This is a genomic window from Dietzia natronolimnaea, from assembly GCF_002289575.1.
In the GTDB taxonomy this organism is placed as follows: domain Bacteria; phylum Actinomycetota; class Actinomycetes; order Mycobacteriales; family Mycobacteriaceae; genus Dietzia; species Dietzia natronolimnaea_A.
The window spans coordinates 1-112,924 of the sequence record NZ_NTGA01000020.1; the positions used below are offsets into that span (position 1 = coordinate 1).

Consider the following 112,924-nt stretch of genomic DNA (forward strand, 5'->3'; position numbering starts at 1 on the left):
CAAAACTCACACAATTATCTTGACAGGCTCGCCCGGATGGATCCCAAGGTCAAAATCAAAGCCGCGATCGCCAGCATCGAAGAGAAAGCCTGGAAGCCGATCGCCTACCCCAACGCCGTCTACGACCAGGCCGAGCAGCGCTGGATCTCCGACGCCGAGGTCGCCGAAGTGCCGTTCGTCGCGTTCACCGGTCGCCGCAAAAGCGAACATGTGCCGTGCCGACTGATCGTGCGAAGGGTCAAGCGCTTACAGCGACTGGAATCCGATGGCACCGCCCAGGGTGAGTTGTTCGCCGTGTACCGCCACCATGCGTTCATCACCAACAGCCTTCTGGGCCTCGTCGAGGCCGATCAGCGGCACCGTGATCACGCGATCGTCGAGCAAGTCATCGCCGAACTCAAAGAAGGACCACTGGCGCATCTACCGTCGGGAAAGTACGCCGCGAACGCCGCCTGGGTGGCGTTGGCCGTGATCGCGTTCAACATTGCGCGAGCCGCCGCAGTCGCCGCCGACCTGGCCAAATCCAGGTGGTCAAGCCTTCGCCGCAAGATCATCAAGATCCCGGGCCGGATCGCCACAACCGGGCGTCGACTCATCCTCCACCTACCCACCGACTGGCCCTGGGAAGAGGGCTGGCAGAAACTGCACGCCCTGGCGACCGGGCCGCCCGCCGCGGCGCCCTGACCACCAAAGCCCCCGGCGGGCAGAAACCTGGAAAGGACCCCACACGTGGAAAGGCCGGAGCAGACCGGCGGTTCCCACCTGCCCACTGAATCCCTCACGCCCCCGAAACCACGAACGAGCCACACGCGATCACCGACGGTGGATCAGGGCTCAGGCCTCCTCGAATAGGAAAAGACGGCGCGAATGCGCCGCCTAAGCCTCACCTTGAGCAGGCCATCCCCGGCAGGTCCCAGGAGTGCCGGGTCGCCGGAATGCGAGTACCGGATCGCCGGATCGCCGGACCAGGAGTGCCGACTGGCCCTACCCGCCAACTTCCTCCCTGACCTGCACAACTGCGACCTGCTGGTCCTGGACGACCTAAGACCACCCCGATGGCTCCACTGTCGGCGGTCGAGTTGCTCAACACCCTTGCTGCCAGAAGAGGGCGGGGCTCGGCTCTGCTGACCTCGTAGTCCGATCCGTCCGACTGGTACAAGTCGCTCTACGACGCGGTCATCGCCGAAACGATCTTCAACCGGGTCGCCGCCGACGCGAAGATCATCGCCCTCAACGGACCGGACACGAGACGGCACCTCGCCGCAAGGCCGTAGCCGGCCAAGCGGTCGGACGGGTGGACCGCTACCCGATTCCCGTCCGGCTGCTACCCGATCGTCAGAACCCCGCTATCCGAAATGCGTCCCTAACAGGCATGCGCAGCATGCTGCTCGAGCTCCTCGAGCGCCGCTACGGGCACGCCTCAACGGTGTTCTGCACGCAGTACGCCCAGAAGGACTGGCATCAGCGGCTCGGCTCCGGAGTCCACGCCGACGCCATCATGGACCGCATCGTCCACAACACCCTCTGGATCGAGACCGGAACCTTCAACATGCGCGAACACACCGCCGTGAACTAGCCACCGGATCGGCGCCCGAGAGCCGGTGGCTCCCACCCCATCGGCCACCGGCTCTCAAAGCCAATAACGGTGGCTCCGAACCTCAATACCCGGTGGCTCCCAAACCCTCGAATACTCACTGCCTTGAGCATCTCGGTCAACAAGCCGTCCTTGCCGGTCAGCTCCAGCCCCCGCGAGCGGGTCTCGGCGAGCACGTGATCGATCAGCGCATCCGAGAACACCTCCCGACGAAGCCCCGTAGATCGTGGCCATGGCCCAGAATCGCACGCGGGCGCACCGCGTGAGAGCACGCGGGCGCATCGCGCTGGAGTTCGCTGGCCCGCAGCGCGCGAGAGGAGATACTGGGCCGATACTGGGCGGGTGTCAGCGCCTGCCGCGGGCCTCGCGGTAGATCTCGACGAGGGAGTCGGTGGAGGAGTCGAAGGCCGGGTCGGGACGGGTGTCGACGGTGAGAGCGCTGAGCAGTTCGCCGGCCTGGGCCTTGCCCAGCTCGACGCCCCACTGGTCGAACGCGTTGATGCCGAGGATGGCGGCCTGGGTGAACACCACGTGCTCGTACAGGGCGATGAGCTGGCCCACGACGCCCGGGGAGAGCGACGGTGCGAGGATCGTCGTGGACGGCCGGTTGCCGGGCATCACCTTGTGGGGCGCGAGCGCTGGGTCGACGCCGTCGGCGAGGACCTCTTCCTCGGTCTTGCCGAACGCCAGCACCCGCGACTGGGCGAACAGGTTGGCCATCAGCAGGTCGTGCATGGACACCGCGCCCGGCTCACCCGGGAGGTAGGCGTCCAGATCCGCGCCCGGGCGGGCGATGCCGATGAAGTCGACCGGCACGAGCTGCGTGCCTTGGTGCAGGAGTTGGAAGAAGGCGTGCTGTCCGTTGGTGCCGGGCTCGCCCCAGTAGACCTCGCCGGTGGGGTAGGTGACGTCGGAGCCGTCGAGGCGCACCGACTTGCCGAGCGACTCCATGGTGAGCTGCTGCAGGTAGGCGGGGAACCGCTGCAGATCCTGGGCGTACGGTATGACGGCCTTGGACTGCGCCCCGAGGAAGCACGTGTACCAGATGCTCAGCAGTGCCATGAGGACCGGCGCGTTGCGCTCGGGTGTCTCGGTGGCGAAGTGCAGGTCCATCGTGTGGAAGCCCTCGAGCAGCTCGATGAACGCCGGCGGCCCCGCCGTGAGCATCACCGACAGCCCGATGGCCGACGGCACCGAGTAGCGTCCGCCGACCCAGTCCCAGAACTCGAACATGTTGTCCGCCGCGATGCCGAAGTCGGCGACCTTGTCGGCAGCGGTCGACACCGCCACGAAATGCGAGGCGATCGCGTTGTCGGAGCCCAGGGCATCGACGAAGTGCCGGCGCGTCGCGTGGGCGTTGGCCATGGTCTCCTGGGTGGTGAACGTCTTGGAGGCCACCACGACGAGGGTCGTGGCCGGATCGATCTCCGCGAGCGTGGCCGAGAGGTCGGCGGGGTCGACGTTGGAGACGTAGTGCGCGCGGATGCCGGCCGTCTGGAGCCCGCGCAGCGCACTGTCGACCATCACCGGCCCCAGGTCGGAACCCCCGATACCGATGTTGATCACCGTGTCGATCCGCTCACCCGTGTACCCGGTCCACTCGCCGGAGCGGACGCGGTGGGAGAAATCGGTCATGCGCGCCAGTACCGCGTGGACGTCGGCCACCACGTCCCGGTCGTCGACGACGAGCTGGGCATCGGCCGGGAGGCGGAGCGCCGTGTGGAGCACCGACCGGTCCTCCGTTGTGTTGATGCGGTCCCCCCGGAACATGGCGGCCCGCTGCGCCGGCAGTCGGGCGGCGTGGGCCAGATCGGTGAGGGCGGCCAGGATCTCACCGGTGACCAGGTGCTTGGACAGGTCCACGTGGAGGTCGCCCGCGTTGACCGTCATCCGGCGGCCGCGCTCGGGATCGGCGGCGAACAGCTCCCGCAGACTCACCTCGCCGATCGAGGGGACCAGGTCCTCCACCGCTGCCCACTGCTCCGTCGTGCTGATGTCGGTCATGACGTCGAGGCTAACCGGGAGTAACGGGGTGCCGCCGCCCGTTCCAGCGATGTGACCCCCGCAACTCCTCCCTGATCGGACCTCCCGACGTGAGCTGGGCGCCGGGGGAGTGACAGGTGCTGCTAGTGGCCCAGACGGCCCCGGCCCAGGCGCAGGAGCATGCCGGCGAGGGTCTGGCCCTCCTCACCGAGCGAGGAGAAGCGCTCGTAGACCTTGAGCTCGCGGGTGTGCACGAGCTTCGTCCCGCCCGACTTCATCCGCGTCCGGCCGATACGGCGGGAGATCTCGCTGCGGCGGACGATCGCGTCGAGGATCGTGGCGTCCAGCCGGTCGATCTCGAGCCTCAGCTCGCGGATCTCGGCCTCGGACAGTGGGTCGTCGGTGCCGGCGGGATCGGTCCCGGTGGGGTCGGTGCCGGCTGATTCCTGGCCGGCGGGGTCGGTGCTCATGGCTGAATTATCCCACTGCGCCCCGACAGCGGTGAAAGACCGTCTAATGTTTCCGCCCGTGGATGAATTCAACACGTTTCTCGCCGACATCGGATCGGTGATCTGGGGGCCGTATGTCCTCATTCCGCTGCTGCTCGGGACCGGCCTGGTCCTCACGATCCGTCTACGGATGTTGCAGTTCCGCAAGCTCGGCCCCGCCCTGCGGCTCGGGCTGCTCAAGCGGACCGACGACGGCGGCTCGGGTGACATCTCGCAGTACCAGGCGCTGACCACCGCGCTCGCCGCGACCGTCGGCGTGGGCAACATCGTCGGCGTCGCCACGGCCATCGCGCTGGGCGGGCCGGGTGCGCTGTTCTGGATGTGGATCACCGCGCTCGTCGGCATGGCGTCCAAGTACTCCGAGGCGTTCCTTGGGGTCCGGTACCGCGTCACCGACGCCCGTGGCGAGCAGTCCGGCGGCCCGCAGTACTACCTGCACCGCGGGTTCGCGGAGATCTTCGGCCGCGCCGGTGGCCGGGTGGGCCTGGTCCTGTCGATCGTGTTCGCGGTGTTCGCCGTGTTGGCCAGTTTCGGCATCGGCAACATGACCCAGGGCAACGCGGTGGCGACCCAGCTGGACAACTCCTTCGGCGTCCCACAGGTCACCACCGGGATCGTCCTGTTCGTCCTCACCGGCGCGGTGCTGCTCGGTGGCATCAAGGCGATCGGCCGGGTCACCGCCGGTTTCGTGCCGCTGATGATCGTGCTCTACATCCTGGGCGGAATCGTCGTGCTCGTCGTCAACGCCGAGGAGATACCCGCCGCGTTCGGCCAGGTCTTCTCGGAGGCCTTCACCGGGACGTCGGCGGTCGGTGGCTTCGCCGGTTCGGCGATCCTCTACGCCATCCAGATGGGCGTGGCGCGCGGCATCTTCTCCAACGAGTCCGGGATGGGCTCCGCGGCGATCGCGGCCGCGGCGGCCAAGACCACCCACCCCACCCGGCAGGGCCTGGTGTCGATGACCCAGACGTTCATCGACACCATCATCGTCGTGACGTTCACCGGTCTGGTGCTGGTGACCACGGGTGTGTGGCAGGAGGGCAGCGACAGCGCCGGGACGATGACCGCAGACGCCTTCGGCTCCGCGATCCCCGAGGGCGACAAGCTGGTCGCGGTGTCCATCGCGTTCTTCGCCTTCTCCACCATCCTCGGTTGGTCGTACTACGGCGAGCGCTGTATGGAGCGGCTCGTGGGCGCGCGCGGCGTCATCCCGTACCGCATGGTGTTCACCTGTGTGGTGTTCGTGGGGGCGGTCACCGAGCTCGAGGTGGTGTGGAACTTCGCCGACGTCATGAACGGCCTCATGGCCATCCCCAACCTCATCGGCCTCCTGGTCCTCTCCGGCCTCATCGTCCGTGAGACGCGCCACTACCTGGACAACGACCCCGGTCTGACCGCCACGGCGTCCCAGGTGAAGGAGTTCACGGGGGTCGGTCAACGCTGAGCCCGGGGTGTCGGACCGAGTGGGTAGATTGGACCCACGATGACCGACACCGCACACGCTTCCGCCCGACCGACCACGCCCCACTCGCTCCTCCTCGACGGGCTCAACCCACAGCAGGCCGCCGCGGTCACGCACCGCGGCGGCCCGTTGTTGATCGTGGCCGGCGCGGGATCGGGTAAGACCAGCGTGCTCACGCGGCGGATTGCTTACCTGCTGGCCGAGGGGGGCGCGCACCCGGGGCAGATCCTCGCCATCACGTTCACCAACAAGGCTGCCGCAGAGATGCGGGAGCGGGTGTCGGCGCTGGTGGGCTCCCACGCCGAGCGAATGTGGGTGGCCACGTTCCACTCGATCTGCGTGCGGATCCTGCGCGCCCAGTCCGCGCTCCTGGGTACCCGCAATTCCAACTTCACGATCTACGACTCGGACGATTCCCGCCGTCTGCTCGGCATGATCGCCAAGGAGCAGAATCTCGACATCAAGAAGTTCACGCCGCGGATGCTCGCCACGGCAATCTCGAACCACAAGAACGAACTCCGTGAACCGTCCGAGGCCATGGATCGTGCGCTGGAGGACTCGGACCGGACCGGGCAGACGGTGGCGACCGTGTTCACCGAATACCAGGCACGACTGCAGGCGGCCAACGCCTTCGACTTCGACGACCTGATCGGGGAGACGGTGGCACTGCTGCGGTCGCATCCGGAGGTGGCGGCCTACTACCGGCGCCGGTTCCGCCACGTCATGGTGGACGAGTACCAGGACACCAACCACGCCCAGTACATCCTCGTCCGCACTCTGGTCGGCGGGGCGGCCGGGACCGGGGACGACGCCGCGGCCGGGGTCGCGCCGGCGGAACTCTGTGTGGTGGGAGACGCGGACCAGTCCATCTACGCCTTCCGCGGGGCCACCATCCGCAACATCGAGGACTTCGAGCACGATTACCCGGACGCCCGGTCGATCCTGCTGGAACAGAATTACCGCTCGACCCAGACGATCCTCTCCGCCGCCAACGCGGTGATCTCCCGGAACCCGGGCCGGCGCGAGAAGAACCTCTGGACCGACGAGGGAACCGGCGAGTTGCTCGTGGGGTACGTGGCGGACAACGAACACGACGAGGCGCGGTTCATCGCCGGTGAGATCGATCGGCTCGTGGACTCCGGGGTGGTCGGGTACTCCGACGTGGCGGTGTTCTACCGGACCAACAACTCCTCCCGCGTGATCGAGGACGTGTTCGTCCGCCTGGGGTTGCCCTACAAGGTCGTCGGGGGCACCCGGTTCTACGAGCGCAAGGAGGTGCGCGACGTGGTCGCCTACCTCAAGGTTCTCGCCAACCCGGACGACACGGTGGCCCTGCGCCGCATCCTCAACACTCCGCGGCGGGGGATCGGCGACCGCGCGGAGGCCTGTGTGGTGGTCCACGCCGAACAGCGGGCCATCGGTTTCGGTGAGGCCCTGCGGGACGCCGCCGAGGGAAGGGTGGCGCTCCTGCCGACGCGCTCGGTCAAGGCGATCGCGGGGTTCGTCTCGCTGCTCGACGAGCTGCGTGGGCGGATGGCCGGCTCCGGCCACCCCGGGGGCGAGGACTCGGCCCCCGATGTCGGAGCCCTGGTGGAAGCCGTACTGGAGCGCACCGGATATCGCGCCGAGTTGGAGGCCTCCAACGACCCGCAGGACGCGGCGCGGTTGGACAACCTCAACGAGCTGGTGGGTGTGGGCCGGGAGTTCTCCTCCGAGGCCGCGCTCCAGCGGTCGGCGCGGGAGCAGGGTTTCGGCGACGCCGATCCGGACGGTCCGGCCAATCTGGACGAGGGGCTCGCCGAGCCCGGTTCGCTGGCGGCCTTCCTCGAGCGGGTCTCCCTGGTGGCGGACGCCGACCAGATCCCCGATCAGGACCAGGGGCAGGTCACCCTCATGACCCTCCACACCGCCAAGGGCCTCGAGTTCCCGGTGGTGTTCCTCGTCGGCATGGAGGACGGCCTGTTCCCGCACATGCGTGCTCTCGGCGATCCGGCGGAGCTGTCCGAGGAGCGGCGGTTGGCGTATGTGGGGATCACCCGCGCCCGCACGCGTCTCTACCTGACCCGCGCGATGATGCGCTCGTCGTGGGGCCAGCCCATGACCAACCCCGGATCCCGCTTCCTCGAGGAGATCCCCTCCGAGGCGATCGAATGGCAGCGCGAGGAACCGGTCGGCGGTGGAGGGTTCGGCGACTCCGACTCGTATGCGCCCCGACGCCGCTTCGGTGGTGGCGGCTCCGGTGGCGGGTTCGGCTCCGGTGGCGGACGCTCGTCCGGAATCCCTCGGGCGAAGTCCTCCGCGCCCACCCTGGAACTGGCGCCGGGAGATCGGGTGACGCACGACAAGTACGGGCTCGGAAAGGTGCTCACGTGCGATGGGAGCGGTCCGCGTGCCACGGCGACGATCGACTTCGGCGCGTCCGGGAAGGTGCGCCTGATGCTGATCGGGGGAGTCCCGATGCAGAAGCTCTAGTGGGGGCCTGCCGAGGGGGACTGGGCCGAGGGGGTCAGCTGCCGAAGGGGCTGGAGGTCGAACCCTCCACGCTTCCTGCGCCCGCGAGGTAGATGCCGTGCTGGGCCAACCAGATGACGGGGTCGACGTGCTGGGACCCGTCGAGCAGGACCTCGAAGTGCAGGTGCGAGCCCGTCGAGAAGCCCATGTTGCCCATGCCCGCGATCTTCTGGCCGGCGTAGACGCGCTCGCCCTCGCGGACGTCGAGTGACTCCATGTGGCCGTAGACGGTCATCGTGCCGTCGTCGGACATGATCCGTATCCAGTTCCCGAAACCCTGAGCGGGGCCGGAATCGATCACCACTCCGTCGGTGGCCGCGAGGATCGGCGTGCCGTTGGCGTTGGCGATGTCGATCCCCGCGTGCATCGCGCCCCAGCGCATGCCGAAACCCGAGGTGAAGGTGCCTTCGGCGGGAAGAGCCACCTTCGGACGACGTGCCTGCTCCTCGGCGATCTCACGCTGGGTGTTGATCTCCGTGCCGGCGTAGAGCATGGCCGACTGTGCGTTCTCCGCGGTCGAGTCGAAGGCCGAGACGACCACCGGCTCGGGGAGGGAGGGAGTCGCGGAAGTGGACGAGGACGGAGCGTCGGGCGTACCGGTCGCCGGGGCCGCCTCGCCGTTGGCGAGGAGGGCGATGTCGCCCGCCTCGGCGGAGTGGGTGCCCGCGACATCCATGACCGACCCCGCAGAGGCTGCTGACACGGCGGCTCCGGCGGCGACGGCCAGCACGGCAGCGCGGCCACGCAGTGCGTGGGGAGGTGAGGGGAGGCGGTGACGTCCCCCCGCGTGTGCACCGGATGCGGGTACAACGACAGGAGCCGCGGGTGGTACGTGCTGCGACTCGTTCTTCACCGGTGGCGTTTCCCCTCTGAGGTCGTGCTGTGATCTTTCCGTGATCAAGACGTCCACCAAGGTAACGGACCGGCAACGGCGCCGCAAGGTCATGCACCGCTGGCGTGGGAGGGGTGGATCACACTGGTGTGACTCCAGTGATCAAGGGGTTTGGAGTTAATTCTCGGGTCTCGAGTGGTGGTTTCGGTACCCGCATGGCCCCGCGCGCATGTGACCGGACACACACGGCTACCCCCAGTGTGCGACGGGCGACACACCCCGCGCCTAGGATGAGGAATGACTCGGCTTTACAACAGGGCCGGGCGAATCTACCCACGTCAAGATGGTGAGCTGATGGATCTCTTTGAATACCAGGCAAAGGCTCTTTTCGCGAAGCATGACGTGCCCACCACCCCGGGGCGCGTCGCTGACACCGCGGAGGAGGCCGAGAAGGTCGCGGCCGAGATCGGCAAGCCTGTCGTCGTCAAGGCACAGGTGAAGGTCGGAGGCCGCGGTAAGGCCGGCGGCGTCAAGCTGGCGGAGGACGCCGAGGAGGCCCGCGCCCGGGCCGAGGACATCCTGGGCCTGGACATCAAGGGCCACATCGTCAAGAAGCTGCTCGTCGCCGAGGCCAGCGACATCGCCGAGGAGTACTACATCTCCTTCCTCCTCGATCGCGCGAACCGCAACTACCTGGCCATGTGTTCGGTCGAGGGCGGTGTCGAGATCGAGCAGGTCGCCGAGGAGTCCCCGGACCGCCTCGCCCGCATCAACATCGATCCCACGGTCGGTGTCGACGAGGCCAAGGCCCGCGAGATCGCGAAGGCCGGCCACCTCCCGGAGGAGGTGCTCGACGCCGCTGCGGTGACGATCGCCAAGCTCTACGAGGTGTTCGTCAAGGAGGACGCCACGCTGGTCGAGGTCAACCCGCTCGTCCGCACCCCGAACGACGAGATCCTGGCGCTCGACGGCAAGGTCACCCTCGACGAGAATGCGGAGTTCCGCCACAAGGAGTCCTTCGAGGACTTCTCCGACGCGGGCACCACGGATCCGCTCGAGCAGAAGGCCGCGGAGAACGACCTCAACTACGTCAAGCTCGACGGGCAGGTCGGCATCATCGGAAACGGCGCCGGCCTGGTCATGTCGACCCTCGACGTCGTCGCCTACGCGGGCGAGAGCCATGGTGGCGTCAAGCCCGCCAACTTCCTCGACATCGGCGGCGGTGCCTCGGCCGAGGTCATGGCCAACGGTCTCGACGTCATCCTCGGCGACGAGCAGGTCAAGAGCGTGTTCGTCAACGTCTTCGGCGGCATCACCGCCTGCGACGCCGTCGCGAACGGCATCGTCAAGGCCCTGGAGATCCTCGGCGACGAGGCCAACAAGCCGCTCGTCGTCCGTCTCGACGGCAACAACGTCGAGGAGGGTCGCAAGATCCTCGCCGACGCGAACCACCCGCTCGTCACCCTGGCCGACAACATGGACTCCGGCGCCGACAAGGCCGCCGAGCTGGCCGCCAAGTAAGAAGCAGAGGACCTCACACACATGTCGATCTTCCTCAACAAGGACAGCAAGGTCATCGTCCAGGGCATCACCGGCGGCGAGGGCAGCAAGCACACCGCCCGCATGCTCGCGGCCGGCACCCAGATCGTCGGCGGCGTCAACGCCCGCAAGGCCGGCACCACCGTGTCCCACAAGGACGCGAACGGCAACGACGTGGAGCTGCCGGTCTTCGGCGGCGTCAAAGAGGCCATGGAGGCCACCGGCGCGGATGTGACGATCCTGTTCGTCCCGCCGCCCTTCACCAAGGACGCCATCATCGAGGCCGTGGACGCGGAGATCCCGCTCGCCGTGGTCATCACCGAGGGCGCGCCCGTGCTGGACACCGCCACCGCGTGGAACTACAACCTCGCCAAGGGTGGCAAGACCCGGATCATCGGGCCCAACTGCCCGGGCATCATCACGCCGGGCGAGTCGCTGGTCGGCATCACCCCGGCCAACATCGCGGGCAAGGGCCCGGTCGGGCTCGTGTCCAAGTCGGGCACCCTGACCTACCAGATGATGTACGAGCTCGCCGACTACGGCTTCTCGACCGCCATCGGCATCGGTGGCGACCCGATCATCGGCACCACCCACATCGACTGCATCGAGGCCTTCGAGAACGACCCGGAGACCAAGGTCATCGTGATGATCGGCGAGATCGGCGGCGACGCCGAGGAGCGTGCCGCCGACTACATCAAGGCAAACGTCACCAAGCCGGTCGTCGGCTACGTGGCGGGCTTCACCGCCCCCGAGGGCAAGACGATGGGCCACGCCGGCGCCATCGTCTCCGGCTCCGCGGGCACCGCGCAGGCCAAGAAGGAGGCCCTGGAGGCCGCGGGCGTCAAGGTCGGCAAGACGCCGTCCGAGACCGCGCAGCTCGCCAAGGAGATCCTCGACGCCCTGTGATCCGCCCGTGGTGGTCCGCAGGGGCCGCCGCGAGCACGCGCTGACCGACCCCCGTCATCCCGGATGGCGGGGGTCGCGGCGTGCCGGGGGTACCGCGGGTTGAGGGTTCTCTACGGTGGCAGCGTGAGCCCTCCACGTGTCATCCGGCCCGCCGCGAGACGGACCCCGGCGGGTGCCCGATCGTTGTTGTGGACGGCGGCTGCCGCCGCGCTGCCCGTCATCGTCTCCGTGCTGGTGCTGACGGCGCTCACCCTGGCCGTGCTGGTGTTCAGCGCCCGGGGGTTCGACTCGCTGTTCGCCGTGGTGGCCGTGGAGTGGTTGGTGGTCAACAGGGTGCCTCTCACCGTGGACGAGGTGTCCCTGGGCTTTCTGCCACTGTTGCCGCCGTTGATCTACGTGGCGGTGCTGGCCCGGCAGACCCGCGCCGTACTGGGCGACATCGAGGAGCCGGGGGCGCGCGAGGCCGGCGCGGCCGTGGCGGGGGTGACACTCGCGGGGTTGCTGATGACGGGGCTGGCGACCCTGCTGGTCGGCTCCGCGGGCTCGGACTTCGCCGTGAGAGAGTCCTCGTTGACCGCGGCACTGCTGTGGACGGTGGCGGTGGCGCTGTTCGGATCGGGGCTGGGGGTCTGGCTCTACTTCCGACGGGACCTGCGGGAAGTCCTGCCGGTGTGGGTGCGCGGCGGGATCCATCTCGGTGCTGCGTTCGTGGCGGCCGTCTGGGCGATCGCCGCGCTCCTCCTGCTGATCGGACTCGTGGCGGCGTGGGGGCCGGTGGGTTCGGTCCTCGAGATCGGGAAAGACTTCACGGGGACCGCCGCGCTCGCGGCGATATCCATCTCCTACCTGCCCAATGTCGTGATGGCCGCGGCCACCCTCGCGGTCGGCGGGGAGGCTCACCTCGGTGAGGCGTCGTACAGTCTGTTCGCCGTGTCCCGGGGTCCGATGCCCGAGGTTCCGCTCGCGGCGGCGTTGCCGACGACGGACCCGCACTGGGTGGTGCAGGGGCTCCTGCTGGTGACGGTGCTCGTGGCTGCCGGGCTCGCGCGCGCGGTCGCGCACTGGTTCCGCACCACCGCAGACGCGGTCAAGGCCGCGTGGTTGGCCGCAGCGATCGTCGCACTGGTGATGGTGCTCAGCCCGGTCGTGGCCGGTGGCGAACTCGGAGTGCTCGGCACGGTGGGCACCGGTTCGCTGATCGCCGCGGGGACCGGCCTCGCCCTGTTCGGTGTGATCGGGTCCGCGACGATCGCGCTGTCCCTCGCGGGCCTGACGCGACGCCGCGAGCGTGCGGAGAGCGAACTCGAGCGTCGCCGCCGCCGCGCCGGGGTGGAGGATGCCGCCGTGGCTGTGGCCGAGGCCGATGGCGTGGCGGAGGACCCGGCCGAGCCCGACGATGCCGCCGGGGCCGACGACGATGTCGCGGCTCAGGGCGATGAGGTGTCGGCCGGGGAGGATGACGGCACGGACCTCGCGCCTGCCGGCCCGGTCGCCGACGACCCCGCCGACGCGGCTGAGGGCGGTGCCGACGCGGGCGATTCCGGGACGGCCGAGGAGGGCCCCGAGGAGGGCCCCGAGGAGAGCGCTGAGGAGGGGCCGAGAGCCGCCGACTAGACTGCCACCCGAGCCCGGGAATGCGGCGGGCAGCTGGATCGACGGGCAGGAGCGTAGGACGTGGTCAGTGCCGAGTCCGGGGCCCCGTGCCGGGTCGTGCTCCTGGCCTCCGGTGCCGGGACGCTCGCGCAGAGCGTGCTGGACTCCGCCGGTGGGTCAGACTGCCCGTACCGAGTCGTCGGCCTCGTCTCCGATCGTCACTGCGAGGCCGTGTCGCGAGCCGAGGACGCAGGCCTGTCCACAATCGTCATCCGTCCCGCCGACCATCCCGATCGTTCGGCCTGGGACAGTGCGCTGACCGAGGCCGTGTGTGGGATGCGCCCGGACTGGATCGTCTCAGCGGGCTTCATGCGCATCCTCGGTGAGGCGTTCCTCGGGGAGTTCGCCGGCCGCGTGCTCAACACCCACCCCGCCCTGTTGCCCTCCTTCCCCGGTGCGCACGCGGTACGGGACGCGCTCGCCTACGGGGTGATGGTCACGGGATGTACCGTCCACCTGGTCGACGCGGGGGTGGACACGGGCCCGGTGGTCGCCCAGTGCGCTGTCGACGTGCTCTCCGACGACACCGAGTCCTCCCTCCACGAACGAATCAAGATCGTCGAGCGCGAGCTGCTCGTCGACATCCTCGAGGCCGCCGCCCGTGGCCGACTCCACATCGAAGGTCGAAAGGTGCACCTATCGTGACCGACTCCCGCAGGCCCGTCCGCCGTGCGCTCATCAGCGTCTACGACAAGACCGGGCTCGAGGAACTCGCCCGGGGTCTGGCGGCTGCCGGGGTCGAGATCGTCTCGACCGGTTCCACCGCCCAGCGCATCGCCGACGCCGGGGTGGCGGTGACGCCGGTCGACTCGCTGACCGGGTTCCCGGAATGCCTGGAGGGCCGGGTCAAGACCCTGCACCCGCGGGTCCACGCCGGCATCCTGGCCGACACGCGCAAGCCCGAGCATCTCGAGCAGATCGCGGATCTCGGTGTGCAGCCGTTCGAGCTCGTCGTCGTCAACCTCTATCCCTTCACCGACACCGTCGCCTCCGGCGCGGACTACGACGCGTGCGTGGAGCAGATCGACATCGGTGGTCCGTCCATGGTCCGCGCGGCCGCCAAGAACCACCCGTCCGTCGCGGTGCTGGTGGACCCGGCCGGCTACGGCGAGGCTTTGAAGGCGGTGGCCGCGGGCGGGTTCCCGCTGGAGCAGCGCCGTCGGCTCGCCGCCGCCGCCTTCCGCCACACCGGCGCCTACGACGTCGCGGTGGCCACCTGGATGACGGAGCAGACCTCGTCCCAGTCCCAGTCCCCGGAACAGTCCCAGAGTGGCGACGAGGAGTTCCCGGTGTGGCAGGGGCAGAGCCTCGACCTGGCCGCCACCCTGCGCTACGGGGAGAACCCGCACCAGCGCGCGGCCCTGTACACCGACTCCGCCGCCGCGCCCGGCCTGGCCCAGGCCGTGCAGCTGCACGGCAAGGACATGAGCTACAACAACTACGTCGACGGCGACGCCGCCTGGCGGTCCGCGTTCGACCACGCCGAGCCGTGCGTGGCGATCATCAAGCACGCGAACCCGTGCGGCATCGCGATCGACGCCGACATCGCCGCGGCCCACCGCGCCGCCCACGAGTGCGACCCCGTCAGCGCGTTCGGCGGGGTGATCGCCGCCAACCGCGAGGTGACCCTGGAGATGGCCGAGCAGGTGGCCGAGATCTTCACCGAGGTGATCATCGCGCCCTCCTACGCCGACGGTGCCGTGGAGATCCTGCAGCGGAAGAAGAACATCCGGATCCTCGAGGCGAACCCGCCGGCGCAGGGGGAACTCGAGCGCAAGCAGATCTCCGGTGGCGTCCTGGTCCAGGAGCGCGACTCGCTGGACGCCGACGGCGACGTGACCGCGGGATGGACCAAGGCCTGCGGCGACGACGCCGATGAGCAGACCCTGCGCGACCTGCTGTTCGCGTGGCGGGCCTGCCGCGCGGTCAAGTCCAACGCCATCCTGCTGGTGCAGGCCGGTGCGACCGTCGGCGTGGGCATGGGCCAGGTCAACCGCGTCGACTCCGCCCGACTCGCGGTGCAGCGCGCGGGGGAGCGGGTGGTCGGGGCCGTGGCGGCGTCGGACGCGTTCTTCCCGTTCGCCGACGGGCTCGAGGTGCTCGCCGAGGCGGGCGTGCGCGCGGTGGTGCAGCCGGGCGGGTCCGTCCGCGACGCCGAGGTGATCGAAGCCGCCGAGAAGGCCGGGATCACGATGTACTTCACCGGCGCCCGGCACTTCTTCCACTGAGCCCGCCGGAAACGGTGTCGTAGATAGCGAGGGGGCAGATGGACCAGCAGGACGCCGTGACGCTGACCCCGCGTGCCCGGGCCAAGGCCCGCCGCCGCGATGAGATCCTCGTCGCCGCGGCCCGGCTCATGGCACGGCGGGGCTTTCACGCGGTGCGCCTGGACGACATCGGCGCCGAGGTGGGCATCTCGGGGCCCGGCATGTACCGGTACTTCTCCTCCAAGGAGGACGTGCTCGCCGAGATGCTGCTCGACATCTCGCGCCGCCTGCGTGACGGTGGGCGCGCCGCGGTGAAGCAGGGCGGACACCCGGCCGAGGTGCTGGACGCGCTCCTGGGGGTCCATGTGGACTTCGTCGCGACCGAACCGGATCTCATCAGCGTGCAGTTCCGCGACCTCGGCGCACTGCCCGCTGGGCCGCGCCACGAGGTGCGTAGCCTGCAGCGCGAGTACGCCGAGATGTGGGTCGACGCTCTCATGGGTCTGCGCCCGGAGCTGCCCGCCGTGGACGCGCGGGCTCATGTGCACGCGGTGTTCGGACTGCTCAACTCCAGTCCGCGGCTGCCGTCCATGGCCGAGGCCGAACTGCGGCGCGTCCTCACCGCGATGGCGTCGGCGGCACTGCGGTCCTGAGCACGCTGAGCATCCGGGTGAGCTCCTCGCGGTAGCGCTCCACGTTGTCCAGCTTGACGTGTTCGTATCCGCGCACCATGTCGGGCAGGTCCGCCAGCGCGACGGCGGTGTCGTACCAGGCGGCATCCCGGCCGACGGGGCCCGTGCGCTGCAGGGCGGTGGTCAGGTGCCGGACCACATCGCGGTACTCGGCCAACAGCTCGCGCTCCACTCTGCGGACGTGGGCGTAGCCGAACACGTCGAGCGGGGTGCCGCGCAGGCGCTTCATCCGCGCCAGTGCCCTCATGGCGGGCATGGCCTTCGGGCCGATCGCGATCTTGCGCTTCATCCCCATCGCGCGCAGGGCCGGCGGGTGCAGCTTGAGCTTGGGGACGGCCCCCTCGCCCCACTCCTCGGTGAGTCGGGCCGCGAACTCCGGGTCGACGGCCAGCCGGGCCACCTCGTACTCGTCCTTGTACGCCATGAGTTTGTGCAGGTTCCTGGCCACCGTCAGGGTGAGCCGCTCGCCGCCGGTCCCGGACAGCGCCTCGGCCGCCCGCAGGTCTTCGACCCTGCGCACGTAGTCGGCCGCGTAGGCCTCGCTCTGGAAGCCGATGAGTTCGTCGCCACGCAGGGCGACGACCGCCCGGAGCTCGTCGGAGGCGTCCGGGCCCAGGCCGGTGAGCAGGCGGTGCGCGGCGGGGGACGGCTCGTGCAGGTCCGGAGTCGCCGTGGTCACCGGGCGGTGCAGATCGGCGACCAGCGCGCCGAGGGCCTTCGGGTCCGCGACGGCCTGGCGCCCGCGGCGGAACGCCTGCAGGTTCGCCGCCACCGCGACACCGTTGAGCTCGATGGCCCGCTCGATGGCCTGCGCGGAGATCGGTAGCGCCCCGCTCTGGTAGGCCGCCCCCACCATGAGCATGTTGGAGGCCTGGGTGGAGCCGAAGAGGTTCTCCGTGATCTCACCCGGGTTCAGGTAGACGCCCCGCCTCGAGGCCCGATCGGTGGAGGCCTGGATGTCGGCGCCGGACGGGTAGTGCACGGCGGTGTCGATCACCATGGAGCCCGTGGGGATCCGGGTGGTGGAGACGACCGCGGTGGTGCGGTCCGGGTGGGCGACCTTGAGGTTCGCGTCGTCCGCGCCCACGAGGCCGTCACAACACAGGTAGAGGTCGCAGTCGCCGGCGCCGATCTTCGGGGGTTGCTCGATCGGGGTCCGGGCCACCCGCACGTCGGAGACCACCGCGCCGCCCTTCTGCGCCAGTCCTGTCATGTCGAGGGTGCGGGCGGCGTTGCCGTCGAGCACGGCGGCGGTCGCCAGGACAGCGGACACGGTGACGATCCCCGTACCGCCGATACCGGTCAGGCGAAGTGAGAAGCCCCGGCCCGCGTCGACCTCGGCCCTGATCGGCTCCGGCAGGGCCGACGCGTCGAGCTCGGGCGCCGTCGCCACACGCTCGCTCCGTGTTCCAGGCACCACGGTGACGAAGGCGGGGCAGTCGCCTTCCAGGCAGGAGAAATCGAGGTTGCAGGTCGACTGGTCGATCCGGGTCTTCCGGCCGAACTCGGTCTCCACCGGATGGACCGACAGGCAGTTGGACTTCTTGCCGCAGTCGCCGCAACCCTCGCAGATGCGTTCGTTGATCACCACCCGTTCCGCCGGGGTGGGGTAGGTGCCGCGCTTGCGGTGGCGGCGCTTCTCGGCCGCGCAGAACTGGTCGTGGACCAGCACGGTCACACCGGGGACCGCGGCGAGCTCCTTCTGGACCTCGAGCGTGTCGCGACGGTCGCGGACCTCGATGCCGCGGGGCAGCCCCTGGGATCTCGTGGCCCTGACGTCATCGGTGGTGACGACGATCTTGGCGACCCGCTCCGCCTGAAGGAGTCGCAGGATCTCCGGCAGGGTCATCTGGCCGACCGGGTCCTGGCCACCCGTCATCGCGACCGTGCCGTTGTGGAGCAGCTTGTAGGTGATGTTGTCGCCTGAGGCCACGGCCGCGCGGAGGGCGAGCGAGCCGGAGTGCATGAACGTCCCGTCGCCGATGTTTTGCACCAGGTGGTTCTCGGTCAGGAACGGGGCCATACCGGTCCACTGAAGGCCCTCGCCGCCCATCTGGGTGACCCCGGTGACCGTGCCGACCTGCTCCTCGTCCATCAGAAGCACCATCGCGTGGCAACCGATGCCACCGCCCACGAGCGTTCCGTCCGCCACCTTGGTGGAACTGTTGTGCGGGCAGCCCGAGCAGAAGTAGGGGGTGCGGGTGGTGGCCAAGGGCAGGGCGATGCGCGCGCGGCCCCGGCCGGGGCCGTCGAGCCATGCGAGCGCCGACTCGATCCCGTGGACGCGGCCGAGCCGCTGCGCCAGACCGCGGGTCACGGCGTCGACGTCGAGTTCGCCGAACCGGCTGAACAGCGTGGAGCCGTCCTCGTGGGTCTTGCCCACGACATTCGCGACGTCCGCGCGTCGGAAGTGGATCTCGCGGATCATGGTCTCGATGAAGTCCCGCTTCTCCTCCACCACGATCACCTCGTCGAGGCCGGACATGAACTCGTCGAGGACCGAGCGCTCCATGGGGTAGACCATGCCGAGCTTGAGGATCCGGATGCCGCGCCGGGCGAGTTCGGAATCGTCCAGACCCAGCCTGCGCAACGACTCGCGGACGTCGAGGTAGCTCTTGCCTGCGGCGACGATGCCGATCCGGTCGTCGGTGGTCGACTGGACGATCCGGTTGAGTCCGTTGAGCCGTGCGTATTCCAGCGCCCGCGGGATGCGGGTGGTGAGCTGGTTCTGCTCCAATTCCATGAGGCTGGACCCGAGCAACTGGCCCGAGGGCACGTGGGGGCTGGTCCCCAGGTCGCCGTAGACGGGCAGGATCCGATCCGGGTCGACCAGCGCCGTGGACGACGCGTCCGCCACGTGCGACGAGATCTTCACGGCCGACCACAGGCCCGAGACGCGGGAGAGGATGGCCGCGTGGACGCCGAAGTCCAGCACGTCCTGGGAGTCCGCGGGATAAAGCGTCGGGAGATAGAGGTCTGCCAGCGCGAGCTCCGACGAACAGGGCACCGTCGAGGACTTGGCCCCGGGGTCGTCTCCGACGAAGGCCACCGCACCCCCGTGAGGGTCGGTGCCGATGAGGTTGGCGTGGCGGATCGCGTCCGTGGCGCGGTCCAGGCCGGGGGCCTTGCCGTACCAGTACCCGACGACGCCCTGCAGGGGCGCGCCGCCGGTGTTGGCGGTCGCGCGAAGGGTGCCCGTGCGTCGCGCGAGTTGCGACCCCATGACGGCCGTCGCGGCGGCCTCCTCGTTGAGGGCGGGACGATGGACCACGTCGAACGGGTCGAGGAACGTCCCGCGCCTGGCCAGCTCGAGGTCGTAGCCGGCGAGTGGGGAGCCCTCGTACCCACTGACGAGACTGGCGGTGAGCAGGCTCTGCCGGCGGTCCAGGCGCGCGCGGTCGCGGACCGTGCGGACCAGTGCCTGGATGCCGGTGAGGAACACCGTCCCGCTCTCCCGCGTGTAGCGGTCGGAGAGGGAGAACGAGGTGGCGTCCGCCCGCGGGTCACGCGGGTCGTCCTGGGTCCCGCTCGTGGGTCCGAGAAGAGAGGTCATCGGTCACACCTGGCCTTCGAGAGAATCGAGATACGACTCCAGGCTAGGCGCGCTCGTGATGCGCGTCACGTGGTCAGTGTTGTGCCGAACAGGGTGTGCACTCCGGCGCCTCTGGGGCGTAGGTCGTTAGGCACCGTGTTCAACGGATCGCACCTTATGATGGGCACATGGAATCGGCTCCCCACGCATCTTCCGCTCTGGACCGCACCGACCGACGACTCCTGAAGGTCGTCCTGGCGGACCCCAGGGTCGGGGTCCGCGAGTTCTCCCGCCGCCTCGGGGTGGCGCGAGGGACCGCACAGGCCAGGCTGGACAAGCTCGAGGCCCGGGGAGTGATCGCGTCGTGGGCGCCGACCCTCGATTCGGCGGCGCTCGGGTACCCGCTCTCGGCGTTGGTGCACATCCAGATGGCGCAGGCCGAGCTGGAGGCGACCTGTTCCGGGCTCGCCGAGGTACGAGAGGTGCTCGAGGTGATGAGTGTGGCGGGGGAGTTCGACGTGGTCTGCCGGGTGGTGGCCCGCGATCACGCGCATCTCGAGGAGGTCTTCAGCGCCATCATCTCCACGCCGGGCGTCCTGCGGACCCGCACGGAGGTGGTGCTGCGCCGCCGGGTCGGCCCGCGGGTCGCCCAGCTCCTGGACTAGTGAGTGTCACTCCCAGATGCGGTCGAACGGGTAGGCCTCCTCGTACTCGGAGGCGAGTTCGAGTAGTAGGCGGTCGTGACCGATCCTCGACGACAGGTGCACGCCGATGGGCAGGCCGTCCGGAGCCCGACCGGCCGGGAGGGAGACGGCGGGCGACCCCGCGATGTTCTGGAGGGGGGTGAAGGTGACCCAGTCGGACACCCTCTGGAGGTGGGTCTCGTAGTCCAGGTCCGCGTCCAGGTACCCGACCTCCGGGGTCTCGTGGTTGACCACGGGGTTGAGGTACACGTCGAGATCGCCGAACGCCGAGTCGAACCGTCGCCTGGCCCGATAGAGGCGGAACAGGTGCACCGGGAGCGAGGGCAGGGACCGCCGGGCCATCGCGGCGAGGCCGATCGTGAACGGGTCAAGCCGATCCGCCGCGAACTCGGGGCTGAACATGCCCCGCCCACCGGAGGACGTGGCCAGCGCGAGCAGGCCCCAGTAGGCGATGAAGTCCTCGCGGAACGAGGACGGGACCGGCGCGGGCGTCGGCACGATCTCGTGGCCCAGCGCCTCCAGCTGGTCGGCGGCCTTCCGCAGCACCGCCAGGGTGGCGGCATCGGTCGGATCGCCCGCGGGACTGTGCTCGACCAGGCCGATGCGCAACCGCCGGGTGGGTGTCGGCGAGACCGCACCCAGCGGCGGGACCCCCACCGGACGGTGCCCGGCCTCGAAGGCGGTCAGGAAGGCCACCGTGTCGCGCACGGACCGGGAGACCACGGACTGGGAGATGATCGGGATCGGCATGTTCGCCGAGAACTCCTCGTCGGGGTGCCTGCCGCGACTGGGTTTGAACCCGACGAGCCCGGTGACCGCCGCAGGGATCCGGATAGAGCCGCCACCGTCGTTGGCGTGGGCGATCGGCAACGCGCCGGCGGCCACGAGTGCGGCGGATCCTCCCGACGACCCCCCGCTGGTGCGGCCGGTGTCCCACGGATTACGGGTGACGAGACCTCCCTGCCGTTCAGTGGCGGCGGTCCAGCCGAAGGGTGGCATCGCGGTCGTTCCCAGCGGGATGAGTCCGGTCGCACGGAACAGGGGTGCGTAGGGGCCGTCGTGGAGGGCGGGCTGGGTGGGCACCGCCGAGGATCCGAGCGTCATGGGCAGGCCCTCCACCCGGACCGCGTCCTTGAATGCGGACGGGACGCCGGCGAGCGGGGCCGACAGGTGGGAGTCCCGGACCCAGGACGCCCGGTGACGCGCGCGTTCGTAGTCGGTGTGCACTAGGGCTCCCAGTACGGGGTCGACCGCTGCGCACCGATCGATGGCGGCCTCGATCAGCTCCGTGGGTGAGACCTCCCGGCTGCGGACACGTTCCGCGAGGGCCGAGGCGTCGTCGTATCCGAGCGCGTCGTCCCGGAAGGCGTGCACCCGGCGCGGCATCTCGGTGGGGGAGAGGGCGGGGCCCGGGTTGCCGGTGGCGTCGGTTGTGGTGTCGGTCACGGCACCACTCTAGGGCCTCCGCTTGACAGCGACCGGGGGACTCAGGCACTTTAGGGGTACCTAAGTTAGGCGAGGGTCACCTAAACCTCGCCGTCGAGACCTCGCCGTAGGCGACCCGTGGAGGGTGAACGATGGCACCGAATCCGATCGAGAACGGCGCCCGACGACTGCTGGACGGGTCGGGCGTCGCCACAGTCGCCGTCCGGGGGACCCGGAACCGCTCGGATGTGATGGTCTCCGCACGGCACCGCTGGGTCGGTGGTGGTTCCATCGTGGTCACCGGGGCTCCCGCACCGTGGTCGGGCCTGATCGTGGAGCCGGGGTCGTCGGTCGAGGTGGTCGTGATGATCGACGAGTTCGCCCCCATCGTGGAGGCGAAGGTGCACGTGGCCAGCCTGTACGGTTTCGGGGTCGCGCGGTCCGCGCGCCAGGGTGAGGGCTGGGTCGTCGAGATCGAGATCGACCTCGGTGACCTGCAGGTGCGTCGGCTCGGGCACCAGGGGACGGTCCACGCGCGCGACCTGGATTCGGTTCCCTCGGACCCGCTGGCCGCCGAGGCGGCCGGCCTCGCGGACGAGATCCGGGCGCGCTTCGGAGAGCACCTGGCGATCCTGGCCGGGTCGGGCGACCCGGCTCATCCGCCGTTCGTCCTGGGCGTCGACCCCGATGGCCTGCACCTGCTCACCGCGCTCGGGCGCGACGCCGATGTCGTGCACCTGCCGTTCATGACTCGGGCGCAGAGCCTGGGGGACGTGGTCCGCGAGATGGGCCAGTACGTGGCCCGGGCGAGCTGAACCCCTAGGCCGGGGAGTAGGTCAGGCAATCGGCGGTGTCGGCGCCGAAGCCGATCTTCACTGATTCCGCCGAGCAGAGCAGATCCTTGTTGTGCGTGCACTCGACGCGCTGGCAGGCGCCGACGTGTGCGGTCGCCGTGGGCAGTCCGCCCCGCACGTCGAGCGAGATGAACGTCCCACACTCGGCGTGGTCGGGTGATCCCGCCACGGTGATCGCCGGTGCCGTGCAGTCGGCGTCGGCGTTGAACGAGCACGTGGTGACGGTGCAGTTGCTGATTCCGGTCAGAGTGGCCATGTCGGGTGCTCCTCGTGTCGGTGAGTCGATCCGGTCGGTGTGCCGATCCGGTCGGGTGCCACCGAGTCAACCCCCGATCGCGCCGACTTGCAAGCAAGGAGAGCCTGTGCTAGGTCAGGTTAGCCTTAGCACCTGACCTGCTCTTTGCTCCGGGTTCATCCGTGATCTCCCGGCCGGTCATGCCGCGCTGTCGAGCGCTCGTCGGCCCGGGTCGTGCCCCCTTCTGGACATCTGTGAGCCAGGGCACTATGGTCGAACTCAGTTAATCCGACTTAACTGAAAGGGAGCGGCGCTGATGTCTTCCGCGACCACCGATCGCCCGTCCACCGCAAGCTCGTCCACCGACAACCCGCCCACCAACCGCCAGGCGCACGAGGAGCTGCTCGCCGACCTCCGCGACCGCCTCGAGCGGGCCGCGATGGGCGGCGGCGAGAAGGCCCGGGCCCGGCACCTCGAGCGCGGCAAGCTCCTCGCGCGCCAGCGGGTCGACGTGCTGCTGGATCCGGGTAGCCCGTTCCTCGAGCTGTCACCCCTGGCGGCGGAGGAGATGTACGGGGGCAAGGCGCCCGGCGCCGGCGTGGTCGCCGGGATCGGGCGGGTGTCGGGCCGCGAGTGCCTGGTGATCGCCAACGACGCGACCGTCTCCGGCGGTACCTACTACCCGATGACCGTCAAAAAGCACCTGCGCGGCCAGGAGGTGGCGTTGGCCAACAACCTGCCGTGCATCTACCTGGTGGACTCGGGCGGAGCGATGTTGCTCCAACAGGACGACGTGTTCCCCGACCGGGACCACTTCGGCCGCATCTTCTACAACCAGGCCACCATGTCGGCCCAGGGGATCCCGCAGATCGCCGCGGTGATGGGGTCGTGCACCGCCGGCGGCGCCTACGTCCCCGCGATGAGCGACGAGGCCGTGATCGTGCGCAACCAGGGCACGATCTTCCTCGCCGGTCCGCCGCTGGTGAAGGCCGCCACCGGCGAGGAGGTCACCGCCGAGGAGCTCGGAGGCGGCGACCTGCACGCCAAGACCTCGGGTGTGGTGGACCACCTCGCCGACGACGACTATGACGCACTCATGAAGGTCCGCGAGATCATCGCGACCTGCCCGCCTGCCCCCGAGCCGGAATGGGAGGTCCTCGAGCCCCGCGAACCTGTGCGTCCGCAGACGGACCTCTACGACCTGGTCCCGGTGGACTCCCGGCAGCCCTACGACGTGCGCGACATCATCGGGACCGTCGTCGACGGTGGCGAGTTCACGGAGTTCAAGAGGGACTACGGCACGTCGATGGTCACCGCGTTCGCCCACATCCACGGTCATCCGGTGGGGATCATCGGCAACAACGGCGTCATCTTCTCCGAATCCGCGCTCAAGGGCGCGCACTTCATCGAACTGTGTGATCGCCGCAAGATCCCGCTGGTCTTCCTCCAGAACATCACCGGCTTCATGGTCGGTCGTCAGTACGAAGCGGGCGGCATCGCCAAGAACGGCGCCAAGATGGTCGCCGCGGTGGCGTGCGCGCGCGTGCCCAAGTTCACGATCGTGGTGGGCGGGTCCTTCGGCGCCGGCAACTACTCCATGTGTGGCCGCGCCTACTCGCCGCGATTCCTGTGGATGTGGCCCAACGCCCGGATCGCCGTGATGGGCGGGCCCCAGGCCGCGGACACCCTCGCCTCGGTGCGCGCCGCGCAGGTGACCAAGTCGGGCGGGGAGTGGACCGACGAGCAGCAGGCGGAGTTCACCGCGCCCATCCGCGAGCAGTTCGAGGAGCAGTCCACCGCCTACTACTCCACGGCCCGCCTCTGGGACGACGGGATCATCGACCCCGCCGACACCCGCACCGTCCTCGGTCTGGCCCTCGCGGCCGCCGCCAACGCCCCCCTCCAGCCGGTCAACAACGGCGTCTTCAGGATGTGAGTAGCCCCATGTCAGAGGAACTGTCCCAGAAACTCCACACCGTTCTGGTGGCCAACCGCGGGGAGATCGCCTGCCGCGTGATCCGCTCCCTGCGGGCAGCGGGGATCCGCTCGGTCGCCGTCTACTCCGACGCGGACGCCGACGCCCTGCACGTGCGCATGGCCGACGCGGCGGTCCGCCTGGGCCCGGCGCAGGCCTCGGAGTCCTATCTCGACATCGACAAGGTGATCGACGCCTGCCGCCGGACCGGCGCGCAGGCGGTCCACCCGGGCTACGGGTTCCTGTCGGAGAACTCCCGGTTCGCGCGGGCGCTGGAGGAGGCCGGCCTGATCTTCGTGGGGCCACCGGCCACCGCCATCGAGACCATGGGCGACAAGATCACCGCCAAGGCGGCGGTGTCCGCCCGGGACGTGCCGACCGTGCCCGGGATCTCGCGGCCGGGACTGACCGACGACGAACTGGTGGCCGGCGCCGACGAGGTCGGATACCCGGTCCTCGTCAAGCCGTCTGCGGGCGGCGGCGGCAAGGGCATGCGACGCGTCGAGCGACCCGAGGACCTGCGCGCCGCGCTCGACTCCTCCCGACGCGAGTCCGCGGGTGCGTTCGGCGACGACACCCTGTTCCTCGAGCGGTTCGTCGACACCCCGCGACACATCGAGGTCCAGGTCCTCGCCGACACCCACGGCAACGTCATCCACCTGGGAGAGCGTGAGTGCTCGCTGCAGCGCCGCCACCAGAAGGTCATCGAGGAGGCGCCCAGCGCGCTGCTCGACGAGGTCACCCGCCAGCGGATCGGTGCCGCCGCGTGCGACGCGGCCCGCTCGGTCGGCTACGTGGGTGCGGGCACGGTCGAGTTCATCGTCTCGGCCCACGCCCCGGACGAGTTCTTCTTCATGGAGATGAACACCCGGCTCCAGGTCGAACACCCGGTCACCGAGATGGTCACCGGCGTGGACCTGGTCGACTGGCAGGTCCGCATCGCCGCGGGCGAGGAACTGACGCTGCGCCAGGAGGACGTGACGCTCACCGGTCACGCGATCGAGGCCCGCGTCTACGCGGAGGACCCGGCCAAGGGCTTCCTTCCGACTGGCGGCACCGTGCTCGGGCTGGAGGAACCCGCGGGCGACGGCATCCGCGTGGACTCCGGCCTGCGCGTCGGCACGGTCGTCGGCAGTGACTACGACCCGATGCTCGGCAAGGTCATCGCCCACGGCGCCGACCGGGCCGAGGCGCTGGCCCGGCTCGACGCCGCGCTCGCCGACACCCACGTGCTGGGCCTGCGGACCAACATCGACTTCTGCCGGTTCCTGCTCTCCCAGCCGGAGGTCGTCGCCGGTGACCTCGACACAGGACTACTCGACCGGACTCTCGACGACTACACCGCGACCCCGGCGCCCGAGGGCGCCCTGGTCGCGGTGGCCATGCACCGCACCGAGGAGCGCTGGGCCCGCGTGCCGGCCGCCCGGCGGGGGCCGTGGGACGTCCCCAACGGCTGGCGGGTCGGCGGGCGCGCCGAGGTGTGGACCCGGTTGGACTCCGGTCCGGGATCGGCGGCCGTCACCGTCGGTCTCAGGGGAACACCCGACGACGCCGAGGTGACCATCACCGACGCCACGATCGGCTCCACGGCCGAGCCCGAGGTCTCCTCGCGGCACCGGGCCCGGGTCGCCCGGGACGGCCGGTCGCTGCGACTGACCGTTGACGACACCCAGCAGCGCTGGACCGTGGTGCGCTCGACCGCCCCCAGATCATCGGACACCTACTGGGTCGCCGGGGACGGCGGCACCTGGGACCTGCGGCTGCTCCCGTTGATCGACTCCCGGATCCACGACGCCGGTATGTCGGACGGCCAGATCCTCAGCCCCATGCCCGGTTCGGTCATCGCGTGCTTCGCCGCCGACGGCGACGAGGTGACCGCGGGACAGAACGTCCTGGCCGTCGAGGCCATGAAGATGGAGCACTCCCTGGCCGCGCCGATCGACGGCGTGGTCCGGCTGAACGTCACCACCGGCGAGCAGGTGCCCGCCGACCACCTGCTCGCGACGGTCGAGCCCCACCCCTCAACCCCCGACCCCTCCACCGAGGAATCCGAAGGAGAAGGCAATGCCTGAGTTGGAAGAGCACTACGCCGACCTGAAGTCGACGGTCGCCGAGTTCGCCGACAAGGTGGTCGCCCCCGCCTCGGCCGAGCACGACCGCAACCACACGTTCCCCTACGAGATCGTGGCCGGGATGGGGGAGATGGGCCTGTTCGGGCTTCCCTTCCCCGAGGAGTTCGGCGGCATGGGCGGCGACTACTTCGCCCTGTCCTTGGCCCTCGAGGAACTGGGCCGTGTCGACCAGTCCACCGCCATGACCCTCGAGGCCGGCGTGGGCCTCGGGGCGATGCCGATCTACCACTTCGGTACCGACGAGCAGAAGAACACCTGGCTCCCCGATCTCGCGGCCGGGAAGACGCTCGCGGGCTTCGGGCTCACCGAGCCCGGTGCGGGGTCGGACGCAGGAGCCACCAGGACCACCGCCAAGCGGGACGGCGACGAGTGGGTGGTCAACGGCAACAAGCAGTTCATCACCAACTCGGGCACCGACATCACGTCGCTGGTCAACGTCACCGCCGTGACCGGCATCCGCGATAACGGCAAGAAGGCCATCTCGACCATCATCGTCCCGTCCGGCACGCCCGGCTTCACGGTCGAGCCGGCCTACGACAAGGTCGGGTGGAACTCCTCCGACACCCATCCGCTGACCTTCTCCGACGTGCGGGTCCCGGCGGAGAACCTGCTCGGGGAGGAGGGGCGCGGGTACGCGAACTTCCTGTCGATCCTCGACGAGGGCCGCATCGCGATCGCCGCGGTGGCCACCGGCGCCGCGCAGGGGTGTGTGGACGAGTCGGTCAAGTACGCGCGTGAGCGCGAGTCGATGGGCCAGAAGATCGGGTCGTTCCAGGCGATCGCCTTCAAGATCGCCCGCATGGAGGCCCGCGCCCATACCGCGCGCTGCGCCTACTACGAGGCCGCTCGCCTCATGCTGGCCGGCAAGCCCTTCAAGAAGGAGGCCGCCATCGCCAAGATGGTCTCCTCCGAGGCGGCCATGGACAACGCCCGGGACGCCACCCAGATCCACGGCGGCTACGGGTTCATGAACGAGTACCCGGTGGCACGGCATTACCGCGACTCCAAGATCCTCGAGATCGGCGAGGGCACCACCGAGGTGCAGCTCATGCTGATCGCGCGGGGACTCGGGTTGTGAGTGAGAAGGTTGAGGCCATGACAGACCAGCGCAAAGAGGTCGTCCAACGCGGACTGTGGTTCGAGGAGTACGAGGTCGGCACGGCGTACCTCCACCGCCCGGGCCGCACCATGACCGAGACGGACAACGTCCTGTTCACCACGCTCACGATGAACACCCAGGCCCTGCACCTGGACGCCGCGTGGTCGGCCGAGCAGCCCGGTTTCGGCGGCGAGCGGCTCATGAACTCCATGCACACACTGTCGACGCTGGTCGGGCTGTCGGTCGCGCAGCTCACCCAGGGCACGATCGTGGCCAACCTCGGGTTCTCCGAGGTCACCTTCCCCAAGCCGGTTCTGCACGGCGACACCCTCTACGCCGAGACGGTGTGCACGGACAAGCGGGAGTCGAAGTCGCGGCCGGGAGAGGGCATTGTGACGCTCGAGCACATCGGCCGCAACCAGCACGGTGACGTGGTGGCCAGGGCCGTCCGCAAGACGCTGGTTCGTAAGCGTCCGGCCGACCAGGTGGGGGAGGGAACGGCATGACCCCGGCCTGGATCCCGCCGGGCCCGGCGCTGCTGTTCTGCCCGGCCGACCGCCCCGAGCGGTACGGCAAGGCGGCCGAGCGGGCGGACGTGGTGATCGTCGACCTGGAGGACGCGGTCGCCCCGGACGCGCGACCGGCCGCCCGGGAGGCGCTCGTGGCCTCCGACCTGGATCCGGAGCGGACGATCGTCCGCGTCAACCCCGTCGACACCGAGGACCACTCCGCGGACCTCGAGGCCCTCGCCGCCACGGGCTACCGTTGCGTCATGCTCGCCAAGACCGAGTCGGCGGCCCAGGTCGCCGACGTCCACGCCGCCATCGGCGCGGCGGTCCTGGCACTGGTGGAGACCCCCCTGGGAGTGATCCGCGCCGGGGAGATCGCCGCCGCCCCCGGCTGCGCCGGGATGATGTGGGGCGCCGAGGACCTCCTGGCCGCCATGGGCGGGTCGACCAGCCGATTCTCGGCAGTCGAGGCCGGTGGCCCCCGGGTCGCGGGGGAGTACCGCGACGTCCCCCGGCACGCGCGTGCGCAGGTCGCGCTCGCCGCGGCCGCCTTCGGTCGGTGGGCGGTGGACTCGGTCCACCTCGACATCGCCGACGAGGCCGGTCAGCGCGCCGAGGCGCTCGACGCCGTCGCCCTGGGCTTCGTGGCCACGGCCTGCATCCATCCGTCCCAGGTGGCGGTGGTGCGACAGGCCTACGCGCCCGACGACGACGAGGTGGCCTGGGCCCGGAAGGTTCTCGACGCCGCCCGGAGCAACCAGGGCGTCTTCCGGCTGGACGGCCGCATGGTCGACGGTCCCGTCTTCCGTCAGGCCGAGGCGACGATGCGTCGCGCCGCGGCCGCCACGACCTAACGCCCCGACACCTCGACACCCCGACACCCCGACAGACCGCCAAGGAGCACCGAGATGACCACCTCCGATCTCGATTCCACCCCACTGGACCCCGCGCTCTCCCACACCCGGGGGGACACCGACGTCCCGCTGCTCACGCAGACGATCGCCGACAACCTGGCCGCCACGGTCGCGCGATTCGGTGACCGCGACGCCCTCGTCGACGTGCAGGCCGGACGCCGGTGGACCTACGCGGAGTTCCACGCCGACGTCCGTCGCCTGGCCTCGGGTCTGCTGCGGCTCGGGATCCGGACCGGCGACCGCGTGGGGATCTGGTCCCCCAACCGCTGGGAGTGGGTGATGATCCAGTACGCCACCGCCGAGATCGGGGCGGTGCTGGTCAACATCAACCCCTCCTATCGGGTCCACGAGCTCGAGTACGTGCTCACTCAGGCGGGGATCAAGGCCGTGGTCGCCGCGCCTCAGTTCAAGGACTCGGACTACACCGGCATGCTGTCCCAGGTCCAGCCGAACTGCCCGGACCTGGAGGTGGTGGTGCTGTTCGGCGACGAGGAGTGGGAGTCCATGATGTCGGGGCCCACCGACGCCGACGAGCTGGCCGGGATCCGTGCGGGTCTCGGAGCCGGCGATCCCATCAACATCCAGTACACCTCGGGCACGACCGGCTTCCCCAAGGGCGCCACCCTCTCGCACACCAACATCCTCAACAACGGGTTCTTCGTGGGGGAGACGATCAACTACTCGGAGGTGGACCGGGTCTGTATCCCGGTGCCCTTCTACCACTGCTTCGGCATGGTGATGGGCAACCTCGCGTGCACCACCCACGGGTCATGCATGGTGATCCCGGCGCCCGCGTTCGACCCCGCGGCCTCGCTGCGGGCGGTCGCGCAGGAGAAGTGCACGAGCCTGTACGGCGTGCCGACGATGTTCATCGCCGAGCTCGCGCTCGAGGACTTCGACTCCTACGACCTGTCCTCCCTGCGGACCGGCATCATGGCGGGCTCGCCCTGCCCGGAGGCGACCATGCGTCAGGTGATCGACCGGATGAACATGGAGGAGGTCTCGATCTGCTACGGCATGACCGAGACCTCCCCGGTGTCCACCCAGACCCGGGCCGACGACTCGCTGGACCGCCGCGTCACCACCGTGGGGCGGGTCGGTCAGCACCTCGAGATCAAGATCGTGGACCCGGAGTCGGGTGAGACCCTGCCGCGCGGCGAGGCGGGGGAGTTCTGCACCAAGGGCTACAGCGTGATGATCGGGTACTGGAACGAGCCGGAGAAGACCGCCGAGGCACTCGACGCCGACGGGTGGATGCACACCGGCGACATCGGGGAGATGGACGCCGACGGCTATGTGAGGACCACCGGCCGCATCAAGGACATGGTGATCCGCGGGGGCGAGAACATCTACCCGCGTGAGGTCGAGGAGTTCCTCTACACCCACCCCGACATCCTCGACGCCCAGGTGATCGGGGTCCCGGATCCGAAGTACGGTGAGGAACTGATGGCGTGGATCCGGCTCAAGCCCGGACGCGACGACCTGACCGCCGAGGAGGTCCGGGACTTCGCGACCGGCAAGCTGGCCCGTCACAAGATCCCCAGGTACATCCACGTGGTGGACGAGTTCCCCATGACCGTCACAGGGAAGGTCCGCAAGGTCGACATGCGCAAGACGGCGATCGAGATCCTCGGCATCGCCTGACAGCCCACATTCAAGGAGGACGAGTATGTCCAGCAAGATCATGACCGCGGAACAGGCCGTCGCGGACATCCCGGACGGGGCGTCGATCGCCGCCGGCGGTTTCGGCCTCTGCGGGATCCCGCAGGTCGTCATCGAGTCACTCGCGGCCCGCGACGTCGGGGACTTCGAGGTCTTCTCCAACAACGCGGGTGTCGACGGCAAGGGCCTCGGCATGCTCCTGGAGACCGGCAAACTGCGACGCATCGTCTCGTCGTACGTCGGGGAGAACAAGGAGTTCGCGCGGCAATACCTGTCCGGTGAGCTCGAGGTCGAGCTGACGCCGCAGGGCACCCTCGCCGAGCGGATGCGGGCGGGCGGCTCCGGGATCGGGGCGTTCTACACGCGCACCGGCGTGGGCACCTACGTGGCCGACGGCGGGATGCCGTGGAAGTACGACTCCGAGGGCGGGGTCGCGCTGGCCTCCCCACCCAAGGAGACCCGGGAGATCCGGGGCGAGACCTACGTGCTCGAGCAGGCCATCGAGGCCGACTTCTCGCTCGTGCGGGCCGCGGTCGCGGACCGCAGCGGAAACCTGCGGTTCAACCTCACCGCCCGCAACTTCTCGCCGCTGGCCGCCATGGCCGGTCGGGTGTGCATCGTCGAGGCCGAGGAGATCGTCGAGGTCGGAGAACTGGCTCCCGACGACATCCACCTGCCCGGCATCTTCGTGCACCGCCTGGTCGAGCTCACCCCGCAGCAGGTGGAGCAGACCAAGTGGATCGAGAAGACCACCACCAACCCGCCCTCGGAAGGACAGCGCTGATGAGCACTCCCGGCACGCCCGCCCGACTCGGACGCGACCGCAAGGCCATGGCCGCCCGCGCGGCCCTCGAGCTCTCGGACGGCCAGTACGTCAACCTGGGGATCGGTCTGCCGACGCTGGTGCCCAACTACGTCCCCGAGGGCGTCAACGTCACCCTGCAGTCGGAGAACGGCCTGCTCGGCATCGGCCCCTACCCGCACCCGGACGATGTCGACCCGGACCTGATCAACGCCGGCAAGGAGACCGTCACCACGCTGCCCGGCTCGTCGATCTTCGACTCCGCGATGAGCTTCGGCATGATCCGCTCGGGGAAGATCGACGTGGCCATCCTCGGCGCCATGGAGGTCAACCCGGCCGGCGACATCGCCAACTGGATGGTCCCCGGGGCCATGGTCAAGGGCATGGGTGGCGCGATGGACCTCGTGGTGGGCGCCCGCCGGATCGTCGTGGTGATGGACCAGCTGGCCAAGAACGGCTCGTCCAAGATCGTCTCGGAGATCTCCCTGCCGCTCACCGGCCTGGGGTGCGTGGACCGCATCATCACCGAACTCGGGGTCTTCGACCGCGACTCCGACGGGCTGACCCTGATCGAGCTGGTCGACGGGGTGACCCTCGATCAGGTCGCCGCCGCCACGGCAGCCCCGTACCGGGTCGCCGAGGGGCTGCAGTGATCGAGGGGCTGCGGTAATCACGCCACCACCCGTGCCCGCCGCCGGCCTCTGGATCACACCGGTCAGGGGCCGTGCGGCGCTCTCTGCGTTGGCCTGGACCGCCGGGTATGTGGTCGGTCTCGTCGTCGTCGTCCTCCTCGGACTCCTCGTCGCGAACGTTGTGGGTACCGCGCGTCCCGACACCGCGTTGCTCGCCCTCGTGGTGCTCGGCGGCACGGCGGTCGCGGCGCTGCTCGCGGTGTGGGTGCACCTGCTCCGTCGACGCGGGTTGCGCTGGGCCGACGTGGGGCTGCGCGCCCCCGAGCGGTCGCCGTTGCACCTGCTGTGGCAGATCCCGGCCGTGATGGCCGCGGGGGTCGCCGCGTCCATGGTCGTGCTCATCCCCCTGGGGGCCGGGCAGGAGGGCTCCGACGACGCCCTGGCGGACCTCGCCACCGGCGGGCCCGTGTTCGTGGTGCTGGGATTGCTCGCCGTGGCGGTGCTCGTCCCCGTGGCCGAGGAGGTGGTGTTCCGGGGGATCGTCCTGCCCGCCCTGCGTGCGCGGTTCCGGGCCGTGCCGGGGGTCGCGCTGGCGGGGGCGGTCTTCGCCGCGGCGCACCTGATCCCGCCCGCCCTGCCGTACCTGCTGGTCGTGGGGATCTGTCTGTGCGTGATGGCGCAGTGGTACCGGTCGATCGTCCCGGGGATCGTGCTCCACGGGGTCAACAACGCGGTCGTCTTCGCCGGCATCGTGGCGGCGGGCGCGACCTGAGCAGGTCTCAGGCCAACAGCGCGGACACCAGCAGCAGGACGGGGAGCGACCCGAGGGTGGTGAGGACCGCCGAGTCGCGGGCCAGCAGCGTCCCGTGCCCGTACCGGGTGGCCACCACGAGGACGTTCTGCGCGGTGGGCAACGCGGCGGCGACCACCACCGTGAGAAGCTCGTGACCCTGCATGCCCATCAGCCCGGCGCCGATGGCGTACGCGAGCACGGGGTGGGCGACGAGCTTGAGTGCGCTCGCGAGGAAGATCTCCCGGCGGGGCGAGGCGCCGGCCTCGAGCACCTTGACTCCGTAGAGCGACATGCCGAACACCAGCAGGGCGCCGGGGACGGAGATCTGGCCGACCAGGTGCACGGGCTCCAGGAGAGTCTCGGGCGGCGTCCAGGGCAGGGCGGCGACGACGACGCCCGCGAGCGCAGCGAGGACGATCGGGGTGCGGACCGACTGCAGTAGCGCACCGAGCGCGCCCCCGTCCCCGCCGCCGTCCGACCCCTCGGCCCGCGCGGCCCGCTCCAGCACGGCGATGGCGACCGGTTGGAGGACCACCACCTGGAAGAGCAGCAGCGGCATGACGAACCCGAGGTCCCCGAGGACGTACAGCGCGATGGGGATGCCGAGGTTGGCGGAGTTGACGTAGCCGGCGGACAGGGCACCCACCACGAGGTCCGCCGCCGGGCGCTTGAGCCACAGCCGGGCGATCGCCACGTACAGGACCGCGACGATGATCGCCGACACCGCGGACACCACGAACACGCCGGTGAAGACCTGGTCGAGGGTGGTGCGGGCGAGGGAGTCGAACAGCAGTGCCGGGGTGGCGACGTAGAAGACGAGCCGGTTGAGCACCAGGTGCGCGTCCGTGCCGAGGACCAGGGTGCGGGCGAGTATCCAGCCCAGCGCGACCAGCGCGACGATGACGGCGAAGCCGTTGAGGACGCCGGCCACGGGTGGACTCCTGGTGTCGGGGAGGGGAGGGGGAGAGGGGAGCGGTAGGCGCGGTAACGCCGATCGGGGTCGCGCACTCCTGCGTGAGGAGGCACGACCCCGATCGGGTTGCTGTTGCCTGAGTCGGCGGCTAGAGGCCGCAGGCGGGACGGGCGGTCCGGTTCACCCGCGCCGAGTGGTGACTCAGCGGCTGGTGAACGGCAGCAGGGCCATCTCGCGGGCGTTCTTGACCGCGACGGCGACCTGACGCTGCTGCTGCGGCGTGAGGCCGGTGACCCGACGCGAACGGATCTTGCCGCGATCGGAGATGAACGTACGGAGGGTGTTGACGTCCTTGTAGTCGACCGTCTCGATACCCGCGACCTTCAACGGGTTCTTCTTGGGGCGACGACCCTCCTGGGCACGGACCTTCTTGGACGGGGTGCTACGCGCTTTTGCCATGATTACCTACTCACCAACTCGACTTCGTGACACCGGGCAGCTCGCCACGGTGGGCCATCTCGCGCATCCGGACGCGGGAGAGACCGAACTTGCGGAGGTAGCCGCGCGGGCGGCCGTCGGCGACGTCGCGGTTACGCACCCGCACGGGCGAGGCGTCACGCGGCATCTTGTTGAGCGCGGTCTGGGCGTCCATGCGCGCCTCGTCCGTGCTCTCGGGGTTCTTGATGATCGCCTTGAGCTCGGCGCGCCGCTCGGCGAACCGGGCCACCTTGGCCTTGCGCTGCTCGTTACGCGCGATCTTTGACTTCTTGGCCACGGGTCAGCGCTCCTCTCGGAATTCGACGTGCTTGCGGACGACCGGGTCGAACTTCTTGAGGACGATGCGGTCCGGGTTGTTACGGCGGTTCTTGCGGGTCACGTACGTGAACCCGGTACCGGCCGTGGACTTGAGCTTGATGATGGGTCGGACATCGTTACGTGCCATCTCAGATCTTCTCCCCACGGGCGCGGATACGGGCCACGACGGCCTCGATGCCATCGCGGTCGATGGTCTTGATGCCCTTGGTGGAGACGGTCAACGTGACGCGACGTCCCTCGGAGGGCAGGAAGTAGCTACGACGCTGGATGTTCGGGTTCCAGCGACGGTTGGTCCTGCGGTGTGAGTGCGAGACGGACTTGCCGAAACCCGGCTTCCGTCCCGTTACCTGGCAATGCGCCGACATGGCGTGGTTCTCCTTCCGCCTCCTCGTACGGTGGCGCGTGAGGGTCGCAACTGGGTGTCGGCCTGAACCGAGCAGTAGTGGACCGTCACGTCGCGGGCACCGTGAGAGGCGATAGCAAACGTGCAGACAACAGCGATGGTCTAGTTTACGGCCCGACCGCGTGAAACGGTAATCGGCACGTCAACGCCGGTGACGAGGGCGGGCGAGGCGCGCGAATTGGGTACCCGGTCATCGTACGGGTACGATCTACCGATGCGTGTGCTGATACCGGGATCCCCGGTTCGGCCACTGGCACTCGCGCGTCCCTGACGGGGCGGGCGCCAGACCCAAGACTTCTACCGAGCTAGAGGGATCCAGTATGAAGAACGACATCCACCCCGACTACCACCCGGTGGTCTTCCAGGACTCGGGCACGGGCACCAAGTTCCTCACCCGCTCCACCGCCAAGAGCGAGCGGACCGTCGAGTGGGAGGACGGCAACTCGTACCCGCTGATCGTGGTCGACGTGACCAGTGAGTCGCACCCGTTCTGGACCGGCGCGCAGCGCGTCATGGACACGGCCGGCCGTGTCGAGAAGTTCCAGCGCCGTTACGGCAACCGCACCCGTCGCACCAAGTGAGCCGTGGGCCGGTGGTGCGCCGCCGGTCCTCCCACACACCCGAGACCTAAGAGGACGTAACAGTCATGGCAGTTCCGAAGCGTCGCCTCTCGCGCGCCAACACCCACTCCCGCCGCTCGCAGTGGAAGGCCGAGAACCCGGCCCTCCAGGAGACCAAGATCGACGGCCGCCCCGTGGTGCTGCCGCGTCGCCTGGTCAAGGCCGCCAAGCTCGGCCTGATCGACCTCGACCGCTGACCGCGGTCCACTGAGCCCTGCGGCGCCCGCGCGCCGCTCGCACACGCCCGGTCACGAGCCCGGCGGGTCCACCCCGACCCGCCGGGCTCGTCGGCGTCTGCACATCGTGAGCGCGATGCACATCGGTCGCGGTGTTCCTCAGCCGAGGTTCAGGGATGTGGGAGAGACTGCCCCGTATGAAGATCCTCGTTGTGGACGACGACCAGGCCGTGCGCGAATCCCTGCGCCGCTCCCTCACGTTCAACGGTTACACGGTGGAGCTCGCGGGGGACGGGGTCGAGGCGGTCGAGCGACTCGACACGAACCGTCCGGACGCGGTGATCCTCGACGTCATGATGCCCCGGCGCGACGGTCTCGAGGTCTGCCGGATACTCCGGAGCCGCGGTGACGATCTCCCGGTACTGATGCTGACCGCGCGCGACGCGGTGTCCGAGCGGGTGGCGGGGCTGGACGCGGGTGCCGACGACTACCTGCCCAAGCCGTTCGCCCTGGAAGAACTCCTGGCCCGGCTCCGGGCGCTGCTGCGCCGTCGGGGCCCCGAGGCCGAGGACGTCGACGAGGTGCTGGAGTTCGAGGACCTGCGGATGGACCTGGCGACGCGTGAGGTCAGCCGGGGGGACCGCCGGATCCAGTTGACGCGCACCGAGTTCTCGCTGCTCGAACTGCTCCTGCACCATCCTCGTCGGGTCCTCACCCGGAGTCACATCCTCGAGGAGGTGTGGGGCTACGACTTCCCCACGTCGGGTAACGCGCTCGAGGTCTACATCGGATACCTGCGCCGCAAGACCGAGGGCGAGGGGGAGAGTCGACTGATCCACACCGTGCGGGGTGTGGGGTACGTGTTGCGCGAGACGCCGTAGTGCCAGCCCGCACGGTGGGGTGGTCCTCCACGCCGATCTCCCTGCACCAGCGGGTCACCCTGTTGGCGGCGAGTTCGGTGGGCGTCGCGGTGGCGTTAATGGCCGTCGCGGCGTACTTCGTCGTGTCCGGGTCGATGTACAGCGAGGTCAACAACCGGCTCCAGCAACAGGCCGATCAGCTCGTCAACAGCCAGCTCGCCTCGGAGTTCGCCCTCCAGTCACGCAGCACTCTCATCGCGCTGCGGGCCTTCAACCCCAACCTGGACGCGCAGATCGTGGCCCCCTCCGGTGTGCGGACGGCCACCGGCGAACCGTTCCAGATCGGCGGCCCGGAGATCGCGGTGGTGCGGGGCGAGGCCGACTCGAGTCTGAGGACGGCCGGGGGAAAGCAGATCTATGCCGTGGGTGTCCGTGACGGCTCGACACTCATCCTCGCGCAGGATCTGGGCCCCACGAGGGCGGCGCTGAACCGCCTGGCGATAGTCCTGACCCTGGTGGGCGCGGCCGGCATCGCGCTGGCGGCGGTGGCCGGGACGGCGGTCGGGCGCACGGGTCTGGCCCCGGTGGCCCGGTTGACCCGGGCGGTGGAGAGGATCGCCCGGACCGATGACCTGCGGCCCATCCCGGTCGCGGGCGACGACGAGATCGCCCGACTCACCGCGAGTTTCAACCAGATGCTCGTCGCGCTGGGGGAGAGCAGGGAGCGACAATCGAGGCTCGTGGCCGACGCCGGTCACGAGCTCAAGACGCCCCTGACCAGCCTGCGCACCAACGTGGAGCTGCTGATCGCCGCGAGCAGGCCGGGGGCGCCGACGATCCCGGACGCGGACAGGGGTGCGCTCGAGGTCGACGTGGTCGGTCAGATCTCTGAGCTCACCCAGCTCGTCGGGGACCTGGTCGAACTGGCCCGGGAGGATTCCGGGGATGTCGAACTGGAACCGGTCGCGGTGTCGGAGGCGGTGGAGCGGGCTCTCGAGCGGGTCCGTCGGCGGCGTCACGACGTGCACTTCGACGTGGAGCTGGCGCCCTGGTACTCGTTCGGTGACAGTGCGGGCATCGAGCGTGCGGTCCTGAACATCTGCGACAACGCGGCCAAGTGGAGCCCCACCGGGGGAACGGTGACGGTACGGATGACCCCGGTGTCGGACTCGGTCGTGGAGCTGACCGTCGCCGACCAGGGTCCGGGCATCCCCGAAGCGGACAAGGAGCTGGTCTTCGACCGGTTCCACCGGTCGCGGGAGGCGCGCGCGATGCCGGGTTCGGGGCTCGGGTTGGCGATCGTCCGTCAGGTGGTCACCAGGCACGGGGGGACCGTGGAGATCCACGACGCGGACGGCGGGGGCACCGAGGTGCGCATGACCATCCCCGGAAGCGACCGGCCCCCGAGCTGAACAGTTCCTGAACCGGCCGGTGGCGGCGCCGGTGGTCTCAGCGGGCACACAGCGCGGTGAGGAAGCATGGCCCCCATGGAGAACGAGAACGATCGGGGAACAGGTGATCCCCGGCCCGGCGACGAGTGGGCCTCGGGCCCGGGCGCGGGCGGGCACACACAGCATCAGTACGGACAGGGCCAGTACGGACAGGGCCCGCTGGCGCAGGGCCAGTACGGACAGGGCCAGTACGGACAGGGGCAGTACGGGCACGTTCAGCCCGAGCAGGGATGGGGTGGCCCGGGCGCCCAGGCCGCGGCACCGCCCCCGAACCCCCCGCACGGCGGCGCGGACACCGGGACGGCCGCTCCCGCCAGGTCGGGGCGGGGCCTGCTGGTCGCGGGCCTGGTGGCGGCGATGCTGGTCTCCGGTGGCCTCGGCGGGTGGATAGGCGCCACGGTGGCCGGCGGGGGCGACGGCGCGAGGCTCGCCTCCCCGATCTCCGCCGCGCAGCCCGAGAGCCAGGCCGCGGACGGGACCGTCGAGTCCGTCGCGGACACGGTGCTGCCGAGCGTGGTCTCTATCGATGTCCGTGGGCAGGCCGGGCGCGGTGAGGGATCCGGCGTGATCCTGACCCCGGACGGTCTGATCATCACCAACAACCACGTGATCGCGTTGGGTGCCGCCGGCGGACAGATCGAGGTGCGCTTCCACGACGGGTCGAGGGCCCCGGCGACGATCGTCGGTACCGATCCGGCGACAGACATCGCCGTGATCAGGGCGGAGACCGACCGGTCGCTCACCCCGATCGCACTCGGGTCCTCCGCGACCCTCGACGAGGGCCAGGCCGTCGCCGCCGTCGGCTCTCCGCTCGGTCTGTCCGGCACCGTGACCACCGGCATCGTCTCCGCGCTCGACAGGCCGGTGCGCGCCGGCGGTGCGCAGTCCGACCAGAGCACGGTGATCGATGCTATCCAGACCGACGCCGCGGTCAATCCCGGCAACTCCGGTGGCGCACTGGTCAACATGAACGGCGAGTTGGTGGGCATCAACTCGGCCATCGCGTCGCTGGGATCCGGGAACGCGGGATCCATCGGCCTGGGCTTCGCCATCCCGGTCGACCAGGCCCGGCGGATCGCGGACCAGCTGATCAAACAGGGTTTCGCCACCCGTGCGGTGCTCGGGGTCACGGTGAGCGACCAGCGGGACATCAGCGGCGCGCTGGTGCGCACCACCGAGGCGGGGGGACCCGCCGAGCAGGCGGGCATCGAGGAGGGGGCGGTGATCACCGGTGTCGGTGACCGGGTGATCGAGAGCGGCGACGCGTTGGTCGCCGCCATCCGCTCGAGGGCTCCGGGGGAGACGATCTCCGTCACCTATGCTTCTCGTGTGGGCGATCAGCCGACGACTGTCGACGTGGTACTGGGAGAGGCGAGATGAGCACGAGATTCGACCCGAGGTCTCTGCCCGGTGGGCGCAGGCTCCAGGCTGACGTGGATTTCGACCCCTCGGCCACCGAGCCGGCGGACACTCCCATCGCCGGTCGCGCGATGGTCGTGGTGGTCACCGACCGGTTGGACGGCCGGGAGGATTCGATCGGCCCGCTGGTCACCGAGTTGCTCGAGGAGGAGGGGTTCCTGGTGGGCGGCGTCGTGGGAGTGGCCTCCGACGAGGCCGAGGTCCGCAAGGCACTCGAGACCGCGGTGGTCGGCGGGTTCGACTTCGTGGTGACCGTCGGCGGCACCGGAGTCGGACCGCGGGACATCACCCCCGAGGTGACGGAGGAGATCCTCGACCAGCGCCTGCCCGGCATCGCCGAGGCCGTCCGGTCGTCAGGTCTCACGGCCGGAGCCGTCGACTCGATCGTCTCCCGCGGTCTGGTCGGGGTGTCCGGCAGCACGGTGGTCGCCAACCTCGCGCCGAGTCGCGCTGCGATCCGTGACGGGATGGCGACGCTGTGCCCGCTGGTCTCGTACGTGGTGGCTCAGCTGTCGGCGATCGACGAGTGGTGACCGACCGGCGGGTCGAGGACGGCGGGCCGCGGGACAGTGCCCGGATAGACAGCGCCCGGACCGCCAGCGCCCGGATCGATGAGGTGTTCGGCGAGGTCCTGCCTCGGACCACCTCCGACGAGGTCCGCGACCGGGACGGCCGGCTCGGCGACGACTGGTGGAGGGAGCAACGCCCGCCCCACCACGGGTGAGCTGCCCGGGGCGCGGGGTCAGGACTAGTGCGGGGTCAGGACTCGCCGGACGGGTTCCGCGGGTCCGAGGGATGGCTGAGCGGACGCCCGGCGAGCAGGTCGCGGATCTCCACCAGGAGGTCGTTGTCCGAGGCGGGGGCATCCACACCCTTGCGCTTGGCGGCGGCCTCCTTCAGCTTGTTCATCGGCCCCACCAGGACGAAGTAGATGACCGCGGCGATCAGCAGGAAGTTGATGATCGCGGTGAGCAGCAACCCGAAGTCCATCCGGGTCTCGGGGTTGTTGTCCAGTAGTTGGACGGCGAACCCGATCTCGCTGTTACCACCCAACAGCGCGATGAGCGGGTTGATGATCGCGGTGGTGAAGGCGTCGACGATCGACGCGAACGCCGTGCCGATGACCACGGCGACCGCCAGGTCGATCACGTTGCCCTGCATGATGAAGTCTTTGAAGCCCTTGAGCATCCTGCACCCCTCCCTGGAGACGCGGCGTGGTCCACCGCGTGCGCGTGCGTGCGCGCCGATCTGAACCGCAGGGACGTTACCAGCACGATCCGTGTCGAGGTCACCCGTGCACCAGGATCGCCAGCGGGGTCCCGGCGGCGTGGGAGGCCACCCGGGCGGCGTCGGATTCCGGTACCTCGACGAGGATCGACCGGCTCCCGCCCCGGCCGGACGGGGTGTCGGCGACGCGGGCGGCGCGCGCGATCACCAGCGGCCCGCCGGGCGAGTCCGGGTCGACCGTGCCGATCAGATCCACGAGGTCACCAGCGCTCAGGAGGTCGGCGACTGACGGGTCCGCCAGGGGGACCGGGACCACCCGCACGTTCCGGTTGTCGGCGTGATGACGGGGGACCGCCGTCGGCGGCGCCGGCACCTCCGCCGGGGACTGACGTGCGACGACCGGCGCGGCGATCACCAGTGCGGCGGCCAGGGCGATCCGTGCGGCCCGTCGACGCCGCCACCGCCGCGGGGCGGGTGGCGACGTGAGGATTCGGCGCATCTCGGTCCCCTCGGTCGGTCGCCCGCGCCGCCGGTGAGCGGCGCGGTGTCGAGGAGACCGTATCGGGGCGAGGGGGAGAACCCGGGCCGCATGAGGGGGCCGGGAGGGGCGCCTGTGGACCGGGGGCGCCCTGTGGAGGGACGGTGTCGGGTGCCCGTTACGACGACGAGGACGCGCTCGAGGAGGCGGGGGAACTCGACGAGCTCGAGCCGGATGTCGACCCCGCCGACGAACCTGAACTCGACGAGCCGGACCCTGAGCTCGACGAGCCCGAGTCGGACTTCCCCGAGCCCGAGTCGGTCTTGCCCGAAGCCGAGCCGCCCCCGGACCCCGAACCCGCCCCGGCGGCGCGGCTGTCCGTGCGGTAGAAGCCGGAGCCCTTGAAGACCACGCCGACGGTGTTGAACAGCTTGCGCAGGCCGCCCTCGCACTGCGGGCAGACAGTGAGCGAGTCCTCCGTGAAGGACTGCTGGATGTCAAAGGCGACGTCGCAGTCGCGGCACCGGTACGAATAGGTGGGCATCTGGCCTCCGGGGCAGAGTCGGCTAACGGCTAGCACTCTACCCTCCAGAGTGCCAGTCGTTAAAAGTCGAGGACTCCGTGCGGGGTGACCACGCCGGTCACGGGCCGATCGTGGGGCTCCACGGGGAGGTGCTCGAGCACGTCCTCCCGGTCCAGGACCGCCAGCAGCCGGGTGTGCGGACGGGCCAGCGCGAGCGTCCGGTCGTAGTATCCGCCGCCGCGGCCGAGCCGGGCACCGGTGTGGTCGACGGCGACCGAGGGCACCAGGACGAGATCGGCGTCGGCGATCCGCTCCGGGGGCCACGGCGGCGCGGACGGCACCGGGATGCCGAACCGGCCCGGACGCAGATCCGCCGACCCGGCGTACGCCGCCCACCCCAGCGGGCCGGCCGCGGGGGAGACCGGCAGGAGCACCTGCGCCCCCGCCAGGGCGAGCGCCTCGGGTAGATCCGCTCCGCCGGCCTCGTCGTCGTCGGGAACGAACGCGCAGACCACCATGCCCTCCGTCACCAGGGAGGCCAGATGGTCGCGGATCGCCCGGTCCCGCTCCGTCCGAACCGATGTGGGCACCGCGGCGCGTCTCGCGCGCACCGCGCGACGTACCGCGGACTTGTCCGGTGTCATCACCCCAGTCTGCCCGTGGTGTGTCGCCGGCGCTCCGGAGGTCGGGGCCCAGTGCTCCGTCTAAGGTGTACGGCATGACGTCCACCACCTCGCCCGACTCGCAGTTCCGCACCGCGGTCGTCCCGGCCGCCGGCCTCGGGACCCGGTTCCTGCCCGCCACCAAGACGGTCCCCAAGGAGCTGCTCCCCGTGGTGGACACCCCGGGTATCGAGCTCATCGCGGAGGAGGCGACCGAGGCGGGGGCGGGCCGGCTCGCGATAGTGACCTCCGAGCGCAAGGTCGGGGTGATGGCGCACTTCTCCGAGGACCAGGTTCTCGAGGACACGCTGTCCGACCGGGGCAAGGACGTCCTGCTGCATAAGGTCCAGCGGGCCCCCGGGCTCATCGAGGTGGTGGACGTCCGCCAGGACGAGCCGCTGGGTCTGGGGCACGCGGTCGCGCAGGTGGAGTCGGTGCTCGGGGACGAGGAGCAGGCCGTCGCCGTGCTCCTGCCGGACGACCTGGTGCTGCCGTTCGGGATCCTGGGCCGGATGTCGCAGGTCCGCGCGGAGCGGGGTGGCAGCGTCCTGTGCGCGTTCGAGGTGAGCCCGGAGGAGGTCTCCTCGTACGGGGTGTTCGAGGTCACCGACACGGACGACCCGGCGGTCAAGCAGGTCCGTGGCATGGTCGAGAAGCCGGCCGCCGAGGACGCGCCGTCCAATCTCGCGGCGGCCGGACGGTACGTGCTCGACCGCGCGATCTTCGACGCACTCCGGCGCATCGAGCCGGGCGCCGGCGGGGAACTGCAGCTCACCGACGCGATCGACCTGCTGATCAACGAGGGGCACCCGGTCCACGTGGTGGTCCACGACGGCACCAGGCACGACCTCGGCAATCCCGGTGGCTATATCAAGGCCTGCGTGGACTTCGCCCTGGACAACCCGGCCTACGCCGACGAGCTCCGCGAGTGGCTCGGCGGGCGACTCGACCACTGACGCCGGGCGCCGTCACGGAATGGCGCCACGGAATGGCGCCGTGCGGGCGCTACCCTCTCCCACAAGGACCCGGCGGTCGGTCCGGCACGCCTGGCATGACACCGCCGCACGGTCAGCGACTTTGGTACGGGAAGGGGACACCTGGTGCGCTCCGTCGAGGAACAGCTCGCACTGGTGACGGCGGCCGCGGTCGCCCCGAGACCGGTACGCGTGTCGATCTCCGAGGCGCAGGGCCTGTTGTGTGCCGAAGAGGTGGTGGCCGAGCGCCCGCTGCCCTCCTTCGACCAGTCCGCGATCGACGGGTACGCGGTCCGCAGTGTCGACATCCGGGTCGGCGGCCAGGCCGACGACCCGGGTGAGAAGCCCGCCGGGCCGGCTGGTCTGCCCGTCGTCGGCAGGATCACCGCGGGATCCCGTCAGCCGACCCGGCTCCAACCCGGCCAGGTCGTCCGCGTGGACACCGGTGCGCCGCTGCCGACCCTGGCCGACGCGGTCCTCCCGGTCGGCTGGGCCGTCGCCGAGGGCCAGCGCATCAGCCCCACCCGCACCGTGGCCAGCGGGGAGTACGTCCGCCGCGTGGGCGACGACGTCCAACCGGGCGACGTCGCGGTGCGCGCGGGGGCCATCATCGGGCCGGCCCAGGTCGGCCTGCTCGCCTCCGTGGGGCGCTCCAAGGTCCTCGTTCACCCCAAGCCCCGCATGTCCGTGATCTCGGTCGGCGACGAACTGCTCGACGTCGACGGCAATCCCGGCACCGGCCAGGTCTACGACGTCAACTCCTACGCCCTGACCGCGGCGGGCCGCGACGCCGGGGCCGACGTGCACCGGGTCGGGATCGCCAGCACCGAACCGTCGAGGCTGCGCGAGGTCCTGGAGGGTCAGCTCGTGCGCAGCGAACTCGTGGTGGTCTCCGGCGCCGCCGGCGGCGAGGCCACCACGCGGATCCGCCAGGTCATGGAGGAGCTCGGGCAGATCGAGGTCAACCGCGTGGCCATGCATCCCGGATCGGTCCAGGGGTTCGGGCGGCTGGGTCGTGACGAGGTCCCCACCTTCCTCCTGCCGTCGAACCCGGTGAGCGCCCTCGTCGTCTTCGAGATCATGGTCCGGCCACTGATCCGCATCGCGTTGGGCAAGCGTCAGCCCATGCGCCGGACGGTCCGCGCCCGCACCGTCGCCCCCATCTCCTCGGTGGAGGGCAGGCGCGGCTACCTGCGCGGACAGCTCATGCGAGACACCGACACCGGCGAGTACCTGGTGCGGGCGCTCGGCGGCGCGCAGGGATCCTCCACGCACCTGCTCGCCTCGCTCGCGGAGGCGAACTGCCTCGTGGTGATCGACCCCGACGTCTCCGCCGTCCGGACCGGTGACGAGGTGGACGTGATGTTCCTCGCCCAGCGCGGCTGAGCCGATCCGGGGCCGAGACCATGTGGAACGTCGTCGGTACCGACACGGTCGCCCACCCCGGGTGGCCGATCCAGGCCGGCCCGCTCCGGGTCCGCGCCGGTGTGGTGACCCTCCGACCGGTGCGGCGTCGTGACGCCCGCGACTGGTCCGCGTTGAGACTGCACGAGCGGGACCACCTCGAGCCGTGGGAGCCGACCGTCGAGGGCCAGTGGCGGGAGAACAACACCGCCCGCGCGTGGCCGGGCATCCACTCCACGCTCAGACGCCACGCCCGCGCCGGTGTGTCGTTGCCGGCCGCCATCGAGTTGGACGGCCGCTTCTGCGGACAGCTGACCGTCGGCGGGATCGTGCGGGGCGCGCTGCACTCCGGCTGGATCGGGTACTGGGTGGGTCGCCGGGTCGGCGGTGGTGGGGTGGCCACCGCCGCCCTCGCCCTGGGGCTGGACCACGCGCTGGGGCCGGGCGCCCTGCACCGGGTCGACGCCACCGTCCGCCCGGAGAACACGGCCAGCCGGGTGGTGCTGGAACGGTGTGGTTTCCGCGAGGAGGGCCTGCTGCGGCGCTACCTCCACGTGGACGGTGAGTGGCGTGATCACCTGCTGGTCGCACGGACCCGTGAGGAGCACGGCCGGGGCGCGGTGGCGTCCTTGGTGGCCTCGGGTTTCGCCCGTCGCGTCTGAGGATGTCCTGAGCATCGTGACCTGCGGCGCGCCGCCACGGGGCGGGGCCCGGGCGCCGTTACGGTTTAGGCCTCACCACGACGTCCCGTGTCGGGGTAGACGCTCGAGGAGGCCTGATCGATGTCGAGCTCACTGCTGATCATCCTGCTGGTGGTGGTCTGGCTGTTCGTCCTCGCGCCGATGCTCATCCGCTCGCGCAACCCCATCCGCCGCACCGGCGACGCGCTGGCGCAGACCCGCACCCTGTACTCGGGTGGCTCGGGTCGCCTGGTGCCCAGCCGTGGGCGCGCGTCCGGTGACCCGGTCCGGGCCGAGACCGAGGAGACGCTCTTCGGACTGCCCTCCGGAGCGGGCGCCACTGACGCCGAGCTCCTCGACCCCGACACGTGGGGGCATCTGCTGGAGCAGACCCTGCGACGCGAGGCCGCCGGCAGACGCGGGGAGGCCGTGCGACGGGTCATGGAGGAGCGTCGGCACCAGCGGGCCGGTCGCACCGTCTCCGGTGACGACTCCACCGCCGAGGAGGTCACCACCGAGATCCCCGCGGTCGTCGTGGACGACCTGCCCGAGACCGCGACGGGCCGATCCGGCGAGTCGACCGTCGTCGACGGCGAGCTGGTCGAGGCCCCCGCGGGGGGCCGGACCGCGTCGCGCGTCGATCACGACGAGGACGCGGCCGGAATCGACGCCGAGGCCGTGCTGGTCCACCGCGGACGGCGGCGCCCCGTCGAGCCCGAGGTGGAGCTGACTGACGCGGACCTCGACTTCGCCGAGCGCAGGCGGGGACGGGGGGCGTACGACCCCATGGCGGATCGTCAGGCCGCCGAACAGCGCGCCCACGCGCGTCAGCGGACCGCTCTGATCCTGGTGGCACTGGCGGCGGTGGCTGTGGTCGCCGCGCTGGTGACCGTCCCCGCCGTCTGGTGGTTCGCCGGGGGTTCGGTGCTCCTGCTCGCCGCCTACCTCACCTATCTCCGCCGCCAGGTCCGCCTGGAGGAGAGCCTGCGCCGCCGCCGCGTCGAGCGCATGCGACGCGCGCGCCTCGGCGTCGAGTCCCGGGAGGACGACGAGCTCTCCATTGTGCCGCCCCGGCTGCGTCGACCCGGCGCGGTGGTGTTGGAGGTCGACGACGAGGACCCGGCCTTCGACATGCTGGACACCTTTGACCAGGTGCAGGAGACCGACCCCGGTCGCCGGCCGCAGGGGCCGGATCACCGGACCGCGCACCGCGAGCCGCTGCGGCGCGCGGTCGGCTGACCCGAGCAGTCGCTCAGGGCCGTTTCCGGTACATCACGACCCCGTCCTTGACGGTCGCCGTCTGGATCCCGTCCGGTCCCACCGCCTCGCGCGGGCGGATCTCCTCCAGGACGACCTCCCACACCGCCGGGTCCAGTGCCAGTTCGGCCACCTCCTCGGTGGGGGTCAGCAGAACCGGGTGGGCGGCGCCGTGGGCGGAGTGCTCGCCCTGTCCCTCCCGGCCCTCGGTGTCGGGCCGCATCGCCCACGGGGGGATGTCCGCCTCCGACTCGAAGACGTGTGTGACCAGTAGCAGGTGGCCGCCCGGTCGTACCCACTCGGCGGCTCGCCGGAGTATCTGCGTGCGGGGTAGCTCGACGGGGGAGTGGAAGAAGCTGGACGTGACGAGGTCGAAGCGCTCGTCGGTGGTCCAGGTGGTCAGGTCGTGCGACACCCAGTCGACGCGATCGGCCACTCCGCGGGTCGCCGCCGCCTCGGCTCCGCGGGAAACCGCTGTGGGCGACAGGTCCACCGCGGTGACCCGCCACCCCTGCTCGGCCAGCCAGACCGCGTCTCCGCCCTCACCGCAGCCCAGCTCGAGGGCCGAACCGACCGGGAGCGGGCCGACCACCGCTGCGGTCGTGGCGTTGGCGGCCCCCGACCAGCGGGGCCCGTGCCCGGCGTACTGGCCCTCCCAGAACTCGGCCGGAGCTCCGGTGGCGTCGTGGGCGAGGGTCGCGGCGTCAAAGTCCTCGTTGACCAGCATCATGTTGACCATCCCGCCCGCCATCGAGCCCGCGGCCATGGAGACGGGCACGGTGGCCCCCGGGTTGGCGACGTTGCCCGCCGCCCAGATCCGGGGATGGCTGGTCGCACCGAACTGGTCCACCGCGAGAACCGTGCCGAGCGGGGAGGTGGTCCGCTCCAGGTCGAGCCCGTCGAGGAACCGGTCGTGGGGCCGGGCGGTGGGCGCGGCGAAGATCGCGTCGAGTGCGATCTGAGGTCCGTCGGCCAGGCTGACGCCGGTCAGTCGTCCGTCCTCGGACAGGACGCTGGTGACGGGCGACTCCTCGAGCCGGACACCGCGGGCCCGCAGTCGGGCGGCCACCTCGGCATCGGGGGCGCCACTCCCGGCGGTGAGGAACACCAGGTCGTCGGTCCACTGCCGGACGAGCTGAGCCTGGTGCGCCGACATGGCCGACGTGCCCAGCACCGCAATCCTGCTGCCGCGCACCTCCCAGCCGTGGCAGTACGGGCAGTGGAGCACGCTCGAACCCCAGAAGTCCCGGAGGCCGGGGATGTCCGGGAGCTCGTCGGTCTGCCCGGACGCGACGACGAGGGCACGAGCGGTCGCGGGCGCCGCGTCGGCGAACTCGACGGTCAGGTCGCCGGCATTCCCTTCGTTCGTTCCGTCACCGCTCCCCGCCTCGTCGACCCCGCTGTCCCGGACCACGGTCACGGACCCGGACCGCACCGTCACGTCGTACTGTCGGAGCTCCTCGCGGCCCCGGCGGAGCAGCTCGAGCGGATCCACCCCCTCGTGGCCGAGGACTCCGTGCATGTGCGCGGCGAAGCGGTTGCGCGGTTCGCCGGCGTCGACGACGAGCACGCGGCGGCGGGCCCGGCCGAGCATGAGCGCCGCCGACAGGCCCGCGGCCCCACCGCCGACCACGATCGCGTCCCAGTGTTCTGGTGACTTCTCAGTGATGTTCATGGGACCAGTTGACGCCTGGTGTGCCTAAACTGCAAGAAAGCTTGCGCTATTGGCAAGGAGTTGGGCGACGGCGGGAGAGGGCAGATGGGTGGAGAACTCAAGCAGGTGGGCGTGCGGCTGCGTGCGTACCGACACAGTCGCGGGTTGACGCTGGACGAGCTGGCGGAGCGGGCCGGGATGTCGGCCAGCACGCTGTCGCGTCTTGAGTCCGGCAAGCGGCAGGCCAGTCTCGAATTGCTGCTGCCGCTCACGCGCCAACTGGGGATCGGCCTGGACGACCTGGTGGCACCGACCACGGTCGATCCCAGGGTGCGGCGGCCCGTGGTCCACCGGGACGGCATGGTGATCGCGCCCCTGGCCCCCGAGGGGTCATCGGTGGGGACCTACAAGATCACCTACCCGCCGGCGAAAGTGGCGCCCGACCCCCGGGTCCACGACGGGTATGAGTGGTTCTACGTGCTCTCCGGGAAGCTCCGCCTGGTCCTCGGCGACCAAGAGCTGATCCTCACCCGCGGGGAGGCGGCCGAGTTCGACACCAGGGTCCCGCACAGTCTGTCGGCGGCCGGGGGGCGCCCGGCGCAGGTGATCAGCATTTTCAACGACGACGGCGTGCGGATGCACACGCACACCGCGGGGTCGTGACGCCTCCGGGGCTCCCGGTTTGGTCGGTCGCCCGGCCGTGCTGGTAGGGTATCCCTCGCTGCTCGAGAGGGCGGCACTGCTTCCCGCAGGGGCGGCGACACGGCCCGCGAGGGCCGTGCGGGGCTATAGCGCAGTTGGTAGCGCGTCTCGTTCGCATCGAGAAGGTCAGGGGTTCGATTCCCCTTAGCTCCACCCAAGGACTTCGAGTTCAGAGGCCGTTTCCGCGCAAGCGGGGACGGCCTTTCCGCTTGTCAGGTCTGTGCGGCCTAGCCCCGGCCGGGCCGGGGGCCGCGTGAGCGTTCACGCGGGGTTTACCGCGGCACCGGTGTACCCGGGGGTATCTGAGTAGTCTTCTGCGTCATGGCGACACCCGCGCCCGAGGGCGACGACGATCCCGGGACCCCCTCCACGGTTCAGCTCTACATCGACGAGACCCCCCGGTGGCGGGACGGCACCCCGGCGGTCTCGGCCGGCATGACGAGTATGCAGGGCAGGATCTTCTGGCTCGCCTCGGCGGGGAAGTTCTTCGAAGGACTGATCGTGTTCCTCATCGGGGTGGCCCTGCCGCTCATCACCGCCTACTGGTCACTCTCGGCGGTGGAGACGGGACTGCTCACCGCGGCGACCCTCGCGGGCATCATGGTCGGGGCCACGGCCCTCGGCGGGTTGTCGGACCGCTTCGGCCGCAAGCAGATGTTCCTCGTCGAGATGGTCCTGTTCACCGTGTTCCTGCTCGGTGCCACCGTGGCACCCGGGTTCGCCGTCTTCCTCGTGTGCCTGTTCGGGATGGGGGTCGCGCTGGGGTGCGACTACCCGACCGCGCACGCGATCCTCTCCGAGACCCAGACCACCGCCGGCCGCGGCCAGAAGGTGCTGTCGGCGTTCGCGTTCCAGGCGGTCGGCGCCGTGGCGGGAACGCTGGTCGGCGTCGCGATCCTCAGCACCACCAGCTCGCTCGACTCCTGGCGACTCATGTTCGGCGTCGTCGTGGTGCCGGCGGCACTGGTCGCCGTCGGCCGGGTTTTCGTCGTCCAGAGTCCGCACTGGCTCGCCAACGTGGGTCGTCGCGCGGAGGCCGAGGTCGAGCTCACCAAGCTCCTCGACCGCACGCCGCGGTACCCCTCGGTCGTGACGCTCTCGGACGGGCGGGACGGCGGGGCCGGGACCGCGACGAAGGACGTCCGCGCGCTGTTCAGGGCGTCGTGGCGTCGATCGACCATCCTGGCGTCGGTCCCGTGGTTCCTCCAGGACCTGAGCACCTACGGCATCGGCATCTTCACGCCGACGATCATCGCCACCACCCTCGGGAACGTGGCCAGTAGCGACTCGTCGTCGTCGGCGATCATTCACAAGGACCTGCTAGGCGCCAAGGGCGCCGCCCTCATCGACGTCTTCCTCCTGGTGGGCATCCTGGTCGCCATCGTGCTGGTCAACAGGTGGGGTCGCATGCGGCTGCAGATCCTGGGCTTCCTCGGGTGCGCGACCGGGCTCGCCATCGCCGCCTCCTCGACCCTGGCGCACGGGTCGGTGCAGACGGTGCTCGTCTTCACCGGGTTCATCCTGTTCCAGTTCATGACAAACCTCGGCCCCAACTCCATGACCTATGTGGTGGCGGGGGAGGTGTTCCCGACAGCCCTGCGAGGGACGGGGGCGGGCATGGCCGCGTCCATTGCCAAGTCGGGTGCGGTCCTCACCTCGTTCCTCTTTCCGATACTGCTGGTCGCCTGGGGCACCAGCGCGGTCCTGGCGATCCTGGTGGGGACCTCTCTGCTCGGGGCGGTCATCACGTGGTTGTTCCGGATCGAGACCACCGGCAAGAGCGTCGAAGAGATCGATTCTATGTACGAGCCGCATCCGACGATGACGACGACGACGGAGCCCGCCCAGCAGTGAAACCGTATGGTCCGCCTGTGGCACTGTGGGCGACATGCCGTCTCCCCGGATCGCCATCACCTTCTGTACGCAGTGCCGGTGGATGCTGCGCGCCCAGTGGTACGCGGGCGAGCTACTCCAGACCTTCGAGGGTGAGATCGGTGAGATCGCGCTCGTGCCCGCCACGGGCGGGACGTTCCGGATCGATGTCGACGGCGAGCAGGTCTGGAACCGCAAGAGGGATGGCGGATTCCCCGAGATCACCGAACTGAAGCGGGCTGTCCGGGATCTCGTCGCTCCGGGCAAGTCGCTCGGTCACGCCGACCGGGTCGGGCCCTCCGAGTAACCGGACGGCGCCAGTTCGCCGTGACCGCACCCGGAATCCGCGCGAAGTTCGTCTGCGGGTAAGGAAACTCTGATGTGCTGAGATGCAGGCGGCGGCCGCCGCCACTCGACGACACCAGGGAGAACGACATGTCCAGAAGGCTTCTCACAGTGTGCGGCATGGCCGCCGTCGCCCTTCTCGCGGGCGCCGGGACGGCGTCCGCGCAACTCGGCTCCGTCACCGGTTCGCTGCCGGGATCCGCGAGCGGCCCGGTCGGTTCCGTGGCGACCGCGGCGTGCAATGCCGGCAGCGTCGCCAACCTCGCCGGGGCGGGTCTGCCGACCAGTGCGGTCTGTGTGATCGCCCCGGCGCTCGGCGCGTCGATCGACCACCTGCTCGCCGGAGACACCAACGGCTCCGTCGCCGCGCTCGTCGGCGGCGTGCCGGGGGTGGGAAGTGCACTGGAAAGGGTGGTGCCGACCGATTCCGCGGCCGACCTGGTGGACCAGGCACTGGCGGGCATCGACTCCACGTCACTCAACCCCCAGGGCTGAGCGTGCCGCTGGGCGGCCGGTAGGGCCCCGGCGGGCGCCCCGTGGCCGTCGGTGGACGGCCCGGAGGCGGAACCGGCTTTGCACTCAGTGCAAAACTGCTGGCCAAAGCGCGGGTGTGCCGAATTGAAACGCGTTATAGTCCGTCCATGCCCCTCGCACCCGGAACCCCCGCCCCCGATGTGTTCAGCCCGGCGAAGATCGGAAATGTGACGCTGCGCAACCGCATCGTCAAGGCCGCGACGTTCGAGGGCCGCTGCCCCGAGGGTCGGGTCACCGACGAGCTCATCGAGTTCCACGCCGAGTACGCCCGCGGCGGCGTCGGCATGACGACCGTCGCCTACCTGGCCACCTCTCCCGAGGGCCGGACCGACCGGCACCAGTATCACTGGGGTATGAGCGACGGCGGCATGCTCCGCAAGCTCACCGACGCCGTGCACGCCGAGGGCGCGGCCGTCTCCGCGCAGGTCGGCCATGCGGGGGCGGTGGCCAACTCCGCCTCCACCCGGATGCCGGCGATGGGGCCGTCCCGGATCCCGGCCCCCACGGGCATGTCGCTGACCAGGGCCTGCACCGAGGCGGACATCGACCGGATCGTCGAGGACCATGTCCGCGCGGCCCGCGGTGCCGCGGAGGCCGGCTTCGACGCGATCGAGGTGCACTTCGGGCACAACTATCTGGTCAGCGAGTTCCTCAGCCCCCGGCTCAACAAGCGTAAGGACTCCTACGGCGGGTCGCTGGAGAACCGTGCCCGGTTCGCCCGCCGCATCGGCCGCGCCATCCGCGACGCCATGGGGGACCGGATCGCGGTGACCATGAAGCTCAACATGGACGACGGCGTGCCCGGCGGCTTCTGGATCGATGAGGCGGTGCAGGTCGCCCGGTGGATCGAGGAGGACGGCTCGGCGGATGCCCTGGTGATGACCGTGGGCAGCTCGCTGCTCAACCCCATCTACCTCTTCAAGGGTGACGCGCCGCTGCACGAGTTCGCGGCCACCCAGCCGCCGGTGATCAAGCTGGGGATGAAGGTCGTCGGCCCCCGGATGTTCAAGGAGTACCCCTACACCGACGCCTACATGCTCGACGACGCCCGCCAGATCCGCGAGGCCGTCAGTCTGCCGATGATGCTGCTCGGGGGGATCGTCGACCGGCCGTCGATCGACAAGGCGATGAACGCGGGGTTCGAGTTCGTGGCCATGGGACGCGGTCTGCTGCGCGAGCCTGACCTGCCCCTCAAGCTGCAGGCCGACGATCGTCGTCGCTCCCTGTGCGTGCACTGCAACCGGTGCATGGCCACGATCTACAGCGGGAGCCGCTGCGTGTTGCGTGACCACGTCCCGCCCATCCCCGCACGCGAGTGACCCCTGCATGAGACCGGCGTGACGCTACGGTGGGACCCCAGGAGGCCCGCTCGAGCGGTTCGGGCCGGAAGGGAACCACATGTCGAGGAGACGGATCACCGACTACCGCGGCACGACCTGCGTGGTCACCGGCGCGGCCAGCGGGATCGGCCGCGCCGTGGCGATCCGGTTGGCGGGCGAGGGCGCCTCGCTGGTCCTGACGGACCGTGACGCAGCAGGCCTGGACGCGGCGGCAGGAGCCTGCCGGGACACCGGCGGCACGGTGCTCGCCTCCGAGGTGTTGGACATCACCGACCACGAGGCCGTGATGCGGTTCGGCGAGACCGTCGTCGCCGCCCACGGGGCCCCGCACGCCGTCTTCCACGTCGCGGGAAACTCGGCCTGGGGGCGACCTGACCTCCTCGAACACCGCGTGTGGCGGTCGATGGTCGAGGTCAACCTCATGGGCACCATCCACGTGATCGAGGCGTTCGTCCCGGCGATGATGGCCGCCCGGCGACCCGCGGCCCTGGTCATGGTCTCGTCTGCCGCGGGCCTGCTCGGCCTGCCGTGGCACGCCGCCTACAGCGCCGCCAAGTTCGGCATCCGCGGAATCGCCGAGGTCCTGCGGTTCGATCTGGCGCCCTACGGGATCGGCGTGCACCTGGTGTGCCCCGGTGGCGTGGACACCCCGCTGGTGGAGACCGTGGAGATCGCGGGAGTGGACCGCTCGGATCCGCAGGTCGCCAAGACGGTGGACCAGTTCCGTCGGCATGCCGTCACCCCGGAGGTCGCGGCCTCCAAGACGATCGAGGGTGTGCGCAAGGGTCGCTACATCGTCTACACCTCGCCGGACATCAGGCTGGCGTTCGCCGCCCAGAAGTTCGCGCCACCCCTCTACATGCTCGCGATGCGGCTACTGAGCCGTCGGATCAACAAGGCCGGCGAGGGAATCCTCCCGTGAGGGGGATGGAGACCCTCAACGACGCCGCGATCCTGCTGGCCCGGATCGGGCTCGGGGCGGTGTTCGTGGCCCACGGGTGGCAGAAGTTCTTCACCCTGGGGTTGGCCCGGGTGGGGGAGCAGTTCGCCGGGTACGGGATCCCGCAGCCGGAGGTCACCGCCGCGGTGGTCGCCGGGGTCGAGCTGATCGCCGGGATCGCGCTCATCGCGGGCATCCTGACCCCACTGGCCGGGATCCTGCTGGCGGTGGACATGGCGGGGGCCCTGTACTTCGTCCACGCCACCAACGGTCCCTTCGTGACCCAGAACGGGTGGGAGCTCGTGGTGGCGCTGGGGGTGGGGGTGCTGCTCATCGCCGCGGTCGGAGCGGGCCGGTTCAGCATCGACAGGGTGCTGGGCGGGTGAGACCGGCTCAACGCCAGGACGGCAGCCAGAGCTGGTGGTTCCATTCCGTCGGGGTGATGGGCATCCCGGACAGGATGGGCAGCATGTAGATGAAGTTGGCCACCACCAGCGCGAGGTAAAGGCACACGATCCCCAGGCCGATGGTCCGCCGACGGGGGGAGTCGTCGGATCTACCGGCGATCTCGCCCAGCACCAGCGCGACCATCATGACGAAGAACGGCACCATCACCGCGGCGTAGAAGAAGTACATCTGGCGGTCGATCTGGAGGAACCACGGCAGGTAGCCGGCCATGTAGCCGACGAGCGGGAACGCATACCGGCCGTCGCGGCAGATCACCGCCCGCCAGAACGCCCACCCGAGGACGGGGATCGCGAGCCACCAGATCGCGGGCGTGCCCAGGAGCATGATCGCGCGGACGCAGGAATCCTGGCCGCAGCCGGTGACGTCCTCGCCCTGTTCCACGTAGTAGAGCATCGGCCGCAGGCTCATCGGCCAGGTCCACGGCTTGGACTCCCACGGGTGTCGATTGCCCGCCGAGGTGGTGAGCGAGGAGTGGAAGCTCAGCACGGAGGATTGGTAATAGAGCCACGACTGCAGGGAGTCGGGTAGCCAGTTGTCCTCCACCTTGGTGCCCACGACGTGCCGGTAGACGGAGTTCTCACTCGCGAACCACGGCAGCCAGGTGAACATCTGGATCAGGACGGGCCAGATGACGAGCGAGAAAAAGGCGGGCACGGAGTCCCGCAGGAGGGCGCCCGCCAGGGGCCGCCGGACACCGTAGCGGCTGCGCAGGGCCCAGTCCCACGCCACGGTCATGAGTCCGAAGAACGCGATGAAGTACAGGCCGGACCACTTGACGCCCAGGGCCAACCCCAGCATGACGCCGGCGGTGAACCGCCACCAGCGGAATCCCAGGCGCGGTCCGAAGTCCGACAGGTGGAGCCGGCCGGCGAGAGCGGCCCGGTGCATGCGGCCGCGCATCTGGTCGCGGTCCACCAGCAGGGCGCCGGCGGCGGCGGTGACGAACAGGACCTGGTAGATGTCCAGCATGCCGATGCGCGAGGTCACGAAGGTGACCCCGTCGAGACACAGCAGCAGGCCCGCGATCAGACCCAGCTGAGTGGAACGGGTCAGCCGCCTGGTGATCCGCATGACCATCAGCACCACCAGCACGCCGCAGATCGCGGCGGTGAACCGCCACCCCAGGGGCGTGTAGCCGAAGAGCAGGCCACCGAGCGACTCGATCTGCTTGGCGACGGGCGGGTGGACCACCAGCCCGTAGGCGGGGTTCTCCTCGATCCCCAACTGCGCGATGCTGAACGACTGCGGCGCGTAGTGCTTCTCGTCGAAAACCGGGGTGCCCTCGTCCGTGGCGGAGGTCAGGCCCCAGAAGCGGGAGAGGAAGGCCAGCACCAGGATGACGGCGGTGGCCATCCAGTCGCGGGGGGTGTCGACCGGGCCGGTGTCCGGAACCGGGAGCGGGCGGCCCGGGGATCGCACGCCTGGGGTCGGGGTCACACGGCGAGCATAATGGGGGCCTTCCGGACGTCGGGGAGACGGGCACGGCGAGTGGGTGGGCGCGGACCGGGGATAGTCTGGAGCGCATGACGTCCGGACGTGTCGTGTTGGCCGCCACCCCGATCGGGAACCCGGGCGACTCCTCGGCGCGGTTGCGGGACCTGCTGGCCTCGGCGGACGTGGTGGCCGCCGAGGACACCCGGCGCCTGCGTGGGCTCGCCACCGCGCTGGGTGTGACCATCCGGGGGCGGGTCATGAGCTTCTACGAGCACAACGAGGCGGGTCGCGTCCCCCAGTTGATGGACCGCGTCCGGGCGGGAGACGTGGTGGCCGTGGTCACCGATGCGGGGATGCCCTCGGTGTCCGACCCGGGCTATTCGCTGGTCACCGCGTGTATCGACGCGGACCTGCCGGTGACCTGTCTGCCCGGCCCGTCGGCCGTGACCACCGCGCTGGTCCTCAGCGGCCTACCCGTGGACAGGTTCTGCTTCGACGGCTTCCCCCCGCGCCGGGCGGGTCGTCGGCGGACCTGGTTGGCCCGCCTGGCCGCCGAGGAGCGCACGTGCGTGTTCTTCGAGTCGCCTCACCGGCTCGCCGAGACGCTCGCCGAGGCCGCTGAGGCGTTGGGGCCGGGTCGGCGGGCCGCGGTGTGCCGCGAGCTCACCAAGACCTACGAGGAGGTCCTGCGGGGCACGCTCGGCGACCTGGCCGACCGGACCGCCGACGGGGTGCGCGGGGAGATCGTGGTGGTGATCGAGGGGGCGGACGCCGTCGGCTCCGCAGCCTCGACCGAGGACCTGGTGGAGATCGTCGAAGAGCGGGTCGAGGCGGGTGAGCGGCTCAAGGACGCGTGCGCGATCGTCGCGGAGGGGTCGTCGTTGACCAAGCGCGAGCTCTACCAGGCGGTCGTCGACGCGCGGGGCTGACCACCCGCCGAGGTGCGCCGCGCCGCGCCGCCGACTACCAGGGTGGCGGTCCGCCGCCCCAGGTGAACGCGGCCTTGTGCACGCACTCCGCCCACTCGGCGTCGGGGTCCGAGTCGATGGTGATGCCGCCGCCCACGCCCAGCTCCACGCGCCCGTCGTGGGTCACCTCGAGAGTCCGGATGGCCACCGCGAGCTCGAGGTCCCGGCCCAGGGCGAACCCGTACGCCCCGCAGTGCAGACCCCGGGACCGCGGCTCCCACCCGGCGATCAGCTCCCGCGCCCGCGCCTTGGGGGTCCCGGTGACCGAGGCGGGCGGGAACGTGGCCTCCACCAGTGCCGCGTTGTCCGCGGTCGTGAGGGCGGTGACGGTGGAGACCAGATGGTGCACGCCGGGTGCCGGCCGGACGGCGAGCAGGTCGGTCACGGTCACCGACCCGACGTCGGCCACGCGCCCGAGGTCGTTGCGGACCAGGTCGACGATCATGATGTTCTCGGCGACGTCCTTCGCCGACCCCAGCAACAGCCCCGGGTCGAGGTCGGCCGCCAGCGTGCCCTTGATGGGGCTGGTGCGCACCTGGTCACCACGGCGCACCAGGTACTCCTCGGGCGAGAACCCCAGGACCGCGCCCCACGGTCCCTCGAGATACGCCGAACGTGAGGCGGGTGCGTGGCCGGAGATCTCGAGGAAGGTCTCGAGCGGGTCCGCGCGGAGATTTCCGTCCACTCTGGTGCTCAGGCAGGCCTGGTACACCTCGCCCGCTCGGATCGCCTCGAGGCACTCGACGACCGCCGAGCGGTGAGCCGCCCGGTCCGGGGCGGACCAGTGGGGGAGGCGGTCGGTCCGTGCGTCGTCGCCTCGCAGTGCGTCCTTGTCTCGATCGGCGCCGTGGTCGCGCATCACCCGAGCGGGGTCGGGCGCGTCGCCGTGACGCGACCACCGGCCTTCGCCGTCGAGACAGAGCCATCCGGAGGCCTCGCCGCGCACCGCGGCCGGGAGCGGTGGGGCGGCGCCCGGCACGGTGTCGGGGAAGGAGCGGTAGACGACGACGAGATGGTCACTATCCTCGAAAGCTGCGGGGTGCGCGACGGGCTCGAGGTGCACCGACGGCACCAGCACGGCACGGTGGTCATGCCAGTCGCCGAGGAAGGCGGCGGGGGGCGCCAGACCCAGTGACCGCGACCGCCCGTGCAGCGCGCGGAGCAGGTCCGGGACGGCTATCAGACGGTCGGGCACCCATTCATGCTTACACGCAACTGTGCAGGTGAAGAAGTTGTTACCTTGCACTCTGGGTGAGTTGTTGACAAGGTTTCAAGAATGTCCAGTTCCAGCCAACAGAAGAGTGACCCCGCCTCGACCCCGGCCGCCAAGCCCCGAGCCGACCTCGCCGTGATCATCCCGACCACCGTGATCGCCCTCATCGTGGTGGTCTGGGGCGCGTTCTACACCGCGTCGTTCGAGAACGCCGCGGGGAACGCGTTCTCGCTGGTGGTCGAGACCGTGGGCTGGTTGTTCATCCTGGTCTCCACCACCGTCGTGGCCTACACGATCTACCTCGCCTTCTCACGCTTCGGCGGCATCCGTCTGGGCGGCGACAACGAGAAACCGGAGTACTCCACCAAGTCCTGGATCGCCATGATGTTCGCGGCCGGGATGGGCATCGGTCTGATGTTCTACGGAGTCTCCGAGCCGCTCACCCACTACCAGACCCCGCCCCCCGGGCAGGAGCAGCAGTACGACGTGGCCATGGCCACCACGGCCTTCCACTGGACCCTGCACCCCTGGGCCATGTACGCCGTCGTCGGCCTCGCGCTCGGACTGGCCGCGTACCGCTTCAAGCGCGGGCATCTGGTCTCCCAGGCGTTCGTCCCGCTCATCGGCCAGAAGCGGGCCAGCGGGTGGATCGGCAAGGTGCTCGACGTGGCGACGGTCGTGGCCACCATCTTCGGCACCGCGGCCTCGCTGGGGCTGGGCGCGCTGCAGATCCGGGCCGGGCTCAACGAGACCGGCGCGGTCGACGGTGGCGGGATCGCCCTCGTGGTGGGTGTGATCGTGGTCCTGGGCCTGGTGTTCCTGGCCTCGGCCGCCTCCGGGATCGGCAACGGCATCCGGATCCTGTCCAACATCAACCTGGTGCTGGCCGTCTCGCTCGCCCTGTTCGTGGCCATCTTCTCCGGGGCCCTGTTCTTCATGCTCGACCTCATCCCCACCACGATCGGCACCTACTTCTCCGACTTCTTCGAGATGGCCTCCCGCACCGCGGTCAGCGAGAACGGTGAGGCCGCCGGGTGGCTGTCCTCCTGGACCGTCTTCTACTGGGCGTGGTGGATCTCCTGGTCGCCCTTCGTCGGCATGTTCCTCGCCCGGATCAGCCGCGGCCGCACCGTCCGCGAGTTCATCATCGGCGTGGTGCTGGTCCCCAGCACCCTCTCGGTGATCTGGTTCGCCATCTTCGGTGGCTTCGCCCTCTACCTCGAGGAGGCCGGACGAAGCGTCTTCGGGGACGGGTCTCTCGAACCACAGCTGTTCAACCTGCTCCGCGAGCTGCCCCTCGCGCCCGTGCTCATGGTGGTGGCGATGCTGCTCATCGCCGTCTTCTTCATCACCTCGGCCGACTCGGCGTCGATCGTCATGGGCGGGATGGCGCAGCGGGGGATCGAGGAGCCCTCGCGGTGGATCGTCATGCTCATGGGCTCGTTCACGGCCGCGGTCGCGATCATCATGCTGGTGGCCGGTGACGGCGGCGGGGACGCGCTGTCGAGCCTGCAGAACATGACCATCATCGCGGCGTCGCCGTTCGTGCTGGTGCTGATCGCCCTGTGCGTGTCGATCCACAAGTCGCTCTCGCGCGATCCGGCGGCCGAGGACGCCTGAGGTGATCGGGGTGTACTCCCGCCACGGAACCCGCGGACGCGACCACTAGTCTGGGAGCCATGGCGAAGACAGTCCTGACCGCGGTCGCATGGCCGTACGCGAACGGCCCCCGGCACATCGGTCACGTCTCGGGTTTCGGGGTGCCATCGGACGTCTTCTCCCGGTACCAGCGGATGGCCGGCAACGACGTCCTCATGGTCTCGGGCACCGACGAGCACGGCACCCCGCTGCTCGTGCAGGCCGAGAAGGAGGGCGTGTCGGTCCAGTCGCTCGCCGACCGGTACAACCGGGTCATCGTCGACGACCTGGCGGGCCTGGGGCTGAGCTACGACCTGTTCACGCGGACCACCACCCGGAACCACTACGCGGTGGTCCAGGAGCTCTTCCGCGGTCTGCACAGCAACGGGTACATGGTGGCCAAGACCACCACCGGGGCCGTGAGCCCGTCCACGGGCCGCACGCTGCCGGACCGGTACATCGAGGGCACCTGCCCGATCTGCGGCTACGACGGCGCCCGCGGTGACCAGTGTGACAACTGCGGCAACCAGCTCGATCCGGCGGACCTGAAGAACCCGGTCTCGAAGATCAACGGGGAGACCCCGAAGTTCATCGAGACCGAGCACTGGTTCCTCGACCTGCCCGCGCTCGCGGACTCGCTGGGGGACTGGCTCAAGGGGCGCAAGGACTGGCGGCCCAACGTCCTGAAGTTCTCGCTCAACCTCCTCGAGGACCTGCGTCCGCGGGCGATGAGCCGCGACATCGACTGGGGTATCCCGATCCCGGTCGAGGGCTGGCAGGACCGCGGCGACAAGAAGCTCTACGTGTGGTTCGACGCCGTCGTGGGGTACCTCTCCGCCTCGATCGAGTGGGCCTGGCGCTCCGGCGAGCCCGAGGCGTGGCGGCGGTGGTGGACCGACCCCGAGGCCGTGTCCCACTACTTCATGGGCAAGGACAACATCACCTTCCACTCGCAGATCTGGCCGGCCGAGCTCATCGGCTACGACGGCCGGGGCGCGCACGGCGGACGGCCGGGGGCGCTCGGCGCGCTGAATCTGCCCACCGAGGTGGTCTCGTCCGAGTTCCTCACCATGTCCGGGTCCAAGTTCTCCTCCTCTCGTGGCGTGGTGATCTACGTCCGCGACTTCCTGGCGGAGTTCGGCCCCGACTCGTTGAGGTACTTCATCTCGGTGGCCGGCCCGGAGAACCAGGACACCGACTTCACCTGGGACGAGTTCGTCCGACGCACCAACGCCGAGCTGGTGGGCGGCTGGGGCAACCTGGTCAACCGCACGGTGTCGATGGCGCACAAGAACTTCGGCGAGGTCCCCCGGCCCGGGACCCTGACCGATCTGGACGCCGACCTGCTGCGTGACGCGGAGGCCGCCTTCGCCACGGTCGGCGCCCATCTCGAGCGGTCCCGCTTCAAGGCCGGTGCCACCGAGGCCATGCGGATCGTCGGGGCCGCCAACCGGTACATCGCGGCCACCGAACCGTGGAAGCTCGCCAAGGACCCCGACCAGCGTGAGCGCCTGGGCACCGTCCTGCACACCGCGCTGCAGGTGGTCTCCGACGCCAACACCCTGCTCACCCCGTATCTGCCCTCCGCCGCGCAGCAGATCCACGGCGCGATCGGCGGCCAGGGGGTGTGGGCCGCGTCGCCGCAGGTCCACGAGGTGACCGACGACATGCCGGTGGACCTGGTCGGCGCGGGGCTGCCCGAGGCCGGCCGCAGCTATCCCGTGATCATGGGTGACTACGCCTCCGAACAGGCCCGGTGGGCGCGCACCGAGCTGACCCCCGGGACCCCGCTGGCCAAGCCCAGCCCCCTGTTCGCCAAGGTCGACCCGGACCTCGCCGAAACCGGGCCCGCCTGGGCACCGATCCAGCCGGCGGAGTGACCGGGACCCATGGGTAAGCGAAAGCCCCGTCCGACGCCAGTCCTCCCCGAGCCGCTGCCGGGCCTGGTCGACGCCCACACGCACCTGTACTCCTGCGGTCATCGCACCGCGGACGAGGTGCGTGGCGCCGCGGACCGGGCGGCCCTGGCGGGGGTGGCGGCGATGGTGACCGTCGGCGACGACCTGGCCGAGTCCGAGGCCGTGGTGGCCGCCGCAGAGGCCGACGAGCGGGTCTACGCCGCTGTCGCGGTGCATCCCACCCGGGCGCGGGAACTCACCGACCCGGACCGGGGCCCCGCCGTGCGCGCGCGGCTGCGCGAGCTGGCCTCCCATCCCCGCGTGGTGGCGGTGGGGGAGACCGGGTTGGACCACTACTGGGTGGGCACGATGGAGGGCTGCGCGGACCCGGCCGAGCAGGAGGAGTCACTGCGCTGGCACGCCGGCCTCGCCGCCGAGGTGGGCAAGTGTCTGATGATCCACAACCGGGAGGCCGACGACGACCTGATGCGCGTCCTGGGCGAGGTGGCCGGCCCCGGGTCGGGTATCCCGCACGTCATGCTGCACTGCTTCTCCTCGCCGATCGACGTGGCCCGGGAGGCGCTGGACCGTGGCTACGTGCTGTCGTTCACCGGCAACGTGACCTTCAAGGCCAACGAGCATCTGCGCGAGGCGGCCCGACTGGCCCCGGCGGGTCAGCTGCTCGTCGAGACCGACGCCCCCTACATGGCGCCCGAGCCGTTCCGGGGGGCCCGCAACGAGCCCGGGCTGGTCGGGTACACCGCGCGGGTGGTGGCGCAGGTGCGCGGGCAGTCTCCGGAGGAGCTCGTCGCCGAGGTCGCCGGAACCGCCCGCGAGGTGTTCGGGCTGACGGTGTGAGCCCGGCCCCGTCGCCCGCCCGGCCCCCGGGGGGATGTGGCCCGTGTGGCTAAAGTGTGCCAAGGGAAGAATGTAACGAAACGTGATCTGGCGACGTCGTCGTCGTCGCATGTCAGGCGCATCACGTTGCCCCTGCGGCCCCGACTCGTTACGCTACCGTGATGAAACGCGGGCGTCCGTACGGGCGCCCGCGGGCTATGCGAGGAGAGAACTGACCAGTGGTTGACGATTCACGGACCGAGACCCCCACGGGCGCGAAAGGCGTCCTGGCCCCGCTCCACCGGATCCACAGGTCGCGCTCCACCATGCTGCGGCTGTCCGTGGCCGGCATGCTCTCGACCCTTGTCGTCGGCGGCGTCGCCGCGCTGGAGCAGCGCACCGCGTTCACCCTCGAGGTGGACGGCGCACCGATCGAACTGGTCACCTTCAAGTCCGACGTGCGCGCGGCGATCGAGGGCGCCGGGTACAGCGTGGACGAGCGCGACGTGGTGGTCGCTCCCGGTGACCGGATCGACGACGGCGACACCGTGACCCTGCTCCGTGCACGTCCGGTGACCGTCGAGGTGGACGGGAGCAGCGACCAGGTGTGGACCACCGCCACCACGGTCGCCGAGCTGATCGCCGAACGGGACGACGTCCCGCCCCGCAGCTACGTCAGCCCCCGCATCGACGCCGAGGTGCCCCTCGACGGCGCCGAGATCTCCGTGGTGACCCCCCGCGAGCTGCTGCTCTCGGACAACGGCGCCCCCGCCGCCCCGCTCTCCTCACCCGGCGACACCGTCGGCGAGTACCTCGAGCGGGCCGGCATCACCCTCGGACCGCTCGACACGGTCGATCCCCCCGCCGACGCCCCCGCCACCCCCGGCACCGAGGTCACCGTGACCCGCGTGACCACCGGCGAGGAGACCGTGGTCGAGCCGTTCGACGTCCCGGAGCAGACCACGGACGATCCCGAGGCGACCGAGGGCGAGCGGACCGTGGTCGAGCCCGGAGCCCCCGGTGAGCGCGAGGTCCGGTACACCGTGACCCGGGTCAACGGCGTCGAGACCGAACGCGCCCGCGGCGAGGAGAAGGTCCTCACCGAGCCCCGCGCCGCGGTCGTCCGGGTGGGCACCAAGCCCCGTCCCTCGGCTCCCGCGGTCTCGAACGGCGGGGTGTGGGACTCGATCGCCCAGTGCGAATCGAACGGCAACTGGAGCATCAACACCGGCAACGGCTACTCCGGCGGCCTGCAGTTCGCCCCCAGCACGTGGACCGGCCACGGTGGCGGTCAGTACGCCCCCAGCGCCCACCTGGCCACCCGCGAGCAGCAGATCGCGATCGCCGAGAAGGTCCGCGCGTCGCAGGGCTGGGGCGCCTGGCCCGCATGCACCTCGAAGCTGGGCCTGCGCTGACCGGTCCGGACGCGACCTTCCGTGGCCTGGCCGACCCGCTCGGCCCCCACGAGGTGCGCGCGCTCGCCGAGGAGCTGGACCTCAAGCCCACCAAGTCCAAGGGGCAGAACTTCGTCCACGACGCCAACACGGTCCGGCGGATCGTCACCGTCTCCGGGGTGGGGCGCGGCGACACCGTCGTCGAGGTGGGGCCCGGGCTCGGCTCGCTGACGCTCCCGCTGCTCGACGCCGCGGGGCGCGTGGTGGCGATCGAGATCGACCCCCTCCTGGCCGGGCGGCTGCCCACCACCGTCACCGAGCGCGCCCCGGAGCTCGCCGGGAACCTCACCATCGTGACGGCCGACGCGCTCGCCGTGCGCGGCACCGATCTCGGTGAACCCCGGCCGACCGCCCTCGTGGCCAACCTGCCGTACAACGTGTCCGTCCCCGTCCTGCTGCACCTGCTGGCCGAGGTGCCGACGCTGCGGACCGCGCTGGTGATGGTGCAACTCGAGGTGGCCGACCGGCTGGCTGCCGCCCCCGGGTCCCGCGTCTACGGCGTCCCGAGCGTCAAGGCCGGGTTCTTCGGCACCGTCAGGCGCGTCGGGACCGTCGGGCGCAACGTGTTCTGGCCCGTGCCCAACGTCGAGTCGGGGTTGGTGCGGATCGACGCATACGAGACCCCGCCGTGGGACCTGGGCCAGGCGCACCGCACGCGGGTGTTCGCGGTGGCCGACGCCTCCTTCGCGCAGCGGCGCAAGACCCTGCGCGCGGCGCTGGCCGGCTGGGCCGGGTCCGCCGCACAGGCCGAACTCGCGCTCGTCGAGGCGGGCGTGGACCCCAGGACGCGTGGGGAGCAGCTCACCACCGCCGACTACGTGCGCATCGCCGAGTCGGCCGGGCGGCTCGGGATAGGGCCGGCCCACCGCGAGCCGTAGGCTGGTCGGCGTGCCTCGTGACGTCTCCACCCCCGCCGGCGCGCGCGCCGTGACGGCCGTCGCCCCCGCCAAGATCAACCTCCACCTGGGGGTCGGTGATCTGCGCGCGGACGGATTCCACGACCTGCTCACCGTGTACCGGGCCGTGGACCTGTGGGAACAGGTCACGGTCGCGCTGGTCGACGGCGACGGCGCTGGCGACGACAGTGACGGCGAGGTGATCGTCTCCGGGCCCGGTGCGTACCAGGTGCCCACGGACCGGAGCAACCTCGCCGCCAGGGCGGTCGACCTGCTCCGCGGCGAGGCCGGGGTCGACGCGCGGTTGTCGATCCGGATCGTCAAGGGCGTCCCCGTGGCCGGCGGGATGGCGGGCGGGAGCGCGGACGCCGCGGCCGCGCTCGTGGCCACGGACCGACTGCTGGGACTGGGACTGGGGCGGGCGGCGCTCGAGTCACTGGCCGCCCGCCTGGGCAGCGACGTGCCGTTCTGCCTCCGCGGCGGCACGGCGCTCGGCACCGGCCGGGGGGAGAAGCTCGCCCCGCTGCTGCACGCCCGGGCCGAACAGCACATCGTGGTGGCCCTCGCCGACGGCGGCCTGACCACCCCGGTGGTCTTCGCCGAGCTCGACCGGCTGCGCGCGGAGGGAGGCACCGGCCGCGAACTGCCCCGGGCAGGGAGCGTCGACGCACTGGTCGAGGCGCTCGCCGGCGACGACCCGGCGGGTGTGGCGGGAAACCTCGCCAACGACCTCGAACCCGCCGCCCTCTCGCTGATGCCGGCCCTGCGCAAGACCCTCCGGGCCGGAGCCGAGGCGGGTGCCCTGCACGGTATGGTCTCCGGCTCCGGCCCCACCTGCCTGTTCTTCTGCGCCCACCGCGAGCAGGCGATCGCGGTGGCCACCGAGGTGAGCGAGACCGGCGTCGCGCGCGAGGTCCGACTCACCCGCGGCCCCGTCGCCGGCGCCCACGTCATAGACAACCCGCAACAGACACCGGAGCAGTAATGGCCCCCACCAACCTCATCAACCTCGAGCAGGGGTCGGTGTCCTTCGGGATCCGACAGGTGCTCGACGACGTCTCCCTGGGCGTCAACGCCGGCGACCGCATCGGCGTGGTCGGTCTGAACGGCGGCGGCAAGACCACGCTTCTCGAGATCCTCACCGGCGTGGCCGAGCCGGACACCGGGCGGGTCTCGCGCGTGAGCGGCCTGCGACTGGCCGTGGTGACCCAGCGGACCGAGCCGGCCGCCGACACCGTGGGCGAGGCCGTGCTCGGCGGTCTGGGCGTGGCCACGCACGAGTGGGCGGGGGATGCGAGGATCCGCGCCGTGCTCGACGGGATCGGCATCCACGACCTGGGCCTGGACACCGCGGTGGGGGACCTGTCCGGCGGCGAGCGGCGGCGGGTCTCACTCGCCGCCGCGCTGGTCCGGGACCTGGACCTGCTGGTACTGGACGAGCCGACCAACCACCTCGATGTCGAAGGGGTGCAGTGGCTCGCCGATCACCTCCGCTCGCGGTCCTCCGCCCTCGTCGTGGTCACCCACGACCGGTGGTTCCTCGACACCGTCGCCACCCACACCTGGGAGGTTGTCGACGGCCGGGTCGAGCAGTTCGAGGGCGGGTACAACGACTGGGTCTTCGCCCGCGCCGAGCGGGACCGTCAGGCCGCCGCCTCCGAGTCCCGCCGGCAGAACCTCATGCGCAAGGAGCTCGCCTGGCTGCGTCGCGGCGCACCGGCGCGGACCTCCAAGCCGCGGTACCGCATCGAGGCAGCGGAGGCGCTGATCAAGGACGTGCCGCCGCCCCGGGATTCCCTACGCCTGTCGAGCTTCGCGGCCCGGAGGCTCGGCAAGGTGGTCATCGAGCTCGAGGAGGCCCGTCTCGACGCCCCCGACGGCCGCACCCTCGTCGAGGACCTGACCTGGCGCCTGGCCCCCGGTGAGCGACTCGGCCTGGTGGGTGTCAACGGTTCGGGTAAGACGACCCTGCTGCGCGCCCTCGCCGGCGAGGCCCCGCTCGCCGCCGGCCGCCGCAAGGAGGGCAAGACCGTCCGCGTCGGGTGGCTCAAGCAGGAGCTCGACGATCTGCCGCTGGACCAGCGGGTGCTCGAGGCGATCGAGGACGTGGCCGCGCGGGTCGCGTTCGGCGACATCGAGCTCAGCGCCTCCCAGCTGGCCGAGCGCCTCGGCTTCACCCCGGCCCGCCAGCGCACGCCGGTCGGGGACCTCTCCGGCGGCGAGCGGCGGCGACTGCAGCTCACTCGGGTGCTCATGGACGAGCCCAACGTACTGTTGCTCGACGAGCCCACCAACGACCTCGACATCGACACGCTCCGCCAGCTCGAGGACCTGCTCGACGGCTGGCCCGGCACGATGGTCGTGATCTCCCACGACCGCTACCTCGTCGAGCGAATCTGTGACTCGGTGTGGGCCCTGTTCGGCGACGGCGGGCTCACCAACCTCCCGCGGGGGATCGACGAGTACCTCGAGCGCCGCGCCCGCGCCGGGGCGGCGGGCGACTCGGGCAAGGTCCTGCGCGAGGCGGGCTCCGGGTCCGGTGCGGGCTCGGCGTCCGCTGCGCCCGCCGGGTCCGGTCTCAGCTCGGGCGAGGAGCGGGCGCTGCGCAAGGAGATGTCCAAGATCGAGCGCCAGATGCTCAAGCTCGATCAGCGACAGGCCACCCTCCACGAGGCCCTCACCGCGGCCGCAGGAGAAGCTCTCGACACGGAGAAGCTCGCCTCCCTCGACCGCGATCTCAAAGAGGTGACGGCGGAGAAGGAGCAGCTCGAGGAACGCTGGATGGAGATCGGCGAGCAGATAGAGGGCTGACCCGCAGACCGACGGATAGAGCCTCGCGAAGGGACTCCACGTCCGTGAGGTCGGGCAGGACGGCGTGGGCTCCGGCCGCGCGCAACTCGTCAGCGGTGACCCGGCCGGTGGCGACCGCGACGCAGTGTGCGCCCGCATCGAGTGCCCCGCGCACGTCGTGGACGTGGTCCCCGATCACCACAGTGGTGCCGGCGGAGACGTCGAGCCCGAGGTCGCGGGCCGTGGCGATCGCCCCGCGCACGAGGTCGGCGCGGTCGGCGTGGTGATCACCGAACGCGCCCAACCGAGGATCCGGCAGGCCGTCGAAACCGCACAACCGGAGCTTGAGCAGCGCCGTCCGCCGCATGTTGCCGGTGACGATCCCCTGGCGCACCCCGGCCACGGAGGCGAGGGCCCGCACCGCCTCGTGCGCGCCCGGTAGAGGACCGCCGCCCGCGTCGAGCAGATCCTGACCGTGGGTCTCGCACCTCTCGGCGACTGCGTGGAGGAGGCGGCTGACGAGCTCGTCGCGCGGCTCGACACCGTTTCTCGCGAGCAGGTCGGTGCAGATCGCGCGGTCCGTCCGTCCGGCGAAGGAAGTGCCCATGATCGGCTCCCGACCCACCATCTCGGCGAGAGCGGGCCCGATCATCCGCGAACCGAACCCGGCGGGGTCGAGCAGAGTGAGGTCGAGGTCCCACAGGACCAGCCGGGTGCTCACGACGACGAGGTGAACAGCGGCGCCAGCCAGGCGGTGAGGAAGGCCCGGAGCTCGGCGTCGGAGCGGGAGTCGGGATGGTCGAGCACGATCACCGACCAGCCGATGTGGACGCCGACGTCGGCGAGGAAGTCGATTCTGTCGGCGTACTCGGGGAATCGCTCCAGCGCCGGTCTCAACAGCTGAGCTGTGTAGCCGAGGGATCTGTCGGTGGCTCCGGGATGGTGGATCGGGTTGCCCTCGCCGGAGAGCGTCAGCGCGTGGAGGAGCGGGTCGCCGAGGATCCTGCTCCGGGACACGATCACCATCTCCACCAGGAGTTCGAGCAGCGAGTCCGCCGAGTCGATGAGCGACTCGTAGGCCCCGAGGAGTGCGGTGAGCTGATGGGTTATCGTCTCGCTGACGAGTTCCTCACGGGTGCCGAAGATCGAGTACACGGTCTGTCGACTCACCCCGGCCCGCTTGGCCACCACAGCGATGTTGACGCCCTCGAAGCCCACCTCGCCGATCACGCGGCGGGTGGCGTCGAGGATGTTCTCGCGGGACCTCACACCATCCATTATCCCGGTGGCCGCCACCGGTTCCGGGCATTCCAGGCTGATGACGGTGTGCACATGCTTCCGGAAGGCCTCGCCCGCTGCTCGCTCGAACGGCCTCGACCACTGCCTCCTCAGAAGATCGCGCCCACATCGTGGCGGACGATCCGGTCGAGGGCGCGCTCGGCGATCGCCGCGATGGTCAGTGACGGATTGCAGGCGGCGGTGGTGCCCGGGATGAGGGCCCCGTCGACGACGTACAGGCCCCGCTGGCCCAGGACCCGCCCGTCGAGGTCGCAGACCTGCTCCATGGCCGCGCCGCCGAGCGGGTGCCAGGTGGAATTGACGATGGCGTTGGTGTCGGTGAGGTGGCCGGTCGGACCGATGATGGCGCGGGCGGTGGGCTCGATGTGACCGCGCAGGATGCCCGCGTCGCCTGCCGCCGGCCAGCGGATGACGCCGCGGTCCTGCGCTGAGTCGTAGACGATCCGGCCGCGGTCGGCGCTCACCCCGTACCCGACCATCATCGTGGTGTGCACATCCGTACCGAACGCGGGGATCGACGCCTGGATGAGGGTGTGCGCGGTGGTGGGGTCCGACCAGTTGAGGCTGCCGTAGATCACCGGCCCGCCCTGGACGGCGCCGAATCCGGCGGTGGGGTCGGTCCAGGTGTAGATCCGGTCGGCGTTGGTGCCCCAGCCGCTGCCGACGGCGTCGGGGAGGTCGGTGAGCGTGCCGGTGGCGGAGGCTCGGGTGAGCAGTGTGGAGGTGCCCACCGACCCGGCACCCAGCATGACCGCGGGTGCGCGCATCGCCAGCGTCTTGAGGAGACGTCCGGCGGTGTCGAGGACCTCGACGTCCAGCTCCCAGCGTCCGTCGGGCAGCCGCCGCATGGCGCGGACGTCGTGCAGCGGTCGGACGTCGACGAGTCCCGTGGCCTCGGCGTCGGCGAGGTACGTCACGTCGACGGTGTGCTTGCCGCCGTTGTTGACGCCGAGCGCGCCCGAGCTGTCGGTGTAGGAGGGCCGCATCTCGCCGCGCAGCTCGGCCAGCGCGTAGTCCCAGTCGATGGGCATGGGGATCTTGCGCAGGGGCAGACCGGCGGCCCGGACCCGCTGGGCGAAGACGCGGGCAGCCGCGTACCGGGGGGAGTCGATGAGTTCGTCCGGGGCCTCGGCCAGGCGGAGCATCCGGGAGACCCGGGGGAAGTACTCCCGCTCCATCTCGCGCCAGTCGATCCCGCCCGGGAACCAGGTCTGGAACAACTCCTCGCTGGGCTGGAGCGACATGCCCTGGTAGATGAGGGACCCGCCTCCGACGCCGGTGGCGCACACGGAGGTCATGTTCTCGCCCACGGAGGCGTCGAGCAGTCCGGTGTAGCGCGGCAGGTCCACGGGACGGCCGAAGACCTCGGGTGCGGAGCGGAACCACAGGATGCGCTCGTCGGGGGCGCTGACGCTGGGGTAGGTGGTCGAGTCGGGGCCGGTGGGCCAGCGGCGACCTCGTTCCATGACGACGACGGGGACGCCCGCCTGGGCGAGCCGGAGTGCCGCGACGCCGCCACCGAACCCGCTGCCCACCACGAGGACCCGGTGGTCCTGCACCTCGTGGGGGATTCGTCCGGGGCCTGCGGGTGCGGGGTTCGCGGGGTCGGTCACCTGGCCGGCGGCGAGGGGGTCGGCCACGAGTGCTGCAACCCCGGCGGCGGCGAGTGAGCCGAGGAACCCTCGGCGGGTGAGAGTCGTCATGTCGCCTTACCGTCAGGAACGCGAGTGGAGAGGTGACGTGTGTCACCCTCGCAGAAAACTAGACAGAACCCTCCATGACTGTCAAGTTCATCCTCCGGGCCCGGCGCGCCCCCCGCGGTCGTACTATCGGTGGAATGAGCGGTGAGAAGAACGGCAAGAAGGACGCCATGAAGGCTCGCCCCAAGGCCGCCTCGGGCTCGGCGGGTAAGGACGCGGCGGGTAAGAAGTCGAGCACCAAGAACCTGCTCCCCAGCGGGCTCGAGAAGCTGCCCAAGAAGGCCTACGAGGCCGAGCTGGAGCGCTTGCAGGCCGAGCTCGTGGAGATGCAGGCCTGGCTCAAGGAGACGGGCAACCGGCTCGTGGTGGTGTTCGAGGGCCGCGACGCCGCAGGAAAAGGGTCGGCGATCAAGCGGATCACCCAGTACCTCAACCCTCGGTTCGCCCGCGTGGTCGCACTGCCCGCGCCGACCGAGGTGCACAAGACGCAGTGGTACTTCCAGCGCTACGTCGAGCACCTGCCGGCAGCCGGTGAGATCGTGATCTTCGACCGCTCCTGGTACAACCGGGCCGGCGTGGAGCGCGTGATGGGCTTCTGTACGACCGACGAGTACCGCCGTTTCCTGCACCAGGCGCCGATCTTCGAGCGCCTGCTCGTGGAGGACGGGATCATGCTGCGCAAGTACTGGTTCTCCGTGTCGGACGAGGAGCAGGAGCGCCGGTTCCGCTCCCGGCACGACGATCCCATGCGCCGGTGGAAGCTCTCGCCGATGGACCTGGAGTCGATCAACCGGTGGGAGGCCTACAGCCGGGCCAAGGACGAGATGTTCATCCACACCGACATCCCGGAGGCGCCCTGGTACACGGTCGAGTCCGAGGACAAGAAGCGGTCGCGGATCAACGTGATCTCCCACCTGCTCTCCACCGTCCCGTGGGAGAAGCTGGAGCCGCCGACCTTCGAGATCCCGGAGCGACCCGAGGGTGCCAACTACGAGCGGCCGCCGCGCGAGGAGTTCAAGTACGTCCCGGACGTAGCATCGGAGTTGCTCTGAGGCGAGGCGGGGGCGACCTAGGTAGGAATTCCTAGTATCCCGGCGACGTCGGGTGACCGGCCTGACACACTGGGGGCATGAGCGAATTCGTCACCACCCGGCGAGAAGGCCGGATGCAGCACATCGTCCTGGACCGCCCCAAGGCCCTGAACTCCCTCGACCTGCCCATGTGCCGGGCCCTGCACTCCGCCCTGGACGCCGCCTCGCAGGACTCGGGCGTGGAAGCCGTCGTCACCACGAGCACCTCGGAGAAGGCGTTCTGCGCGGGCGGCGACATCCGCGCCCTGCGCGACGCCGCGGCCGCCGGGGAGCACCAGACCAACCGGGAGTTCTTCTCCGAGGAGTACGCGATGGACCTCGCGTACCACACCCACCGGGTGCCCACGGTCGCGGTGATCCACGGCGTCGCGATGGGCGGCGGCCTCGGGATCTCCATCAACGGTTCGCATCGCGTGGTCACCACCAAGGTCATGATGGCTATGCCCGAGACGGCGATCGGGTTCGTCCCCGACGTCGGCGCCAGTCACTTCCTCCCCCGGCTGTGCGGCGGCGGGACCCGCGGTCTGGCGGTGGGGATCTACCTCGGCACCACCGGGGTCCGGATGAATTCCGCCGACGCCCTCTACACGGGTCTGGCCACCCATCTGATCGACGACGCCGACCGCGACGCCTTCGTCGCCGCCATCGGATCCGACGGCCTCGACGCCGCCCTCGAGCGACACGGCCTCGAGCACGCGGCGGCGGGGGAGTCCGCGGTCGAGCAGCACATCGACCGGATCGAGGACGTCTTCGGCCGCGGCACCGCGCAGGAGATGGTCGACGCCCTGGAGTCCGGCCCGCAGGACGAGTGGGCCACCGCGACCCTAGGGATGCTGCGGTCCCACTGCCCGACGTCCGTCGTCGCCACCATCGAGCTGCTCCGCGCCGGCGCCGCCGCGGGCGATCTCCGCGAATGCCTCGACAACGAGCTGGAGCTGGGCGGATGGATCACCGCCCGTCCGGACTTCATCGAGGGAGTGCGGGCCGTGGTGATCGACAAGGACCGCGATCCCACGTGGGATCCGGCCGACCTCGACGACGTCGACGTCGACGCCATCCGTTCGGCGCTGAACGGGGGCTGACAGGGCTACTCTGATCCGCGTCCGGCGCGCTGGGCGCGGGTCGAGGAGGGGCCATGACGACCACTGGCGACGACGTGCGCGAACCCGAGGCGCCTGCCCCGCACGAGGAGCCCAGGGGGTGGGGAATCGCGGGCGTCACGGTGGTGTCGCTGGCCGCGGCGTTCGCGGTGGTCTGGGGGATCTCCCAGCACGCGGCCATGGTCATGCCGGCCTTCCTCGCCCTCAACCTGGTGATCGCCGCCCAGCCGCTGCAGCGGCGCCTGGAGCGGGCCGGCCTGCCACGGTGGGGTGGGATGATCATCGTCCTGCTGGTGCTCTACCTCCTGCTGGCCGCGCTGGTGGGGATGCTCGTGTGGGCGCTGTGGATCGCCGCCGAGGAGATCCCGCAGTATCAGGACAGGTTCGTCGAGCTCTACGGCCAGATCATCGAGTTCCTCGGCCGGTTCGGGGTCAGCCAGGATCAGGTCTCGTCGAGCCTGGCGGGCGTGGACCCCGGCACGATCATCGGGACGGTCCAGAACGTGGCGGGGCAGGTGTCCTCGGCGGGGGGCCAGCTCACCGTCCTGGTGATCGCGCTGACCTTCCTGGTGTTCGACGTCCCGGGCGTCACCCGTCGGCGAGCCGTGATCGTCCGTCAGCGGCCCCGGCTTGCCGACGCCCTCAGCTCCTTCACCGACGGCGTGAAGTCGTACTGGATCGTCTCGACGATCTTCGGTCTCATCGTCGCGATCATCGACACCGTGGCGCTGATGATCATCGGCGTGCCGCTCGCCGTGGTGTGGGGCGTACTCGCCTTCGTCACCAACTACATCCCCAACATCGGCTTCGTGCTGGGCCTCGTGCCGCCCGCGCTGTTCGCACTCCTGACCGGGGGACCGGTCGACGCCATCTGGGTGGTGGTGATCTACTGCGTGGTCAACCTGGTCATCCAGAGCTTCATCCAGCCCAAGTTCACCGGCGACGCCGTGGGGCTCACCCCCACCGTGACGTTCCTCTCGCTGGTGTTCTGGACCTCGGTGGCCGGCGCGTTGGGCGCGATCCTGGCGGTGCCGTTGACGCTCGTGGTCAAGGCCTTCCTGGTGGACGCCGATCCGCGGATGAGGTGGCTCTCGACGTTTCTGACCACCCCCGACGCCGACGCCAGACGCGACAGACGGCGCGTCAGTCGCCGGGATCGCCCTCGGCGGGGTCGTCCTCTGCCGGAGCTCGGGTGAAGGTCCCGAGACCGTCGCGGTCGAGGAGATCGACGGTGACCTCGTCGTCGTCGAACGTCACCGAACCCCGCGACCCCGGTGGCCAGTTCTCACTCCGCGGTTCGACGGCGAACGTCCCGCCGTCCCAGGGCTCGAGCGGCCAGGCCGCGGTCCCGCGGCCCACGATCACCTCCAGCCCGTCCTGCGACTGCCGCACCTCGAGCTCCCCGAAGTAGTCGTTGCGGTAGGTCCCCGTCAGCTCGGCCGGGTCCGGCGAGGGCAAAGGGGCGGCGGGTCGCCGCGCGCCCACCAGGTCCCCCACGGGATCGAGAAGTGGGGCGAATGCCTGGCCGAACAGCTCCCGCCAGTCCAGCGTGGGGTCGCCGTACTGGGCGTAGTCGGCGAACCGGGCATTGATCGTCTCCGCCACGCCGCTGGGCGAGGCGTTGGTCACCGTGATGATCCCGAGGTCCAGCGAGGGCATCATGAGCATCGCCGTGCCCGCGCCGAGAGCGAACGCCCCGGAATGGCTCCACTGGACGCGGCCCGAGGAGCTGGTGCTGATGTTGAAGCCGTACCCGTAGCCGCCGGGACGGTCGGCCGCGGCCTGCGGGGGCGAGGACACGATCTGCGGGGTGAGGGCCTCCCTCAGGGCCTCGACGGGCACCACCTGGGAGCCGTCCGGCGCCCTGCCGTCGTCCAACACCATGGCCATCCACGCGGCCATGTCGGTCACCGACGAACTCAGGCCACCCGCCGGGGCCTGCGCGTCGGGATCGCGTTGGGGATCGGCCGGCACCCAGTCGCCGTTCGCCTCGCCCGCGTCGCTCCTGACGTGGCCGACGGCCCGGTTGTCCCGCTCGATCAGCTCATCGTGGGAGAACGAGGTGTCGCCCATCCCGAGGGGCCGGAAGATCCGCTCACGGCTCAACTCGGCCCAGGGCGTGCCCGCGGCGACCGCGACGGCTTCCGCACCGGCCGTCAGTCCGAAGTTGGTGTACGCGTACGAGGCCCTGAACGGCGTGAGCGGAAGGTGCCGCAGACCATGCAGGACCGCGGGTCGGTCATACCCCAGGTCCTCGAGATCGTCCCCCGCGTGTTCGGGCAGCCCCGAGCGGTGCGCGAAGACGTCGCCCACGGTGACGAGGGGCGACACCTGGGCATCGGAGAGCTCGAACCACGGCAGGTACTGGCTCACGGGGGTGGACCAGTCGACCTCGCCGTCGTCGCTCTCCGCGGCCACCACGGTGGCGCTGACCGACTTGGAGATCGAGGCCAGTGGGAAGACGGTCTGCGCGTCGACCTCGGCGCCGGTGCTGGTGTCCCGGACGCCGAAGCCTTCCGCGAGGACCACCTCGCCGCCGTGCACCACGGCGACGGCCGCGCCCGGGATCCCGGAGGCCTCCAGTTCCTCCTCGACGATGTCGGTGACCTTGCCGACCGCGTAGTCGATCCGGTCCTCGCCGACCTCGAGCGCCGAGTAGGCGGCCGGACTCGCGTCCGGGTCGGGTGTGGCCAACGGTGTCCCACACGCCGACCCGAGGAGCGCGAGGGCCGTGCACACGCCGATCAGGCCCAGGGGTCGACGGCGACCGGTGGTCGAAGCTGTGGTCATCCGCCCAGCCTAGACCGCCGGATGCGCTCCTGAGGGTCGTGTCGGACCACCTCGGGCGAGTCGCTCCCGGTGCTCGGCGATCAGGTCGCGGTACCAGTACCAGGAATCCTTACGGGTCCGCGCCAGGGTGCCGTGGTCCACGTGGACCAGGCCGAAGCGCTCGGCGTATCCGGCGGCCCACTCGAAATTGTCCACGGCCGACCACACGTAGTACCCGTCCACGTTCACGCCCGCGTCGACGGCGTCCACCACGGCCGCCAGGTGTGCGCGGAGGAAGTCGATCCGCCGCGCGTCGTGGACGGCGCCGTCCGGCCCCGGGCCGTCGTGATAGGAACACCCGTTCTCGGTCACCGTGACCGGCGGCAGTCCCGGATAGCGCTCGTGGAGCGACACGAGGATGTCGGTGAGGCCCGACGGCACGATCGGCCAGTCGAAATCGGTCCGCTCGACGCCCTCGATCCGTACCGGGCGGAACGGCATGTCCTGCGGGAAGTCCACCTCGAGCACCCCGGAATAGTCGGTGTCGGCGCGCGGGGCCTCGATCACCGTGGGTTCGTAGTAGTTGACGCCGTAGTGGTCGAGGGGCCCGGCGATGACGGCGAGGTCCCGGTCGAGCTGGTCGGGGGTCAGGCCCGCAGAGTTCATGACGAGCTCGGCCACCCAGTCCTCCGGGTAGGTGCCGCGCAGGACGGGATCGGAGAACAGCCAGTTGGTGAGGATGCGGAACATCTCGGCGGCCTCGACGTCTTCGGCGGAGTCGGTCGCGGCGAGGACGGGGAAGTGCTGTTGGACCACCCCCACCTCGTGCCGGGGCCCGGCGGCCCGTATGGCCTCGACCGCCAGGCCGTGGGCGCGGAGCAGATTGTGCGCCACGGGCAGGCAGTCCAGCCCCATCCCGAGTGCCGGTGCGTGATCGGTGAGTCCGTGGCCGTAGAGGGTGTGGACGTTCATCTCGTTGAGCGTGAGCCAGCGGGTGACGCGGTCCCCGAGGGCGTCGACCATCACCGCGGCGTAGTCGGCCAGGGCCCGGGAGGTGTCCCGGCGCAGCCAGCCGCCCTCGTCCTGCAGGGTCTGCGGCAGGTCCCAGTGGTAGAGCGTGGGCACGGGGCGGATGCCGGCCGCCAGGAGGTCGTCGACGAGCCGCGAGTAGAAGTCCAGGCCGGGCCCGTTGACCCGCCCGCTCCCCGTGGGCAGGACCCGGGACCAGGAGATGGAGAAGCGGTAATCGTCGACCCCGAGCTCGGCCAGGTCGCGGACGTCCTCGGCGTGGCGGTGGTAGTGGTCGCACGCCACGGCAGGGGTGTCGCCGCCGCGGATGCGGCCGGGTTCGGCGGCGAAGGTGTCCCAGATGCTCGGGCCGCGCCCGTCGGCGTCGGCCCCGCCCTCGATCTGGGCGGCGGCGGTGGCGGTGCCCAGGCGGAATCCGGGGGGCAGGATCGGGTCTCGGGTCGGCACGTGGAGTGGTCCTTTCTGGTGGGGCTATCGGACGCCGCGGAGTTGCAGGGTGCACAGCGCGGCGGCGACGGCGATGCCCGCGCCCACCCCGTAGAGGGCGGGGTAGCCGGCCGCGGAGGTGACGAGGGGAACGGCGATCGCGGGAGCCACCACCTGCGGCAGCGAGGTGGCGATGTTGGCCATGCCCAGGAGGGTTCCCGCGGTGCCGGAGGTGGCCAGGGACCCGGTGATGATCGCCATGTCGACCGCGATGAACAGTCCCCACCCCACGCCGAGGACGGCCGCGGCGGCCAGCACGGCGGGCATGGTGGAGGAGGCCGCGAGTCCGATCAACCCCCCGGCGGTGATCAGCGCCCCGGCGGCGGCGATTTCGCGGCGGCGGTGGAGCCGGTCGGAGAACGCCCCCGCCGTGGCCGCGCACACCGCCGAGAGGACGAGGGTGACGACGGTGATCATGAGGACCGCGTTGCCGGGATCGGGCACCCCGACCACGGAGTCGAGGAAGAAGAAAAGGTAGATCAGCAGGATCGCGTTGGTGAGGTTCATGAGGAACCGCAGTGCCCACGCCCAGCAGTACTCGCGGGTCGGGCGGAAGTCCGTGAGAGCGATCCGGGATCGCGGGTCATCGCCGGATCCCGCGGGGTCGGGGGAGACGACCGGCGCAGCACGTCCCGCCACCACGATCGCCGAGAGCAGCGCGGGTGTGAGCACCGCGAGCACCAGGTACCCGGTCGTGCCACCGCCGACGGACTCCGCCACCGCCACTCCGCTGATCACGCCGACGATCTGCCCGACCCCGAACAACGACCCCACCACGCCGCGCTGCTGCTCGGGGACACGATCGGCCATCAGGGCGGCCAGCACCGCGAACGGTCCGTTGAACCCCAGCTGCACCAGGACCCAGCCCGCGACCGTGGCCGGTCCGGAATCGGAGGTCAGGAGCAGCAGTTGACCCGCCACCCCGATCGCCGTGCCCACGTACACCACCGGCATCCGGGTCCCGAGCCTCGCGCGGCACCGGTCGGAGACGAGCCCCCACACCGGATTGGCCACGAGGGCGACGGCGGCGCCTGTTCCCACCACCAGTCCGAGGAGCGCCTCTCTGCCACCCGGGCCACCGATCCTGTCGGTCTGAACGGGTAGGAGAATCTGCAGCGGGCCGAACCACGAGGCGAAGACCGCCACGACGCCGAGCGTGAGCGCCAGGATCCACAGGGGACCGACGCGGTCGGCGGGTCGGGTCACCGCACGCGTTCCCAGTTGGCCGTCCAGGCCTCGGCGCCGCCCATGAGCTGACGCTCCAGTTCGGGGCGGTCGGATCCGGCCCGGTGGAGAAGGTCGGCCGCCCAGTCCGCGTAGAGGCCGTACTGGGCCACGCCGTCGACGTTGAGGTCGTAGACGCGGTCACCGAACTGCCACCGGTCCATCACCTCGCCGCTGAGCGCGGTGAACGGGTAGACGAGCGGATCGGTGGCCGCGCTGGGGCGCGCGTCCGCGAGGTGGGCCAGACCGTTGACGTCCGATCCGAAGCCGTACCCGGCCCAGGGGCGGGTCGTGCCGGCCGTGTTGGCGCGCCAGGCCTCGAGGAAGCCGGTCTCGAAGGTCTCGGTCGCATCGGCGGGCCACGCGAAGGCGGCCACGAACCCGCCCTGTTCGTGCATGCGGCGCGTGATGCCCTGCGTGGCCCAGGTGTGGTCGGAGATGAGCCCCGTGTACCCCGACTCCGCGGCGATGTCGAGCGTCCGCGTGGCCGTCTTGACGCTCATGTGGTCGATGTTGATCACCATGCCGCGCGCCATCATCCCCCGCACGGCGTGCTCGCCGAGCGGGGTCAGTCCGCGCACGTTGCACAGTGGTGCCTCGGGATACACGGGAAGTGCCGCTCCCGCGGGGGCGCCCGCCGTGAGCGCGGACAGCCCGTCCGCGACCGGGGTGCTCGCGATCGGCTGGTCGTGGTCCGCGTCGGGGCCGGTGCACGGCTCGGTCTCCCAGAATCGCTGGGTGCCGATCTTGTTGCCCACGTTCACCGCCAGGCCTGCCAGGTCCTCGTCCATGCGGGCGCCGCCGAGGGCGTTGTCGAACTTGTGGACCGGGAACACGGTGGACACGCCCCACGAAGCGAATTCGTCGAGGCCGCGGTCGATGTCCTCGGCCGAGCACAGCGGCACGTCGTTGATCATCCGACACCCGAACGGCTCGGACGCCTCGACCCCCAGCGTCACCGCGAGCTTGCCCTGCGCGGCGATCGACCGGACCTCCTCGGGAGACCGTGCGATCCGGAACCAGCCCCGGCCGGGGCCGCCGTGTTTGGCGTCGATGTGGGCCTCCATGCGGTTCATGTAGTCGACCTGACGACGGAGTTGGTCCATCTCGTCACACGAGTACGGCGAGCCGATGAGCATCTCGCACAGCACCCGGTTGGCGACCAGGTAGTTGTTGAGCACCCGGAGGCCGCCCCGCCACGCGCGCTCGATACCGGTGTAGTAGGCCTGCTCGTGCAACTGCGAGTTGGAGGCCGGCCACTGTGTGAATGTGGGGTATCCCTGTGTGCCGCCGGGGACGGGCGTGCCGCCGAGGACCGACTCGAGAAGCGAGAAATGGCCGAGGTCCGAGTGCGTGGGGCAGTCGGCCAGGGCCTGAGCCATCCCGCCGGGGGCGAACGGCTCACCGCACCGCAGGGCGCCGCCGAACGCCTGTGAGGCGGCGATGTGGGTGTGGGCGTCGACCATCCCCCGGATCGGCGTGGCGGCCTGCGCGGGCGCGGCCGCCAGCGGGACGGTCACCGCGACAGCCGAGAGCAGAGCCAGCGCCGAGCGCGCCCATCTCCCGGTGGTCGTGGACCTCGTGGACCTCGTGGTCGGACGGCTGTGTCCCATGGCGGTGCCCCTCTCGGACGGCGCCCGCCGTGGGTCGGCGGGGGCGTCGGCGTGAAAGGGAGATTAACTAAGGTTTGGTCGTGACAAGGCCCGTTCCGGGAGATTTCTGGACAGTTGTTCAGAGCGCGACCGGGGCTGATGGGGCGTGTGTGGCGGAAGCGTCAGTTGGTGTCCGCGACCAGCGGTTCGATGGTGAGGTGCTCCATCTCCTTGCTGATGTACTGCAGGCGCCACTTGTCGCCGAACAGGGCCAGAAGTTCACCGTCGGTGCGCTGGAACACCTCCACACCGCGCTGCCGGCCGAGCTCGTCGGCGGAGGCGGAGTCAGTGCGACGGGCGATGGAGTACGGCAGGGTATCGACGACGACCTCGACGTTGAACTCGGCCTTCATGCGGGCGGTGACGACCTCGAACTGCATCGGCCCGACCGCCGCCATGACGGGGTTGGCATCGCCACGCGTGTCGTTGCGCAGGATCTGCACGACGCCCTCCGCGGCCAGCTGGTCGATGGCCTTGCGGAACTGCTTGTACTTGCCCAGCGACTGCGCGCGCACCACGGCGAAGTGCTCGGGTGCGAACTGGGGGATCGGCGGGAACTGCACCTTCTTACCGGTGTAGAGGGTGTCACCGGGTGCCAGGGCGGTGGCGTTGACCAGGCCCACCACGTCGCCCGGGTAGGCGGTCTCGACGGTCGTGCGGTCGCGGCCGAACACGGTCAGGGCGTACTTGGTGGTGAACGGTTTGGAGGACTGGGCGTGGGTGACCACCATCCCGCGCTCGAACTCCCCGGAGACCACGCGCATGAACGCGAGCCGGTCGCGGTGCGCGGCGTCCATGCCGGCCTGGACCTTGAACACCACCGCTGAGAACGGATCCGAGGTCTCCCGGGGTGCACCGGTCACGGTCTCCCACGCGTGCGGCGGCGGGGCCAGCTCGACCAGCGCGTCCAGGATCTGGTGCACACCGAAGTTGAGCATCGCGGAGGCGAAGATCACCGGGCTCGTCTCGCCGGCCAGGTAGAGCTCCTGGTCGTGGTCCTGCCCCATGGCGGAGAGCAGTTCGGACTCCTCGACGGCCGTCTCCCACACCTCGCCCTCCCGCTGGGCGGCGGTGTCCGGGTCGTAGTGCTCCTCCGGGGCGATGGTCGATCCACCGGCGGTGCGGGTGAAGTGGATGTACTCCTCGGGCGCACCGTCGGGGCCGCGGCGGAGCAACCCCCGGTAGTCGCCCGCGATGCCGACCGGCATGAACAGCGGGGTCGGCACCAGGCCGATCTGCTCGGTGATCTCGTCCAGCAGCTCCAGTGGCGCCTGCCCCGGCCGGTCCCACTTGTTGATCACCGTGATGATGGGCAGCCCGTTGTGCTTACACACGCGGAACAGTTTGAGCGTTTGTGGCTCGAGGCCCTTGGCGGCGTCGATGAGCATCACCGCCGCGTCGACGGCGGTCAGGACGCGGTAGGTGTCCTCGGAGAAGTCGGCGTGGCCGGGGGTGTCGACGAGGTTGATGACGTAGGGCTCGTCGTCCTCGGCAGACCCGGAGGGTTTGTAGGTGAACTGCAGCGCGGTGGAGCTGACGGAGATGCCGCGGGCCTTCTCCATCTCCATCCAGTCCGACACGGTGGCGCGGCGACCGGACTTGCCGTGGACTGCTCCGGCCTCGGTGATGACGCGCGCGTGCAGCGCCAGCGCCTCGGTGAGCGTGGACTTTCCGGCGTCCGGATGGGCGATCACCGCGAAGGTCCGGCGGCGGGACACCTCGGACGCGACGTGGCCGGACGCATCCGGACCGGCCGGCCGTCCGGTGGTCCCGGTGTGCTCGGCGGTCTCGGTCACGCGTCCTCCTCGGTGCTCCGGCGGCCCTCGCCGTCGTCATCCCAGGGTACGTCCGCCCCCGGTCGAGCACCCAATCCGCCAGTGCACCGCCCGGGGTCGGTGAGCGTGCAGGAAAGGCGAGGTCACACGGGGCGGTGATCGCCCTCCGGGCGAGGTGCACCGGGACGGTCCACGAGAGCGGCGAGGTAGCGGCGGGTGAGCCGGTTCTGCTCGCAGCGGGCGACCGGCGCGCCCCACTTCGCGAGCAGGGTGGCGTGAGCGGATTCGGCCTCGATCCGCAGGCGCACGACGTCGGTGACGGGGTCGCGCTCGACCAGGAAAGACTCCCAGCCGTCCTCGGGGTGGCCGGGCAGCGCGCGGTAGGTGAAGCCGCGGGCGGTCGGGCTGTCGATCACCGACGTGACCTCGCACGGTGCCGCGATCCTGAGCCACGCCCCTGGTCCGGTGCGCGGACGGAGCGTGACGGTGCGGCCGACCGTTGCGGGACCCTCGGTGACGACGACGAGGCCGGCGCGGCGATGCATATCCCAGTTGATCAGTGCGCGGCTCGCGCGGTCGACGAGGTCGGCCCCGGAGCCCAGAACGGCGGCGCGTTGGAACCGCCGGGGGCGGCTCACGCGGTATGGACCTGGTTCTGGGCGGTCTCCAGTCCGTGCCTGAGCAGAAGCTCGACGGCGTCGGCGGCATCCTGCACCAGGAACGGCACGTCGGGTTGCTCGAGCTTGGAGAAACGCTTGAGGACGTAGTCCGCCACCGCCATGCGACCCGGAGGCCGGCCGACCCCCGCGCGGACGCGGAGGTAGTCGCGGGTGCCGAGAGCGCTGGTGACCGAGCGCAGGCCGTTGTGCCCGCCCTCGCCTCCGCCACGCTTGAGCCGGACCTGGCCGAAGTCGATGTCGATCTCGTCGTGCACCACGATCACCTCGGTGGGGGCGACGGAGAAGTACTTCGCCACCGCGGCCACGGGCCCCCCGGACAGGTTCATGTAGCTGCGCGGGCGGGCCAGGATCACGGACTGGTCGGCCAACCGCGTCTGGGCGACCTCGCAGTTGGTCCGCTTGTGCGTGGAGAAGCTCGCGGGCACGGGCAGGGCGCGGGAGGCGAGCTCGACCAGCACGTCCCAGCCGATGTTGTGGCGGGTGCCCTCGTAGTCGGGACCGGGGTTGGCCAGGCCCACGACGAGCCTGGGTCCGGGGGCGTCAGCGGTACTCACGGACTCATGGTCCCAGACCGGGTCGGGCAGCGCTCCCATCGGTTGGCGGTCCCGTCGGTCGCTGCTCGCGCCGTCAGGCCTGCAGCTCGGACCGGGCCGTCTCGAGCACCGCGGCGGTCAGGGCGTCGAGGTCGGGGGACTGGAGTCTCCAGTGCTGCCAGAACAGTGGGACGTCGAGAGGGCGGTCGGGGGAGACCTCGGTGAGCTCACCGGAGACCAACCACGGTGTGGCCAGTCGCTCGGGCACCAGGCCCCAGCCCAACCCCGCGGCGATGGCACGGACGTGGTCGTGCGAACTCGGCACGAAGTGACGGGGTCCGGTCGGTTCGCGGCGGGCCAACTGCCGGTAGTGGTGGTTCTGGTGGGCGTCGGTGCGATCGAAGTCGACGATGGGGGCCCTGCCCAGTGCGGTCGTGGGCGAACCGTCGCGCAGGTGCCGGGCCACGAACCCGGGACTTGCGCACGCGAGGTACCGCATCGACCCCAGCGGGAGTGACCGGCATCCCTGAACGGCCCTGGACTCGCTGGTCACCGCCGCCATCACCTCGCCTCGGCGGAGGAGCTGGGAGGACAATGACTCGTCCTCGCGGCGGAGGTCAAAGACCACCTGGCCCGAGGAGTGGACCTCGGCCATGGCGTCGAGGAACCAGGTGGCCAGCGAGTCCGAGTTGCACGCCACCGCCAGGACCACATGCTCTGTCGGGGTGCCCGCTCCGTCGAACTCGCGGGACAGGGATTCCTCCAGGTGGAGCATCTGCCGGGCGGTCCGGAGCACCGTCTCACCGGAGTCCGTCGCTGTGACCGGGCGGTCGCGGCGGACCAGGATGCGGCCGGCCGAGTCCTCCAGCGCCCGGATGCGCTGGGACACCGCGGACTGCGTGACGTGGAGGTGGGCGGCGGCCGCATCGAACGAGCCGAGGTCGACGACGGCGACGAGGGTGCGCAGCTGGTCCAGGTGAAGTGCGTTCATAAGTAGATCTGATGCTAACCAAGAAACTGAAGTGGCGCTACAGATGCCGCGGCCCTAGCGTGGGGCCGTGACCACCACCTCCACGCTCCTCATGGGCGCCGGCATGGGCCTCGGGCTCATCGCCGCCGTCGGCGCGCAGAACGCCTACGTCCTCCAACGCTCGATCCGGGGCGACGTGGCGATGGTCCCGATCGTGATCTTCTGCGTCCTGTCCGAGGCCGCCCTGATCCTGCTCGGTGTGGCGGGCGTCGGGGCACTCGTCGAGTCCGCGCCGGCCGCCATCACGGTGATGAAGTGGTTCGGAGTGGTGTTCCTGCTGGCCTACGGCGCCTTTGCCGCATCCCGCGCCCTACGCCCCGCCAGCGGACTGCAGGTGGACGGTGACACTCGGATCCCCTCGACCCTGGGCGCGGTGGCGGCGTGCGCGGCGTTCACCTGGCTCAATCCCCACGCCTATCTCGACAGCGTCGTCTTCCTGGGGACTCTCGCCAACCAGCAGGCAGGGGACCTCCGCTGGGTGTTCGCGGCCGGTGCGTTCCTCGCCGGCACGGCGTGGTTCGCGTTGATCGGCTTCGGGGGCAGGGCCCTGCGCGGAGTGTTCGCCCGGCCCGGGGCGTGGCGGGTGCTGGACGCGGGGATCGCCGTGATGATGGTGGTCCTGGCCGTCGGCCTCATCCGCGGCTGAACGACCGCGGGCCCGGTCCGACGCGGTGGTCGAACCGGGCCCGGGGCGGGGGCGCGGCAGCTCAGGCCGCGCGCCGGGAGGTCAGGACTCCTCGGCAGCCTGCTCGGCCTCATGGGCGGCGTCCTCGGCGGCCTCGCCCTCGGGCGCCTCTTCCTCCTCGGCCTCGAGGTCGGCCTCGGAGGGCGCCTCGATGATGTTGACGATCAGCAGCTCGGGGTCGGAGACGAGGGTGGCTCCGGAGGGCAGAGCGATCTCCGAGGCGGTGATCTGGGTCCCGGCCTCGGCGTCCTCGACCGAGATCTCGAAGCCCTCGGGGATCTCGGTGGCGTCGACCTCCACCTCGATGACGTCGGCGTCCTGCGTGACGAGCGTGCCGGGGGCCGCCTCTCCCGTGAGGGTGACGGGGATCTCGACGGTCACCTTCTCGCCCTTGCGGACGACGAGGAGGTCGGTGTGCTCGATGACGCGGGTCAGCGGGTGCACGTCGATCTGCTTGGGCAGCGCGAGCTGCTCCTCGCCCTCGATGTCCAGGGTGAGCAGCGAGTTGGTGCCGTGGGCACGGAGGACCGCCGCGAACTCGAGCGTGTCGAGGAGGAGGTGACGCGGCTCGGTGTGGTGACCGTAGAGCACCGCGGGAACCTGGCCCGCGCGACGGGCGCGGCGGGCCGAACCCTTGCCGAACTCGCTGCGGATGGTGGTCTTGAGCTTGTTGACCTCGTTGGCCATGGTGATCCTTCTGTCGGTGGGGAGCGCTCGCGCGCTCGTCTGGAGGCGTTCTCCCCGGCGACCGAGACGATCGCCCGGGGCGGCCCACCGGGGACCACACCGACAATGATCGCGTCGATAACGGAGTGGCCCGAGTGCAGGGCCCTCCCTCGCCGAGATGACCCGATCAGCCTAGCGGCGCCGTGACCGGCCCCCAAATCGCGCCGGGACGCGGGCGAGGCCGGGTCGACGCCTCACGCCGGGTCCCGGACCCGTCAGAGGATCTCCTCGACAACGGAGGTGGGCCGCGCCAGGCGCGTGCCCTTGCCGGTGACGACGAAGGGCCGCTCGATGAGCCGGGGGTGCGCCACCATCGCCTCGAGCAGCGCCTCGTCCGAGGCCTCGAGCAGGCCGAGCTCGGTGAACTCGGCCTCCTTGACCCGCACGGCCTGCCGCACCGTCAGCCCGGCGTCGGAGATGAGGGTCCGGAGCTCGTCGACCGTGGGCGGGGTGTCGAGGTACCTGACGACGGTCGGCTCGACGCCCCGATCGCGGAGCAACTCCAGCGCCTGCCGGGACTTGGAACAGCGCGGGTTGTGGTAGATGGTGGCGCTGCCCGCGGCGTCCGTGGACACGTCAGGCGTTCCCGTTGAACAGGCTGGTCACCGAGCCGTTCTCGAAGACCTCGTGGATGGTCCGGGCCAGCAGCGGCGCGATGGACAGCACCGTGAGGTTGTCGAACCGCTTCTCCGGCGGGATCGGCAGGGTGTCGGTGGTGATGACCTCCTTGGCCCCGCACGAGGCCAGCCGCTCGGCGGCAGGGTCGGAGAAGACGCCGTGCGTGCAGGCGATGATCACGTCGCCGGCGCCGGCGTCCTTGAGCACCTTGACCGCGCCGGCGATGGTGCCGCCGGTGTCGATCATGTCGTCCATCAGCACGCAGGTGCGACCCTCGACGTCTCCGACGACGCGGTTGGACTTGACCTGGTTGGGCACGTTGGGGTCGCGGGTCTTGTGCACGAAGGCCAGGGGAGCGCCGTCGAGCGCATCGGCCCACTTCTCGCCCACCTTGACGCGGCCGGCGTCGGGGGAGACCACGCAGATGTTGTCCGTGCCGTAGTGCTCACGCACGTAGTCCGACAACTGACCCTGGGCGTGCATGTGGTCGACGGGGCCGTCGAAGAACCCCTGGGTCTGGTCGGTGTGCAGGTCGACCGTGATGATCCTGTCGGCGCCCGCCGTCTTGAGCAGGTCGGCGACCAGGCGGGCCGAGATGGGCTCGCGCCCGCGGTGCTTCTTGTCCTGGCGCGCGTACGGGTAGAACGGCAACACGGCGGTGATCCGCTTGGCGCTACCCCGCTTGAGGGCGTCGATCATGATGAGCTGCTCCATGATCCACTTGTTCAGCGGCGCGGGGCAGCTCTGCAGCACGAACGCGTCGCAACCGCGGACCGACTGCTCGAAGCGGACGAAGATCTCCCCGTTGGCGAAGTCGCGGGCGGTCTGGGGAGTGACCTCGACCCCCAGCTCGGCGGCGACCTGATCCGAGAGTTCGGGGTGCGCACGCCCCGCGAAAAACATCAGGTTCTTCTGGTTGTCGATCCACTCGCTCACTCGGTGAGTCCGTCCTTCTAGGAGTCGTTCCGGCTACGTAGGGCGGCCTCGGCCGAACCGGAATCCGGTCGGTTCTGGATCACCCAGTCGTCGATATTCCGCTGTCGTCCGCCCGACACCGCCAGGGCCCCGGGCGGGACGTCGTTCTTGATCACGGTACCCGCGCCCGAGTAGGCCCCGTCTCCGACGGTCACCGGCGCGATGAACATGGTGTCCGAACCGGTGCGGCAGTGATCGCCGATCACTGTACGGTTCTTGTTCACCCCGTCGTAATTGACGAAGACGCTCGATGCCCCGATATTGGTGTGCTCGCCGATCTGTGCGTCGCCCACATAGGTCAGGTGCGGGACCTTGGTGTGCGCCCCGATCGAGGACTTCTTGACCTCCACGAAGGTGCCGATCTTGCTGCGCTCTCCCAGCTCGGCCTCCGGACGCAGGTACGCGAACGGACCGACCTCGGCTCCGGCCCCGACGCTCGCGCTGACGGCGTGGGTCCGCACGATGGTCGCGCCCTCGCCCACCGTGGTGTCCCGGAGCGTGGTGTCCGGCCCGATGGTCGCGCCGTCGCCGATCACCGTGGAGCCGGTGAGGTGGGTGCCCGGAAGGATGGTCACGTCTCGACCGATGCGCACGCCCATGTCCACCCAGGTGGTTCCCGGATCGATGATCGTCGCACCCGCCCGCATGGCCTCCTGGCACAGGCGGCGGTTCATCTCGGCCGAGAGCGCGGCCAGCTGCACGCGGTCGTTGACCCCGGCCACCAGGTCGGCGTCCTCGATGCGGTGTCCGCGGATGAGCCCGTTGGACTGACGGGCGAGCTGGATGACGTCGGTGAGGTACAGCTCGCCCTGCGAGTTGTCGGTGCTCAGCTCACCCAACTTCTCGCGCAGCACGCGGGCGTCGAAAGCGTAGATGCCGGAGTTGACCTCGTCGATCGCCCGCTCGTCGTCCGAGGCGTCCTTGTGCTCGACGATCCGCAGCACCTCGCCGTCGTCGTTCCGCACGATCCGTCCGTACCCCGTGGGGTCCGGCGCCGTGGAGGTCAGGACGGTCACCGCCGCCCGCGGACGCAGGTCGTGGCGCGCGACCACCTCGCGCAGGGTGTCAGCGTCCAACAGCGGGATGTCCGAGGTGGTGACCAGCACGGTCCCCGAGAAGTCGGCGGGTAGCGCCGCCATGCCGGCGGCCACCGCGTCGCCCGTCCCGTTCTGCTGCTGCTGTACCGCGGTGGTCACCGGCACCCCCAGGTCCACGGCGAGCTCGTCCACCGCGGCCCCGACCTGCTCACGCTGGTGCCCCACCACCACGATGATCTGCTCCGGACGGATTCCGGCGGCGGCGTGCAGCGCGTGACCGAGCATGGTCCGGCCGCACACCCGGTGCAGCATCTTGGGGGTCGAGCTCTTCATCCGGGTACCGGATCCGGCGGCCAGGACGATGACTGCTGTCTGCGAGCGGTCGGAGTCGGGTGTGGTCATCAAGTCTCCTCGGGCGGGGTGAGTTCCGCGCTGGCGGGCGTGGCTTCGTCCCGGCAAGGATAAGGGGTGTCTCCGGACGGGAGGACCGGGTCGGGCGCGACCCGCACCGTACAGGGGATCTGCTCAGACCGGCGGGTACTGCTCCGCGCGCAGGAGTCGCGCCAGATGGGCGGCGTTGGCGGACAAGGTGGCGATGGTCGAGGAGACCGCGGACGGTGTCTCCTCGAGGTCCGCGTAGTTCTTGGGGTTCATGGCCTCGTTGTTCCAGTACGTGCACCCCTGCGCCGGGATCGTGAACCCGATGTCGTTGAGGCCCTGGAACGTGTCGGCCACGATCTTGTGCGCGCCGTCCTCGTTGCCGACCACGGCCGATACGGCGACCTTGCCGAACATCGCGGGTCGTCCCTGCTCGTCGGTCGCCGACAACTGGGCGTCGAGGCGCTCGAGGACCCGCTGGGCGATGCTCGACATGTGCCCCACCCAGGTCGGGGTCGCGAGCACCAGCACGTCGGCGGCCGTGATCTTCTCCAGGATCTGCGGCCACTGGTCGCCGTCCCCCATGTCGTCCTCCACTCCGGGACGCACGTCGTAGTCGGCCACCCGCACGGTCTCGCCGTCGATCCCGTGGGTCGCCAACTCGTCGAGTACCTGACGGGCGATGAGGTCGCTGCTCGACTCGGCCGGTGACGCCTTGAGCGAACACACCAGCGCGACTGCCTTCAGTGAGGTGTCCATGACGGGCACGGTAGGAGGCGCGAATCCCGAGGACAACCGGTGGAGGTCGGTCGGAGCGGCCCCTACGGTGGGGCCCACCAATCAGGCCGTCCAGCGGAGAGGGGACACGCATGACTGACGACAAGACGGTGGCCGACCTCGTCGTCGAACGACTGGTCGCCTGGGATGTGGAACGGATCTACGGGTACGCCGGGGACGGCAACAACCCCCTGCTCGGCGCGCTGCAACGGTCCGACGTGGCACCGAGGTTCATGCGGGCGCGGCACGAGGAGTCGGCGGCGTTCATGGCGGTGGCCGAGGGCAAGTACTCGGGCGGCGTGGGGGTGGTCACCTCGACGCAGGGCCCGGGCGCCGCGCATCTGATCAACGGCCTGTACGACGCCAAGCTGGACAGCGTCCCGGTGGTGGCGTTGGTGGCGCAGCAGCACACCAGCGCGCTCGGCTCGGACTACCAGCAGGAGATCGACCTGAGCAGTGTGTTCGCCGACGTAGCCGGCCCCTTCATGCAGACCGTCGTCGCGGCGGAGCAGCTGCCCATGGTGATCGACCGTGCCTTCCGCTCCGCTCTGACGCACCGGACCCCGGTCGTCGTCGTCATCCCCCATGACGTGCAGACCGCGCCGGCGCCCGAGCTGGCCGGTGACGACGGTCAGGAACACGGGGTCCAAGAACACGGCGTGGTGGTGACCGCGCCCGAGTGGACGCACGGAGTGGTCTCTCCGCGTGAGGACGACGTCGCCCGCGCGGTCGAGGTGCTGGACGCGGGGGAGCGCGTGGCGATCCTGGCCGGGCGCGGCATGGCCGGGGCGCGGCAGGAGCTGATGGATCTGGCCGAACGGCTGGACGCCGGCGTGACGATGAGTTTGCTGGGCAAGCCGTACGTCGACGAGTCCCACCCCTTGGTGGGTGGGACGATGGGGCACCTGGGGACGACGGCGAGCGCCCGCATCCTGCAGAACTGCGACACCCTCTTGATCGTCGGATCGAACGATCCCTGGACCGAGTTCTACCCCCGGCCTGGGCAGGCGCGGGCCGTCCAGATCGACCTCGACCCCTCGCACCTGGCAAACCGCTACCCGGTCGAGGTGGGGCTGGTCGGGGACTCCGCCTCGGCGTTGCGTGCCCTGACCGAGCGCGTGGGCGTGCGCGACCGGTCGGCGTGGCGCGGAGATGTGGAGACGTGGGTCGGGCAGTGGCGGGAGATCTCCCGCGAGCGCGCCGAGGTCCCGGCCCGGGGACTGAACCCGGAGTTGGTGGCCCGTCGGCTGTGCCGTCACATGCCGCACGACTCCCGGCTCGCCGTGGACGTGGGAAGTTCGGTGTACCACTACGTCCGGCAGATGGACCTGCCCACCTCGGTCCCGGCTCACCTGTCGTCCACGCTGGCGTCGATGGGCTGCGGCATCCCGTACGCGATCGCCGCCAAGGCCACCGCCCCGGGCCGGCCGGTCGTGGTGCTGGCGGGTGACGGGGCCGTGCAGATGCTGGGGATCAACGAGTTGATCACCGTCTCCGAGGCGTGGCCGGGGTGGTCGGACCCCACGATGGTCGTGGTGGTGCTGTGCAACGGCGACCTGGCGGAGGTGAGCTGGGAGCAGCGGGAGACAGAGTCGGCCCCGCGGTTCGCGCCGTCACAGGACGTCCCGGCGTTCGACATGGCCGGCTACGCCCGGCTCCTGGGCCTGCGGGGCGTCCGCGTCGAGGACGGTCGGCAGCTCGACGCGGCGCTGGAGGAGGCCTTCACGGCGGACCGGCCCACGGTGATCGAGGCGGTCGCCGATCCGGACATCCCGCTGCTGCCCCCGTTCCCCCACGGTCGGGAGATGCTGAGCTCGATGCGCGAGGGACTCCGGGCAGAGGGCGACGAAGGACACCACGGGTTGGTACTGCTGGAGGAGTACGCCCGAATCGAAGAGGAGAGGTTCACATGACCGGGATCAACGAGCCCGACCCGCAGTCCGTCACCCGTCAGGGAGAGGAGGAGGTCCGCACCCCGCGCAACCGCCGTCAGCCCCTGCTCGCCGTCCTGGCGATCGCGGCGATCCTGGTGCTCATCCTGGCGCTCGTGATGTCCGGCGGGATGGGCTGAGGACCGCGCGGTAGTCGGCGGCTCCCCCGCCAGGACTCGAACCTGGAATGTCTGAACCAAAATCAGAAGTGTTGCCGATTACACCACGGGGGAACGACCCTGTCCGGGTCGGTAACAGTCTGGCACACCTCACGCCGCCCGCTGGCGCGCACCTGGTCGCACCGGTGCACGCCCGTCCGGTCCCACCGGGGCGGGGGCGGTACCCGGAGAGTGGGTGGGGGGCCGACTAGTCTTGGGGGACTGTCGCGAAGGGGTTGATGATGACGGGCGAGGGCATTCCGGCGCCGAGGACCAGGATGACGGCCGCCGAACGACGGCAGCAGCTGGTCGAGGTGGGCCGCCGGATCTTCGCCGAGTACGGCTACGATTCCGCGACGGTCGAGGAGATCGCCGCCGTGGCGGGAGTCTCCAAGCCGGTGGTCTACGAGCACTTCGGCGGCAAGGAGGGGCTCTACGCCGTGGTGTGCGACCGGGAGCTGGCGTATCTGGGTGCCGAGATCACCGAGTCACTCCAAGGGGAGGGGTCGCGCAGGCGCATCGAGCGCGCCGCCATGGCGCTGCTGCGCTATGTCGAGGAACGGACAGACGGTTTCCGCATCCTGGTACGCGAGTCGTCGATCGCCCCCGGTGGCTCGTACTCGACCCTGCTCAACGACGCCACGGCGAGCGTGACGTACATCCTCGAAGAGGAGTTCGTGAACCGCGGGTTCGACCCCGTCACCGCGAGCGTGTACGCGCAGGCGCTGGTCGGCATGGTCTCCGGCACGGCGCAGTGGTGGCTCGACGTGCGCACCCCACCCAAGGAGGAGGTGGCCGCACACATCGTCAACCTGTGTTTCAACGGGCTCTCCCACCTGGACCCGCGGCCGACCCTCGAGGCCGAGGTGCGGGACAAGTACACCGGGCCGAGCAACCCGGAGGGCTCGCTGGTGGGTCGTGACATGCGCCCCGGGCCGGGCCGGCCGTAGCGCCGGGCCCCGGCCGACGACGCCTCTCAGGCGATCGCCGGTGCGGGGAGCCGTTCGAGATCGGCCCGCAGGCGGAACGCGACGGCCACCATCACGGCGCCCGCGGCCAGTCCGAACCAGCCGGCGAAGGTGACGAACGTGCCGATCGCCGAGGCGCCGAAGGCGCCGATGCCGACGCCGAGTGCGATGAGCACCACCCCCAGCGTTGCCATGATCCACGAGTCCGGGATCTGACGACGCAGGGTGCGCGCGCCGTAGGCGACAAGCGCTCCGGAGGCCACGAGCCAGGCGGCGAACAGCAGGGTGAGGGCGGTCGCGGACAGCCCGGGCCACAGTAGAACGGCCATCCCGAGCACGATCATGCCGGCGCCGGTGGCGAGCAGAGCGCCCCGGCCCCGGTGGTCGGCCGGCAACGCCAGGGCCGTGGTGGCGGTCATCGCTCCGTCGCCGACCGCGAACGCGGCCACCAGGAACACCGCGAGCGTCATCCCGGCGCCGGGACCGGAACCGGGGGCCGCGAGCGCGGTGGCACCCAGCGCGAGTGCGAGCGCTCCGCGGATCAGTTGAACCCACCAGGTGCGGGTGAGGGTCTCGATCATGTCTTCCACCTTTCGGGCGGCGGATCCTCGCCACCGCGGTACTGTAGTGATCACTACAGTAAGTCCCGGGTGGTGCCCGGGCAATGAGGTGCTGGACACAGGACCGGGGAGGTCGGATGGCGGAACGCGCATCGCAGGGACGCGAGTCGCAGGGCGGGACCAGGCGCACGCGGGCGAGGGGCCGCGAGTCCCGGCGGAGGATCCTCGAGGCCGCCGCGGCGGTCGCGGGGGAGCGCGGTTACGAGGGTACGAGCATCGCGCGGGTGAGCGAGGTCAGTGGGCTGCCCGCGAGCTCGATCTACTGGCATTTCGCGGATAAGGATGCGCTCCTGGCTGCGGTGGTGGAGGAGAGCGTCGAGCTGTGGCTCGGTCAGGTGACCAGAGGGGAGGGGGAGGCGCTGGCCCAGCGCGTGACGGAGCTGTGCCTGGGTGTGGCCCGGACGTTCACGGAGTCACCGGATTTCCTGCGGCTGGTGCTGATGCTCGCGTTGGAACGGCGTCCCGTTGAGCCGGTGGCGAGGGAGATCTATCTGCGGCTGCGGGGGGAGGCGATCGAGCGGATCGCGGCTGAGCTGCAGCAGGTGAGGCCGGCGTTGTCGCCGGCGGACGCGATGCTGGCGGCCACCTACGCTCTGGCCGGTGGGGACGGGATCTTCCTCGCGTCGCTGACCGGGGACGCTGATGTGGCCGCACTGTTCAGGCTGCACGCGAGCGCGATCGTGCACCTGGTCGAACAGGCGGAGGGCGGGGTCAGCGGCGGAAGGTCTGGAGGAGGAAGTCCTTCTCGCGGTGGTGGGCGAGAAGGGTGAGGGTGCTGCGCTCGAGCGCGGCGTGGACCTCCTCGCCGGTACAGGCATGATCGGAGGATCGACCGAGCCAGTGACAGGCCACCACCGTCCCGCCGGGCTCGGCCAGCCGGAGCAGGTCGGTGATGAGCCCGTCGAGCTCATCCTCCGGGGTGTAGTAGAGGAACTCCGAGAGGACCAGCAGGTCGCAGCTGGCGCGCGGCCACGGGTCGAGCGCGTCGGCGGTGCGGACGTGGGCGTGGTCCAGGCCGGCATCGGCGAGGCGCGTGCGGGCCTGTTCGGCGGCGGTGTCGACCACGTCCACCGCGTGGACCTCGTCGCAGCGTGCGGCCAACATCTCGGTGAGGACGCCCACCGAACACGCCGGCTCGAAGCACACCCGGTACCGCTGCTCGGGCAGTGACGCCACCACCAGCCCGTAGCGGCGTAGTTCGTACCAGGCGGTCGCGAAGTCCCAGGGATCTGAGGAGTCCGCGTACATCGATTCGAAGTAGTGGCCGGGAGTACTCACCAGAACACCGTCTCCTCTCGGGTGACCAGACGTTCGAGGATCCAGTCGGGCAGGATCGCCTCGTCGCCCGGCGATTCGGACAGCGGCGCGACCTGGGTGACGAACCGCGAGACGGCGTCCCGCTTCGCCTCCAGTTCGGCATCGGTGAGCACCACCCGGCGACGACGCCCCCATGGCACCCGGGGATCACCGGGCGCGGCCCAGTGCCAGGTCCACACCGGGTACTCGACCAGTCCGGCCCCGGTGGCGGCGCAGGCGTCGGCGGCCGCCTGACCGACGGCCTCGTGATCGGGGTGGCCATCCCCGCGCCACGTCGCCAGGACGAGCGTTCCGGGGCCCCCGTCGTCGACGATCCCGGTGACGGCGTCGGTGAGGGTGTCGAGATGCTCGTGGACCTTCCCGTCCGGCAGCCCCAGTCTGACGGGCTCGGGCAGCCCGATCAGCGAGCACGCCGTCCGGCTCTCCTCGACCCTCAGCTCGGCCAGCCGATGCGGGGAGAGAGTGGGGGAGTCGGGGTGGGAGGCGTCGCCGTCGGTCACCGCCACCACCGTGACGTCGACCCCCGCGGCTGCGAACCTGGAGGCCGTGACCCCGACGCCGAGGATCTCGTCGTCGGGATGGGGAGCGACGACGACGAGCCGTCGGCACCGACCCGGGATGGGGAACACCGGATCGGGAACTCGTCCGGCCAGCCACCGGGACCACTCGGTGGCGGGGGTGCCGCGGTCGCCGGGACCGATGCCCGCCCAGCCCTCGGGTTCGCTCACCGGGCCCTCACCCACGGGCCCAGCCGCCGTGTGTCCGGGCGGTGCGGCCGAGGCCGGCCAGATCGCGCTCGGCGTGGAACTGCCGGATGTAGACGGTCGCGTCGAGCACGGCCTGCGCGTGGCGCGGGTCCATCGCGAGCGGTCCGGCGCCCAGCGCGCGGCCGACCCGTCGGATGGTGTCGTCGACCGCGGCCTCCACGATCGCCCGCACGCGGACGGCCCGGTGGCGGGCCGCGACGAGGTCGGGGTCGGTGACAGCGGCCGGGCCGGCGACATCGATCTCACGCGCCGCGGCGTCGAGCGCCCAGCCCGCCCCGCCGAGCGACACGTCGACCGCGCCGAGGTGGGCCAGCGCGTGCTCGTCGGCGTCGGGTCTGCTCGAGCGGGCCACGAGTGGTCGGGCCACGCCCATCCCGGCCCCCAGCCAGCAGGCCGCCACGCCGATACCCCCGTGCCAGAATCCGGGACGGTCGAGGTACGAACCGCGGGCGCCGACCGCGCGCGCAGGCACGTCCCGGAACTCCACCGCAGTGGTGCCGGTCCCCGCCATCCCCGGGTTGGCCCAGCCGCCCGTCCGGGCCGACACACCCGGATGGCGCAGGTCCACGGCGAACAACCGCGGTTCGTCGTCGTCGCGGGCCGTGACCAGGGCGTGCGTGCACACCGCCGCTCCGGAGCACCAGGCCTTGACCCCGTCGAGCACCCAGCCACCCGCACCGACTCCGGATCCCGCACCACCTGGGGAACGCCGGGCGGTGACACGCGGCGTCGGCGGTTCGGCGGCCCACACGCCCCAGAACTCGCCGGGCGCGACGCGGGTGCCCTCGATCTCGGCGAGGATCGCGTCGGCGTCGGCGTGGGCCTCGACCAGGCGGCCGGCCGAGACGTCACGGGCGCACATGTCGGTGAGCCCGGACCAGCGGGCGCGGGTGTCCCCGTGGCCGGGCAGGGGCAGGACGGCGCGCCCCGAGCTCACCCACTGCCGGGCGAGGTCGGCGCCCCCGGGGCGATCGGACGAACTCACGGGGCGACCCCGGTCCGGGAGTGATCCGCCCCGGTGCGAGCGGGAGCGGGGTGGTCCGGCTCGGGGTGCTCGAGTCCGGTGAGGTCCAGCTCGCTGAGGGCCAGCTCGGTGAGGGCCAGGTGGCCGGAGAAACCGCCCGGGGTGCGGGACTGCCGCCGGGCGGAGGTGGTCACCGGCGCCGCGGTGGACCAGGCGATCGACATCCCGGCGGCCTCGGCGCGATGCACCAGCTCCACGTCCTCGTGGACCGGCAGAGGTGCGAAACCACCCAGGTCACGGTAGGCGCGGGCCGAGATGCCGATGTTCGCGCCATGGATGTGACGGTGGTCCGAACCCGACCGGTAGTCCTCGAGGTAGCGCACGCGGGTGCCCCGGCTCCACTCGGACCAGTCGGTCACCTCCACCAGTCCCGCCACCACGTCGGCGCCGTCGAGCGCACACGCCACCTGGTCGGTCAGCCACGTGGCCGGGACGCGGGAGTCCGCGTCGGTGGTGGCGTACCACCGCTCACCGGACGACGGCGTGAAGGGGGCGAGCGAGTCGAACCCCACAGCCCGCGCCGCGCCGACGTTGCGGGCGTCGCTCCTCACGATTCGGGCCCGTCCGCACGCCACGGCCTCGGAGGCATCGGTGCAGGTATCGAGAACCACCGTCACCGTCACCGGTACCGGGGTGAGGGCGGCGCAGGCCTCGAGCGAGTCCAGACACCCGGGGAGCAGGTCCTGCTCGTCGTGGACCGGGATCACCACGTCGATTCCCACGAAGCGCATCGGGTTCCCTTCGGGTCGCACGGGTGGTGCGGGCGGCGGAGGTGCCGCGGTCCGGCCGACGGGTTCAGAACTCCACGTGGCGCCCCGGTCAGAGGTTGGCGAAGAAATCCGCCCAGTAGAAGTCCCAGAACGCCCAGAGGATGATCGCGGCCACTGCCAGGAACCATACGACCACGGGGACGAGGTGCCACCGCTGGAGCGCCCGGACCCAGCCGGCACCGGTGAGCTTGGCCAGCACGTGGAGCAGGGTGTACCAGAACATCGGGATGGTCATGGCCCACACGACCATGCACCAGGGGCACAGCACCTGGATGGAGAAGATGGACTGGTACGCCAGCCAGTGCACCATCCCGGCGGCGAACGTCAGCCCGAGGAGCGCGCCCACCCAGTACCAGCGCGGGAAGCGCACGCCCGACGCGGCGGCGACGCCGATCGCGATGAGCAGCGCGTACCCCACCAGTCCGATGAAGGGGTTGGGGAAGCCGAAGACCGCGCCCTGCTCGGAGTTGATGACGCTCTTGCAGCTCATGAGGATCGAGAAGTTGCAGGCCGGCATGTAGTCCGGGTTCTCCAGGAGCCGGATCTTGTCCAGGCTGAGCTGGAACGACGCCACCAGGGCGACGATCGACCCCACGGTGAGCAGGACGCCCATCCACCGGTCGGTGAACACACGCGAGACGGGGCCGGGCTGGACGTCGGCGTCGGTGGTCGTCGAGGGGGCGATCGTCACCGGCTCGGCGGGGGCGCCCGCGGGGTCGTCGTGCGGGGCGTCTGGGGTCTCGCGCATGCGGCCAGCGTACCGATGGCCGATCAGTCGGCGTTCACCTGCGCCGGTGGAGGCTGCCCGAGGTGGCCGCCGGAGTGGTCGGCGTAGAACTCGAGGTGCGCCGCGGCCGCCGCGTCCCAGGTGAGCGAGGCCGCCAGAGCGCTGCCGGCATCGGCCCGCGCGGGATCGGCGGACAGCGCGGACTCCAGCCGGTCCGCGAGTTCCGGGACCGATCCGGCGTAGTCGACGCAGGGGCCGAAGACCTCCCGGAGGATCGGCAGGTCGCGGGCGACTACCGGACGCCCTGCGGCGAGCGCCTCCATCGCGGCCAACCCGAAGCCCTCCTTGGTGGAGGGGAAGGCGAAGACGTCGCAGGCCGCGACGAGGCCCGGCAACTCGCCCTCAGGCACCGTGCCCAGGACCACGGGCTGTATCCCCAGCTCGTCGCACCGCTGGTCGAAGTGGGCGCGGTAGTCGCGGTAGTCGAACAGGGTCTCCCCGCCGGCAAAGACGAGCGAGAGATCCGGACGCCTCCGTCGCAGCAGCGCGAACGACTCCAGGAGGTCGATGCTGCCCTTGCGCGGCTCGATGCCTCCCACCGCCAGGACGTACGGGCCGAGCGTACGGCGCCACCGTTCGCGATCGGCGACGGCGGCCGACCCCGGGCCGGCGGCCTCGGCGAAGCGCGCGTGGTCCACGCCGTTGGGGATCACCGTGGGCGCCAGACCCCACCCCGACCGGACCTCGGCGGCGACGGCCTCGGACACGCACACGTGCGCATAGGGCGTGGTGAGGGCCTTCTCGTGGCACTCCACCAGGACGGGGGTGGTGAAGTCGTCGAGGTGGTGCACGGTGCGGATGCACCGGCCGACCGCGTTGGCGCTGATGCAGTCCTGGGCGTGGACGATGTCGAACCCGTGCGCATCGACGAACTCGCGCAGGGTGGCGATCGAGCGCACGATCCGGTCGGTGACGGACTCGCCGGGACGGTCGGGGAACGGTGCGAGGCGGACGGTGACGGCGGGGTCGACCTCGCGGAAGAAGCCGGCGTCCGCGCCGCGGGCCAGGGAGTACACCGTCACGCGGTGCCCGGCGCGGGCGAGGGCCTCGGCCAGGTGCAGGGTGTGCACCACGCCCCCGCGGGGGCGGGTCGAGTAGGTGAGCAGGGCTATCCGCACGTCGGTTCGCCTCCCGGTCGCGCAGGTGAGGGCGCGCGGCGTGGTTCGGTCGTGTAGGTCTCGGGCCGTCGCTCCGCGAGGTGGTCGAGGACCCTCTTCGAGCGAGCGAGTTCGGTGTCGATGTCGACCTCGACCCGGGCGAGCCCGCCCTTGGAGCGGGTGGCGGCCAGGACTTCGCCCCCTGGCCCCACGACCTTGGCCTGGCCGAGGAAGCGCAGGGAGCCCATGACGCCGGTCTGGTTGGAGGCCACCACGAACACCTGGTTCTCGGCGGCCCGCGCGCAGTCGTAGAGGTCGAACAACCGGGACTGACGGTCCGCGGGCAGTCGGGCGGCGCGGTCGGTCACGCTGGCGGGCCAGGCCGACAGGGTGGCCACCACCTGCGCGCCGTCGAGGGCGAGCGACCGCGCCGACTCGGGGAACGTCTTGTCGTAGTCGATGAGCATCCCCACGCGCCCGACCGGGGTGTCGAACGCACGGAACGTGTCACCCGCGCCGTAGCGGGTGCCCTCGTCGACCGGTTGATGCACCTTGCGGTGGACGCCGAGGACTCCGTCGCCGGTGAGGCAGACGGCGGTGTTGTAGCGCGTGCCGTCCCCGGCCTCGGTGTAGCCGATGCACACGGTCATGTCTCCCGCGGCGGCGGCGATGGCAGCGAGTTCCGGACCGTCGGGGTCGAGCGCCGGGGGTAGGGTCGCGGGGGAGGGGTCGCGAAGGTCGCCGAGGTAGCCGCCGAGGGTCGCGTGCGGAAAGACGAGCAGTTCCACGCCGTCGCGGGCCGCGGCGTCGATGATGCCGACGGCCTTGGCGACGCAGCGCGGGAGGTCCCGGCCGAAGTTCCCCGCCAGCGCTCCCAGGGTCACCGCGCGCATCAGGCGGGACCGAGTCCCGTCACGGTGCCGACGACGGCGACGGTGAACTCTCCGTCGGGCCAGCGCAGTCGCACCCCGGGCTCGTCGGTGAGGTGCCCGCAGGTCGCGGTGACCGCCGGGCCCGCGGGGGCGGGAGCCGGGTCCCGGTCGGCGGTGAGCATGGCGTAACCGGGGAAACACGTGAGCCAGGCGCCCACGCTCGCGCCCGCAGGACGGGGGATCGCCGCGACGTCGAACTCGGCGCCCGTCCCGGAGGCCTCCGCGAGCATCCCCGCCGTGCCGACGATCCCCGCCATGCTCACGTCCTTGGCGGCGGCGGGGGCGATCCGTGCCACGTGCCCGGCGAGCAGGCGCAGCTCGTCGGAGGTCCGGCTGCTGGAGGAGTCCCACTGCCGCTCGTGGTATCCCGGCCGCCACGAGCCACCGAGGTCCGCGGTGAGGGACACGATGTGGCCCGGGCGGCCCCCACCGGCGGGCACCGGCCGCGAGGTGCGCCCCAGCGCGGTCACCGACAGCGCCGAGGGGACACCGACCTGCGTGTGGCCACCGAGCACGGGGACCCGCCAGGCGGCCGCCGCGGCGGCCACGCCCCTGACGATCCGCTCGAGATGGGAGGGGGTCGGGGCGGCGACGGCGTCGAGCAGTCCCACCGGGTCGGCGCCCATGGCCGAGAGGTCACCGAGGTTCACCAGCACCGAGCACCAGCCGGCCCACTCGGGGTCGCGCTCGACCATCGAGGGCAGGATCGCGTCGCACGCGGCCACGAGATCGGTACCCGGTACCGGAGCGCCGTCGTCGCCGCGGAAGCCGGCCTCGCCGAGTCCGCCGGGCTGATCGGCCAACGGGGCCAGCAGTCCGGACAGCAGGGACTTGGTCGTGTCGGCGAGGCGCTGGATCCGGTCGACGGGCCATCGCATCCGGCGGTGGGCGCGACCGGAGATGACCGGTCCCGCCCCCGTGTCGTCCCAGCCGAGGGAGGTGAACAGCGGGCAGTAGCGGTCCTGGACGTCCGCGTCGAAGCGCAGTACCCCGCGGGCCTCCACGTGCGCGCAGGCGGAGCGGATCAGCGCGGGGCCGATGCCACCGGAGTGGGCCGTGTCGGCCACCACCAGCCGGCTCCCGGCCCACCATCCGATGTCCGGCTCGGCGCAGGGGGCGATCCGGACCCCTCCGAGGACGGTGCCGTCCGGCGCGACCGAGACGAGCACCACGGTGCGGGGGTCGTCGTCGACGTCGTCGAGGTCGGTGCGGGGGAACAGTCCCTGGCGGAGAACGAACTCCTCGTGGCGGAGCCGGTGATAGGCGGCCAGCACCCCGGGGTCCTCGGCGATCCTGACCACCGGGCCCGGTTCCGCGCGGTGTCCCCCCGCGAGGATCGACGCGGCGGCCGATCCCAGGACGGACTCCGCGGCGCGGGTCCGGCCGGTGGAGGCGGGACCCGTCAGCGCGGGGCCTGTGATTGCGGGGCCGGCGAGATCTCGGAGGTCGAGCATCGACTCACCCGCCGACCGACTGCAGGACGCTGCACGCGCCGCACGCCGCGCAACCCGCACGCTGGTCCGACCCGGCCATCCCCAGGCGCTGCAGGTGCGCGCCCACCTCGCGGCTGATGTACTCCACCCGCCTGTGATCGGGCGCGGGCGCCCCGTCGACGTCGACGGCGAGGGTTCCTGCCTGGGGGCGATACGGGACGATGAACGGATAGACCCCCGAGTCGGCGAGCTCCCGCGCGCCGGCGATCATCTCGTCCGGGTCCTCGCCGAGTCCGACGAGGAGGTAGGTGGAGACCTGGTTGCGTCCGAACACCCGGACCGCCTCGTCCCAGGCGGCCCGGTACTCGGTCAGGGGGACCGTCGACTTGCCGGGCATCCACCGCCGGCGGGCGTCGTCGTCGAGCGACTCGACGTGGATGCCGATCGCGTCGGCACCGGCCTCGCGGAGCTCGGTCAGCACCGCCAGGTCGGCGGGCGGTTCGCACTGGACCTGGATCGGCAGCTCCGGGACCGCCGCCTTGACGGCCCGGACGCAGCGCGCCAGGTGTGCCGCCCCGCGGTCGCGGCCGGCGGAGGTTCCCGTGGTCATGACCATCTGCCGCACCCCGTCGAGGTCCACGGCGGCGCGCGCGACCTCGGCGAGTTGCTCGGGCTGCTTGACCGGCACGGTGGTGCCCGCGCGCAGTGACTCCTCGATCGAGCAGAACCGGCAGCGCTCGTCGCGGCGGTAGCGGATGCAGGTCTGCACCACCGTCGTGGCCAGGACGTCCCGGCCGTGGAGCCGCGCGATCTTCTCGTACGGCACCCCGTCCGCGGTGCGGCGGTCGTAGAAGCGGGGGCGGCCGATCGCGGAGATCACGAGCCCGGTGTCCTCCCCGTCGCGCAGGACCCGGTCGCCGTCGAAGACGAAGGGGCTGTCGGGATTGCGGGGCAGCGCGGCGTCGCGCCCGGAGACGACCAGGTGCCCGTCGTCGCTGGGGCCTGCGCCCCCGTCGCGGTGCAGGGGCGGGGTGCCCCGGATGCCGAGCAGGGCCAGGTCGACGCGCGTCGAGGTGGCTCCCGCGGTGGTGGCGGCTGCGGCGGTGGTGGAGGTGGTCATGATGCCCGTTCCTCTCGGCTGGCGTGATGTCGGGCGATGATGCCGTCGGCGAGGTACTTCGCGTCGCGGTCGATCCCGAGGAACCGGCCGGAACCCCAGGTGTGCATCCAGGGCAGGCCCACGAACGACAGGCCGGGCACCTCCGTCGCACCGCGGGTCTGCATGGGGTGGCCCGCGCCGTCGAAGGAGCTGGCCTCGATCCACCGGTAGTCGGGCCGGTAGCCGATGGCCCAGATGATGGTGGTGATCCCCTCGGCCGCCAGGTCCAGTGACGTCGGGTCGGTCTCGGGAGCCCACACCGGGGAGTACCTCGACGGCGGCGGGGCGTCGATCCCGTGGGCGTCGATGTGCCGGTCGATGTCGGCGCAGATGGAGTTGTACACCCGGTCCGCGGAGTCCAGGGCGTCGGTCAGTGTCGGGGCGAAGCGCAGTTCGGAGTCCCGTCCGGAGGTGAGCGTGCCGTAGAGGCGCATCCCCTCGGCGGCGAAGCGCCGCAGGTCCACGTCCCGTCCTCCGTCGCGGCCGGTGACGTAGTGGTTGGTCTTCTCCTGCGCGGCCTTGCCGCCGGGGTACTGCTGGGCGGGGGTGTCGTAGAGCCCCATGTCCGCGAGCCAGGTCATGCAGTCCCGGCCCCGGTAGAACCGGGCGACGCGCGGGGCGTTGCCGACCGCCAGGTGGACGCGGCGGCCGGCGAGGTGCAGGTCCTCGGCGATCTGCGCGCCGGACTGGCCTGACCCCACCACCAGGACCGCGCCCTCGGCCAGCTGGTCCGGGTTGCGGTACTGCTCGGAGTGCAGCTGCACGACGGCGGGGTCGAGGAACGAGGCGTAGGGCGGGATCACCGGGATCGGATAGCCGCCGGTGGCCACCACCACCTCGTCCGCGGTGACCGTCCGCTCACCGACCGGGCCGGCGAGGGTCACCTCGAAGCCGGTGCCGGTCCGGCGCAGCCGCGTGGCGGCCGTGTGCTCGACGAGCGGCGGGTCGAAGGTCTCCAGCCAGCCGTGCAGCCACTCCACCACCTGGTCGCGGGTCATGAACCCGTCGGGGTCGGGCCCCTCGTAGTGGTAGCCCGGGAGTCGGCAGTGCCAGTTGGGCGTGACGAGCGTGAAGGAGTCCCAGCGGGTGTCGGCCCAGGCGTGGACGGCGGTCTGCTTCTCCACCACCAGGTGGTCGACGCCCGCGGCGCCGAGGTGGTGGCTCACCGAGAGACCGGCCTGGCCGCCGCCGATGACGAGCACGGGGATGTGGGTGCCGGGGGAAACCTGTGTGGGGCTCATGGGTGCTCCTTGAGAAGGCGCATGGCGACCACCTCGACGAGGGCGTCCCCGGGGTGGGCCAGGCTCGCTGAGGTCACCTGCGCGGCGGTCTCGGCGGCGGAGGTGCAGAGGAACCCGTAGCGGGCGCGGACCCGCTCGCCCGCCTCGGTGAGGGCGTCGGTGGCCCGGGCGCGGAACTCGGTGACGCTGAGACGCTCTCCGACCGTGAGGTGGTCGTGGATCACCAGACTGGGGGAGTAGTAGTCCCGGACCGTGCCGTCGGGCCACCGGACGGCGAAGTTCATCTCAGGCACTGGCGAGCCTCCTCTCCTCGACCGGGTCGCTCACCTCGACCAGCGGCCCGTAGACGTCCGGTCGCCGATCGCGCAGGTGGAACATCCCGGCGCGCATCGCGGAGAAGGTGCCCGCCACGTCGACCTCGGCTACCGCCAGACCCTCGTCGAGAGTGGTGGTGGCCAGGACGTTCCCGCCGGGGTCGACGATCTTGGCGTTGCCCACGTACCGCAGCGACCCGAAGGTCCCCGCCTGGTTGGAGGCCACCCAGAACACCTGGTTGTCCAGCGCCCGGGCGGAGTCGAAGAGGTTGAACCGGTAGGTCCAGCGGTCCTCCTGCAGGTTGGCCGCGGTCGCCGTGCGCGCCGCCGGCCATGCGGACAGGGAGGCGATGATCTCCGCGCCCTGCAGGGCCATGACGCGCGCGGCCTCGGGGAACGCCTTGTCGTAGCAGATCTGCAGGCCCACCCGCCCGACCGGCGTGTCGAACACCTGGTAGTCGCCGCCGGAGGCGTAGGACATGTTTTCCCCGAGTGGCTGGTGCACCTTGCGGTAGGTGCCGTAGACGCAGGTTCCGTCGAGGACGGCGGCGGCGTTGTAGCGGCTCACCCCGTCGGCGCCGAGCTCGCAGAACCCGATGGCCACCACCAGGTCTCCGACGATCTCCTGGACGCGCGCGATCTCCGGACCGTCGAGACGGATCGCCGGCGGGAGCGAGCGGGCCGTGCGGGTGGTGTCCCCGTGGTTGCCGAGGCTGGAGAGATAGCCGCCGATGGCGGCCTCGGGGAACACCAGGAAGTCGACACCGCGGTCGCGGGCGAGTTCCGCGTAGTGGGCGATGGTCCGGTAGTTCTGTTCGAGGTCCCGGGTGAAGTTGGCCGCGACCGAGCCGATGGTGGTCATGACGTCAGACCATGTAGGTGGAGTTGATGATGGCTCCCTTGCGGGCGTAGTGGATGAGGGCGTCCTGCACGTCGAGCGGGTGTGCGGGGATGACGCCCTCGATCAGGTCCTCCTCGCGGCCGCCGTGGAGGCCGAGCCCGAAGCGGCAGCAGAACACGGTCCCGCCCTCGGAGATGAACGCCTCGAGGGACTCGTTGATGTTCTGCTCGCCGGGGAAGCCGGAGTCCCCGGTGGTGGGGAATCCGCGGGTGGCGAGGCAGTTGATGGCGCCGGGGCCGTAGAAGTAGATGGCCGACTCGAACCCCTTGCGCAGGGCGCGGGTGGCCTGGAGGACGGCCACGAAGGAGACGGACGACTCGTGGGCGATGCCGTGCACGAGGGTGAAGTACGACTCGCCCTCCTCGGCCTTGTAGTCCGGGAAGATCTTGGTGCCGCCGTAGATGCTCGTGCCCTTGGGCAGCGACGGATGCGGGATCTCCTTGAGGGAGGTGGCGATGTTCTCGGTGATGGCGGCGTCGAATTCGGGCACTGTGGGCTCCTCGGGGACGGGGTCACCGGAGGGGTTCCGGTGACATGGCAGCGAGTACACGCCCGCGGCGTTACCGCTGCGTGTCGGTCCGTTACCGGGTGGTTGCGATTGGAATAACCCGTCCGGCGTCGACGTAACACACCTGCGGGGCCGCGCCCCTCGACGACGGGGTCCGGTGAGCGGGGTCACGCCCGCGCTCGCCTCTGTCGAGCCTGATTACACTGGTGCTCTCCGTGCGGCCCCGTCCGCCGCGCCCACCCCACCTGGAGGACTCACACGCGTGACGACCACTGTCAGCAGCCCCACGACCGCAGTTCTGTCCGGCCTGGCCGGGGCGGTCGCCGCGAACCCGGCGCTGGCCGATCTGCGGGCGGGCCTGGACCGGGACGCCGCGGTGGTCCGGTCCGCGGAGTCGCTGCGGCCGTTCCTTGTGGCGACCCTGGCCGAGCGCGCACCGTTGTTGGTGGTGACGGCCACCGAGCGCGAGTGCGAGGAACTGACCGACGAGCTGGCGGGGCTTGTCGACGACCCCAGCCAGTCACATGGGGCTGTGGCGCAGTTCCCCAGCTGGGAGACGCTTCCGCACGAGCGCCTGTCGCCCGCCTCCGACACGATCGGTCGCCGGCTGCAGGTCCTGAACTCGGTGATGGCCGGGCGAGCTCCCAGGATCGTCGTGGCGGCGGCGCGGTCGGTGGTGCAGCCCATCTCTCCGGGGGCGGCCCGCCGGGAGCCGATCCGACTGGCCCGCGGCGCCGAGCTCGACCCCGCGCATTTTCTGGCGACCCTGACCGAGTTCGCCTACAGCCGCGAGGACATGGTGGCCCGCCGCGGTGACGTGGCAGTGCGCGGCGGCATCGTCGACGTGTTCCCCACCACCGCCGACCACCCGCTGCGCGTGGAGTTCGACGGCGACACGATCGCCGAGATCCGCGAGTTCTCCGTGGCCGACCAGCGCTCCCTGCCCGAGGGAGAGGTCGACTCGGCCGTGTTGTTCCCCTGCCGGGAGCTGCTCCTTGACGAGGACGTCCGCGAGCGCGCACAGCAGCTGGCCCAGGCGCACCGCGAGAACCCCACCCTGGCCGAGCTGCTGGACTCGCTGGCCGAGGGCATCCCCCGCGACGGCATGGAGGCGCTGACCTCGGTGCTCGTGCCGGAGGAGATGGCCACGCTGCCCATGCTCATGCCCGCCGGCACCCGCGTGGTGGTGTGCGACCCGGACAAGGTCCGCCGCCGCGCCGCCGACCTGGCCTCCGCGGGCCGGGAGTTCCTCGAGGCCTCGTGGACCGCCGCGACCATGGGGGGCGACGCCCCCGTGGACAGCGAGACCCTGGACCTGTCGGGCTCGGGCTACCGCACCTTCTCGGCCGTTCGCGAGGAGGCCGGCGCCGCCGGCGTGCCCTGGTGGCAGCTGGTCCCCCCGGGATTCCTCACCGACCCCGACGACGGCCTGGTGGTGGACGCACCCGCCGGCGACCCGCCCGCGCCGCGCGGCAAGGACTCTGAGATGCAGGCCATGTTCGTCCGGCTCCGGGCGCTCATGGCCTCCGGTGGCCGGGCGGCCGTGGTGGTTCCGGGCCACGGCACCGTCGACCGCGTGCTGGAGCGCCTGTCCGAGGCCGAGGTCCCGGCCACCGCCGCGTCGGCGGGATCCGAGCCCGCCCCCGGCGTGGTGTCGGTGTACGAGGCGATCCTGCACGGGGGGTTCGCGCTGGCGGCCGACTCCGGGGAGCAGGGGGACCACCTCGTCGTCGTCTCCGAGACCGATCTCACCGGCAACCGACTCGGCGCCACCGCGCGCCCCAAGGCACGCCACGCCAAGCGCCGCAACCAGGTGGATCCGCTGGCCCTCAAGGCCGGCGACTGGGTGGTGCACGACCAGCACGGCATCGGCCGGTTCGTCGAAATGGTCGAGCGGCAGGTGCGCGGCGGGGACGGCTCGAGTCGGCGCGAATACGTGGTGATCGAGTACGCGCCCGGCAAGCGCGGCGGCGCGGGCGACCGCCTGTTCGTCCCCATGGAGTCCCTCGGCCAGCTGAGCCGCTACGTGGGCGGGGAGGCGCCGACGCTGAGCAAGATGGGCGGCGCCGACTGGCAGAACACCAAGCGCAAGGCCCGCAAGGCGGTCCGCGAGATCGCCACCGAGCTGGTGCAGCTCTACGCCAAGCGGCAGTCCGCACCCGGCCGTGCCTTCGGCCCCGACACCCCGTGGCAGCGGGAGATGGAGGACGCGTTCCCGTTCACCGAGACCGTCGACCAACTCACGGCGATCGAAGAGGTCAAGGGGGACATGGAGAAGACCGCCCCCATGGACCGCGTGGTGGTGGGCGACGTGGGCTACGGCAAGACCGAGGTGGCCGTGCGGGCGGCGTTCAAGGCCGTACAGGACGGCACCCAGGTGGCCGTGCTCGTGCCCACCACGCTGCTGGCCCAGCAACACCAGGCGACCTTCGTCGAGCGCATGACCGGGTTCCCGGTGACCGTCAAGGGCCTGAGCCGGTTCACCTCCGACGCGGAGGCCAAGGAGATCCTCAAGGGCCTGGCCGACGGCACGGTGGACGTGGTGATCGGCACCCACCGCCTGCTCGCGACGGGCGTGCGCTGGAAGAACCTCGGCCTGGTGGTGGTGGACGAGGAGCAGCGCTTCGGTGTGGAGCACAAGGAACACATCACCTCGCTGCGGACCCACGTGGACGTGCTGACCATGTCCGCCACGCCCATCCCGCGGACCTTGGAGATGTCGCTGGCGGGGATCCGGGAGATGAGCCAGATCCTCACCCCGCCCGAGGAGCGCCTGCCCGTGCTCACCTACGTGGGCGCGCACTCGGACAAGCATGTCGCCGCCGCCATCCGCCGCGAGCTGCTGCGCGAGGGGCAGGTGTTCTACGTGCACAACCGGGTGCGGACCATCGATGCCACCGCCGCGAAGATCCGCGACCTGGTGCCCGAGGCGCGTGTGGTGGTGGCCCACGGGCAGATGGGGGAGGAACAGCTCGAGCAGACCGTCGGCGGGTTCTGGAACCGCGAGTACGACGTGCTGGTGTGCACGACCATCGTCGAGACCGGCCTGGACATCTCCAACGCCAACACCCTGATCGTGGACCGCTCCGACCAGCTGGGCCTGTCGCAGATGCACCAGCTGCGCGGGCGCGTGGGCCGCTCGCGTGAGCGCGGGTACGCCTACTTCCTCTACGACCCCGAGAAGCCGCTGACCGAGACGGCGTATGACCGGTTGGCGACCATCGCGCAGAACAACGACCTGGGTGCCGGCATGGCCGTGGCAATGAAGGACCTCGAGCTGCGCGGCGCCGGCAACGTGCTGGGCGCCGAGCAGTCCGGGCACATCGCCGGCGTCGGCTTCGACCTCTACATCCGTCTGGTGGGCGAGGCGGTGGAGGCGTACCGCGCGATCGCCGACGGCGAATCCGTGGAGGTCGAGGAGGAGGTGGGCGAGATCCGCATCGAGCTGCCCGTCGACGCCTACATCCCGGTCGAGTACGTCGACGGCGACCGGCTGCGGCTCGAGGCGTACCGCAAACTGTCCCAGGCGCGGGCTCCCGAGGACATCGACGCCGTGGTCGAGGAGCTGGTGGACCGCTACGGGCCCATGCCCGCCGAGGCCCGACGCGTGGTGTCGGTGTCGCGGCTGCGGCTCGTGTGCCAGAAGTACAAGGTGCGGGAGATCGTGCTGGCCGGCTCCCGCCTGCGCGTGGGACCGCTCGACCTGCTCGACTCCCAGCAGATCCGGCTCAAGCGCATGTACCCGGCCGCCCAGTACCGGGCCACGCAGAAGACCGTGTTGCTGCCGTTGCCCAAAGCGGCAGGCGCGCGCGCGGGTGCCGGCGCGGAGAAGGCGCGCGACGACGAGATGCTGCAGTACGCGGCCGACTTCCTCACCGCCATGGCCGGGGATCCGGAGGGCTCGCACCCGGTGATCCAGGCGGAGCCGGTGTCGGTGTGAGTCCCGAGCCCGGTCGCGAGCCCGGCCCCGAGCCCGGCCGCGAGTCCAGCCCCGGCCCTCATCGAAAAGAGCGTTCCGCACAGATCCACTCGGCCGATGCGTGCGGAACGCTCTTCTCGACGGGCGCGGGCGCGGGCGCGGGGCCGGGTGATGGGCCGGTCGCAGGGGATCGACTCGCCGAGGCGGTCGAGGTGATGGGCCGGATCCGCCGCGACGGGGAGTGGGAGGCCGCCCAGACCCACGCCTCGCTGCTGCCGTACCTGCTCGAGGAGTCCTGGGAACTGGTCGACGCCGTGGCCGACGGCGACCGTGACGAGCTGGTCTCCGAGCTGGGCGACCTGCTCCTGCAGGTGCTGTTCCACGCCGCGATCGGCGAGGAGCGGGACGAGGGGCCGTTCGACATCCACGACGTCGCCGGGGCCCTGCTGGACAAGCTGCGTCGGCGCGCGCCCTACTGGTTCACCACTGACGGCGCGGCCGGCCTCGACGCCGCTGAGCAGGACCGCCTGTGGCAGGAGGCTAAGGCCGCCGAACGCGCTGACCGCCCGCCGCGGGGAGTTGTCGACGGGATCCCCTGGGACATGCCGGCCCTCGCCCTGGGGCAGAAGGTGCTGGCCCGCGCCCGCGCGGCGGGGGTGCCCGACGACCTGGTGCCCTCGCGGATGAGGGTGGTGCATGTGGACGCGGCGGGCCTGTTCCACGAGAACGCTGCCGAATCCGACTCCGACTTCGGCTCCGCCGAGCTCGCGTACCGGCAGGTGGTCAGGAGCTTCGCGCACGACCTCCGCGAGGCCGAGGCGCGGCTCGGAGTACCGTCCGCCGACGCCTCCGCGGAAGACTGGCGCGCCGCCTGGCCTGCTCGGCCCGCCTGAGCCGGCCTGACCCAACCCGCCCGGAACAGCACGCCTGACCCAACCCGCCCGGAACAGCACGCCTGAGCCGGCCCGGCCCACAACTCGCGACTCAGCGGTGGAAGAGTCGTCGGTAGGCCGCGTTCATGGCGGGTGCGGGCAGCCGTCGGTAGGCGTTGCGCGCGAGGTAATTGGCCACCGCGCGGGGTCGGGAGATCATGCCCGCGTCGAGGAGGGTGCGCTGGATGGTCCACTCGGAGGCGGTGAGTTGGCGGCTCCTCCGACGGCCGAACTGGGCGGGCGTGACCCGGAACCTCACGAGCGGCTCGGGCAGGTTGTGGAGGCGATACCCGGCGCCGATCAGCCGGATCATCAGGTCGTAATCTTCCTGGTACGGGACGGTGCGGTACCCGCCGACGGCACGGATGGCCTCGGTCCGGGCGAGCAGGGACGGGTTGTTGACCGGGTTGTTGATGCGCGCGTAGCGGGCGATGTCCTCGTGCTCGGTCGGTAGGGCACGCAGAGCTGTCGGATGCTCCGGGTCGTCGTCGAACTCGAGCATCGCCGACCCCAGGACATCCACCCCGAGTGCCCGGGCGGCGTCGAGTTGGCGCTCGAACCGGTCGGGCAGGGAGATGTCGTCGGCGTCCTGGCGGGCGACCCAGCTGGTGCGGACCTCGTCGAGCCCGCGTTGCGAGGCCGCCGCGGCGCCGGAGTTCTCGGGCAGGGCGAACCTGCGCAGGCCGGTGGTGGAGTCCAGGACCTGCGTGAGTTCCGGCGACAGGGGGCCGTCCTCCACCACGATCACCTCGGCCGGCTGGACGGTCTGGGCGCGCACGCTGTCCAGCGCGGCCCCGAGGTGCGCGGGCTCGATCGCGTGGTAGACGGTGAGCAGGACGGTCAGCTCGGGGTCACGCATCGGGGTCCTGCCTGCGGATGCGTTGTGCACGGTGTCCGGCTCAGCCAGCCCAGCCGACCCAGCCGACCCGGCACACTCAGGCCAGCAACGAGCTGTCCACGTCCTGCCACGAACTCGCCCCGCACAACGACAGCGTGAGGTCGATCTCGGCGAGAAGGTTGTCGAGCACCTCGCCGACCCCCTTCTGCCCGGCGATGGCCAACCCGTAGATGTGGGGCCGTCCGATGGTCACGGCGTCCGCGCCGCACGCCATCGCCTTGACCACGTCGGAGCCGTTGCGGATGCCGGAGTCCAGCAGAAGGGTCGGCTCGGCGCCGACAGCCTCGCGGATGCGCACGAGGGCGTCCAGGGTGCCGATGGACCCGTCCACCTGTCGGCCTCCGTGGTTGGAGACCATGACGGCGTCGACGCCCATGTCCAGGGCTCGCCGCGCGTCGTCCGGGTGCAGGACGCCCTTGAGCACGACCGGCAGGCGGGTCCGGTCCCGCAGGGTGGCGATGTGGTCCCAGTTGAGCGCCGGGTTGGAAAACGTGTCGAGGAAGGTCTGGACGGCGGCGCGGGTCTCCGGGGCGCCGAGGTTCCTGCGGAAGCCGCCCGGGTGGTTCCTGGCCATCTCGAGCAGCGTCAGGACGGCCTTCGGCGTGACCTTGACCGCGTCCGGCTCAGGACCGGATCCTGGATCGGCCTCCTGCGCGACCCGCTCGGCCACCATCTCGATGAAGCGCGGATCCGAGGTGTACTGGGCGATCCCGACACCGCGTGTGAACGGCAGCGAGCCCAGGTCCAGATCCCAGGGGCGCCACCCCAGCGTCGTGGTGTCGAGGGTGACGACCAGCGCGCCGGCGCCCGCGGCCTCCGCCCGGGAGATGAAGCTGTCCACGAGCTGCTCATCTTTGCTCCAGTACAGCTGGAACCAGCGCGGTGCATCCTTCATGGCCGCGGCGGTGGCTTCCATCGGCGACGAGCCCTGCGAGGACAGGATGTACGGCAACCCACGCTCGGCCGCGGCGCGGCCGATGTGGACGTCGGCGTCGCGGCGCACCAGTCCCGCGGCGCCGATGGGGGCGACGAGGACGGGCGCGGGGAGCGTCTGCCCGAGCACCTTCGTCGACAGGTCGCGCTGCTCGGTGCTGCGCAGGACGCGGGGGACCAGCCGACGCCGGTCGAGTGCCTCGCGGTTGGCGTTCATCGTCTCCCCGGAGCCCGCGCCGCCGTAGACGTAGGCCCAGGCTTTGCGGCCGCCGGGCCGGCGGCGCAGGGCGCGGCGTGCGGCGGCCTCGAGCTTGTCCGCGCTGGTGGGCACCGAGGGGGTGATGCCCGAGACACCCGCTCGGTAGATGGTGTTCTGGCGAGCGCGGCCGGGGGCGATGTTCTCGGGCTCGGTCAGGGAGTCAGAGGTCATGCGGTCGAGCCTACTGAGGGGTCGATCCGGCCGCGGGTCGTGGGACGTGGTCAGCCCACGAGGCCCAGCACCGCGAGGTCAGCCCACGAGGCCCAGCACCGCGAGGCCGGCCGCCCCGCACGCGGCCGCCACGAGCAGGGAGGCGAGGGTGCCGATGATGAACCGCTCGCTCACGGCCGGGTTCTCGCGGATCTCCGGATAGCGGCCCAGGGCCTTGATGGCCACCACCACGGCGGCCAGCTCGAACCGGCCGGCCAGGATCGCGGCGGTGAGTCCCACTCTCTCGAGGATCCCGATCCACATCCCGCCCCGCAGCACC

Annotated in this window: 107 protein-coding genes, 2 tRNA genes and 2 pseudogenes (1 of these 111 cut by a window edge); 58 read left to right on the top strand and 53 right to left on the bottom strand. The window is 70.8% G+C overall.

The genetic code is table 11. The features are described 5' to 3' along the window. The coding region (locus CEY15_RS11520) for a transposase (protein WP_217987103.1) at positions 1-684 on the top strand (684 nt) is incomplete at its 5' end. A gap of 688 nt (positions 685-1,372) precedes the next feature. Continuing rightward, positions 1,373-1,576: pseudogene (locus CEY15_RS11530) on the top strand (ATP-binding protein); the annotation flags it as partial. 74 nt (positions 1,577-1,650) lie between these two features. Here the strand turns inward: CEY15_RS11530 and CEY15_RS19120 are convergent. The 3 genes and pseudogenes from CEY15_RS19120 to CEY15_RS11545 all read right to left on the bottom strand — a co-directional run. Continuing rightward, a pseudogene (locus CEY15_RS19120) lies at positions 1,651-1,866 on the bottom strand (hypothetical protein); the annotation flags it as partial. A 73-nt stretch (positions 1,867-1,939) separates the two neighbouring features. Then, a complete protein-coding gene (gene pgi / locus CEY15_RS11540) occupies positions 1,940-3,598 on the bottom strand; it encodes a glucose-6-phosphate isomerase (protein WP_007626028.1) in 1,659 nt (552 codons plus the stop codon). Between the two features lie 122 nt (positions 3,599-3,720). Then, positions 3,721-4,047 carry a chorismate mutase gene (locus CEY15_RS11545; protein WP_007626029.1) on the bottom strand — a complete coding sequence of 109 codons (327 nt, stop codon included), beginning with the start codon at positions 4,045-4,047 and terminating at the stop codon, positions 3,721-3,723. A gap of 46 nt (positions 4,048-4,093) precedes the next feature. Here CEY15_RS11545 and CEY15_RS11550 point away from each other — a divergent pair, with 46 nt between their 5' ends. Together CEY15_RS11550 and CEY15_RS11555 are read left to right on the top strand one after the other, a co-directional pair. Next, positions 4,094-5,530, top strand: coding sequence for an alanine/glycine:cation symporter family protein (locus CEY15_RS11550; RefSeq protein ID WP_095718579.1), 1,437 nt, complete (start codon positions 4,094-4,096; stop codon positions 5,528-5,530). 39 nt (positions 5,531-5,569) lie between these two features. Further along, positions 5,570-8,020: a UvrD-helicase domain-containing protein gene (locus tag CEY15_RS11555; RefSeq protein WP_095718580.1), complete on the top strand. Its 2,451-nt coding sequence runs from the start codon at positions 5,570-5,572 to the stop codon at positions 8,018-8,020. 34 nt (positions 8,021-8,054) lie between these two features. Here the strand turns inward: CEY15_RS11555 and CEY15_RS11560 are convergent, their stop codons facing one another. Next, positions 8,055-8,762, bottom strand: a complete 708-nt coding sequence (locus tag CEY15_RS11560) for a M23 family metallopeptidase (RefSeq protein WP_245847576.1) — start codon at positions 8,760-8,762, stop codon at positions 8,055-8,057. Positions 8,763-9,245: 483 nt separating this feature from the next. Here CEY15_RS11560 and sucC point away from each other — a divergent pair, with 483 nt between their 5' ends. From sucC to CEY15_RS11590, 6 genes are all read left to right on the top strand, one after another. Further along, positions 9,246-10,412 carry an ADP-forming succinate--CoA ligase subunit beta gene (gene sucC / locus CEY15_RS11565; RefSeq protein WP_017836267.1) on the top strand — a complete coding sequence of 389 codons (1,167 nt, stop codon included), beginning with the start codon at positions 9,246-9,248 and terminating at the stop codon, positions 10,410-10,412. A gap of 21 nt (positions 10,413-10,433) precedes the next feature. Next, positions 10,434-11,336 carry a succinate--CoA ligase subunit alpha gene (gene sucD / locus CEY15_RS11570; protein WP_017836268.1) on the top strand — a complete coding sequence of 301 codons (903 nt, stop codon included), beginning with the start codon at positions 10,434-10,436 and terminating at the stop codon, positions 11,334-11,336. Positions 11,337-11,459: 123 nt separating this feature from the next. After that, positions 11,460-12,950, top strand: coding sequence for a cell division protein PerM (locus tag CEY15_RS11575; protein ID WP_245847578.1), 1,491 nt, complete (start codon positions 11,460-11,462; stop codon positions 12,948-12,950). A 60-nt stretch (positions 12,951-13,010) separates the two neighbouring features. Beyond that, positions 13,011-13,634 (top strand): phosphoribosylglycinamide formyltransferase, encoded by a 624-nt coding sequence (gene purN / locus CEY15_RS11580; protein ID WP_095718583.1) that lies wholly within the window; start codon positions 13,011-13,013, stop codon positions 13,632-13,634. Beyond that, positions 13,631-15,217 (top strand): bifunctional phosphoribosylaminoimidazolecarboxamide formyltransferase/IMP cyclohydrolase, encoded by a 1,587-nt coding sequence (purH, locus tag CEY15_RS11585; protein ID WP_095718584.1) that lies wholly within the window; start codon positions 13,631-13,633, stop codon positions 15,215-15,217. The genes purN and purH overlap by 4 nt, the downstream gene beginning before the upstream one ends. A 38-nt stretch (positions 15,218-15,255) precedes the next feature. Further along, positions 15,256-15,849 (top strand): TetR/AcrR family transcriptional regulator, encoded by a 594-nt coding sequence (locus CEY15_RS11590; protein WP_095718585.1) that lies wholly within the window; start codon positions 15,256-15,258, stop codon positions 15,847-15,849. Here the strand turns inward: CEY15_RS11590 and CEY15_RS11595 are convergent. Beyond that, positions 15,815-19,441, bottom strand: a complete 3,627-nt coding sequence (locus tag CEY15_RS11595) for an indolepyruvate ferredoxin oxidoreductase family protein (protein ID WP_095718586.1) — start codon at positions 19,439-19,441, stop codon at positions 15,815-15,817. The two genes, CEY15_RS11590 and CEY15_RS11595, sit on opposite strands and share 35 nt — an antisense overlap. Positions 19,442-19,608: 167 nt before the next feature. Here CEY15_RS11595 and CEY15_RS11600 point away from each other — a divergent pair, with 167 nt between their 5' ends. Next, a complete protein-coding gene (locus CEY15_RS11600) occupies positions 19,609-20,085 on the top strand; it encodes an Lrp/AsnC family transcriptional regulator (RefSeq protein WP_095718587.1) in 477 nt (158 codons plus the stop codon). Between the two features lie 6 nt (positions 20,086-20,091). On the opposite strand, the gene CEY15_RS11605 is transcribed toward CEY15_RS11600, so the two are convergent. Then, positions 20,092-21,570: an amidase gene (locus CEY15_RS11605; RefSeq protein ID WP_095718588.1), complete on the bottom strand. Its 1,479-nt coding sequence runs from the start codon at positions 21,568-21,570 to the stop codon at positions 20,092-20,094. A gap of 131 nt (positions 21,571-21,701) precedes the next feature. On the opposite strand from CEY15_RS11605, the gene CEY15_RS11610 reads away from it, so the two are divergent. Continuing rightward, complete coding sequence (locus tag CEY15_RS11610; RefSeq protein WP_095718589.1) at positions 21,702-22,364, top strand: hypothetical protein; 663 nt, start codon at positions 21,702-21,704, stop codon at positions 22,362-22,364. Positions 22,365-22,368: 4 nt separating this feature from the next. Here CEY15_RS11610 and CEY15_RS11615 read toward each other — a convergent pair whose 3' ends face one another. After that, a complete protein-coding gene (locus CEY15_RS11615) occupies positions 22,369-22,659 on the bottom strand; it encodes a DUF1540 domain-containing protein (protein ID WP_095718590.1) in 291 nt (96 codons plus the stop codon). Between the two features lie 295 nt (positions 22,660-22,954). On the opposite strand from CEY15_RS11615, the gene CEY15_RS11620 reads away from it, so the two are divergent. Genes CEY15_RS11620 through CEY15_RS11660 form a run of 9 tightly spaced genes read left to right on the top strand, consistent with a single transcriptional unit; the run spans position 22,955 to position 33,135 of the window. Further along, positions 22,955-24,574, top strand: a complete 1,620-nt coding sequence (locus CEY15_RS11620; RefSeq protein ID WP_095718591.1) for a carboxyl transferase domain-containing protein — start codon at positions 22,955-22,957, stop codon at positions 24,572-24,574. An 8-nt stretch (positions 24,575-24,582) separates the two neighbouring features. Next, positions 24,583-26,685, top strand: coding sequence for an acetyl/propionyl/methylcrotonyl-CoA carboxylase subunit alpha (locus CEY15_RS11625; protein WP_017836279.1), 2,103 nt, complete (start codon positions 24,583-24,585; stop codon positions 26,683-26,685). Continuing rightward, positions 26,678-27,823, top strand: coding sequence for an acyl-CoA dehydrogenase family protein (locus CEY15_RS11630; protein WP_095718592.1), 1,146 nt, complete (start codon positions 26,678-26,680; stop codon positions 27,821-27,823). The genes CEY15_RS11625 and CEY15_RS11630 overlap by 8 nt, the downstream gene beginning before the upstream one ends. A 17-nt stretch (positions 27,824-27,840) precedes the next feature. After that, complete coding sequence (locus CEY15_RS11635; protein WP_017836281.1) at positions 27,841-28,350, top strand: MaoC family dehydratase; 510 nt, start codon at positions 27,841-27,843, stop codon at positions 28,348-28,350. Continuing rightward, a complete protein-coding gene (locus CEY15_RS11640; protein WP_017836282.1) occupies positions 28,347-29,207 on the top strand; it encodes an HpcH/HpaI aldolase/citrate lyase family protein in 861 nt (286 codons plus the stop codon). The genes CEY15_RS11635 and CEY15_RS11640 overlap by 4 nt, the downstream gene beginning before the upstream one ends. 54 nt (positions 29,208-29,261) lie before the next feature. After that, complete coding sequence (locus CEY15_RS11645) at positions 29,262-30,911, top strand: AMP-binding protein (protein WP_095718593.1); 1,650 nt, start codon at positions 29,262-29,264, stop codon at positions 30,909-30,911. 25 nt (positions 30,912-30,936) lie between these two features. Then, entirely contained in the window at positions 30,937-31,713 is a 777-nt protein-coding gene (locus tag CEY15_RS11650; RefSeq protein ID WP_095718594.1) for a CoA transferase subunit A, read from the top strand. Further along, entirely contained in the window at positions 31,713-32,384 is a 672-nt protein-coding gene (locus CEY15_RS11655; protein ID WP_095718595.1) for a 3-oxoacid CoA-transferase subunit B, read from the top strand. The genes CEY15_RS11650 and CEY15_RS11655 overlap by 1 nt, the downstream gene beginning before the upstream one ends. Positions 32,385-32,415: 31 nt before the next feature. Next, the gene (locus tag CEY15_RS11660) at positions 32,416-33,135 is read left to right on the top strand and encodes a CPBP family intramembrane glutamic endopeptidase (protein WP_095718596.1); all 720 of its coding nucleotides are present in this window, start codon (positions 32,416-32,418) and stop codon (positions 33,133-33,135) included. A gap of 7 nt (positions 33,136-33,142) precedes the next feature. On the opposite strand, the gene CEY15_RS11665 is transcribed toward CEY15_RS11660, so the two are convergent. The 5 genes from CEY15_RS11665 to rpmB form a co-directional block, all read right to left on the bottom strand. Then, positions 33,143-34,087 (bottom strand): AEC family transporter, encoded by a 945-nt coding sequence (locus CEY15_RS11665; RefSeq protein WP_095718597.1) that lies wholly within the window; start codon positions 34,085-34,087, stop codon positions 33,143-33,145. A 183-nt stretch (positions 34,088-34,270) separates the two neighbouring features. Then, a complete protein-coding gene (gene rpsR / locus CEY15_RS11670; protein WP_017836288.1) occupies positions 34,271-34,528 on the bottom strand; it encodes a 30S ribosomal protein S18 in 258 nt (85 codons plus the stop codon). Positions 34,529-34,538: 10 nt separating this feature from the next. Further along, positions 34,539-34,844, bottom strand: a complete 306-nt coding sequence (gene rpsN, locus CEY15_RS11675) for a 30S ribosomal protein S14 (protein ID WP_017836289.1) — start codon at positions 34,842-34,844, stop codon at positions 34,539-34,541. 3 nt (positions 34,845-34,847) lie between these two features. After that, positions 34,848-35,012: a 50S ribosomal protein L33 gene (gene rpmG, locus CEY15_RS11680; protein WP_017836290.1), complete on the bottom strand. Its 165-nt coding sequence runs from the start codon at positions 35,010-35,012 to the stop codon at positions 34,848-34,850. Between the two features lies 1 nt (position 35,013). Further along, complete coding sequence (gene rpmB / locus CEY15_RS11685; RefSeq protein ID WP_007632788.1) at positions 35,014-35,250, bottom strand: 50S ribosomal protein L28; 237 nt, start codon at positions 35,248-35,250, stop codon at positions 35,014-35,016. A gap of 358 nt (positions 35,251-35,608) precedes the next feature. On the opposite strand from rpmB, the gene CEY15_RS11690 reads away from it, so the two are divergent. The 7 genes from CEY15_RS11690 (at position 35,609) to CEY15_RS11720 (ending at position 40,538) form a co-directional block, all read left to right on the top strand. Beyond that, positions 35,609-35,869, top strand: a complete 261-nt coding sequence (locus CEY15_RS11690; RefSeq protein WP_095718598.1) for a type B 50S ribosomal protein L31 — start codon at positions 35,609-35,611, stop codon at positions 35,867-35,869. 65 nt (positions 35,870-35,934) lie between these two features. Then, positions 35,935-36,105, top strand: coding sequence for a 50S ribosomal protein L32 (rpmF, locus tag CEY15_RS11695; RefSeq protein ID WP_017836292.1), 171 nt, complete (start codon positions 35,935-35,937; stop codon positions 36,103-36,105). Between the two features lie 176 nt (positions 36,106-36,281). Next, positions 36,282-36,965 carry a response regulator transcription factor gene (locus tag CEY15_RS11700; protein WP_017836293.1) on the top strand — a complete coding sequence of 228 codons (684 nt, stop codon included), beginning with the start codon at positions 36,282-36,284 and terminating at the stop codon, positions 36,963-36,965. Continuing rightward, the gene (locus tag CEY15_RS11705; protein ID WP_095718599.1) at positions 36,965-38,356 is read left to right on the top strand and encodes a HAMP domain-containing sensor histidine kinase; all 1,392 of its coding nucleotides are present in this window, start codon (positions 36,965-36,967) and stop codon (positions 38,354-38,356) included. Before CEY15_RS11700 ends, CEY15_RS11705 begins: the two co-directional genes overlap by 1 nt. Before the next feature lie 75 nt (positions 38,357-38,431). Further along, the gene (locus CEY15_RS11710) at positions 38,432-39,775 is read left to right on the top strand and encodes a S1C family serine protease (RefSeq protein WP_095718600.1); all 1,344 of its coding nucleotides are present in this window, start codon (positions 38,432-38,434) and stop codon (positions 39,773-39,775) included. After that, a complete protein-coding gene (locus CEY15_RS11715) occupies positions 39,772-40,347 on the top strand; it encodes a MogA/MoaB family molybdenum cofactor biosynthesis protein (protein WP_095718601.1) in 576 nt (191 codons plus the stop codon). Before CEY15_RS11710 ends, CEY15_RS11715 begins: the two co-directional genes overlap by 4 nt. Beyond that, entirely contained in the window at positions 40,344-40,538 is a 195-nt protein-coding gene (locus CEY15_RS11720; RefSeq protein ID WP_095718602.1) for a hypothetical protein, read from the top strand. Before CEY15_RS11715 ends, CEY15_RS11720 begins: the two co-directional genes overlap by 4 nt. A 35-nt stretch (positions 40,539-40,573) precedes the next feature. Here CEY15_RS11720 and mscL read toward each other — a convergent pair whose 3' ends face one another. The 4 genes from mscL to CEY15_RS11740 form a co-directional block, all read right to left on the bottom strand. Then, positions 40,574-41,002 (bottom strand): large conductance mechanosensitive channel protein MscL, encoded by a 429-nt coding sequence (gene mscL / locus CEY15_RS11725; protein ID WP_017836298.1) that lies wholly within the window; start codon positions 41,000-41,002, stop codon positions 40,574-40,576. Between the two features lie 100 nt (positions 41,003-41,102). Next, positions 41,103-41,540: a hypothetical protein gene (locus CEY15_RS11730; protein WP_095718603.1), complete on the bottom strand. Its 438-nt coding sequence runs from the start codon at positions 41,538-41,540 to the stop codon at positions 41,103-41,105. A 157-nt stretch (positions 41,541-41,697) separates the two neighbouring features. Further along, the gene (locus CEY15_RS11735) at positions 41,698-42,063 is read right to left on the bottom strand and encodes an FmdB family zinc ribbon protein (protein WP_081615121.1); all 366 of its coding nucleotides are present in this window, start codon (positions 42,061-42,063) and stop codon (positions 41,698-41,700) included. Between the two features lie 59 nt (positions 42,064-42,122). Continuing rightward, positions 42,123-42,686, bottom strand: a complete 564-nt coding sequence (locus tag CEY15_RS11740; RefSeq protein ID WP_095718604.1) for a 5-formyltetrahydrofolate cyclo-ligase — start codon at positions 42,684-42,686, stop codon at positions 42,123-42,125. A 74-nt stretch (positions 42,687-42,760) separates the two neighbouring features. Here CEY15_RS11740 and CEY15_RS11745 point away from each other — a divergent pair, with 74 nt between their 5' ends. The 4 genes from CEY15_RS11745 to sepX all read left to right on the top strand — a co-directional run bounded on the left by CEY15_RS11745 (position 42,761) and on the right by sepX (position 47,001). Continuing rightward, complete coding sequence (locus tag CEY15_RS11745; protein WP_017836302.1) at positions 42,761-43,660, top strand: UTP--glucose-1-phosphate uridylyltransferase; 900 nt, start codon at positions 42,761-42,763, stop codon at positions 43,658-43,660. Between the two features lie 144 nt (positions 43,661-43,804). Continuing rightward, on the top strand, positions 43,805-45,064 hold the full coding sequence (gene glp, locus CEY15_RS11750) for a molybdotransferase-like divisome protein Glp (protein WP_095718605.1): 1,260 nt from the start codon (positions 43,805-43,807) through the stop codon (positions 45,062-45,064). Positions 45,065-45,084: 20 nt separating this feature from the next. After that, a complete protein-coding gene (locus CEY15_RS11755) occupies positions 45,085-45,744 on the top strand; it encodes a GNAT family N-acetyltransferase (RefSeq protein ID WP_017836304.1) in 660 nt (219 codons plus the stop codon). Between the two features lie 120 nt (positions 45,745-45,864). Beyond that, complete coding sequence (gene sepX / locus CEY15_RS11760) at positions 45,865-47,001, top strand: divisome protein SepX/GlpR (protein ID WP_017836305.1); 1,137 nt, start codon at positions 45,865-45,867, stop codon at positions 46,999-47,001. A gap of 13 nt (positions 47,002-47,014) precedes the next feature. Here the strand turns inward: sepX and CEY15_RS11765 are convergent, their stop codons facing one another. Continuing rightward, positions 47,015-48,694 carry a bifunctional NAD(P)/FAD-dependent oxidoreductase/class I SAM-dependent methyltransferase gene (locus CEY15_RS11765; protein WP_095718606.1) on the bottom strand — a complete coding sequence of 560 codons (1,680 nt, stop codon included), beginning with the start codon at positions 48,692-48,694 and terminating at the stop codon, positions 47,015-47,017. An 84-nt stretch (positions 48,695-48,778) separates the two neighbouring features. Here CEY15_RS11765 and CEY15_RS11770 point away from each other — a divergent pair, with 84 nt between their 5' ends. From CEY15_RS11770 to CEY15_RS11805, 8 genes are all read left to right on the top strand, one after another. Further along, a complete protein-coding gene (locus tag CEY15_RS11770; protein WP_095718607.1) occupies positions 48,779-49,336 on the top strand; it encodes a helix-turn-helix domain-containing protein in 558 nt (185 codons plus the stop codon). Between the two features lie 119 nt (positions 49,337-49,455). Further along, a tRNA-Ala gene (locus CEY15_RS11775) sits at positions 49,456-49,528 on the top strand. 168 nt (positions 49,529-49,696) lie between these two features. Then, positions 49,697-51,229: an MFS transporter gene (locus tag CEY15_RS11780; RefSeq protein ID WP_095718608.1), complete on the top strand. Its 1,533-nt coding sequence runs from the start codon at positions 49,697-49,699 to the stop codon at positions 51,227-51,229. A 34-nt stretch (positions 51,230-51,263) separates the two neighbouring features. Then, positions 51,264-51,554, top strand: a complete 291-nt coding sequence (locus tag CEY15_RS11785; RefSeq protein WP_017838481.1) for a SelT/SelW/SelH family protein — start codon at positions 51,264-51,266, stop codon at positions 51,552-51,554. Between the two features lie 158 nt (positions 51,555-51,712). Next, complete coding sequence (locus CEY15_RS11790) at positions 51,713-52,087, top strand: hypothetical protein (RefSeq protein WP_245847579.1); 375 nt, start codon at positions 51,713-51,715, stop codon at positions 52,085-52,087. 146 nt (positions 52,088-52,233) lie between these two features. Next, positions 52,234-53,445, top strand: coding sequence for an NADH:flavin oxidoreductase (locus CEY15_RS11795; RefSeq protein WP_095718610.1), 1,212 nt, complete (start codon positions 52,234-52,236; stop codon positions 53,443-53,445). Between the two features lie 79 nt (positions 53,446-53,524). Next, on the top strand, positions 53,525-54,388 hold the full coding sequence (locus tag CEY15_RS11800) for an SDR family oxidoreductase (RefSeq protein WP_095718611.1): 864 nt from the start codon (positions 53,525-53,527) through the stop codon (positions 54,386-54,388). A gap of 5 nt (positions 54,389-54,393) precedes the next feature. After that, a complete protein-coding gene (locus tag CEY15_RS11805) occupies positions 54,394-54,792 on the top strand; it encodes a DoxX family protein (protein ID WP_017838485.1) in 399 nt (132 codons plus the stop codon). Positions 54,793-54,799: 7 nt separating this feature from the next. On the opposite strand, the gene CEY15_RS11810 is transcribed toward CEY15_RS11805, so the two are convergent. Then, positions 54,800-56,311: a dolichyl-phosphate-mannose--protein mannosyltransferase gene (locus CEY15_RS11810; protein WP_095718612.1), complete on the bottom strand. Its 1,512-nt coding sequence runs from the start codon at positions 56,309-56,311 to the stop codon at positions 54,800-54,802. Positions 56,312-56,397: 86 nt separating this feature from the next. On the opposite strand from CEY15_RS11810, the gene rsmI reads away from it, so the two are divergent. Next, positions 56,398-57,237 (top strand): 16S rRNA (cytidine(1402)-2'-O)-methyltransferase, encoded by an 840-nt coding sequence (gene rsmI, locus CEY15_RS11815; RefSeq protein WP_095718613.1) that lies wholly within the window; start codon positions 56,398-56,400, stop codon positions 57,235-57,237. A 34-nt stretch (positions 57,238-57,271) separates the two neighbouring features. Here the strand turns inward: rsmI and CEY15_RS11820 are convergent, their stop codons facing one another. Next, a complete protein-coding gene (locus CEY15_RS11820; protein ID WP_095718614.1) occupies positions 57,272-58,471 on the bottom strand; it encodes an aminodeoxychorismate synthase component I in 1,200 nt (399 codons plus the stop codon). 81 nt (positions 58,472-58,552) lie between these two features. Here CEY15_RS11820 and CEY15_RS11825 point away from each other — a divergent pair, with 81 nt between their 5' ends. The 7 genes from CEY15_RS11825 to CEY15_RS11855 all read left to right on the top strand — a co-directional run bounded on the left by CEY15_RS11825 (position 58,553) and on the right by CEY15_RS11855 (position 68,023). Further along, entirely contained in the window at positions 58,553-60,109 is a 1,557-nt protein-coding gene (locus tag CEY15_RS11825) for a BCCT family transporter (protein WP_095718615.1), read from the top strand. 59 nt (positions 60,110-60,168) lie between these two features. Then, entirely contained in the window at positions 60,169-62,007 is a 1,839-nt protein-coding gene (gene metG / locus CEY15_RS11830; protein WP_095718616.1) for a methionine--tRNA ligase, read from the top strand. A 9-nt stretch (positions 62,008-62,016) separates the two neighbouring features. Further along, positions 62,017-62,883, top strand: coding sequence for a TatD family hydrolase (locus CEY15_RS11835; protein WP_095718617.1), 867 nt, complete (start codon positions 62,017-62,019; stop codon positions 62,881-62,883). Between the two features lie 218 nt (positions 62,884-63,101). Then, positions 63,102-64,277, top strand: coding sequence for a resuscitation-promoting factor (locus CEY15_RS18995; RefSeq protein WP_095718618.1), 1,176 nt, complete (start codon positions 63,102-63,104; stop codon positions 64,275-64,277). Next, a complete protein-coding gene (rsmA, locus tag CEY15_RS11845; protein ID WP_095718655.1) occupies positions 64,274-65,194 on the top strand; it encodes a 16S rRNA (adenine(1518)-N(6)/adenine(1519)-N(6))-dimethyltransferase RsmA in 921 nt (306 codons plus the stop codon). Before CEY15_RS18995 ends, rsmA begins: the two co-directional genes overlap by 4 nt. Before the next feature lie 10 nt (positions 65,195-65,204). Next, positions 65,205-66,197, top strand: a complete 993-nt coding sequence (locus tag CEY15_RS11850; protein WP_095718619.1) for a 4-(cytidine 5'-diphospho)-2-C-methyl-D-erythritol kinase — start codon at positions 65,205-65,207, stop codon at positions 66,195-66,197. Beyond that, on the top strand, positions 66,197-68,023 hold the full coding sequence (locus CEY15_RS11855) for an ABC-F family ATP-binding cassette domain-containing protein (RefSeq protein WP_095718620.1): 1,827 nt from the start codon (positions 66,197-66,199) through the stop codon (positions 68,021-68,023). The genes CEY15_RS11850 and CEY15_RS11855 overlap by 1 nt, the downstream gene beginning before the upstream one ends. On the opposite strand, the gene CEY15_RS11860 is transcribed toward CEY15_RS11855, so the two are convergent. The 3 genes from CEY15_RS11860 to CEY15_RS11870 form a co-directional block, all read right to left on the bottom strand. Continuing rightward, positions 67,950-68,723, bottom strand: a complete 774-nt coding sequence (locus tag CEY15_RS11860; RefSeq protein ID WP_017838496.1) for an HAD family hydrolase — start codon at positions 68,721-68,723, stop codon at positions 67,950-67,952. The genes CEY15_RS11855 and CEY15_RS11860 overlap by 74 nt on opposite strands. Then, entirely contained in the window at positions 68,720-69,271 is a 552-nt protein-coding gene (locus tag CEY15_RS11865; protein WP_031265370.1) for a TetR/AcrR family transcriptional regulator, read from the bottom strand. The genes CEY15_RS11860 and CEY15_RS11865 overlap by 4 nt, the downstream gene beginning before the upstream one ends. Before the next feature lie 119 nt (positions 69,272-69,390). Further along, positions 69,391-71,004 carry a GMC oxidoreductase gene (locus CEY15_RS11870; protein ID WP_017838498.1) on the bottom strand — a complete coding sequence of 538 codons (1,614 nt, stop codon included), beginning with the start codon at positions 71,002-71,004 and terminating at the stop codon, positions 69,391-69,393. A 167-nt stretch (positions 71,005-71,171) separates the two neighbouring features. Here CEY15_RS11870 and ppk2 point away from each other — a divergent pair, with 167 nt between their 5' ends. The 3 genes from ppk2 to CEY15_RS11885 all read left to right on the top strand — a co-directional run bounded on the left by ppk2 (position 71,172) and on the right by CEY15_RS11885 (position 74,388). Continuing rightward, positions 71,172-72,053 carry a polyphosphate kinase 2 gene (ppk2, locus tag CEY15_RS11875; RefSeq protein WP_428844198.1) on the top strand — a complete coding sequence of 294 codons (882 nt, stop codon included), beginning with the start codon at positions 71,172-71,174 and terminating at the stop codon, positions 72,051-72,053. Between the two features lie 77 nt (positions 72,054-72,130). Then, positions 72,131-73,174 (top strand): enoyl-CoA hydratase/isomerase family protein, encoded by a 1,044-nt coding sequence (locus tag CEY15_RS11880; RefSeq protein WP_017838500.1) that lies wholly within the window; start codon positions 72,131-72,133, stop codon positions 73,172-73,174. A 53-nt stretch (positions 73,175-73,227) separates the two neighbouring features. Further along, positions 73,228-74,388 carry an AI-2E family transporter gene (locus tag CEY15_RS11885; RefSeq protein ID WP_017838501.1) on the top strand — a complete coding sequence of 387 codons (1,161 nt, stop codon included), beginning with the start codon at positions 73,228-73,230 and terminating at the stop codon, positions 74,386-74,388. Here the strand turns inward: CEY15_RS11885 and CEY15_RS11890 are convergent. The 8 genes from CEY15_RS11890 to CEY15_RS11930 form a co-directional block, all read right to left on the bottom strand. Further along, complete coding sequence (locus tag CEY15_RS11890; RefSeq protein ID WP_017838502.1) at positions 74,336-75,982, bottom strand: serine hydrolase; 1,647 nt, start codon at positions 75,980-75,982, stop codon at positions 74,336-74,338. The two genes, CEY15_RS11885 and CEY15_RS11890, sit on opposite strands and share 53 nt — an antisense overlap. A gap of 9 nt (positions 75,983-75,991) precedes the next feature. Next, entirely contained in the window at positions 75,992-77,437 is a 1,446-nt protein-coding gene (locus CEY15_RS11895) for a GH1 family beta-glucosidase (RefSeq protein ID WP_095718621.1), read from the bottom strand. A 24-nt stretch (positions 77,438-77,461) separates the two neighbouring features. Beyond that, positions 77,462-78,682, bottom strand: coding sequence for an MFS transporter (locus tag CEY15_RS11900; protein ID WP_245847582.1), 1,221 nt, complete (start codon positions 78,680-78,682; stop codon positions 77,462-77,464). Further along, positions 78,679-80,313 carry a dipeptidase gene (locus CEY15_RS11905; protein WP_245847584.1) on the bottom strand — a complete coding sequence of 545 codons (1,635 nt, stop codon included), beginning with the start codon at positions 80,311-80,313 and terminating at the stop codon, positions 78,679-78,681. The genes CEY15_RS11900 and CEY15_RS11905 overlap by 4 nt, the downstream gene beginning before the upstream one ends. Before the next feature lie 161 nt (positions 80,314-80,474). Continuing rightward, a complete protein-coding gene (locus CEY15_RS11915) occupies positions 80,475-82,148 on the bottom strand; it encodes a peptide chain release factor 3 (RefSeq protein WP_017838507.1) in 1,674 nt (557 codons plus the stop codon). 122 nt (positions 82,149-82,270) lie between these two features. Beyond that, positions 82,271-82,765, bottom strand: coding sequence for a DUF1990 family protein (locus tag CEY15_RS11920; RefSeq protein ID WP_017838508.1), 495 nt, complete (start codon positions 82,763-82,765; stop codon positions 82,271-82,273). Beyond that, positions 82,762-83,400, bottom strand: coding sequence for an aminoacyl-tRNA hydrolase (gene pth / locus CEY15_RS11925; RefSeq protein WP_017838509.1), 639 nt, complete (start codon positions 83,398-83,400; stop codon positions 82,762-82,764). Before pth ends, CEY15_RS11920 begins: the two co-directional genes overlap by 4 nt. A gap of 34 nt (positions 83,401-83,434) precedes the next feature. Beyond that, entirely contained in the window at positions 83,435-84,331 is an 897-nt protein-coding gene (locus CEY15_RS11930; RefSeq protein WP_095718625.1) for a LysR family transcriptional regulator ArgP, read from the bottom strand. A 67-nt stretch (positions 84,332-84,398) separates the two neighbouring features. Between CEY15_RS11930 and CEY15_RS11935 the strand changes: the two genes are divergently transcribed. After that, positions 84,399-85,016 (top strand): LysE/ArgO family amino acid transporter, encoded by a 618-nt coding sequence (locus CEY15_RS11935; RefSeq protein WP_095718626.1) that lies wholly within the window; start codon positions 84,399-84,401, stop codon positions 85,014-85,016. A gap of 81 nt (positions 85,017-85,097) precedes the next feature. Here the strand turns inward: CEY15_RS11935 and CEY15_RS11940 are convergent, their stop codons facing one another. From CEY15_RS11940 to CEY15_RS11960, 5 genes are all read right to left on the bottom strand, one after another. After that, entirely contained in the window at positions 85,098-85,742 is a 645-nt protein-coding gene (locus tag CEY15_RS11940; protein ID WP_095718627.1) for a 50S ribosomal protein L25/general stress protein Ctc, read from the bottom strand. 254 nt (positions 85,743-85,996) lie between these two features. Further along, on the bottom strand, positions 85,997-86,356 hold the full coding sequence (arsC, locus tag CEY15_RS11945; protein ID WP_095718628.1) for an arsenate reductase (glutaredoxin): 360 nt from the start codon (positions 86,354-86,356) through the stop codon (positions 85,997-85,999). Position 86,357: 1 nt separating this feature from the next. Continuing rightward, the gene (locus CEY15_RS11950; RefSeq protein WP_017838514.1) at positions 86,358-87,335 is read right to left on the bottom strand and encodes a ribose-phosphate diphosphokinase; all 978 of its coding nucleotides are present in this window, start codon (positions 87,333-87,335) and stop codon (positions 86,358-86,360) included. A 17-nt stretch (positions 87,336-87,352) separates the two neighbouring features. Continuing rightward, on the bottom strand, positions 87,353-88,813 hold the full coding sequence (gene glmU, locus CEY15_RS11955) for a bifunctional UDP-N-acetylglucosamine diphosphorylase/glucosamine-1-phosphate N-acetyltransferase GlmU (protein ID WP_095718629.1): 1,461 nt from the start codon (positions 88,811-88,813) through the stop codon (positions 87,353-87,355). A gap of 123 nt (positions 88,814-88,936) precedes the next feature. Beyond that, positions 88,937-89,548: a flavodoxin family protein gene (locus CEY15_RS11960; protein ID WP_095718630.1), complete on the bottom strand. Its 612-nt coding sequence runs from the start codon at positions 89,546-89,548 to the stop codon at positions 88,937-88,939. A 110-nt stretch (positions 89,549-89,658) separates the two neighbouring features. On the opposite strand from CEY15_RS11960, the gene CEY15_RS11965 reads away from it, so the two are divergent. Both CEY15_RS11965 and CEY15_RS18495 read left to right on the top strand, forming a co-directional pair. Further along, positions 89,659-91,479, top strand: a complete 1,821-nt coding sequence (locus CEY15_RS11965; RefSeq protein WP_095718631.1) for a thiamine pyrophosphate-requiring protein — start codon at positions 89,659-89,661, stop codon at positions 91,477-91,479. After that, positions 91,476-91,637, top strand: coding sequence for a hypothetical protein (locus tag CEY15_RS18495; RefSeq protein WP_176475098.1), 162 nt, complete (start codon positions 91,476-91,478; stop codon positions 91,635-91,637). Before CEY15_RS11965 ends, CEY15_RS18495 begins: the two co-directional genes overlap by 4 nt. Positions 91,638-91,658: 21 nt before the next feature. Here CEY15_RS18495 and CEY15_RS11970 read toward each other — a convergent pair. After that, positions 91,659-91,730, bottom strand: a tRNA-Gln gene (locus CEY15_RS11970). 203 nt (positions 91,731-91,933) lie between these two features. Here CEY15_RS11970 and CEY15_RS11975 point away from each other — a divergent pair. Further along, positions 91,934-92,605 carry a TetR/AcrR family transcriptional regulator gene (locus CEY15_RS11975; protein WP_095718632.1) on the top strand — a complete coding sequence of 224 codons (672 nt, stop codon included), beginning with the start codon at positions 91,934-91,936 and terminating at the stop codon, positions 92,603-92,605. Positions 92,606-92,631: 26 nt separating this feature from the next. On the opposite strand, the gene CEY15_RS11980 is transcribed toward CEY15_RS11975, so the two are convergent. Continuing rightward, the gene (locus CEY15_RS11980; protein WP_095718633.1) at positions 92,632-93,204 is read right to left on the bottom strand and encodes a DUF308 domain-containing protein; all 573 of its coding nucleotides are present in this window, start codon (positions 93,202-93,204) and stop codon (positions 92,632-92,634) included. Positions 93,205-93,320: 116 nt separating this feature from the next. Between CEY15_RS11980 and CEY15_RS11985 the strand changes: the two genes are divergently transcribed. After that, the gene (locus tag CEY15_RS11985) at positions 93,321-94,013 is read left to right on the top strand and encodes a TetR/AcrR family transcriptional regulator (protein ID WP_095718634.1); all 693 of its coding nucleotides are present in this window, start codon (positions 93,321-93,323) and stop codon (positions 94,011-94,013) included. Here the strand turns inward: CEY15_RS11985 and CEY15_RS11990 are convergent. The 13 genes from CEY15_RS11990 to CEY15_RS12050 form a co-directional block, all read right to left on the bottom strand. Then, a complete protein-coding gene (locus tag CEY15_RS11990) occupies positions 93,955-94,521 on the bottom strand; it encodes a class I SAM-dependent methyltransferase (protein ID WP_095718635.1) in 567 nt (188 codons plus the stop codon). The genes CEY15_RS11985 and CEY15_RS11990 overlap by 59 nt on opposite strands. Further along, positions 94,518-95,288, bottom strand: coding sequence for a PIG-L deacetylase family protein (locus tag CEY15_RS11995; RefSeq protein WP_245847586.1), 771 nt, complete (start codon positions 95,286-95,288; stop codon positions 94,518-94,520). Before CEY15_RS11995 ends, CEY15_RS11990 begins: the two co-directional genes overlap by 4 nt. A 7-nt stretch (positions 95,289-95,295) precedes the next feature. Next, positions 95,296-96,312, bottom strand: a complete 1,017-nt coding sequence (locus CEY15_RS12000) for an acyl-CoA dehydrogenase family protein (protein WP_176475100.1) — start codon at positions 96,310-96,312, stop codon at positions 95,296-95,298. After that, a complete protein-coding gene (locus CEY15_RS12005; protein ID WP_095718637.1) occupies positions 96,309-97,082 on the bottom strand; it encodes a glycosyltransferase in 774 nt (257 codons plus the stop codon). Before CEY15_RS12005 ends, CEY15_RS12000 begins: the two co-directional genes overlap by 4 nt. An 88-nt stretch (positions 97,083-97,170) precedes the next feature. Further along, entirely contained in the window at positions 97,171-97,869 is a 699-nt protein-coding gene (locus CEY15_RS12010; RefSeq protein ID WP_095718638.1) for a vitamin K epoxide reductase family protein, read from the bottom strand. Positions 97,870-97,892: 23 nt separating this feature from the next. After that, the gene (locus CEY15_RS12015; protein ID WP_095718639.1) at positions 97,893-99,026 is read right to left on the bottom strand and encodes an MSMEG_0565 family glycosyltransferase; all 1,134 of its coding nucleotides are present in this window, start codon (positions 99,024-99,026) and stop codon (positions 97,893-97,895) included. Next, the gene (locus CEY15_RS12020; RefSeq protein ID WP_017838528.1) at positions 99,017-99,898 is read right to left on the bottom strand and encodes a carbon-nitrogen hydrolase family protein; all 882 of its coding nucleotides are present in this window, start codon (positions 99,896-99,898) and stop codon (positions 99,017-99,019) included. The genes CEY15_RS12015 and CEY15_RS12020 overlap by 10 nt, the downstream gene beginning before the upstream one ends. After that, positions 99,898-101,391 carry an MSMEG_0567/sll0787 family protein gene (locus tag CEY15_RS12025; RefSeq protein ID WP_095718640.1) on the bottom strand — a complete coding sequence of 498 codons (1,494 nt, stop codon included), beginning with the start codon at positions 101,389-101,391 and terminating at the stop codon, positions 99,898-99,900. The genes CEY15_RS12020 and CEY15_RS12025 overlap by 1 nt, the downstream gene beginning before the upstream one ends. 4 nt (positions 101,392-101,395) lie before the next feature. Then, positions 101,396-102,490 carry an MSMEG_0568 family radical SAM protein gene (locus CEY15_RS12030; RefSeq protein WP_095718641.1) on the bottom strand — a complete coding sequence of 365 codons (1,095 nt, stop codon included), beginning with the start codon at positions 102,488-102,490 and terminating at the stop codon, positions 101,396-101,398. Next, positions 102,487-103,770: an MSMEG_0569 family flavin-dependent oxidoreductase gene (locus tag CEY15_RS12035; protein WP_095718642.1), complete on the bottom strand. Its 1,284-nt coding sequence runs from the start codon at positions 103,768-103,770 to the stop codon at positions 102,487-102,489. Before CEY15_RS12035 ends, CEY15_RS12030 begins: the two co-directional genes overlap by 4 nt. Then, positions 103,767-104,063: an MSMEG_0570 family nitrogen starvation response protein gene (locus tag CEY15_RS12040; RefSeq protein ID WP_095718643.1), complete on the bottom strand. Its 297-nt coding sequence runs from the start codon at positions 104,061-104,063 to the stop codon at positions 103,767-103,769. Before CEY15_RS12040 ends, CEY15_RS12035 begins: the two co-directional genes overlap by 4 nt. Beyond that, the gene (locus CEY15_RS12045) at positions 104,056-104,946 is read right to left on the bottom strand and encodes a carbon-nitrogen hydrolase family protein (RefSeq protein ID WP_017838533.1); all 891 of its coding nucleotides are present in this window, start codon (positions 104,944-104,946) and stop codon (positions 104,056-104,058) included. The genes CEY15_RS12040 and CEY15_RS12045 overlap by 8 nt, the downstream gene beginning before the upstream one ends. Before the next feature lie 4 nt (positions 104,947-104,950). Further along, the gene (locus CEY15_RS12050; RefSeq protein ID WP_095718644.1) at positions 104,951-105,475 is read right to left on the bottom strand and encodes an MSMEG_0572/Sll0783 family nitrogen starvation response protein; all 525 of its coding nucleotides are present in this window, start codon (positions 105,473-105,475) and stop codon (positions 104,951-104,953) included. A 280-nt stretch (positions 105,476-105,755) separates the two neighbouring features. Here CEY15_RS12050 and mfd point away from each other — a divergent pair, with 280 nt between their 5' ends. Beyond that, the gene (gene mfd / locus CEY15_RS12055; protein ID WP_095718645.1) at positions 105,756-109,433 is read left to right on the top strand and encodes a transcription-repair coupling factor; all 3,678 of its coding nucleotides are present in this window, start codon (positions 105,756-105,758) and stop codon (positions 109,431-109,433) included. Beyond that, positions 109,430-110,305, top strand: coding sequence for a MazG family protein (locus CEY15_RS12060; protein WP_245847591.1), 876 nt, complete (start codon positions 109,430-109,432; stop codon positions 110,303-110,305). Before mfd ends, CEY15_RS12060 begins: the two co-directional genes overlap by 4 nt. Before the next feature lie 91 nt (positions 110,306-110,396). On the opposite strand, the gene CEY15_RS12065 is transcribed toward CEY15_RS12060, so the two are convergent. The 3 genes from CEY15_RS12065 to CEY15_RS12075 all read right to left on the bottom strand — a co-directional run. Beyond that, entirely contained in the window at positions 110,397-111,203 is an 807-nt protein-coding gene (locus tag CEY15_RS12065; protein WP_095718646.1) for a glycosyltransferase, read from the bottom strand. 76 nt (positions 111,204-111,279) lie between these two features. Continuing rightward, positions 111,280-112,605, bottom strand: a complete 1,326-nt coding sequence (locus CEY15_RS12070; protein WP_095718647.1) for an alpha-hydroxy-acid oxidizing protein — start codon at positions 112,603-112,605, stop codon at positions 111,280-111,282. A gap of 78 nt (positions 112,606-112,683) precedes the next feature. Beyond that, positions 112,684-112,924, bottom strand: partial view of a hypothetical protein gene (locus CEY15_RS12075; RefSeq protein ID WP_095718648.1) — the 3' portion only. Its footprint extends 197 nt past the window's final position; only the last 241 of its 438 coding nucleotides appear in the window; its start codon lies beyond the right edge, outside the window; it ends in the stop codon at positions 112,684-112,686.

Bases quoted from the DNA above. Each gene is read 5' to 3' on its own strand.
- pgi (WP_007626028.1), bottom strand. From the start codon at position 3,598: ATGACCGACATCAGCACGACGGAGCAGTGGGCAGCGGTGGAGGACCTG.
- CEY15_RS11545 (WP_007626029.1), bottom strand. From the start codon at position 4,047: ATGAGCACCGACCCCGCCGGCCAGGAATCAGCCGGCACCGACCCCACC.
- CEY15_RS11550 (WP_095718579.1), top strand. From the start codon at position 4,094: ATGTTTCCGCCCGTGGATGAATTCAACACGTTTCTCGCCGACATCGGA.
- CEY15_RS11555 (WP_095718580.1), top strand. From the start codon at position 5,570: ATGACCGACACCGCACACGCTTCCGCCCGACCGACCACGCCCCACTCG.
- sucC (WP_017836267.1), top strand. From the start codon at position 9,246: ATGGATCTCTTTGAATACCAGGCAAAGGCTCTTTTCGCGAAGCATGAC.
- sucD (WP_017836268.1), top strand. From the start codon at position 10,434: ATGTCGATCTTCCTCAACAAGGACAGCAAGGTCATCGTCCAGGGCATC.
- CEY15_RS11590 (WP_095718585.1), top strand. From the start codon at position 15,256: ATGGACCAGCAGGACGCCGTGACGCTGACCCCGCGTGCCCGGGCCAAG.
- CEY15_RS11595 (WP_095718586.1), bottom strand. From the start codon at position 19,441: ATGACCTCTCTTCTCGGACCCACGAGCGGGACCCAGGACGACCCGCGT.
- CEY15_RS11600 (WP_095718587.1), top strand. From the start codon at position 19,609: ATGGAATCGGCTCCCCACGCATCTTCCGCTCTGGACCGCACCGACCGA.
- CEY15_RS11610 (WP_095718589.1), top strand. From the start codon at position 21,702: ATGGCACCGAATCCGATCGAGAACGGCGCCCGACGACTGCTGGACGGG.
- CEY15_RS11615 (WP_095718590.1), bottom strand. From the start codon at position 22,659: ATGGCCACTCTGACCGGAATCAGCAACTGCACCGTCACCACGTGCTCG.
- CEY15_RS11620 (WP_095718591.1), top strand. From the start codon at position 22,955: ATGTCTTCCGCGACCACCGATCGCCCGTCCACCGCAAGCTCGTCCACC.
- CEY15_RS11625 (WP_017836279.1), top strand. From the start codon at position 24,583: ATGTCAGAGGAACTGTCCCAGAAACTCCACACCGTTCTGGTGGCCAAC.
- CEY15_RS11630 (WP_095718592.1), top strand. From the start codon at position 26,678: ATGCCTGAGTTGGAAGAGCACTACGCCGACCTGAAGTCGACGGTCGCC.
- CEY15_RS11635 (WP_017836281.1), top strand. From the start codon at position 27,841: ATGACAGACCAGCGCAAAGAGGTCGTCCAACGCGGACTGTGGTTCGAG.
- CEY15_RS11640 (WP_017836282.1), top strand. From the start codon at position 28,347: ATGACCCCGGCCTGGATCCCGCCGGGCCCGGCGCTGCTGTTCTGCCCG.
- CEY15_RS11645 (WP_095718593.1), top strand. From the start codon at position 29,262: ATGACCACCTCCGATCTCGATTCCACCCCACTGGACCCCGCGCTCTCC.
- CEY15_RS11650 (WP_095718594.1), top strand. From the start codon at position 30,937: ATGTCCAGCAAGATCATGACCGCGGAACAGGCCGTCGCGGACATCCCG.
- CEY15_RS11655 (WP_095718595.1), top strand. From the start codon at position 31,713: ATGAGCACTCCCGGCACGCCCGCCCGACTCGGACGCGACCGCAAGGCC.
- rpsR (WP_017836288.1), bottom strand. From the start codon at position 34,528: ATGGCAAAAGCGCGTAGCACCCCGTCCAAGAAGGTCCGTGCCCAGGAG.
- rpmG (WP_017836290.1), bottom strand. From the start codon at position 35,012: ATGGCACGTAACGATGTCCGACCCATCATCAAGCTCAAGTCCACGGCC.
- rpmB (WP_007632788.1), bottom strand. From the start codon at position 35,250: ATGTCGGCGCATTGCCAGGTAACGGGACGGAAGCCGGGTTTCGGCAAG.
- CEY15_RS11690 (WP_095718598.1), top strand. From the start codon at position 35,609: ATGAAGAACGACATCCACCCCGACTACCACCCGGTGGTCTTCCAGGAC.
- rpmF (WP_017836292.1), top strand. From the start codon at position 35,935: ATGGCAGTTCCGAAGCGTCGCCTCTCGCGCGCCAACACCCACTCCCGC.
- CEY15_RS11700 (WP_017836293.1), top strand. From the start codon at position 36,282: ATGAAGATCCTCGTTGTGGACGACGACCAGGCCGTGCGCGAATCCCTG.
- CEY15_RS11710 (WP_095718600.1), top strand. From the start codon at position 38,432: ATGGAGAACGAGAACGATCGGGGAACAGGTGATCCCCGGCCCGGCGAC.
- CEY15_RS11715 (WP_095718601.1), top strand. From the start codon at position 39,772: ATGAGCACGAGATTCGACCCGAGGTCTCTGCCCGGTGGGCGCAGGCTC.
- mscL (WP_017836298.1), bottom strand. From the start codon at position 41,002: ATGCTCAAGGGCTTCAAAGACTTCATCATGCAGGGCAACGTGATCGAC.
- CEY15_RS11730 (WP_095718603.1), bottom strand. From the start codon at position 41,540: ATGCGCCGAATCCTCACGTCGCCACCCGCCCCGCGGCGGTGGCGGCGT.
- CEY15_RS11735 (WP_081615121.1), bottom strand. From the start codon at position 42,063: ATGCCCACCTATTCGTACCGGTGCCGCGACTGCGACGTCGCCTTTGAC.
- CEY15_RS11740 (WP_095718604.1), bottom strand. From the start codon at position 42,686: ATGACACCGGACAAGTCCGCGGTACGTCGCGCGGTGCGCGCGAGACGC.
- CEY15_RS11745 (WP_017836302.1), top strand. From the start codon at position 42,761: ATGACGTCCACCACCTCGCCCGACTCGCAGTTCCGCACCGCGGTCGTC.
- CEY15_RS11755 (WP_017836304.1), top strand. From the start codon at position 45,085: ATGTGGAACGTCGTCGGTACCGACACGGTCGCCCACCCCGGGTGGCCG.
- sepX (WP_017836305.1), top strand. From the start codon at position 45,865: ATGTCGAGCTCACTGCTGATCATCCTGCTGGTGGTGGTCTGGCTGTTC.
- CEY15_RS11765 (WP_095718606.1), bottom strand. From the start codon at position 48,694: ATGAACATCACTGAGAAGTCACCAGAACACTGGGACGCGATCGTGGTC.
- CEY15_RS11770 (WP_095718607.1), top strand. From the start codon at position 48,779: ATGGGTGGAGAACTCAAGCAGGTGGGCGTGCGGCTGCGTGCGTACCGA.
- CEY15_RS11780 (WP_095718608.1), top strand. From the start codon at position 49,697: ATGGCGACACCCGCGCCCGAGGGCGACGACGATCCCGGGACCCCCTCC.
- CEY15_RS11785 (WP_017838481.1), top strand. From the start codon at position 51,264: ATGCCGTCTCCCCGGATCGCCATCACCTTCTGTACGCAGTGCCGGTGG.
- CEY15_RS11790 (WP_245847579.1), top strand. From the start codon at position 51,713: ATGGCCGCCGTCGCCCTTCTCGCGGGCGCCGGGACGGCGTCCGCGCAA.
- CEY15_RS11795 (WP_095718610.1), top strand. From the start codon at position 52,234: ATGCCCCTCGCACCCGGAACCCCCGCCCCCGATGTGTTCAGCCCGGCG.
- CEY15_RS11800 (WP_095718611.1), top strand. From the start codon at position 53,525: ATGTCGAGGAGACGGATCACCGACTACCGCGGCACGACCTGCGTGGTC.
- CEY15_RS11805 (WP_017838485.1), top strand. From the start codon at position 54,394: ATGGAGACCCTCAACGACGCCGCGATCCTGCTGGCCCGGATCGGGCTC.
- rsmI (WP_095718613.1), top strand. From the start codon at position 56,398: ATGACGTCCGGACGTGTCGTGTTGGCCGCCACCCCGATCGGGAACCCG.
- CEY15_RS11825 (WP_095718615.1), top strand. From the start codon at position 58,553: ATGTCCAGTTCCAGCCAACAGAAGAGTGACCCCGCCTCGACCCCGGCC.
- metG (WP_095718616.1), top strand. From the start codon at position 60,169: ATGGCGAAGACAGTCCTGACCGCGGTCGCATGGCCGTACGCGAACGGC.
- CEY15_RS11835 (WP_095718617.1), top strand. From the start codon at position 62,017: ATGGGTAAGCGAAAGCCCCGTCCGACGCCAGTCCTCCCCGAGCCGCTG.
- CEY15_RS11855 (WP_095718620.1), top strand. From the start codon at position 66,197: ATGGCCCCCACCAACCTCATCAACCTCGAGCAGGGGTCGGTGTCCTTC.
- CEY15_RS11870 (WP_017838498.1), bottom strand. From the start codon at position 71,004: ATGACGACTCTCACCCGCCGAGGGTTCCTCGGCTCACTCGCCGCCGCC.
- ppk2 (WP_428844198.1), top strand. From the start codon at position 71,172: ATGAAGGCTCGCCCCAAGGCCGCCTCGGGCTCGGCGGGTAAGGACGCG.
- CEY15_RS11880 (WP_017838500.1), top strand. From the start codon at position 72,131: ATGAGCGAATTCGTCACCACCCGGCGAGAAGGCCGGATGCAGCACATC.
- CEY15_RS11885 (WP_017838501.1), top strand. From the start codon at position 73,228: ATGACGACCACTGGCGACGACGTGCGCGAACCCGAGGCGCCTGCCCCG.
- CEY15_RS11890 (WP_017838502.1), bottom strand. From the start codon at position 75,982: ATGACCACAGCTTCGACCACCGGTCGCCGTCGACCCCTGGGCCTGATC.
- CEY15_RS11905 (WP_245847584.1), bottom strand. From the start codon at position 80,313: ATGGGACACAGCCGTCCGACCACGAGGTCCACGAGGTCCACGACCACC.
- pth (WP_017838509.1), bottom strand. From the start codon at position 83,400: ATGGGAGCGCTGCCCGACCCGGTCTGGGACCATGAGTCCGTGAGTACC.
- CEY15_RS11930 (WP_095718625.1), bottom strand. From the start codon at position 84,331: ATGAACGCACTTCACCTGGACCAGCTGCGCACCCTCGTCGCCGTCGTC.
- CEY15_RS11940 (WP_095718627.1), bottom strand. From the start codon at position 85,742: ATGGCCAACGAGGTCAACAAGCTCAAGACCACCATCCGCAGCGAGTTC.
- glmU (WP_095718629.1), bottom strand. From the start codon at position 88,813: ATGACCACACCCGACTCCGACCGCTCGCAGACAGCAGTCATCGTCCTG.
- CEY15_RS11960 (WP_095718630.1), bottom strand. From the start codon at position 89,548: ATGGACACCTCACTGAAGGCAGTCGCGCTGGTGTGTTCGCTCAAGGCG.
- CEY15_RS11965 (WP_095718631.1), top strand. From the start codon at position 89,659: ATGACTGACGACAAGACGGTGGCCGACCTCGTCGTCGAACGACTGGTC.
- CEY15_RS18495 (WP_176475098.1), top strand. From the start codon at position 91,476: ATGACCGGGATCAACGAGCCCGACCCGCAGTCCGTCACCCGTCAGGGA.
- CEY15_RS11975 (WP_095718632.1), top strand. From the start codon at position 91,934: ATGACGGCCGCCGAACGACGGCAGCAGCTGGTCGAGGTGGGCCGCCGG.
- CEY15_RS11980 (WP_095718633.1), bottom strand. From the start codon at position 93,204: ATGATCGAGACCCTCACCCGCACCTGGTGGGTTCAACTGATCCGCGGA.
- CEY15_RS11985 (WP_095718634.1), top strand. From the start codon at position 93,321: ATGGCGGAACGCGCATCGCAGGGACGCGAGTCGCAGGGCGGGACCAGG.
- CEY15_RS12005 (WP_095718637.1), bottom strand. From the start codon at position 97,082: ATGCGCTTCGTGGGAATCGACGTGGTGATCCCGGTCCACGACGAGCAG.
- CEY15_RS12010 (WP_095718638.1), bottom strand. From the start codon at position 97,869: ATGCGCGAGACCCCAGACGCCCCGCACGACGACCCCGCGGGCGCCCCC.
- CEY15_RS12020 (WP_017838528.1), bottom strand. From the start codon at position 99,898: ATGCGCGCGGTGACCCTGGGAGCGCTGGCGGGGAACTTCGGCCGGGAC.
- CEY15_RS12025 (WP_095718640.1), bottom strand. From the start codon at position 101,391: ATGCTCGACCTCCGAGATCTCGCCGGCCCCGCAATCACAGGCCCCGCG.
- CEY15_RS12030 (WP_095718641.1), bottom strand. From the start codon at position 102,490: ATGACCACCTCCACCACCGCCGCAGCCGCCACCACCGCGGGAGCCACC.
- CEY15_RS12035 (WP_095718642.1), bottom strand. From the start codon at position 103,770: ATGAGCCCCACACAGGTTTCCCCCGGCACCCACATCCCCGTGCTCGTC.
- CEY15_RS12045 (WP_017838533.1), bottom strand. From the start codon at position 104,946: ATGACCACCATCGGCTCGGTCGCGGCCAACTTCACCCGGGACCTCGAA.
- CEY15_RS12065 (WP_095718646.1), bottom strand. From the start codon at position 111,203: ATGCGTGACCCCGAGCTGACCGTCCTGCTCACCGTCTACCACGCGATC.
- CEY15_RS12070 (WP_095718647.1), bottom strand. From the start codon at position 112,605: ATGACCTCTGACTCCCTGACCGAGCCCGAGAACATCGCCCCCGGCCGC.